The sequence below is a fragment of the Streptomyces sp. NPDC090032 genome (assembly GCF_044748025.1).
Taxonomy (GTDB): domain Bacteria; phylum Actinomycetota; class Actinomycetes; order Streptomycetales; family Streptomycetaceae; genus Streptomyces.
The window spans coordinates 488546-603888 of the sequence record NZ_JBIVFF010000001.1 but is presented as its reverse complement, the minus strand read 5'-3'; the positions used below and the strand labels follow the sequence as shown (position 1 = coordinate 603888).

93 protein-coding genes, 1 tRNA gene and 2 pseudogenes (1 of these 96 cut by a window edge) are annotated in these 115343 nt (G+C 71.2%); 51 read left to right on the top strand and 45 right to left on the bottom strand.

Annotated elements, in window-relative coordinates:
• Positions 1-16, bottom strand: partial view of a GPP34 family phosphoprotein gene (locus tag ACIPWY_RS02620; RefSeq protein ID WP_393704372.1) — the start only. It extends 710 nt beyond the left edge of the window; only the first 16 of its 726 coding nucleotides appear in the window; its start codon is at positions 14-16; its stop codon lies off the left edge, out of view.
• 366 nt (positions 17-382) lie between these two features.
• Here ACIPWY_RS02620 and ACIPWY_RS02615 point away from each other — a divergent pair, with 366 nt between their 5' ends.
• From ACIPWY_RS02615 to ACIPWY_RS02605, 3 genes are all read left to right on the top strand, one after another.
• Positions 383-2017 carry an ABC-F family ATP-binding cassette domain-containing protein gene (locus ACIPWY_RS02615; RefSeq protein WP_393704370.1) on the top strand — a complete coding sequence of 545 codons (1635 nt, stop codon included), beginning with the start codon at positions 383-385 and terminating at the stop codon, positions 2015-2017.
• A 151-nt stretch (positions 2018-2168) separates the two neighbouring features.
• Positions 2169-2945, top strand: coding sequence for a dimethylargininase (gene ddaH / locus ACIPWY_RS02610; protein ID WP_362901819.1), 777 nt, complete (start codon positions 2169-2171; stop codon positions 2943-2945).
• 165 nt (positions 2946-3110) lie between these two features.
• Entirely contained in the window at positions 3111-4088 is a 978-nt protein-coding gene (locus tag ACIPWY_RS02605; RefSeq protein WP_362901818.1) for an acyl-ACP desaturase, read from the top strand.
• Between the two features lie 75 nt (positions 4089-4163).
• On the opposite strand, the gene ACIPWY_RS02600 is transcribed toward ACIPWY_RS02605, so the two are convergent.
• Complete coding sequence (locus tag ACIPWY_RS02600) at positions 4164-4427, bottom strand: WhiB family transcriptional regulator (protein ID WP_362901816.1); 264 nt, start codon at positions 4425-4427, stop codon at positions 4164-4166.
• Positions 4428-4552: 125 nt separating this feature from the next.
• Positions 4553-5344, bottom strand: coding sequence for a VOC family protein (locus ACIPWY_RS02595; protein WP_393704367.1), 792 nt, complete (start codon positions 5342-5344; stop codon positions 4553-4555).
• 289 nt (positions 5345-5633) lie between these two features.
• On the opposite strand from ACIPWY_RS02595, the gene ACIPWY_RS02590 reads away from it, so the two are divergent.
• Positions 5634-6860, top strand: a complete 1227-nt coding sequence (locus tag ACIPWY_RS02590) for a glycoside hydrolase family 64 protein (protein WP_393704365.1) — start codon at positions 5634-5636, stop codon at positions 6858-6860.
• A 117-nt stretch (positions 6861-6977) separates the two neighbouring features.
• Here ACIPWY_RS02590 and ACIPWY_RS02585 read toward each other — a convergent pair whose 3' ends face one another.
• Complete coding sequence (locus ACIPWY_RS02585; protein ID WP_383527737.1) at positions 6978-7952, bottom strand: multicopper oxidase domain-containing protein; 975 nt, start codon at positions 7950-7952, stop codon at positions 6978-6980.
• Between the two features lie 208 nt (positions 7953-8160).
• Between ACIPWY_RS02585 and ACIPWY_RS02580 the strand changes: the two genes are divergently transcribed.
• Both ACIPWY_RS02580 and ACIPWY_RS02575 read left to right on the top strand, forming a co-directional pair.
• Positions 8161-10677, top strand: a complete 2517-nt coding sequence (locus ACIPWY_RS02580; RefSeq protein WP_393704362.1) for a ThuA domain-containing protein — start codon at positions 8161-8163, stop codon at positions 10675-10677.
• A 5-nt stretch (positions 10678-10682) separates the two neighbouring features.
• Positions 10683-12884 (top strand): OmpL47-type beta-barrel domain-containing protein, encoded by a 2202-nt coding sequence (locus tag ACIPWY_RS02575; RefSeq protein WP_393704487.1) that lies wholly within the window; start codon positions 10683-10685, stop codon positions 12882-12884.
• 58 nt (positions 12885-12942) lie between these two features.
• On the opposite strand, the gene ligD is transcribed toward ACIPWY_RS02575, so the two are convergent.
• A complete protein-coding gene (gene ligD, locus ACIPWY_RS02570) occupies positions 12943-13968 on the bottom strand; it encodes a non-homologous end-joining DNA ligase (RefSeq protein WP_362901809.1) in 1026 nt (341 codons plus the stop codon).
• 91 nt (positions 13969-14059) lie between these two features.
• Between ligD and ACIPWY_RS02565 the strand changes: the two genes are divergently transcribed.
• Positions 14060-15121 (top strand): ATP-dependent DNA ligase, encoded by a 1062-nt coding sequence (locus tag ACIPWY_RS02565; RefSeq protein WP_362902070.1) that lies wholly within the window; start codon positions 14060-14062, stop codon positions 15119-15121.
• Positions 15122-15266: 145 nt separating this feature from the next.
• Here the strand turns inward: ACIPWY_RS02565 and ACIPWY_RS02560 are convergent, their stop codons facing one another.
• A complete protein-coding gene (locus ACIPWY_RS02560; protein WP_393704360.1) occupies positions 15267-16241 on the bottom strand; it encodes an alpha/beta hydrolase in 975 nt (324 codons plus the stop codon).
• A 251-nt stretch (positions 16242-16492) separates the two neighbouring features.
• Between ACIPWY_RS02560 and ACIPWY_RS02555 the strand changes: the two genes are divergently transcribed.
• On the top strand, positions 16493-17440 hold the full coding sequence (locus tag ACIPWY_RS02555; protein ID WP_393704485.1) for a DUF3048 domain-containing protein: 948 nt from the start codon (positions 16493-16495) through the stop codon (positions 17438-17440).
• Between the two features lie 81 nt (positions 17441-17521).
• Here the strand turns inward: ACIPWY_RS02555 and ACIPWY_RS02550 are convergent, their stop codons facing one another.
• Positions 17522-17983, bottom strand: a complete 462-nt coding sequence (locus ACIPWY_RS02550) for a MarR family transcriptional regulator (RefSeq protein WP_362901805.1) — start codon at positions 17981-17983, stop codon at positions 17522-17524.
• Positions 17984-18181: 198 nt separating this feature from the next.
• Between ACIPWY_RS02550 and ACIPWY_RS02545 the strand changes: the two genes are divergently transcribed.
• The 7 genes and pseudogenes from ACIPWY_RS02545 (at position 18182) to pcaD (ending at position 23710) form a co-directional block, all read left to right on the top strand.
• Entirely contained in the window at positions 18182-18964 is a 783-nt protein-coding gene (locus ACIPWY_RS02545) for a CoA transferase subunit A (protein ID WP_362901804.1), read from the top strand.
• Entirely contained in the window at positions 18964-19608 is a 645-nt protein-coding gene (locus tag ACIPWY_RS02540) for a CoA transferase subunit B (RefSeq protein WP_362901802.1), read from the top strand. The genes ACIPWY_RS02545 and ACIPWY_RS02540 overlap by 1 nt, the downstream gene beginning before the upstream one ends.
• Positions 19609-19640: 32 nt before the next feature.
• A pseudogene (locus ACIPWY_RS02535) lies at positions 19641-19847 on the top strand (3-oxoadipyl-CoA thiolase); the annotation flags it as partial.
• A gap of 17 nt (positions 19848-19864) precedes the next feature.
• On the top strand, positions 19865-20635 hold the full coding sequence (pcaH, locus tag ACIPWY_RS02530) for a protocatechuate 3,4-dioxygenase subunit beta (protein WP_362901800.1): 771 nt from the start codon (positions 19865-19867) through the stop codon (positions 20633-20635).
• A complete protein-coding gene (gene pcaG / locus ACIPWY_RS02525) occupies positions 20632-21219 on the top strand; it encodes a protocatechuate 3,4-dioxygenase subunit alpha (RefSeq protein WP_393704357.1) in 588 nt (195 codons plus the stop codon). Before pcaH ends, pcaG begins: the two co-directional genes overlap by 4 nt.
• The gene (gene pcaB / locus ACIPWY_RS02520; protein ID WP_393704355.1) at positions 21216-22562 is read left to right on the top strand and encodes a 3-carboxy-cis,cis-muconate cycloisomerase; all 1347 of its coding nucleotides are present in this window, start codon (positions 21216-21218) and stop codon (positions 22560-22562) included. The genes pcaG and pcaB overlap by 4 nt, the downstream gene beginning before the upstream one ends.
• Positions 22559-23710, top strand: coding sequence for a 3-oxoadipate enol-lactonase (gene pcaD / locus ACIPWY_RS02515; protein WP_393704353.1), 1152 nt, complete (start codon positions 22559-22561; stop codon positions 23708-23710). Before pcaB ends, pcaD begins: the two co-directional genes overlap by 4 nt.
• 19 nt (positions 23711-23729) lie before the next feature.
• On the opposite strand, the gene ACIPWY_RS02510 is transcribed toward pcaD, so the two are convergent.
• The gene (locus ACIPWY_RS02510; RefSeq protein ID WP_393704351.1) at positions 23730-26402 is read right to left on the bottom strand and encodes an ATP-binding protein; all 2673 of its coding nucleotides are present in this window, start codon (positions 26400-26402) and stop codon (positions 23730-23732) included.
• A 174-nt stretch (positions 26403-26576) separates the two neighbouring features.
• Here ACIPWY_RS02510 and ACIPWY_RS02505 point away from each other — a divergent pair, with 174 nt between their 5' ends.
• Positions 26577-27596 (top strand): DUF2510 domain-containing protein, encoded by a 1020-nt coding sequence (locus ACIPWY_RS02505; RefSeq protein ID WP_362901791.1) that lies wholly within the window; start codon positions 26577-26579, stop codon positions 27594-27596.
• A 193-nt stretch (positions 27597-27789) separates the two neighbouring features.
• On the opposite strand, the gene ACIPWY_RS02500 is transcribed toward ACIPWY_RS02505, so the two are convergent.
• Positions 27790-28410 carry a TetR/AcrR family transcriptional regulator gene (locus ACIPWY_RS02500; protein ID WP_362901789.1) on the bottom strand — a complete coding sequence of 207 codons (621 nt, stop codon included), beginning with the start codon at positions 28408-28410 and terminating at the stop codon, positions 27790-27792.
• A gap of 150 nt (positions 28411-28560) precedes the next feature.
• Between ACIPWY_RS02500 and ACIPWY_RS02495 the strand changes: the two genes are divergently transcribed.
• Positions 28561-29607: a phosphatase PAP2 family protein gene (locus ACIPWY_RS02495; RefSeq protein WP_393704348.1), complete on the top strand. Its 1047-nt coding sequence runs from the start codon at positions 28561-28563 to the stop codon at positions 29605-29607.
• Entirely contained in the window at positions 29604-30677 is a 1074-nt protein-coding gene (locus ACIPWY_RS02490; RefSeq protein WP_393704346.1) for a DMT family transporter, read from the top strand. Before ACIPWY_RS02495 ends, ACIPWY_RS02490 begins: the two co-directional genes overlap by 4 nt.
• Positions 30678-30741: 64 nt before the next feature.
• Here ACIPWY_RS02490 and ACIPWY_RS02485 read toward each other — a convergent pair whose 3' ends face one another.
• On the bottom strand, positions 30742-31332 hold the full coding sequence (locus tag ACIPWY_RS02485) for a helix-turn-helix domain-containing protein (protein ID WP_362901783.1): 591 nt from the start codon (positions 31330-31332) through the stop codon (positions 30742-30744).
• A 305-nt stretch (positions 31333-31637) separates the two neighbouring features.
• Between ACIPWY_RS02485 and ACIPWY_RS02480 the strand changes: the two genes are divergently transcribed.
• Positions 31638-33134: an MFS transporter gene (locus ACIPWY_RS02480; RefSeq protein WP_362901781.1), complete on the top strand. Its 1497-nt coding sequence runs from the start codon at positions 31638-31640 to the stop codon at positions 33132-33134.
• Between the two features lie 33 nt (positions 33135-33167).
• Here the strand turns inward: ACIPWY_RS02480 and ACIPWY_RS02475 are convergent, their stop codons facing one another.
• The 4 genes from ACIPWY_RS02475 to ACIPWY_RS02460 form a co-directional block, all read right to left on the bottom strand.
• Positions 33168-34109: a phospholipid scramblase-related protein gene (locus ACIPWY_RS02475; protein ID WP_362901780.1), complete on the bottom strand. Its 942-nt coding sequence runs from the start codon at positions 34107-34109 to the stop codon at positions 33168-33170.
• Positions 34110-34242: 133 nt separating this feature from the next.
• Entirely contained in the window at positions 34243-36300 is a 2058-nt protein-coding gene (locus tag ACIPWY_RS02470; RefSeq protein WP_362901778.1) for a phosphocholine-specific phospholipase C, read from the bottom strand.
• 172 nt (positions 36301-36472) lie between these two features.
• Positions 36473-39565: an alpha-mannosidase gene (locus ACIPWY_RS02465; RefSeq protein ID WP_393704338.1), complete on the bottom strand. Its 3093-nt coding sequence runs from the start codon at positions 39563-39565 to the stop codon at positions 36473-36475.
• Between the two features lie 160 nt (positions 39566-39725).
• Positions 39726-41054 (bottom strand): 6-phospho-beta-glucosidase, encoded by a 1329-nt coding sequence (locus ACIPWY_RS02460; protein ID WP_393704336.1) that lies wholly within the window; start codon positions 41052-41054, stop codon positions 39726-39728.
• A 57-nt stretch (positions 41055-41111) separates the two neighbouring features.
• Here ACIPWY_RS02460 and ACIPWY_RS02455 point away from each other — a divergent pair, with 57 nt between their 5' ends.
• The 3 genes from ACIPWY_RS02455 to ACIPWY_RS02445 all read left to right on the top strand — a co-directional run bounded on the left by ACIPWY_RS02455 (position 41112) and on the right by ACIPWY_RS02445 (position 44604).
• Positions 41112-41951 (top strand): hypothetical protein, encoded by an 840-nt coding sequence (locus ACIPWY_RS02455; protein WP_362901772.1) that lies wholly within the window; start codon positions 41112-41114, stop codon positions 41949-41951.
• Positions 41952-42028: 77 nt separating this feature from the next.
• A complete protein-coding gene (locus tag ACIPWY_RS02450) occupies positions 42029-43363 on the top strand; it encodes an MFS transporter (RefSeq protein ID WP_393704334.1) in 1335 nt (444 codons plus the stop codon).
• A gap of 101 nt (positions 43364-43464) precedes the next feature.
• On the top strand, positions 43465-44604 hold the full coding sequence (locus ACIPWY_RS02445) for a lactonase family protein (RefSeq protein ID WP_401532063.1): 1140 nt from the start codon (positions 43465-43467) through the stop codon (positions 44602-44604).
• A 39-nt stretch (positions 44605-44643) separates the two neighbouring features.
• Here the strand turns inward: ACIPWY_RS02445 and ACIPWY_RS02440 are convergent, their stop codons facing one another.
• On the bottom strand, positions 44644-45258 hold the full coding sequence (locus ACIPWY_RS02440; protein WP_401532062.1) for a hypothetical protein: 615 nt from the start codon (positions 45256-45258) through the stop codon (positions 44644-44646).
• A 397-nt stretch (positions 45259-45655) separates the two neighbouring features.
• Between ACIPWY_RS02440 and ACIPWY_RS02435 the strand changes: the two genes are divergently transcribed.
• The 9 genes from ACIPWY_RS02435 (at position 45656) to ACIPWY_RS02395 (ending at position 59205) form a co-directional block, all read left to right on the top strand.
• Positions 45656-45883: a type A2 lantipeptide gene (locus tag ACIPWY_RS02435; RefSeq protein WP_116507716.1), complete on the top strand. Its 228-nt coding sequence runs from the start codon at positions 45656-45658 to the stop codon at positions 45881-45883.
• 101 nt (positions 45884-45984) lie between these two features.
• Complete coding sequence (locus ACIPWY_RS02430; RefSeq protein WP_393704329.1) at positions 45985-46788, top strand: HlyD family efflux transporter periplasmic adaptor subunit; 804 nt, start codon at positions 45985-45987, stop codon at positions 46786-46788.
• On the top strand, positions 46773-49028 hold the full coding sequence (locus ACIPWY_RS02425; protein WP_383881002.1) for an NHLP family bacteriocin export ABC transporter peptidase/permease/ATPase subunit: 2256 nt from the start codon (positions 46773-46775) through the stop codon (positions 49026-49028). The genes ACIPWY_RS02430 and ACIPWY_RS02425 overlap by 16 nt, the downstream gene beginning before the upstream one ends.
• 67 nt (positions 49029-49095) lie before the next feature.
• Positions 49096-51885 (top strand): NHLP bacteriocin export ABC transporter permease/ATPase subunit, encoded by a 2790-nt coding sequence (locus ACIPWY_RS02420; RefSeq protein ID WP_362902065.1) that lies wholly within the window; start codon positions 49096-49098, stop codon positions 51883-51885.
• 330 nt (positions 51886-52215) lie between these two features.
• On the top strand, positions 52216-54897 hold the full coding sequence (locus ACIPWY_RS02415) for a TIM-barrel domain-containing protein (RefSeq protein WP_401532061.1): 2682 nt from the start codon (positions 52216-52218) through the stop codon (positions 54895-54897).
• A gap of 119 nt (positions 54898-55016) precedes the next feature.
• Positions 55017-55661, top strand: coding sequence for a hypothetical protein (locus ACIPWY_RS02410; protein WP_393704323.1), 645 nt, complete (start codon positions 55017-55019; stop codon positions 55659-55661).
• A gap of 152 nt (positions 55662-55813) precedes the next feature.
• The gene (locus ACIPWY_RS02405; RefSeq protein WP_362901758.1) at positions 55814-56527 is read left to right on the top strand and encodes a pentapeptide repeat-containing protein; all 714 of its coding nucleotides are present in this window, start codon (positions 55814-55816) and stop codon (positions 56525-56527) included.
• 13 nt (positions 56528-56540) lie between these two features.
• Positions 56541-56741 carry a hypothetical protein gene (locus ACIPWY_RS02400; protein ID WP_401532060.1) on the top strand — a complete coding sequence of 67 codons (201 nt, stop codon included), beginning with the start codon at positions 56541-56543 and terminating at the stop codon, positions 56739-56741.
• Positions 56742-56751: 10 nt separating this feature from the next.
• On the top strand, positions 56752-59205 hold the full coding sequence (locus tag ACIPWY_RS02395; protein WP_401532059.1) for a hypothetical protein: 2454 nt from the start codon (positions 56752-56754) through the stop codon (positions 59203-59205).
• Positions 59206-59445: 240 nt separating this feature from the next.
• Here ACIPWY_RS02395 and ACIPWY_RS02390 read toward each other — a convergent pair whose 3' ends face one another.
• Positions 59446-60351, bottom strand: a complete 906-nt coding sequence (locus tag ACIPWY_RS02390) for a MaoC family dehydratase N-terminal domain-containing protein (protein ID WP_401532058.1) — start codon at positions 60349-60351, stop codon at positions 59446-59448.
• Positions 60352-60585: 234 nt separating this feature from the next.
• On the opposite strand from ACIPWY_RS02390, the gene ACIPWY_RS02385 reads away from it, so the two are divergent.
• From ACIPWY_RS02385 to ACIPWY_RS02370, 4 genes are all read left to right on the top strand, one after another.
• Positions 60586-61791 (top strand): MmgE/PrpD family protein, encoded by a 1206-nt coding sequence (locus ACIPWY_RS02385; RefSeq protein ID WP_401532057.1) that lies wholly within the window; start codon positions 60586-60588, stop codon positions 61789-61791.
• Positions 61788-63020, top strand: coding sequence for a CaiB/BaiF CoA transferase family protein (locus ACIPWY_RS02380; protein ID WP_393704311.1), 1233 nt, complete (start codon positions 61788-61790; stop codon positions 63018-63020). The genes ACIPWY_RS02385 and ACIPWY_RS02380 overlap by 4 nt, the downstream gene beginning before the upstream one ends.
• Complete coding sequence (locus ACIPWY_RS02375) at positions 63017-64183, top strand: acyl-CoA dehydrogenase family protein (protein ID WP_401532056.1); 1167 nt, start codon at positions 63017-63019, stop codon at positions 64181-64183. Before ACIPWY_RS02380 ends, ACIPWY_RS02375 begins: the two co-directional genes overlap by 4 nt.
• 105 nt (positions 64184-64288) lie before the next feature.
• A complete protein-coding gene (locus tag ACIPWY_RS02370) occupies positions 64289-65032 on the top strand; it encodes a GntR family transcriptional regulator (RefSeq protein ID WP_362901745.1) in 744 nt (247 codons plus the stop codon).
• 32 nt (positions 65033-65064) lie between these two features.
• Here the strand turns inward: ACIPWY_RS02370 and ACIPWY_RS02365 are convergent, their stop codons facing one another.
• Both ACIPWY_RS02365 and ACIPWY_RS02360 read right to left on the bottom strand, forming a co-directional pair.
• Positions 65065-67032: an FAD-dependent oxidoreductase gene (locus ACIPWY_RS02365; RefSeq protein ID WP_401532055.1), complete on the bottom strand. Its 1968-nt coding sequence runs from the start codon at positions 67030-67032 to the stop codon at positions 65065-65067.
• Positions 67033-67117: 85 nt separating this feature from the next.
• Positions 67118-67723 carry a TetR family transcriptional regulator gene (locus tag ACIPWY_RS02360; protein ID WP_362901741.1) on the bottom strand — a complete coding sequence of 202 codons (606 nt, stop codon included), beginning with the start codon at positions 67721-67723 and terminating at the stop codon, positions 67118-67120.
• 153 nt (positions 67724-67876) lie between these two features.
• On the opposite strand from ACIPWY_RS02360, the gene ACIPWY_RS02355 reads away from it, so the two are divergent.
• A complete protein-coding gene (locus ACIPWY_RS02355) occupies positions 67877-69343 on the top strand; it encodes an APC family permease (RefSeq protein WP_401532054.1) in 1467 nt (488 codons plus the stop codon).
• Here the strand turns inward: ACIPWY_RS02355 and ACIPWY_RS02350 are convergent.
• Complete coding sequence (locus ACIPWY_RS02350) at positions 69289-70017, bottom strand: Mut7-C RNAse domain-containing protein (protein WP_401532053.1); 729 nt, start codon at positions 70015-70017, stop codon at positions 69289-69291. The genes ACIPWY_RS02355 and ACIPWY_RS02350 overlap by 55 nt on opposite strands.
• Positions 70018-70381: 364 nt before the next feature.
• Here ACIPWY_RS02350 and ACIPWY_RS02345 point away from each other — a divergent pair, with 364 nt between their 5' ends.
• The 6 genes from ACIPWY_RS02345 to ACIPWY_RS02320 all read left to right on the top strand — a co-directional run bounded on the left by ACIPWY_RS02345 (position 70382) and on the right by ACIPWY_RS02320 (position 76042).
• On the top strand, positions 70382-71467 hold the full coding sequence (locus ACIPWY_RS02345) for a beta-ketoacyl-ACP synthase III (RefSeq protein WP_362901735.1): 1086 nt from the start codon (positions 70382-70384) through the stop codon (positions 71465-71467).
• Between the two features lie 69 nt (positions 71468-71536).
• On the top strand, positions 71537-71839 hold the full coding sequence (locus ACIPWY_RS02340; protein WP_362901733.1) for a phosphopantetheine-binding protein: 303 nt from the start codon (positions 71537-71539) through the stop codon (positions 71837-71839).
• On the top strand, positions 71836-73077 hold the full coding sequence (locus ACIPWY_RS02335) for a beta-ketoacyl-[acyl-carrier-protein] synthase family protein (protein ID WP_401532052.1): 1242 nt from the start codon (positions 71836-71838) through the stop codon (positions 73075-73077). The genes ACIPWY_RS02340 and ACIPWY_RS02335 overlap by 4 nt, the downstream gene beginning before the upstream one ends.
• A gap of 63 nt (positions 73078-73140) precedes the next feature.
• The gene (locus ACIPWY_RS02330; protein ID WP_401532051.1) at positions 73141-74133 is read left to right on the top strand and encodes a 3-oxoacyl-ACP synthase III family protein; all 993 of its coding nucleotides are present in this window, start codon (positions 73141-73143) and stop codon (positions 74131-74133) included.
• On the top strand, positions 74127-74759 hold the full coding sequence (locus tag ACIPWY_RS02325) for a carboxymuconolactone decarboxylase family protein (RefSeq protein WP_362901727.1): 633 nt from the start codon (positions 74127-74129) through the stop codon (positions 74757-74759). Before ACIPWY_RS02330 ends, ACIPWY_RS02325 begins: the two co-directional genes overlap by 7 nt.
• A complete protein-coding gene (locus ACIPWY_RS02320; RefSeq protein WP_362901725.1) occupies positions 74756-76042 on the top strand; it encodes a cytochrome P450 in 1287 nt (428 codons plus the stop codon). The genes ACIPWY_RS02325 and ACIPWY_RS02320 overlap by 4 nt, the downstream gene beginning before the upstream one ends.
• 19 nt (positions 76043-76061) lie before the next feature.
• Here the strand turns inward: ACIPWY_RS02320 and ACIPWY_RS02315 are convergent, their stop codons facing one another.
• Positions 76062-76583 carry a hypothetical protein gene (locus ACIPWY_RS02315; RefSeq protein ID WP_393704294.1) on the bottom strand — a complete coding sequence of 174 codons (522 nt, stop codon included), beginning with the start codon at positions 76581-76583 and terminating at the stop codon, positions 76062-76064.
• 110 nt (positions 76584-76693) lie between these two features.
• The gene (locus tag ACIPWY_RS02310) at positions 76694-77230 is read right to left on the bottom strand and encodes a RidA family protein (protein ID WP_362901721.1); all 537 of its coding nucleotides are present in this window, start codon (positions 77228-77230) and stop codon (positions 76694-76696) included.
• Between the two features lie 25 nt (positions 77231-77255).
• Here ACIPWY_RS02310 and ACIPWY_RS02305 point away from each other — a divergent pair.
• Positions 77256-77387 (top strand): annotated as a pseudogene (locus ACIPWY_RS02305) (IS5/IS1182 family transposase); the annotation flags it as partial.
• Positions 77388-77594: 207 nt separating this feature from the next.
• On the opposite strand, the gene ACIPWY_RS02300 reads toward ACIPWY_RS02305, so the two are convergent.
• Positions 77595-77682 (bottom strand) — tRNA-Leu (locus ACIPWY_RS02300).
• A gap of 142 nt (positions 77683-77824) precedes the next feature.
• Between ACIPWY_RS02300 and ACIPWY_RS02295 the strand changes: the two genes are divergently transcribed.
• Positions 77825-79162, top strand: a complete 1338-nt coding sequence (locus tag ACIPWY_RS02295; RefSeq protein ID WP_362901719.1) for a DUF2254 domain-containing protein — start codon at positions 77825-77827, stop codon at positions 79160-79162.
• Positions 79163-79246: 84 nt separating this feature from the next.
• Here ACIPWY_RS02295 and ACIPWY_RS02290 read toward each other — a convergent pair whose 3' ends face one another.
• The 3 genes from ACIPWY_RS02290 to sucC form a co-directional block, all read right to left on the bottom strand.
• Complete coding sequence (locus tag ACIPWY_RS02290) at positions 79247-80842, bottom strand: aldehyde dehydrogenase family protein (RefSeq protein WP_393704290.1); 1596 nt, start codon at positions 80840-80842, stop codon at positions 79247-79249.
• Positions 80843-80988: 146 nt separating this feature from the next.
• Positions 80989-81900 carry a succinate--CoA ligase subunit alpha gene (gene sucD / locus ACIPWY_RS02285; RefSeq protein ID WP_401532050.1) on the bottom strand — a complete coding sequence of 304 codons (912 nt, stop codon included), beginning with the start codon at positions 81898-81900 and terminating at the stop codon, positions 80989-80991.
• 43 nt (positions 81901-81943) lie between these two features.
• Positions 81944-83110 carry an ADP-forming succinate--CoA ligase subunit beta gene (sucC, locus tag ACIPWY_RS02280; protein WP_393704286.1) on the bottom strand — a complete coding sequence of 389 codons (1167 nt, stop codon included), beginning with the start codon at positions 83108-83110 and terminating at the stop codon, positions 81944-81946.
• Between the two features lie 145 nt (positions 83111-83255).
• On the opposite strand from sucC, the gene ACIPWY_RS02275 reads away from it, so the two are divergent.
• The 5 genes from ACIPWY_RS02275 (at position 83256) to ACIPWY_RS02255 (ending at position 91295) form a co-directional block, all read left to right on the top strand.
• Complete coding sequence (locus ACIPWY_RS02275; RefSeq protein ID WP_362901711.1) at positions 83256-84938, top strand: thiamine pyrophosphate-binding protein; 1683 nt, start codon at positions 83256-83258, stop codon at positions 84936-84938.
• Positions 84939-84949: 11 nt separating this feature from the next.
• Positions 84950-86182: a formyl-CoA transferase gene (frc, locus tag ACIPWY_RS02270; RefSeq protein WP_362901709.1), complete on the top strand. Its 1233-nt coding sequence runs from the start codon at positions 84950-84952 to the stop codon at positions 86180-86182.
• Between the two features lie 3 nt (positions 86183-86185).
• Positions 86186-88396: an acetate--CoA ligase family protein gene (locus ACIPWY_RS02265; RefSeq protein WP_362901707.1), complete on the top strand. Its 2211-nt coding sequence runs from the start codon at positions 86186-86188 to the stop codon at positions 88394-88396.
• A 117-nt stretch (positions 88397-88513) separates the two neighbouring features.
• Positions 88514-89908 carry an OFA family MFS transporter gene (locus ACIPWY_RS02260; protein ID WP_362901706.1) on the top strand — a complete coding sequence of 465 codons (1395 nt, stop codon included), beginning with the start codon at positions 88514-88516 and terminating at the stop codon, positions 89906-89908.
• A 1-nt stretch (position 89909) separates the two neighbouring features.
• Positions 89910-91295, top strand: coding sequence for an OFA family MFS transporter (locus tag ACIPWY_RS02255; protein ID WP_362901704.1), 1386 nt, complete (start codon positions 89910-89912; stop codon positions 91293-91295).
• A 75-nt stretch (positions 91296-91370) separates the two neighbouring features.
• Here the strand turns inward: ACIPWY_RS02255 and ACIPWY_RS02250 are convergent, their stop codons facing one another.
• The 16 genes from ACIPWY_RS02250 to ACIPWY_RS02175 all read right to left on the bottom strand — a co-directional run bounded on the left by ACIPWY_RS02250 (position 91371) and on the right by ACIPWY_RS02175 (position 111069).
• Positions 91371-92534 carry a sugar phosphate isomerase/epimerase family protein gene (locus tag ACIPWY_RS02250; protein ID WP_401532049.1) on the bottom strand — a complete coding sequence of 388 codons (1164 nt, stop codon included), beginning with the start codon at positions 92532-92534 and terminating at the stop codon, positions 91371-91373.
• A gap of 52 nt (positions 92535-92586) precedes the next feature.
• Positions 92587-94011: a nucleotide pyrophosphatase/phosphodiesterase family protein gene (locus ACIPWY_RS02245; protein WP_401532048.1), complete on the bottom strand. Its 1425-nt coding sequence runs from the start codon at positions 94009-94011 to the stop codon at positions 92587-92589.
• Positions 94008-95177: a metabolite traffic protein EboE gene (gene eboE / locus ACIPWY_RS02240; protein ID WP_401532047.1), complete on the bottom strand. Its 1170-nt coding sequence runs from the start codon at positions 95175-95177 to the stop codon at positions 94008-94010. The genes ACIPWY_RS02245 and eboE overlap by 4 nt, the downstream gene beginning before the upstream one ends.
• A 3-nt stretch (positions 95178-95180) precedes the next feature.
• Positions 95181-96029, bottom strand: a complete 849-nt coding sequence (locus tag ACIPWY_RS02235) for a TatD family hydrolase (protein ID WP_362901696.1) — start codon at positions 96027-96029, stop codon at positions 95181-95183.
• The gene (locus ACIPWY_RS02230) at positions 96029-96676 is read right to left on the bottom strand and encodes an EboA domain-containing protein (RefSeq protein ID WP_401532046.1); all 648 of its coding nucleotides are present in this window, start codon (positions 96674-96676) and stop codon (positions 96029-96031) included. The genes ACIPWY_RS02235 and ACIPWY_RS02230 overlap by 1 nt, the downstream gene beginning before the upstream one ends.
• Positions 96673-97524, bottom strand: a complete 852-nt coding sequence (locus tag ACIPWY_RS02225; RefSeq protein ID WP_393699807.1) for a sugar phosphate isomerase/epimerase family protein — start codon at positions 97522-97524, stop codon at positions 96673-96675. Before ACIPWY_RS02225 ends, ACIPWY_RS02230 begins: the two co-directional genes overlap by 4 nt.
• Positions 97521-98426: an SCO3242 family prenyltransferase gene (locus ACIPWY_RS02220; RefSeq protein WP_393699809.1), complete on the bottom strand. Its 906-nt coding sequence runs from the start codon at positions 98424-98426 to the stop codon at positions 97521-97523. Before ACIPWY_RS02220 ends, ACIPWY_RS02225 begins: the two co-directional genes overlap by 4 nt.
• Positions 98423-99550, bottom strand: coding sequence for an inositol-3-phosphate synthase (locus ACIPWY_RS02215; protein WP_362902063.1), 1128 nt, complete (start codon positions 99548-99550; stop codon positions 98423-98425). The genes ACIPWY_RS02220 and ACIPWY_RS02215 overlap by 4 nt, the downstream gene beginning before the upstream one ends.
• Before the next feature lie 183 nt (positions 99551-99733).
• On the bottom strand, positions 99734-101167 hold the full coding sequence (locus ACIPWY_RS02210; RefSeq protein WP_362901688.1) for a ThuA domain-containing protein: 1434 nt from the start codon (positions 101165-101167) through the stop codon (positions 99734-99736).
• A gap of 15 nt (positions 101168-101182) precedes the next feature.
• On the bottom strand, positions 101183-103639 hold the full coding sequence (locus ACIPWY_RS02205) for a PQQ-dependent sugar dehydrogenase (RefSeq protein WP_362901686.1): 2457 nt from the start codon (positions 103637-103639) through the stop codon (positions 101183-101185).
• A 215-nt stretch (positions 103640-103854) separates the two neighbouring features.
• Complete coding sequence (locus ACIPWY_RS02200; protein ID WP_362901684.1) at positions 103855-104859, bottom strand: sugar phosphate isomerase/epimerase family protein; 1005 nt, start codon at positions 104857-104859, stop codon at positions 103855-103857.
• 13 nt (positions 104860-104872) lie between these two features.
• Positions 104873-106075 carry a Gfo/Idh/MocA family protein gene (locus ACIPWY_RS02195; protein WP_393699813.1) on the bottom strand — a complete coding sequence of 401 codons (1203 nt, stop codon included), beginning with the start codon at positions 106073-106075 and terminating at the stop codon, positions 104873-104875.
• 55 nt (positions 106076-106130) lie between these two features.
• The gene (locus ACIPWY_RS02190) at positions 106131-107174 is read right to left on the bottom strand and encodes a substrate-binding domain-containing protein (protein ID WP_393699815.1); all 1044 of its coding nucleotides are present in this window, start codon (positions 107172-107174) and stop codon (positions 106131-106133) included.
• 19 nt (positions 107175-107193) lie between these two features.
• Positions 107194-108204 (bottom strand): ABC transporter permease, encoded by a 1011-nt coding sequence (locus ACIPWY_RS02185; RefSeq protein WP_362901678.1) that lies wholly within the window; start codon positions 108202-108204, stop codon positions 107194-107196.
• Between the two features lie 76 nt (positions 108205-108280).
• A complete protein-coding gene (locus ACIPWY_RS02180) occupies positions 108281-109789 on the bottom strand; it encodes a sugar ABC transporter ATP-binding protein (RefSeq protein WP_393699817.1) in 1509 nt (502 codons plus the stop codon).
• Positions 109790-109887: 98 nt separating this feature from the next.
• Entirely contained in the window at positions 109888-111069 is a 1182-nt protein-coding gene (locus tag ACIPWY_RS02175; RefSeq protein ID WP_362901674.1) for an ROK family transcriptional regulator, read from the bottom strand.
• Positions 111070-111314: 245 nt separating this feature from the next.
• Between ACIPWY_RS02175 and ACIPWY_RS02170 the strand changes: the two genes are divergently transcribed.
• Both ACIPWY_RS02170 and ACIPWY_RS02165 read left to right on the top strand, forming a co-directional pair.
• Positions 111315-111581, top strand: a complete 267-nt coding sequence (locus ACIPWY_RS02170) for a low temperature requirement protein A (protein ID WP_393699819.1) — start codon at positions 111315-111317, stop codon at positions 111579-111581.
• A 147-nt stretch (positions 111582-111728) separates the two neighbouring features.
• Positions 111729-111905 carry a hypothetical protein gene (locus ACIPWY_RS02165; RefSeq protein WP_393699821.1) on the top strand — a complete coding sequence of 59 codons (177 nt, stop codon included), beginning with the start codon at positions 111729-111731 and terminating at the stop codon, positions 111903-111905.
• Between the two features lie 58 nt (positions 111906-111963).
• Here the strand turns inward: ACIPWY_RS02165 and ACIPWY_RS02160 are convergent, their stop codons facing one another.
• From ACIPWY_RS02160 to ACIPWY_RS02145, 4 genes are all read right to left on the bottom strand, one after another.
• Positions 111964-112641, bottom strand: coding sequence for a GntR family transcriptional regulator (locus tag ACIPWY_RS02160; RefSeq protein ID WP_362901668.1), 678 nt, complete (start codon positions 112639-112641; stop codon positions 111964-111966).
• A gap of 131 nt (positions 112642-112772) precedes the next feature.
• Positions 112773-113720: a beta-ketoacyl-ACP synthase III gene (locus ACIPWY_RS02155; RefSeq protein ID WP_362901666.1), complete on the bottom strand. Its 948-nt coding sequence runs from the start codon at positions 113718-113720 to the stop codon at positions 112773-112775.
• A 148-nt stretch (positions 113721-113868) separates the two neighbouring features.
• Positions 113869-114006: a hypothetical protein gene (locus ACIPWY_RS02150; protein ID WP_199841638.1), complete on the bottom strand. Its 138-nt coding sequence runs from the start codon at positions 114004-114006 to the stop codon at positions 113869-113871.
• Positions 113972-115309 carry an OFA family MFS transporter gene (locus ACIPWY_RS02145; RefSeq protein ID WP_389544665.1) on the bottom strand — a complete coding sequence of 446 codons (1338 nt, stop codon included), beginning with the start codon at positions 115307-115309 and terminating at the stop codon, positions 113972-113974. The genes ACIPWY_RS02150 and ACIPWY_RS02145 overlap by 35 nt, the downstream gene beginning before the upstream one ends.
• Positions 115310-115343 lie beyond the last annotated feature (34 nt).

The window sequence follows — 115343 nt, the reverse complement described above, 5'->3', positions numbered from 1 at the left end:
TGGGGCGGGGGCTCAAGGGTTGGGCGTAAGGGCTGGGCACGCGGACTGGGCTTGGGGGCAGGGCCGTGGGGGCTCACGATAATTCGTTGACGGCCCGCAGCCACCTTCGTACGGTGGACAGCGTTCCCGTTGATCCTGTTGTCGTCGATCGGAGTAGGACGTTGCTCTTCTGAGGTTCTGAGACACCGCGTCACACGGCCGCGCCCCAGGGGTGCGCCCTGTGTCTTGCGTGTGCGACCTCGGACGATCGAGCCGTCCTCCTGCCGGAATCCGGTGCGGGACCTCCCTTCGCGCCCTGTGCGCTCTCGTTCCTTCCGGCTGTGGTCGCCCGCGGTGTCCCCATGCGCTGCCCACCGTTCCCACCGAGCGACCGCGAGGCCGTATGTCTACCTCCCCCACTTCCATCACCTGCACCTCCCTCACCTACGCCTGGCCCGACGGTACTCGGGTGTTCGACGACCTTCAGGCCGCGTTCGGCCCCGGCAGGACCGGGCTCATCGGCCTCAACGGCGCAGGAAAGTCAACGCTGTTGAAGCTGATCGCCGGAGAACTCACCCCGGCCGACGGCGCCGTGAAGGTGCAGGGCGAGATCGGCTACCTGCCGCAGAGCGTCACCCTCGACACCTCGCTCCGCGTCGACGAGGCCCTCGGCATCGCCCGTGCACGGGCCGCGCTGCACGCCATCGAGGCGGGCGACGTACGCGAGGAACACTTCGCCGCGGTCGGCGACGACTGGGACGTCGAGGAGCGCGCCGTCGCGACCCTCGACGGGCTCGACCTCGGCCGCATCGGCCTCGACCGCACCGTCGGCGAGCTCTCGGGAGGCGAGTCGGTCCTGATCCGCCTCGCCGCGCTGCTCCTGCGCCGCCCCGACGTCCTGCTGCTCGACGAGCCGACGAACAACCTCGACCTGCCCGCCCGCAGGCGGCTGTACGCGGCCGTGGAGGCGTGGCCGGGCGTCATGGTCGTGGTCAGCCACGACCGTGAACTCCTGGAACGCGTCGACCAGATCGCCGATCTGCGCGCGGGCGGTCTCGTCCGGTACGGCGGGAACCTCTCCGCGTACGAGGAGGCGCTCGCGACCGAACAGGAGGCGGCGGAGCGCATGGTGCGGGTCGCCGACGCCGACCTGAAGAAGCAGAAGCGCGAACTGGTGGACGCCCAGGTCACGTTGGCCCGGCGCAGGCGCTACGGACAGAAGATGTGGGACACCAAGCGCGAACCGAAGGCGATCATGGCGCAGCGCAAACGGCAGGCCCAGGTCTCCGCGGGCAAGTACCGCCAACTGCACGAGGGCCGGCTCGCCGAGGCCAAGGAGCGGCTCGACGAGGCGGTGGAGGCCGTGCGCGACGACGACGAGATCCGCGTCGATCTGCCGCACACGGCGGTGCCGCCGGGCCGCTCGGTTCTCACGCTGCGTCAGCTGCGGATGGCCTACGGGGCATGCGTCGAGGGCGAGTTCGAGCTCCGGGGTCCGGAGCGGATCGCTCTCGTCGGGCGCAACGGTTCGGGCAAGACGACGCTCCTGCGCACGATCGCCGGGGGCCTCGAACCCGTCGCGGGTGAGGCGGTGGCGCATGTTCCCCTGCGGTTCCTGCCGCAGCGGCTCGACGTGCTCGACGAGGGTCTGACCGTCGCGGAGAACGTGGCGCGGTTCGCTCCCGGGGCGACGAACAACCGCGTCAGGGCGCGGCTCGCCCACTTCCTGTTCAAGGGGGCGCGGGCCGATCAGGCGGCGGCGACCCTCTCGGGCGGCGAGCGGTTCAGGGCCGCCCTCGCGGCGCTGATGCTCGCCGAGCCGGCGCCCCAGCTGCTGATGCTCGACGAGCCGACGAACAACCTCGACCTGGCGAGCGTCCGGCAGCTGACCTCGGCCCTGGAGTCCTACGAGGGCACGCTGCTCGTGGCGAGCCACGACCTGCCGTTCCTGAAGTCCATCGGGGTCACCCGGACGCTGCTCATGGAGGGAGGCCGGCTCCGGGACATCACGAAGGAGAGGGGCGAGTACGTCGGGTAGCTCGCGCTCGGGCGGGCGCCGGGCGGATACGGTGCGCGAGCCGGGGATTCCGTCACCGGCGCCGTGCCGTGCATGATGTCCGCGCCGGACCGTCCAAGGGCCCGCCCGAGAAGTACGTCCACGAGTCGTCCCGTCCCGAGGAGAACCGCACGTGCCCAGCCAGAAGGCCTTGATCCGCCGCCCGGGACCCCGCCTCGCGGACGGGCTCGTCACGCACGTCGAGCGCACACCCGTCGACCCGGACCTGGCGCTCACGCAGTGGGACGCCTATGTCGCGGCGCTCGGGGAGCACGGCTGGGAGACGGTGGAGGTCGAGGCCGCCGACGAGTGCCCCGACGCGGTCTTCGTCGAGGACGCGGTGGTCATGTACCGCAACGTCGCGCTGATCACCCGGCCCGGCGCCACGTCCCGGCGCGGGGAGACGGCGGGCGTCGAGGAGGCCGTGGCCCGGCTCGGCTGCTCCGTGAACCGGGTGCGGGAGCCGGGCACGCTCGACGGCGGCGACGTCCTGAAGGTCGGCGACACGATCTACGTGGGCCGGGGCGGGCGCACGAACGCGGACGGCGTACGGCAGCTGCGGGCCGCATTCGAGCCGCTCGGGGCGAAGGTCGTCGCCGTACCGGTCAGCAAGGTGCTGCACCTGAAGTCGGCGGTGACGGCCCTGCCCGACGGTACGGTCGTCGGGCACGAGCCGGTGGTGGACGTGCCGTCGCTCTTCCCGCGCTTCCTGCCCGTCCCGGAGGAGGCCGGCGCGCATGTGGTGCTCCTGGGCGGCGGGAAGCTCCTGATGGCGGCGAGCGCACCGAGAACGGCGGAGCTGTACGCGGAACTCGGTCTGGAGCCAGTTCTGGTGAACATCAGCGAGTTCGAGAAACTCGAGGGCTGTGTGACGTGCCTCTCAGTCCGGCTCCGCGAGCTGCACTCCTGAGGCGCAATGAAGCCATAGAGGCGGCTGAGGCCGGAGGGGTCGGTTCCGGGTGGCCCTTTACAGAGGGTTTAACCTACGGCAACGTAACCTACGACACCGTAGGTACAACCGCTCGTGCCTGCGAGCTCGTCCCCTCGCACTACTCCCGTCCCCCCTGGAGCCCTCGTGACCATCACCTCTCCCCACCTCGGCAGCTCGTCCTCCACCTGGACCGACGCGCAGCTGCTGTACGCGCTGGAGGAAGTGGTCGAGAAGGAACTGAACCGGCACCTCAAGGTGGCCAAGGACTGGATGCCGCACGAGTACGTGCCGTGGGCCGACGCCCGTAACTTCCCCGGCTTCTTCGAGGACGGCGAGGCCTGGGCGAAGGACCAGTCCAAGGTCACCGAGATCGGCCGCATCGCTCTCGTCGTCAACCTGCTGACCGAGGACAACCTCCCCAGCTACCACCACGAGATCGCCTCCCTCTTCGGCCGCGACGGCGCCTGGGGCACCTGGGTGCACCGCTGGACCGCCGAGGAGGGCCGTCACGGCATCGTGATGCGTGACTACCTGCTGGCGTCGCGCGCCGTCGACCCGGACCAGCTCGAGCAGTTCCGCATGGCGCACATGGCCGAGGGCTTCGAGTCCGACAACCGGCACTCGATGCTGCACTCGGTCGCGTACGTCGCCTTCCAGGAGCTCGCGACCCGCGTCTCGCACCGCAACACCGGCCACCAGTCGGGCGACCCGGTCTGCGACCGCATGCTGGCGCGCATCGCCACCGACGAGAACCTGCACATGGTCTTCTACCGGAACCTGCTCGGCGCGGCCTTCGAGCTCGCCCCCGACCTCACGATGCAGGCCGTGCGCGACGTCGTCGTCAACTTCCGGATGCCCGGACACGGCATGCCCGGCTTCGAGCGCGCCGCCGCCCAGATGGCCATCGGCGAGATCTACAACATGCGCATCCACCACGACGACGTGATCCAGCCCGTGCTGCGCTTCCTGAAGGTCCTGGACATCGACGGGCTCGGCCCGGAGGGTCTCAAGGCGCAGGAGGAGCTCGGTCTGTACATGGGCGGCCTGGACAGCGAGGCCTCCAAGTTCGACGAGAAGCTGGCGGCCCGCAAGGCCCGCATGGCGGCCCGCGCCGCGGGCTGAGCCACCCCCCCCGTCACGCAAGCACGCCCCGGGCCACGCGCCCGGGGCGTGCCGCGTCATGGGCATGTGCCCCGCTCAGCCGCGGCGCAGCTGGTAACGCTCCTTCTCGGAGAGGCCGCCCCACACTCCGAAGCGTTCGTCGTTGGCGAGCGCGTACTCCAGGCACGCGGAGCGGATCTCGCACCGACCGCAGATGCTCTTCGCCTCGCGCACGGAGCTGCCGGGCTCGGGGAAGAAGAAGTCGGCGCCCGTCTGGGCGCACAGCGCCTCGTCCTGCCAGGAGGGGACGGGGGCCACGGGAGCGCTGGTGACGGGGCGCAGCGTGTGGTTCGAGTACATGCCGCCGATCGTGCCGCGTGGCGAAAAACAGACGATCAACGACTGATCAACGCGGCGCGCCGGGCGCCTCGCGACTTGTGCCCGCCCGGCTCCCCCGGCTCCCCTGAGGCGTGCCCTGACCCGGCTCAGGTCTGGTCCGGGTTTCCTTTGATCACCGCGAAGCGGGCGCCCTGCGGGTCGGTGAGCTTGGCGATGCGGCCGACGCCGGGCAGGCTCGTGGGCGCGAAGCGCACACTACCGCCGAGATCCTGCGTCCGTGCGGCGATCGCGTCGACGTCCGGCACATGGAAGTACGGCGACCAGTGCGCCCCGATGTCGGACTCCGCCGGGTCGTCGGCCAGCGTGACGATGCCGCCGAACATGTCGTCCTCACCCGTGCCCGCCGGGTTCACCGTCACGTAGGTGCCGCCCGGGAACGGCACGTCGAACGTGTTCCAGCCGAGCACCGAGCCGTAGAAGTCCTTGGCCCGTGCGACGTCCGGGGTGTACAGCTCGATCCAGTTGAGTGAGCCGTCGTCCGTGGCGAGGCCAAGGCCCTTGTTCCGGCCGGGCTGCCAGAGGCCGAACGTCGCCCCCGCGGGATCGGCGATGACCGCCATGCGGCCCAGGTCCAGTACGTCCATGGTCTGGAACGGCGCGGATCCGCCGGCCTGCTCCGCGGCCTTCACCGTCGCGTCCGCGTCCTGCGTCTGGAAATAGACGGTCCAGGACGGCGGGGCCTGGTCGGGCGTGAGCTTCACGCCGCCGGCGACGCTTCTGCCGTCCAGCTGGAACAGGCCGTAGCCGCCGATCTCGGGACCGCCCGACAGGAACTGCCAGTCGAAGAGTCCGCTGTAGAAGGAAACGGCGGCGTCGAGATCAGGGGTTCCGAGATCCAGCCAGTTGGGCGAGCCGTCGACGAAACGGGTGGTGAGCATGGTGCCCTCCTCGTTGAGGGTGCCCCCCTTGCAGGGGTCCCGTTGTCTGCCTCACCGAGTCTGGCACCGCCCACTGACAACGGCCCTTCCACACGCCGCCACCACCCCGCGCGCCGCCGAGCCACCGCCTCGCCACCTCCCGACCATCGCCTGACGATGGCCTGACGCTGGCCTGACCATCGCCAAGAGTTGAACGGTCCGAAGAAATGGGAGCGCTCCCCGTCACAAGTCTTGACCCGTCGCGCAGCACTCGCAACAGTAGGGCTCCCCCACATCTCAGGAGTCCTCCGTGATATCGCGCAGACTGTTCCTGACCGGCGCCGCCACGGCCGCCACCGCACTCACCTACCCGGCCTGGGGCAGCGCCCTCAGCCCGGACGCCAAGGCGGCCCCCGCCACCTGCGAACTCGCCCTCCAGAACAAGTCGTTGCCCGGCACCGTGCGGGCCTATGTCACGGGCCACGAGCAGGGCACCGACCGCTGGGTGCTGCTCAAGCCCGACGGCGGGGTCTACCACCCCGACTCGCCGTCCGCCCCGCAGACCCCGCTGCCCGTCGACTGCGCCATCCCGCTGGGCGCGGCGGGTTCGGCACCGAAGGTCCTGACACTGCCTCAGATGTACGGCGCCCGCGTCTACTTCGTACGCGACAACACGCTCGACTTCTTCCTGAACCCGGGCCCCGCGCTCGTCGAGCCGGCCTTCGCGACCTCCACCGACGCGAACTACGGCAAGACCTGGTCGTTCTGCGAATTCACCTTCAACTCCGACCAGTTGTACGCGAACATCAGCTACGTCGACCTGGTGACGGCCCTGCCCATCGGCCTGACCCTGGAGGGCGACGCCACGCACACCGTCGCACCGCTCCCGGACGGCGCGGTGGACAGGATCGCCGCGGATCTCGCGGCCCAGACCGCCAAGGACGGGCAGCCCTGGGACAAGCTCGTCATCCGCGGTGGCGACGGCAAGGTCCTGCGCGTCATCTCGCCTCAGAACCTGATGGCCCCGTACTTCGACCGCCCCGACGAGATGCCGTTCAGGGACGTCTGGAACAGCTATGTCGACCAGGTCTGGGAGAAGTACCGCACGACCGATCTGAAGATCGATCTCCAGGGCGGCCGGGGCGTGTTCACGGGCCGGGTCAGCGGCGACACCCTCACCTTCAACGGCGGGCACGCCTTCCCCAAGCCCGCGTCGAAGGACATCTTCACCTGCAACCACGGCCCGTTCGCCAACAACCCCGGCGACCCCGACGACAAGAAGGGCCTCCTCGCCCGTCTCGCCGCCGGGTTCAACCGCAGCATCATGCTGACCCACCCCGAGCAGCCGAACGGCACCACGACGGCCGACTACTACCAGGGTGACGTCACCAACCACTGGTCGCGGGTCGTGCACGCCAACTCGCCCATCGGGTACGCCTTCCCGTACGACGACGTGCGCCCCGACGGACAGCCGGACGTGTCCGGCGCGGCGCACGACGGGAACCCGCGGCGCTTCACCGTCAGCGTCGGATCGTAGGTCCCGGACGGCTCATGCCCCGGCGTCCTCGCGGATGAGTTCAGCGGCTCTCTCCGCGAGGGCGCCGGTCTGGGCACGGGTGTGACCGGCGCACAGACAGGCCTGCGCAGGCCGGCCCTAGCCCGTGTGACCCGCCGGGTGGTGCGGCTCGTAGCCCGGGATCGTGCCGTCCTCCTTCTTCACCAGGAAGAGCCCCACCATCCCCATGTCGGAGTGGCTCTGCACGTGGCAGTGGTACATCCAGGCGCCCGCCCCGACACCCTCTCCCGCGATGATCTGGAAGCCGAACGAGTCCGCGGGGCCGACGATCTTGTTGTCGACGACCTGGCTCGGGTCGTCCGGGCCGGTCAGCATGCCCGTGCGGTTGTCCGCCCAGCGATGACCGTGCATGTGGAAGGTGTGGTAGTACTCGCCGTGCGTGATCATGACGATCTCGACGCGGTCGCCCACCGTGGCCTCGAAGTTGGGACCTTCGTGCGCCGGCTTGTTGTTGATGGTCATGTCGTTGAAGACGATCGTGAACGTCGTGTCCGGGAGGACGTCGCCCTTGCGGCGCACGATGACCGGTCCGTACAGGCCCTTGCGGATGCCGCCGGTGCCGTGTTCCGTGCCGACGACGTGGTCGTGGTAGTGCCAGTACCCCGCGCTGCCCGCGCGCCACGTGCCGTCCTTGCGTCGGCCGGGGGCGTGCGTGCGCCAGGTGTAGGTGCGCTTGCCGCCGGGTTCGACATCGCTCTTGTTGAGCTTGGTGCCGTCGCTGGAGACCTCGTAGTCCAGGCCGTGGACGTGCAGGCTGGCCGCCACGTCCATGGTGTTCTCGAACTCGATGTGCAGGGTGTCGCCCTCGTTGAGCTCGATGAGGGGGCCGGGCACTGACGCCTTGCCCTTCTCGAACCCGTAGCCCATCTGCCCGTCCGCGAGCTTCTCGGCGTACATCTTGATGCGCTTGACCTCACCACCGGCCGGGGCCGTGCGCACCGGGCCGTCCGCGGGGGCGGCATCCGTCGCCGCGATGAGCGACAACGATGTCGCGGTCGTCGCCGCGGCGGCCCCGCCCATCAGCACCCGCCGGTTGAAGCTGCGTCTGTCCATGCCGAACTCCCCACCCTCGTACGGGACTTGCGCGGACGTGCCACGAGGGCCTCTCGTGACGGCCAGAGAGACGGTAACCGGGTGATCTTCGTTTATCCACACTCAGGACAAAGTTCGTGCCATTGCGGCCGTACCTATTGGCGAGCCGCGAAAAGAGGTCTAGCTTCGTCCGCGCCGTACCTGTGACCGACGAGGGGTGGGTGAACTCATGCGGTCCACGCCGCATCAAAAACCCTTGGGCGTAAGAGGGTTGGACAGAGACAGACGCAGACGACGCCGCGCAGTCGCCGCGGTCCTGGCGTCCGGGGCGGTCGCCACCGGGCTGCTCACCGGACCCGCCGCCAGCGCGCGTCCGTTCCCGGAACCATCCGTGACAACGATGTCCCTGCCCTCGCCTCCGGGCGGGGCGAACGTGCGCGTCCTGGTGTACTACGGCTCCGCCGCGGGCGGCGACGAGTCACCGGTGGTCAACGCGGGGATCGCGGCGATCGAGAAGATCGGCCAGAGCGGTCCCGCCGCCCAGCGCTTCAAGATCACGGCGACGGACGACGCGTCCGTGTTCACCAACGCCACCAAGCTGGGCCGGTTCAACGCGGTCGTCTTCCTGACCGGCGGCGGCGACGTGCTCGACCCTGACCAGGAGGCGGGCCTCGAGTCGTTCATGGAGGCCGGCGGCGGGTTCGTCGGCATCCACGACGCGGCCCGCGCCGAGCCGTACTCGGACTGGTTCACCGGTCTGATCGGCGCGCGTCCGGCCGATTCCAGCCCGGCGAACGTCCAGCGCGCCACCGTCGAGGTCGGTGACCGCCAGCATCCGGCCACCAAGGACCTTCCCGTCCAGTGGAAGCGCCCCGACCAGTGGCTGAACTGGGAGAAGAACCCGTCCGGTTCGGTGCACACCGTGGCCCGGGTCCGTGAGTCGACGTACCAGCCGGGCGCGAGCGCCAACGGCGCGGACCACCCGGTGTCCTGGTGCCGCGACTACGACGGCGGGCGCTCCTTCTACACGGGCATGGGCGGCACGGCCTCCAGTTACGACGAGGTGGACTTCCAGTCGCACCTGCGCGGCGCCCTGCTGTGGACGAGCCGTATCGTGCGCGCCGACTGCAAGGCCGCGATCGACTCCAACTACAAGGCCGAGCGACTCACTCAGCCCAACCAGGCGGGGCAGAACGACCAGATCGGCGAGCCGCACGGCCTGGTCACCGCTCCCGACGGACGCATCCTCTACATCGGCCGCGGCGGCGCCGACTCCTCGCAGCCGGTGATCACCGACTGGAGCAACCCCGACGTCGGCAAGGGCAAGGGCGCGATCCACGTCTACGACCCGAAGACCAAGAAGGTCACCCAGGCAGGGGCGCTGACCGTCTTCGGCAACAAGGGCGGCGGCGACGAGCTGACCAAGGTCGAGGAGGGTCTGCTCGGCATCGAGCTCGACCCGAAGTTCGAGCAGAACGGGTATGTGTATCTGCACTACACCCCGCACTCCCAGCTCGACCGGGACAAGCAGATGGCCGAGCGCCGCGTCTCGCGCTTCACACTCGACCTGACCACGAACAAGCTGGACATGGGCAGCGAGAAGGTGCTGCTCAAGTGGCCGGTTCAGGTGCACAGTTGCTGCCACGCGGGCGGCGGGATGGCCTGGGACTCCAAGGGGAACCTGTACATCGCGACCGGCGACAACAACTCCAGCGGCTTCAGTGACGGTTACTCGGGCAACAACCCGCAGCCCAACTACAAGGGCGTCTCCTTCGCCGACGCGCGCCGCACCGCCGGCAACACCAACAATCTCAACGGCAAGATCCTGCGCATCCACCCGGAGGCCGACGGCACGTACACGCTGCCGGAGGGCAACCTCTTCACGGGCAAGGAGACCGCGGAGGGCGGCGGCAAGACACGCGGCGAGATCTATGTGATGGGTGTCCGCAACCCGGCGCGCATCTCCGTCGACAAGAAGACCGACACGCTGTACGCGGGCTGGGTCGGACCTGACGCCGGTGAGCCGTCGACGACCTGGGGGCCGGCGAAGTACGACACGTTCGCCGTCATCACCAAGGCGTCCAACCGTGGCTGGCCGTACTGCATGGGCAACAAGCAGCCCTACCGCGACCGCAATCTGCCGGACCCGACGAAGCCGCTCGGCTGGTACGACTGCGACCACCCGAAGAACGAGTCGCCGAACAACGACGGTCTCGTCAACCTGCCGCCGGTGACCGGCAACAACATCTGGTACTCGCCGCAGGGCGGGGCGCCGGACTACCCGCGTGACGCCAACGGCGTCCCCTCGTACAAGAAGGAGGAGGCCAAGTACCTCCTGCCGTGGCTGCAGGGCGGCGGACAGGCCGCGATGGACGGGCCCGTCTACCGCTACGACGCGTCGATCCCGAACGCGGACAAGTGGCCGAGCTACTGGGACGGCAAGTGGTTCGTCGGTGACTTCTACGACGCCACGCAGCCGCGGCACGCGGTGATCATGGACCCGAAGACGGCCGGTGACGGCGGCATCCCGGTGCACGCCGAGAACCTCAAGAAGATCGTGCCGGTCGGCAACGACGGCATCAAGAACCTCATGGACTGGAAGTTCGGCCCCGACGGCGCGCTCTACGTCCTCGACTACGGCCGCGGCTTCTTCACCTCGGACCCCAAGTCCGCCCTGTGGAAGGTGACTTACACGGGCGGCGAGGCGACCCCTGCGGCCGGTGACCTGGCCAGGAAGGCGCAGTGATGAGGATGCGCACCAAGAACCGGCGAAGACTGTGGACGGCGCTGTTCGCCGCCGTGCTGCTGATGCTCGGACTCGGCTCCCCCGTCGCGTTCGGGCAGGACGCCCCGGTCGCCGCGGCCCAGCAGGTCCTGAACTGGACGGGCAGCGACGACATCACCAAGTACGCCTCGGCGCCGACCACAGCGGTGGCGGGCGCGACGACGATCGTCTTCGAGAACAGCGCGGCGACCGGCAACACCATGGGCATGCCGCACACGCTGACGTTCGACACGTCGGACCCCGAGTACAACAACGACGTGTCGGTGAACATCCTGGCCAACCCGAACGACAGTGAGGGCGGAAAGCACTCGGTCGACGTCACCCTGACCCCCGGCCGTTACCGCTACCACTGCACGATCCCCGGCCACGAGGGCATGCAGGGCATCCTCGTCGTGACCGAGGGCGGCGGCGAGGACACGGCCGCTCCGGAGACCTCGGCGAAGGTCGACGGGCAGAAGAACGACAAGGGCGAGTACGTCGGTTCGGCGTCGGTCAGTGTGACGGCGACGGACGCGGGCTCCGGTGTCGACAAGGTCGAGTACGCGGTGGGCGCCGACGGCGCCTGGCAGCCGTACACGACCGCGGTGGTCGTCGACCAGGTCGGCACGCACAAGGTCCGCTACCGGGCGTCCGACAAGGCGGGGAACGTGGCGGCGGAGAAGTCGGTCGACTTCACCGTGGTCGCGCCGTCGACGGACGACAAGACCCCGCCGGAGACCTCGGCGACGGTCAGCGGCGAGAAGAACGACAAGGGTGAGTACCTGTCGATGGCGACGGTCACGGTGACGGCCTCCGACACCGGGTCCGGCGTCAACTCCATTGAATACGCGGTGGGTCCGGACGGTGCGTGGCAGCCGTACACCTCGCCGGTGATGGTGCACGAGGTGGGCTCGCACACGGTCCGCTACCGTGCCGCGGACAAGGCGGGGAACCAGGCCGCCGAGAAGTCGGTCGACTTCACCGTGGTCGCACCGCCCGTGCAGGACAAGACGCCGCCCGAGGTGTCGGCCAAGGTCGACGGCGAGAAGAACTCCGACGGCGCGTACCTCAAGAGCGCCAAGGTGACGGTCTCCGCGACGGACGCCGAATCGGGCGTCGACAAGATCGAGTATTCGCTCGACGCGGGCCCCTACCTCGCGTACACCGCGCCGGTCGTGGTGGACCGGGCGGGCGCGCACACGGTCGCGTACCGGGCGAGCGACAAGGCCGGCAACACGTCCGGGGCGAAGTCGGAGGCCTTCACGGTCACGACGGGCGGCGGCGTCCCGGCGCCCGACTGCGCCGAGTACGACGAGCGGCTGACGGTGATCGTCGGCACGGTCGACACGGGCATCCCGAACCGGGTCACCAACAACCGGTGCCGGATCAACGAGTTGATCGAGGACGAGCGGGAGTGGACCTCGCAGGCCCTCTTCCTCAAGCACGTCAAGACCGTCACCGACAAGCTCCTCAAGGAAGGCGTGATCGACCAGCGCGAGTACAACAAGATCAACCGCGCCGCCAAGCAGTCGGGGATCGGCAAGCCCGGCCAGACCGAGGGCTATCGCAAGATCTTCGACGGCACGCAGGGCTCGCTCGACAAGTGGGAGCAGGTCGGCGGCGGCAAGTTCGGCCTGAACGCGGACGGCTCGATCACGTCGAGCACCACGGTCGAGGGCATGGGCATGCTGTGGTTCCCGCAGCGCAAGTACGGCGACTTCTCGCTGAAGCTCCAGTGGCGGGACGACGCGCCGGGCACGGGCAACGCCAACGGCGGTGTCTTCGTGCGCTTCCCGCAGGTCCACGACCACCCGGAGGAGTCGCGGCCGGAGTGGGTCGCCATCAAGTACGGGCACGAGGTGCAGGTCCTCGACCGTCCTGACGGCGACATGTACAAGACCGGTTCGATCTACGGCTTCGACCGCGTGGGTCTCGCGGGTGCGGGGGTCACCCAGAAGGGCACCTGGAACGACTACGAGATCCGTGTGGTCGGCCAGCACTTCTCGGTCCTGCGCAACGGCGTCCTGATCAACGAGTTCGACAACACCGGCGGGCAGGTCTTCGAGCCGCCGCGCGGGGACGACCCGGGCACGGACGGCCGGCGGTTCTCCTCCGGCTATGTCGGGCTCCAGGTCCACAGCACGACGGATGTCATCTCGTACCGGGACATCCGCGTCAAGGAGCTGTGACAGCTCGTGGAACTCTGACAGGCAGTATCCGCAGGTGAGTTGAGGGAGTCGAGCCGGGTCAGTCCTCGTGTCTGGCCCGGCTCGGCTGTACCCGCTTCGGCTCGCCCGGCATCTTCGGGTACTCGGGCGGGTACGGCATGTCGCCGAGGCCGCGGTCCCGTTCGTCCTGGTCGGCGAGTTCGAGGAGCGCGTCGAGCCGGAAGGCGTGCTCGTCCATGTCCTCGTGGACGTCACCGACTTCGGCGTAGCGGGCCGGCATGGAACCGATGTCGAAGTCGGCCGGGCGCGCGTCGTCGACCTCGTCCCAGCGCAGCGGCGCGGAGACGGGGGCGTTCGGGCGCGGCCGTACCGAGTAGGCGGAGGCGATGGTGCGGTCGCGTGCGGTCTGGTTGAAGTCGACGAAGATGCGCTCGCCGCGCTCCTCCTTCCACCAGGCGGTGGTGACGCGGTCGGGCATACGGCGCTCCAGCTCGCGGCCGCAGGCGATGGCCGCGCGGCGCACCTCCACGAACGTCCAGTGCGGGGCGATCGGCACGAAGACATGCAGGCCGCGGCCGCCGGACGTCTTGGGCCAGCCACGCAGGCCGCCGAAGTCGTGGAGGACGGAGCGCAGCTCGTGGGCGGCGCGGACGGCGTCGGTGTAGTCGGTGCCGGGCTGCGGGTCGAGGTCGATGCGCAGTTCGTCGGGGTGGTCGGGATGCGCGCGCCGGACGGGCCAGGGGTGGAAGGTGAGGGTGCCGTACTGGGCCGCCCAGATGACGGCGGCGATCTCGGTGGGGCACATCTCGTCCGCGTGGCGCCCGCTGGGGAAGGTGATGGTGCCGGTGGGGATCCAGTCGGGCAGGTTCTTCGCGGCGCGCTTCTGGTAGAAGGACTCGCCGTCCAGGCCCTCGGGGTAGCGCTGGAGGGTGGTGGGGCGGTCGCGCAGGGCGCGCACGATGCCGGGTCCGACGGAGAGGAAGTAGCGGGCGAGGTCGAGCTTGGTGTAGCCGGGCTCCGGGAACATGACCCGGTCGGGGCTGGACAGGCGGACCGTCCGCTCCCCCGCCTCCAGCTCCACGGCCGCACCGTTCGACTTGCCCATGCGGGTCACGCTAGGCGTATCGGCCGTCGTGCGCACACCGGGCGCACACCGGGCGGGTGCCCGCGTATCGCGTCAGAATCGGCTCATGGTCATGGATCTGCCGGTGATGCCGCCCGTGAAGCCGATGCTCGCCAAGTCCGTCGCGAAGATCCCGCCGGGGATGAGTTACGAGGCGAAGTGGGACGGCTTCCGCGCGATCGTGTTCCGGGACGGCGCCGGCCTGGAGATCGGCAGCCGCACGGGCAAGCCCCTGACCCGCTACTTCCCCGAGCTGGTCGCCGCCCTCCTCGACCGGCTGCCCGAGCGCTGTGTCCTGGACGGCGAGATCGTGATCGCCCGGGACGGCCGGCTCGACTTCGACGCGCTCACCGAACGCATCCATCCGGCCGCCTCCCGGGTGAAGACACTGGCGGAGCGGACCCCGGCGTCGTTCGTGGCGTTCGACGTACTGGCCCTCGGCGACGAGTCGCTGATGGACACACCCATGGTGGACCGCCGGTCCCGCCTGGCCGAGGCCCTGTCCGGCGTGACGCCGCCCGTCCACCTGGCCCCCTCGACGACCGACGCCGAGCTGGCGCAGACGTGGTTCGAGCAGTACGAGGGCGCGGGCCTCGACGGGGTGATCGCCAAACCCTTCGACCTGCGCTACCGCGAGAACGAACGCCTGATGTTCAAGATCAAGCACGAGCGGACCGCGGACTGCGTCGTGGCCGGCTACCGCTTCCACAAGAGCGGCCCGGTGGTCGGCTCCCTGCTGCTCGGCCTGTACGACGACGAGGGCGTTCTCCAGCACGTGGGGGTGTGCGCGGCGTTCACGATGAAGCGGCGTACGGAGCTGATCGCGGAGCTGGAGCCGCTGCGGCTCGAGTCCGCCGAGGACCATCCGTGGGCCGCCTGGACCGAGGAGTCGGCGCACGAGAAGGCCCGCCTGCCCGGCGCGACGAGCCGCTGGACCGGCAAGAAGGACCTGTCGTGGGTACCCCTGGAGCCGCGGCTCGTCGCCGAGGTGGCGTACGAGCACATGGAGAACGGCGCGCGCTTTCGCCACACGGCGCGCTTCCGCCGCTGGCGCCCGGACCGGACGCCCGAGAGCTGCACGTACGCACAGCTGGACGAGCCGGTGCGGTACGACCTCGCGGATGTCCTGCGCTAGCGGATGTGCTGCGCCAGCAGATGTGCGCGGGGCGCTGTGCCGCCACCGTGCCTGGCTGTCGGCCTCGCGCGGCGCCGAGGCCAACCCGCCATGTAAGCACCGTCAACACTTGGGGAGCGCGGGCCGCCGGTGCGGTGGAGCGGTCTCAGTCGTCGTGCAGGGCCGTTCGCAGGGCGTCGATGGCGAGCTTGCGGGCGACGTTGGCGGCGCGGGTGTCGCGCAGGCTGTCCAGGAGGAGGAAGTCGTGGACCATGCCGGCCACGCGGACGGAGGTCACGTCCACGCCGGCCTCGCGGAGCCTGTTGGCGTAGTGCTCGCCCTCGTCGCGCAGCACGTCGGCCTCGTCGGTGACGACCAGCGTGGTGGGCAGTCCCCGTAGCTGGTCCAGGGAGGCCTTGAGCGGGGAGGCGTGCACCTCGGCGCGCTGGGCGGGGTCACTGGTGTAGGCGTCCCAGAACCACTTCATGCCGTCGCGGGTGAGGTAGTAGCCCTCGGCGAACTGGAGGTACGACGAGGTGTCGAAGTCGGCGTCGGTCACCGGGTACAGCAGGACCTGTGCCTTGAGGTCGATCCCGCCGCGCTCCGTGTTCATCAGCGCGAAGACGGCGGACATGCAGCCGCCGACCGAGTCTCCGGCGACCGCGATCCGCGACGCGTCCAGGCCGTGCTCCGCGCCGTGCTCCACGACCCACTGGCCCACGGCGTAGTTCTGCTCGACCTGGGTGGGGTACTTCGCCTCGGGCGCGCGGTCGTAGACGGGGAAGACGCCCGCCGCCCCGGCGCCGACGGCGAGTTCGCGGAAGATGCGGTCGTGGGTCTTGTCGTCGCCGAAGACCCAGCCGGCACCGTGGATGTAGAACACCACCGGCAGTGAGCCGGTGGCCCCCTTGGGCCGGATGATCCGGGTGCGGACCGTGCCCCACTCGCCCGCGTCCACGTCGACCCACTCCTCGTCGACCTCGGGACGGGGCACGCTCGGGTCGCTCTGCAGGCCGAGCAGGATGTCGCGGCCCTTCTCCGGGGGGACCTCGTAGAGCCGCGGATGCGGGTCCGTGGCCTCACACAGTTCCTTCGCGGCGGGTTCGAGGTAGGGCGTGAGCGGAGGAGGAAGATCGGTCATGTCGACTCCATGTCGCGGGCGCCCGTGCGCCCTGTTCGCGTGGCCTCGCCGGCAGCGGCTGGTGTTCGCCCCCGGGGCTTCCCCCCGTACCATCCTCACCGCCCGCCGGTGAGGCGCAACCGCGCCGGGCGCCCCTCCGGGCGGCGCGGGCGTCGGCTCACGCGAGTCCCACCAAGTATTTCGAACACATTCGACCGGAACTGATCGATCCGCCGCCGGGCGGGTATCAGTCCCGCGTGCGAATACGACGGATGCGGGTGACGCGCGTACGGCGGGCCGTGATCGTCGCCGCGGTCCTGGCCGCGACGGCCGCAGGGTGCACGGTGGGCGACGGACACCCGCCGGACGGCCACTCCGCGAACCCCACCGGGGACGCATCCCGTGGCCCCGTCCTCGCGGTGAAGATCGACAACGTGGGTCCCGCACGCCCGCAGACCGGAATCGGACGGGCCGACATCATCTACGCCGAGCAGGTGGAGAGCGGCCTGAGCCGGCTGATGGCCGTGTACGCGACCGAGCCGCCGCCCGTGGTCGGCCCGGTGCGCAGCGCCCGCGAGACCGATCTCGAACTCCTGCGGCAGTTCGACCACCCCACGCTCGCCTTCTCGGGCGCACAGTCGAAGCTCCTGCCGCTGATCGCCGATGCCCCGCTCAACGCGCTCCCGCCCGGCAAGGCACCGGCGGCGGCGTACTTCCGCGGCAGCGACAAGCCCGCGCCGCACAACCTCTACCTCCGACCCGGCAAGCTGGGCGTGACGCCGCGGGCGGGCGCGCTGGCGGCGGCCGGGGTCACGTTCGGAGCGCGCCCGGCGGGCGGGCAGGCGAAGAACGCCCTCACCGTGCGCTTCCCGGCGGCGCGCTTCAGCTTCAACTGGTCTGCGCAGAGCGGGAGTTGGCAGGTGTCGATGGACGGCACCCGGGCGCGCACGACGGACGGCGGGGCGCTGAACGCTTCGACCGTCGTGGTCCAGTACGTCGATGTCCGCGGTTCGCGGTTCCACGACCGCTCGGGGAACACGTCACCGCTCTCCGACACCGTGGGTTCGGGCAAGGCGACGGTACTGCGGGACGGGCGGGCGTACGACGTCCGGTGGGAGCGGCGGTCGGCGGCCGACGGCACGCAGTTCACGACGGCGGCCGACGGCAAGCGGATGACGTTCGCGCGCGGTCAGGTGTGGGTTCTCTTCGCCGAGCGGTGAGCCCTCCGACTCGTGCCGGGACGCCCGGGTTTGCTTCGCCGAGCGGTGATGAGACCTCCGGCTCGTACCGGGACGCCGCCGTCAGGCCTTCGCGAGCGGCTCCGTCGGATTGCGGAGCCCCTCGGCCGCTTCCGAGACGCGCTGGATCAGGTCGAAGAACACGGTCTGCTCGTCGGCGGACAGCGGGGCGAGGAAGATCTGGTTCATCCGGGCCGTGCGCACCGTCAGTTTGCGGTGGACACGCGTCCCGTCGTCCGTGAGGCGCAGCAGGGAGCGGCGGCCGTCCTGCGGGTCGCGCACCTTGTCGATCAACCCGCGGCGGCCGAGGCGGCTGATGACCTCGGCGATGGTCGAGCGGTCGAGGCCGACGCGCTCGCCCACGGTGCGCTGATCGAGGCCGGGCTCGGCGACGAGCGCGTTCAGGACGGCGAACTGCGGTGAGGTGATCTCCTCGGAGACCATCGTGTTCCACAGCAGGTAGTGGGCCTGCTGGAGGCGCCGGGCCAGGTGCCCCGGGTGGGTGGTCAGATCCACCGCGGCCATCGCGGACCTCCGGTCTTTTTTCGGGCGTGTACTGACCAATACTCGACCATAGAGCAGCCCGTGTCGAGCCGACTCCCCCACTCCGACCGTCGCTACCCTGGGCTATTGACGGTGCGGGCACGCGGTGGCACCGTAAGCGCCAGTCACACAAATGCTCAGTGCGCTGAGCATTTCAGGTTCACGGAGAGGCTGGCCCGTATGGACAAGGTGGTGGCGACGGCAGCGGAAGCGGTCGCCGACGTGGGGGACGGGGCGTCCCTCGCGGTCGGCGGGTTCGGTCTGGTCGGCGTACCGAACGTGCTCATCGGCGCGCTCCACGAGCGCGGCACCACGGGCCTGAGCGTGGTCTCCAACAACTGCGGGGCGATGGACTCGGGCCTGGCCGTGCTGCTCGCCGCGGGGCGGATCGCCCGGGTCACCGGGTCGTACATCGGCGCCAACAAGGAGTTCGCCCGTCAGTACCTGTCCGGCGAGGTCGAGGTAGAGATGATCCCGCAGGGCACGCTCGCGGAGCGGCTGCGGGCCGGCGGCGCGGGCATCCCCGCCTTCTACACCCCCGCCGGCGTCGGCACCCAGGTCGCCGAGGGCGGGCTCCCCTGGCGCTACGACGGCCAGGGCGGTGTCGCTCTGGCGTCCCCGCCCAAGGAGGTCCGCACCTTCGACGGCACGGACCACGTCCTCGAACACGGCATCCGCACCGACTACGCCCTCGTGCGCGCCGCACAGGGCGACCGCCACGGGAACCTCGTGTTCAACAAGTCCGCCCGCAACTTCAACCCCCTCGCCGCGATGGCCGGACGCATCACCATCGCCGAGGTGGAGGAACTCGTCGAACCCGGCGAGATCGACCCCGACGCCGTGCATCTGCCCGGCGTCTTCGTCCAGCGCGTCGTCGTCCTCACGCCCGAACAGGCCACGGACAAGCAGATCGAACGGCGCACCGTCTCCGCGCCTCCGGCACGAGGAACGGTGAGCGGCTGATGGCCTGGACCCGCGAAGAGATGGCCGCACGCGCCGCACGCGAGCTGCGCGACGGCCAGTACGTCAACCTCGGGATCGGCCTGCCGACCCTCATCCCCAACCACCTGCCGCCCGGCGTCGAAGTGATCCTCGAATCCGAGAACGGCATCCTGGGCGTCGGCCCCTACCCCACCGACGACGAGGTCGACCCCGATCTGATCAACGCCGGCAAGGAGACCGTCACCGTCCTGCCCGGCGCCTCCTACTTCGACTCGGCGCTCTCCTTCGGCATGATCCGCGGCGGCCACATCGACGTCGCCGTCCTGGGCGCCATGCAGGTCTCCGCCCGCGGCGACCTCGCCAACTGGGCCGTCCCCGGCAAGATGATCACCGGCATCGGCGGGGCCATGGACCTCGTCCACGGCGCGCGGACGGTCATCGTCGCCATGACCCACACCGCCAAGGACGGCACCCCCAAGATCGTCGAGGACTGCTCCCTGCCGCTGACCGGCAAGGCCTGCGTCGACCGCGTCATCACCGACCTCTGCGTCCTCGACGTCACCGCCGACGGGCTCGAACTCGTCGAACTGGCCCCCGGCGTCGCCGTCGACGACGTCACCGCGAGGACCGCCGCCAAGGTCCGCGTCCCGGGGGAAGCCCGATGAAGGACGTCCACGTCGCCGAGCGGCCCGCGTTCGGCCACGTCGCCGACAGGCCCGAGTTCGGCCCCGCGATCCTCGACCCGCGCGCCGGCGTCATCGCGATCGGCCGCCTGCCCGGCGCGTCCGGCGCGCGGCTCGCCCGATCCGTCGCGCACCAGCTCAAGGCCGCCGGTTCCGGCACCGGCGGCGCCACCCTCCGCATCGGCGTCGGACAGGGCCTCGCGCTCGTCCTCGAACGCTGAGGACTCAGGAACCCACCATGGCACTCACCCAGTCGGACATCGACGTCGAGGTCGCGGACCTCCAGAGCGCGTACGACAAGGCGCGCGCCGCCGGCGCCCCCGCCCAGCACCACCCGGCGCGCGACTACGCGCCGTACCGCAGCTCGCTCCTGCGCCACCCGAAGCAGCCGCTCGTCGCCGTGCACGGCGGCGACCCGGAGACCGTCGAGCTGTCCGGGCCCGTCTTCGGCGCCACCGACATCACGGACATCGACCAGGACCTGACGCGTCAGCACGCGGGCGAGCCGCTCGGCGAGCGCATCACCGTCTCCGGACGGCTGCTCGACAGCGACGGCCGCCCCGTGCGCGGCCAGCTCGTGGAGATCTGGCAGGCGAACGCGTCGGGCCGGTACGCGCATCTGCGCGACCAGCACCCGGCGCCGCTCGACCCCAACTTCACCGGTGTGGGGCGGACCCTGACGGATGATCAGGGGCGCTACTCCTTCACCACCGTCAAGCCGGGCGCGTACCCGTGGCGCAACCACACCAACGCCTGGCGCCCCGCGCACATCCACTTCTCCCTGTTCGGCGACGCGTTCACACAGCGGCTCGTGACGCAGATGTACTTCCCGAACGACCCGCTGTTCCGCTACGACCCGATCCTGCGGTCGGTGACGGACGAGTCTGCCCGAAACCGTCTGGTCGCGGCGTACAACCACGACCTGTCCCAGCCTGAGTTCTCCCTCGGCTACGAGTGGGACATCGTCCTCGACGGTCCCTCCGCCACCTGGATCGAGGAAGGCCGATGACCTCCGTACCCCCCGTGCCCGAGAAGCTCCTCCCCACGCCGTCGCACACCGTCGGCCCGTTCTACGGCTACGCCCTGCCGTTCCCCGAGGGCGAGCAGGTCGCACCGAAGGGGCACCCCGACACGATCGCCCTGCACGGCTACGTGCTCGACGGCGACGGCGAGCCGGTACCGGACGCCATCCTGGAGTTCTGGCAGGCCGCGCCCGACGGCTCACTGACCGGGGCGCCGGGCTCACTGCGCCGCGACACCACGACCGGCGGTCATCTCGGCCGCAACGGCACGGACTTCACCGGGTTCGGCCGGGTCGCCACCGACGCCGACGGGCACTACGCGCTCTTCACGCTGCCGCCGGGCAACGCGGGACTGCCCTACGTCAGCGTGTGCGTGTTCGCGCGCGGGCTGCTGCACCACCTGTTCACCCGCGCCTACCTCGCCGACGGCCCGGACCCGCTGCTCGACTCCCTGCCCGCGGAGCGGCGCGCGACGCTGCTCGCGCTGCCGCAGGAAGACGCGCACCGCACGTACCGTTTCGACATCCGTCTTCAGGGCGAAGGCGAAACGGTCTTCCTGGAGTTCCAGTGACACACGTCGGTCCCGACGCCGATCCCGACGCCGGACTGCTCGCCCCCGGCCGGGCAGGCTCCCCCGCCGAGTCGGCCACCTCGGACGCGGCGGTCCTGCTCGGCCTGCTCGACGCGGAGGTGGGGCTCACCCGGGCGCAGGCCGCCCTGGGCCTGGCGCCCGCGGCAGCAGCGGACGCGGTGACGCGGGCCGCCGCGGACGCGGGCCGCTTCGACGCCCGTGACCTCGCGCTGCGCGCCCGCTCCGGGGGCAACCCGGTGATCCCGCTGGTCGCCGACCTGACGGCCGCAGTGGCCGGGGAGCATTCCGCGTACGTCCACCGGGGCGCCACCAGCCAGGACATCCTGGACACGGCGCTCATGCTGGTCGCGGCCCGGACGCTCGACGGGCTGCTCGGGGATTTGGCGCGTGCAGAGAGCGCGCTCGGGCGGCTCGCCGCTGCGCACCGGGACACCGTCATGCCGGGCCGTACGCTCACGCAGCACGCCGTGCCGACGACGTTCGGCCTGAAGGCGGCGGGCTGGCGTTCCCTCGTCCTCGACGCACGCGACCGGCTGAGCACCGTACGGGCTTCACTTCCTGTCCAACTGGGCGGCGCTGCGGGCACGTTGGCGGCGTTCGGCGTGTTCGGTGCCACGAACGCCGGCGAGCTGACCGAGGCGTACGCTGCCGAACTCGGCCTCCTGGCCCCCGCGTTGCCCTGGCACACGCTGCGCACCCCGGTCGCCGACCTCGCGGGCGCTCTCGCCTTCACGGCCGGAGCGCTCGGCAAGCCGGCGGCGGACGTGCTCACGCTGTCCCGTACGGAGATCGGCGAACTGTCCGAGGGTTCGGGCGGCGGCTCGTCCGCGATGCCGCACAAGGCGAACCCGGTGCGGGCCACGCTCGTCGCGGCGGCCGCCCGCCGCGCACCCGCCCTCGCCGCGACGCTGTACGCGTCGATGGCGGCCGAGGACGAGCGCCCGGCCGGTGCCTGGCACGCGGAGTGGGAGCCGCTGCGCGACCTCCTGCGGCTCGTGGGCGGCGCGGCGCGCGACGCCGCCGAGCTCGCCGAAGGGCTTCAGGTCCACGCGGACGTGATGCATGAACACCTTTTCGCCACCCATGGGTTGATCGTCTCGGAGCGTCTGGCGGCCGAGCTGGCGCCCCTGCTCGGGCGGGCCCGCGCGAAGTCCCTGCTCACCGAGGCGGCGCGGCGCACCCGCACCGAGGGCAGGGCGCTCGCCGAGATCCTGGCCGACGAGCCCGATCTCAAGGGCGTCGACCTGGCCGACCTCACCGACCCCACCCGATACACCGGCTCCGCCGGAACCCTCACCGACCGCGCCCTGGAGCGACGTTGAGCACTGCATCCCCCGACCACGGCCCTCTCCTTCACCACCGCGGCGAAGGCCCCGCCACCGCTCCCCCGCTCCTCCTGGGCCCCTCGCTCGGCACCTCCACCGCCCTGTGGGACGCGGTCGCGCCCGAACTGTCCGTCACCCACCGGGTGGTGCGCTGGGACCTGCCGGGGCACGGAAAGTCCCCGGCCGAACTGATCGGCCCCGGCGCGACCGTCGCCGATCTGGCCCGGCTCGTCCTGGACCTCGCCGACTCCCTCGGTATCGAGCGCTTCGCGTACGCGGGGGTGTCGCTCGGCGGTGCGGTGGGCCTGCATCTCGCGGTCCACCACCCGGAGCGGGTGACGAGCCTCGCGGTGATCTGCTCGTCCGCACACTTCGGCGGTTCGAAGCCCTGGGAGGAACGGGCCGCGCTCGTCCGCCACGAGGGGCTCGGCCCGGTCGCCGCGACCGCCGACCGGCGCTGGTTCACCCCCGGGTTCACCGTGCCCGCCCTCATCGAGGACCACCGCACCGCCGACCCCGGCGCGTACGCCGCCTGTTGTGACGCCCTCGCCGCGTTCGACATCCGTGCGGAGCTCGCCTCGATCACGGCCCCCACCCTGCTGATCGCGGGCCGCGAGGACCCGGCGACGCCGCCCGCGCATCTGCGGGAGATCGCCGACGCGGTGGCAGGATCGTCGCTCGTCGAGATCGCCGGCTCCTCGCACCTCGCCCCCGCCCAGTGCCCCGAACCCGTGATCACGGCGCTGCGCGCCCAGCTCGGCGGGGGCGCCGGGCGCGGCATGGAGGTGCGCAGGCAGGTGCTCGGCGACGCGCACGTCGACCGCGCGCAGGCCGGGCAGAGCCCGTTCACGGCCCGCTTCCAGGACTTCATCTCGCGCTACGCGTGGGGCGAGATCTGGACCGACCCGACGCTGGCGCGCCGCGAGCGCTCCATGATCACCATGACGGCTCTGGTGGCCCACGGCCACTACGACGAGCTGGCGATGCACGTGCGCGCAGCGCTGCGCAACGGCCTGACGCCCGACGAGATCGGCGCCGTACTCCTGCAGACCGCCGTGTACTGCGGTGTCCCCGCGGCCAATTCGGCGTTCGCGGTGGCGCAGCGGGTCCTCGCCGAGGAGAGCGGCGAGGACCCCGCGAGCTGAAGCCCGCGTACCCCGGCGGTCAGCGCAGGCCGCGTCCCGTGTCGAGGACCTCGCGGGCGCGCGCGGCCAGGCCCTCCGCGCCGCACGCCTTGGCCAGCGCGAGGCCGCGGGTGAGTTCCGCGACCGAGCGGGCCGCGATGCCGTACTCGACGCGGGCCGCCGCGTGTTCGTACGCGCAGGGGGACGCTTCGAGGTACGTGACCGACTTGGCGTAGAGGGTCAGGGACCGCTGGCCGCTCTCCAGGGCGGCTTCGCAGCGCAGGGCCTCCCCGATCGCCGTGTCCGTGCCGAACCGCTCGGCCTGGAGGCGGGCGTCGGCGGCGAGTTCCCTGGCCCGCTTCGGGTCCTCGGTGGCGAGTGCGCGGGCCAGGTCGCAGGCCCAGGGCGCCATGATCGTGTTGTGTCCGCCGCGGGCGGTGGCCGCCTTGGCCGCCGCCTCCAGCTCGCTGACGCCCTCCTGCGTGCGGCCCGCGGCGATCAGCAGCCGGCCGCGGACGGAGTGCGCGTCGGGCAGCACGATCGTGGAGGGGTACGGCGGGCCGAAGGAGTAGCGGTCGGCGATCTCCCTGGCTTCGCCGATGCGGCCGCGGGCCACGAGCGTGTCGATGAGCATGCACGTGGCGTCCCAGTGCATGGGCAGACCGCGGCCGACTCGGTCGGCCAGACGCAGGCTCTCGCGCAGGACGGCCTCGGCGTCGGTGAGGCGGCCGCGCCTTCGGTGGACGTAGCCGACGAAGGCGTGCGCGAGCGCCAGATGGCCGCCGCTCCAGCCGGCGGTCTCGTAGGCGCGTACGGCCTCGGTGAACAGGCTCTCCGCGCGGTCGAGCCGGTCCGCGAACAGATAGGCGCTGCCGAGCATCGCGAGGAGTTCGAAGCCCCACTCGGGGTCGGTCCAGCCGAGGCCGGGCGCGAGGCGTTCGTTGACGAGCGAGCGGTCGCAGAGTTCGACCACCACCTCGGCGTTCTCGCCGCGGGTCATCGCGTCGAAGGCACGCAGGACGAGCAGGACCCGCTCGGGGTTGTCGCGGCCGGTGAGGGAGCCCGCGAGCGCGGCGAGGCTGCGGGAGCGGCCCGGGGAGTCCTCCTCGCCGGCGTGGATGCCCTCCCACATGTAGCGCATGGCCTGCAGGCGCAGGCGGGCCGGACCAGGGTCGAGCCGCGCGGACTCGGCGTCGATCTCGCGCAGCGCCTCTTCCAGCTGGTTGTTGTGGACGAGGGCCTGGGACAGCCGGCACACGGCGTCCACGCGCGCCTCCCCGTCGAGCCCCGGCTCGGTGTCGAGGGCCTGGCGCAGATGGCCGATGGTGACGGCGGGCGAGGTGAGGAGGGTGGCGCAGCCCAGCTCGTAGAGGAGTTGGGACCGTACGCCGGGCAGCGGCGGCTCCTGGAGCGCACGCTCCAGACAGCGTCGGGCGGCTTCCGGGGCGCCGACCGCGAGGTGTTCACCGGCCGCCGCGCGCAACTGCTCGACGAGCTCGGGGTCGTCGTCCGGGTGGACCTGGAGCAGATGCCGGGAGGCGGCCGCGGCGCCGTGGCCCGAGGCCGTGACGGCCCAGGCCGCCTGCCCGTGCATGGCGGTGCGGGTGGCCGGGGGGATCGAGCGGTACACCGCGCTGGCGATCAGCGGGTGCACGAACTCCAGCCCCACGGCGCCGTCTTCGTACGTCGCGTCGGTGAGGATGCGGGCGGCGCGCAGTCGCACGGCGCAGCGGCCGGCCTCGCCCGGCGCCATCCCGGCGAGGCGCGCCGCGAGGTCGTGGGCGATCCGGGTGCCGAGGATGGCAGCGGCCCAGGCGAAGCGCGTCGCGTCGGTGCCGAGGCCCTCGAGGCGGTCGATCAGACCGCGGCCGCGCGCCGACTTGTTCAGGGCCCGCAGCTCGCCGGCCGAGCCTTCGGCGGGTTCGAGTTCGCTGTCCTGGACCTTGGCGAGAAGCTCGACGGTCTCGTACGGGTTGCCGCCGGTGACGGCCCACACCTCGCGGCAGAAGGGGGCGTCGGCGTGCGCGCCGAGGGTGGCGCGGGTGAGTCCGGCGGTGGCGTCGGGGGTGAGGGCGTGCAGGGTGGTGCGGGGCCGGGCCGCGGCGCCGACGGCTTCCAGGTGTTCGGTGGAGGCGGCGGTGGCCTCGCCGTCGCGGTGGGCGACCACGACGAGTACGGGCAGGTCGTCGAGGCGTTCGGCGAACGCGGCGAGCCAGTGGAGGGTCTCCTCGTCGGCCCACTGCGCGTCGTCGACGAGCAGGACGAGCGGCCAGTGCAGGCGGGCGAGCCGGGACACCGCCGCGACGAGTCCGTCGCGCACACCTTGCGGGTCGGCCTGACGGGCGCCCGGCTCGGCTATCCCGAGGGCGGGACCGGCGATCTCGTACCAGTCGCCGAAGTACTCGCGGGCCTCCTCCTGCGAGAGTGCGAGGAGCGCCGGCTGTAGCAACTGGCGTACGACGTTGAAGGGGACGGAGGTGACGGTCTCGCCGCCGCGGGCCGACCAGACCGTGGCCCGTCCCGCCGCGATGCGGCGCACCTCTTCGAGGAGGGCGGTCTTGCCGATGCCTGCTTCGCCCCTGAACACGACGAGGCTGCCCGACGACGCCGCGTCCCCGCAGAGTTCGCCGAGCGCCTGCTCGACGACCGCGATCTCCGTGTTCCGTTCCCACAGGGCGGCCGAGGCGGCTCCTTCAGGCCGACTCTGCGTCATCCCGCACCCTCCCGAAGTCGCTCAACCGACGTACAGATGTTGAGAGTAGCCGTAGCCGGGGGGTTGTGGGTGGGGGTCTGCGCAGGTCTCCGCCGTAAGTGGGAGGGTGCCGTTCCGGAACGGGAGCGGGCCCCTCTCATGCCTCTTTCACGCACGCCTCATACTGTGGCGCCCATGACCCAGGTGACTCCCCCCGGCTGGTACCCCGATCCCGGCCAGAAGCCCGAAGGCCCCCGCACCGAACGCTGGTGGGACGGCAGCGTGTGGACGGAACAGACCCGTGCCGCCGGGACCGGCGCGCATCCGCAGGCCTACGGCTATCCGCAGGCCTCGCAGCAGCCGGGACAGTTCGGCCGTCCCGGATACCCGGGCTACCCCGCGTACCCGGAGCCGAAGCCGCGACGCGGCCTCAAGATAGCCATCGCCGCCGGTGTCGCCGTGGTGGTGCTCGGCGGCATCGTCGGCGGTGTGTACGCGCTGTCGTCCGGGGACGGCGACGGCAAGAGCGACCGGGCCGGCTCGTCCTCAAGTCCCTCTGGCGCTCCGGGACTTCCTCAGGGGCCGGGTGACGGTCAGGGCGGGAGCGGGGGCAGCGGCGGGTCCGGTGGCTCCGGTGGGGAGAGCGGTGCTCCGCAGGGGCCGGGTTCCGGCGCCGGATTCGCCGCCGACCTCGTCAACGGGGTGTCGATGCCCGTGCTCGACGGCTGGACCGGCGGCACGACGAAGGGCGGCAACGCGGGGGTGACGACCGGCCCGTACGCCTGCCCCGGCGACACGAAGCAGGAGTGTGTGCGCGGCGGCGCGTTCTCGGCGTCGGCCGAGGCGCTGAAGCTCAAGGCGACGGGCGCGGAGGCCGCGGCCAAGGAGGACATCTCCAAGAACGCGCAGGAGTCGTACGGCGGCGCGATCTACGGAAAGATCACCTCGCACAAGGAACTGGCCTCGGAGGCCGTCACCGTGGCCGGACAGCAGGGCTACCTGGTGCGCTGGCAGGTCGTCACGGCCAAGGGCGACGACGGGTACGTCGAGTCGCTGGTCTTCCCCGCGCCGGCCAACCCCAAGTCGCTCGTCGTCGTCCGGTTCGGCATCGACGTGAACGACAAGGCTCCGGGCCTGACGTCGATGGACAAGATCACCAAGGGCATCAAGAAGTCCGCTATCGCCGAGGGCGGCGGCAACGGGCAGGACGTGTAGGGCCCCGCACGACACGCGCAGGCCCCCGTGACAACCCGTCGGGCGCCCCAGGGGAGAAAGCCCAGGGGCCGGGCAGGTCCCCCTCCGCTCAAGGAGGGACCCGCCCGGCCCGGGGGTGCGCGCCGCGCCCGTCCCCACGGTGCGGCGCGGGCAGACCGCCGTCAGGTCATCCCGACAGACGGCGGCCTCCCGTTCAGGTGGCTTCGCCCAGGCCGAGTGCGGGCAGCACCACGGCGTCGACGAAGCGGGTGAGGTAGTCCGCGTCCGCGTACCGGCCCTCGAGGACCGGGCGGATGCGCTGCACCCCGAGCAGCTGGGCGGCCAGGAACTCGACGGCCGGATGGTCCGCGGCGATCTCGCCGCGCGCCACCGCCCGGTCGACCATCGCCCCGAGCGCGGCCAGCTCCGGCTCGACCAGGGCCTCGCGCAGCGCCGCCTGCAGTTCCTCGTCACTGAGGACCGCGTGTCCCAGGGCCTGGACGAGCTGGGTGTCACGTCCGGCCTGCTCCGCCGCCGCACGTGCGGCCGAGCGCAGGTCCCCGGCGAGCGTACCCGTGTCGACACTGGCGAACTTCACGCAGCGCCCCGCCCGCAGCGAGGCGGCCACGAGCTGCGGCTTCGTCTTCCACTGCCGGTAGAGCGTGGACTTGCTGCAGCACGCCTGGGCCGCGACGCCCTCCATGGTGAGCGCCTCGTAGCCGTTCTCGCGGAGCTGGTCGAGGACCGCGTCGTAGAACTCCTTCTCGCGCTCGGGAGTGATCTTGGAGCGGCGCGAAGTGGTCACTGATGTGCCTGCCTGCTCCTGGGACGCCATGGCTCTTCTCCTCGCGAATCTTCGCTATCGATACGCCAGTGTACCGGTACGCCAGCGTTTCGGTACACTGGCGTATCGATGAGCGCGGTTCACGCCGCGCTCACCTCCGCATCACCGCACCACCCAGTCGTCATGAAAAGGGGCCGGGGGATGAATTCTCTTACCGAGCCTGCCGAACCGGAGCCGGACACAGCCGGCCGCGAGACGGACGCCGTCGGCCACAAGCCGGATGCCGTCGCCCGCCCGCCCCTGGTCCGGGAGCTCCTGCTGGTCGTCGGCCTGTTCCTCGTCTACAAGTTCGGCAGGCAACTGGCCAACGGCCACACCGGCGAGGCGTTCCACAACGCACACCGCGTATGGGACCTCGAACGCGCCGTCCATCTGCCGGGCGAGGGCGCCGTGCAGCATGCCCTGCTGCACAGCGAAGGCCTCGTCCACATCGCGAACACCTACTACGCGACGGTGCACTTCCCGGCGACGGCCGCCTTTCTGATCTGGCTGTACCTGTGCAGGCCCCGGCACTACATATGGACGCGCCGGGTATTGGCCGCTCTCACCGCGGCGGCCCTTGTGCTGCACCTCACCTTCCCGCTGGCCCCGCCGCGGATGCTGGCCGCCGCGCACCTCGTGGACACCGGCCAGGTGTACGGGCCGACCGTCTACGGCGCGACGCCGCAGACCGACTCGATGGCGAACCAGTTCGCCGCGATGCCGTCCCTGCACTTCGGCTGGGCCCTGATGGTCGCCGTCGGCCTGATCGCCGCGACCCGCTCCCGGCTGCGGTGGCTGTGGCTCCTGCACCCGGCGCTCACCCTGTTCGTCGTGATCGGCACGGCGAACCACTACTGGCTGGACGCGATCGTGGCGACGGCCCTCCTCGGTGTCGCGCTCGCGGTGATCCGGCTGCCCGGCACCGTGCAGACCTCGCGGCCGGGGCAGCCCCTCGGCCGGCGTCTGGTGCCGGCCCCGCGTGCCGCGACTTCGCTCACCGCGACGGCGGAGACCATGGGTGCGGCGATGCCCGCCCCCTGGGCCCCGGCGCATCAGCGCGGCGGCTCCCTCTCCGCGTCCGAAGTGCTCGCGCGCATCCCGGTGTCGGTGACGGCGGGCTCGGCGTCCGCCGTCGAGGCGCCGTTCACCACGGAAGTGGCGGGTCCGGGGCGCACGGCCCTCGCAGCGACAGGAGCACGCCGGTGAACGCCACCCTCCTCGCCGTCGCGCTCTCCCTCGTCTCCGCGGTCGCCTACGCCGCTGCCGCCGTCGCCCAGGAACGGCTCGCGTCGCGCACCGCGGGGACCGACTCGGGCATCCTGCGTCTGCTCGGCACGGGTGCCTGGTGGGGGTCCGTCCTCCTCAACGCGTCCGCCGCGCTGCTGCACGTCGCGGCCCTCAAGTACGGCCCCCTCACCCTCGTACAGCCGCTCGGCGCGCTGACGCTCGTGGCGGCCGTACCGCTCGGGGCGCGCCTGGCCGGGCGGCGCGTCCTGTCCGTCGAATGGCGCGGCACCGCGCTCACGCTCGCCGGGCTCGGCGCGCTCCTGCTCACGGCCTCGGGCCCGGCACCCGACGACACGCTCAGCCTCGGCGAGGCGCTCGCCGTCGCCGGTGCGACGGCCGCACTGATCGGTCTCCTGTCGCGGCGCGGCGCGAAGCCGGGGCTGCGGCACGCGACGGCCTCCGGCCTCGCCTCGGGCATCGCCTCGGCGCTCGCCCAGACCGTCACCGTCGCCGTCACCGACCGGACGGGACCGCTGCTCAGCGTCAAGGTCATCGTCGTGGCGCTGCTGATCGCGGCGTTCGCCGCGGGCGGCCTGCTCCTGTCGCAGATCGCCTACCGCGGCGGCCTCGGCGCCCCGCTCGCGATGGTCACCCTGTCCAACCCCGTGGCCGCGGCGATCATCGGCGTCACGCTGCTCGGCGAACGGCTCCACGGCGGCATCACGGGGATCCTGCTCGCGGCTGCTGGGGCGACGCTCGCTGCCCGGGGCGTCCTGCTCCTCACGCGTACGTCGCCGGAGCTCGACGAGGACACCCGGCCGGAACCGTCGCTCATCGCGGCGGAACGGCGAGCCGAGCTGCCGTCCCGGGCTCCGGAGACGGGGCCGGTCGCGGAGCTGCCGGGCCTTGCGGGTCTTCAGGGCCTTCAGGGTCTTCCGTCGAGTCTTCAGAGTCTTCCGCCGATGCCCATACTCCCGGGCACGGTGGTCATCCTGCCGTCGGTGCCGCCCCAGCCGGAGCCGGCCCCGGGCGCGCTCCAGGCTTCCTGAAGGCGCCCCCACCTTCACGCGGTCCGCTCCACGCGTGGTGCGTCACGGCCCTACGCGTCGTGCGTCACGGCCTGTGCGGCGCGGGACGCGTCCTCATGCCGTCGAGCGTGATGCCGAAGACCCGGTCGCGCTGCTCGGTGTCCACGTAGGCCGCGCCGGTGACGCCGGAGATCAGGCGGAGCAGGTCGTCGAAGGACATGTCCGTGCGGACCTCCCCGGCGGCCTGCGCGCGCAGCAGCAGCGGTTCACCGGCGTCGAGCATGGCGCGGCGGCACGCGATGAAGATGTCCGACTCACCGCTGAGCGCCTCCCTGATGGCGCGCTTGGTGACGGTGTAGTCCACGAAGCGGCGCAGCCAGGTGACGAACCCGTCCCACGGCGGGGCGTCCTCGAGTTCGTCGGCGAGCCGGCACAGGGCGTCGACCTCTTCCGCGTAGACGGTCTCGAAGAGGTGCCTGCGCGTGGGGAAGTTGCGGTACAGGGTGCCGATGCCGACGCCGGCCTGGCGGGCGATGTCCTCCAGCGACGCCTCGGCGCCCTTCTCGGCGAACGCGTCGCGGGCCGCGGTGAGGAGGGCGTCGAAGTTGCGGCGCGCGTCCGCGCGGCGCGGGCGCTGGGCCGCGACGATCCCGCCGACGAGTTCCCTGTCCGTCATGCGTGCCACTCCCGGGGTGAGGCAGCGCGGGCTGCCGAGGTTGTACCGGAGGCTCCCCTCCGCTATCGTTGTCCAAGTCGAGGGATGCCTCCACTTTAACAGCCGACGCACCCCGCGCCCCGCCGCACAGTGCTGCGGGCAGACCGGCCCAAGCGGCCGGATCCCACCATCCTCCCAGCTCGCGCGCGCCCTCGGACCGCGGCCCCTGCCGCAGGTCACACCGGCGTGCCCAGCCACCTTCCGTTCAGAGAGACACCGCCTTGAACCGGAATCGCACGACGTCGCCTCGCACGACCCGGAACCCCATGTCCCGGAATCCCAAGGCGCCGAGCCCGGCGTCCAGAAGCTCCAACCGCCTCACCTTCGCGGTCCTCGCGACGGGTGCCGGCGTGTTCTCGATGATGCAGTCGCTGGTCGCCCCGGCCCTGCCGACCGTCCAGCACGCCCTGCACACCAGCCAGGCCACCTCGACCTGGGTGATGACCGCCTACCTGCTGTCCGCCTCGATCTTCACGCCCATACTCGGCCGGGTCGGCGACCTCGTCGGCAAGAAGCGCACCATGGTGGCCGCGCTCGTCGCGCTGACCGTGGGCTGTCTGCTCGCGGCCCTCGCCCCGAGCATCACGGTCCTCATCGTCGCCCGCGTCGTCCAGGGCATCGGCGGCGCGCTCTTCCCGCTGTCGTTCGGCATCATCCGCGACGAGTTCCCCGGTCACCGCGTCAGCCCCAGCATCAGCAACCTCTCCGCCGTCATCGCGGCGGGCGGTGGCGTCGGCATGGTCGCGGCCGGGCCGATCGTGGGCGCGCTCGACTACCGCTGGCTGTTCTGGCTGCCCGCGGCCGTCGTCGCCGTGACGGCGCTGATCGCCTACCGCTACGTGCCCGAGTCGCCGACGCGCGGCACCGGACGCGTGAACTGGCTCGGCTCCGTACTGCTCTCCGGCTGGCTCGTCGCCCTGCTGCTGCCCATCAGCCAGGCCACGTCCTGGGGCTGGGGATCGGTCAAGGTCGCCGGACTGCTGGCCGCCGCCGTGCTCCTGTTCGCCGCCTGGGTACTCTCCGAGGCCCGCTCCGCGAACCCGCTGATCGACCTGCGCGTCATGCGGCTGCCCGCCGTGTGGACGACGAACACGGCCGCGCTGCTCTTCGGCGCGGGGATGTACGCGGTGTGGTCGTTCCTGCCCGGGTTCGCCCAGACGCCGTCGTCCGCCGGGTACGGCTTCGGGGCGAGCGTGACGGGCGCGGGGCTGTTGATGCTGCCGATGCTCGTGGCGATGTTCCTCGCCGGTGTGCTCAGCGGCCGGCTCGAACCTCTCGTGGGAGCGAAGGCGCTGCTCACGACGGGCGCAGCGCTGGGCGCGGTGTCCTGCGCGATGCTCGCCGCCTGGCACACCGAGCAGTGGCAGGTCGCCCTCGCGGCAGGCGTGTTCGGGCTCGGCATCGGGCTCGCGTTCGCGTCCATGGCGAACCTGATCGTGCAGAGCGTCCCGGCGGCGCAGACCGGCGCGGCCACCGGCATGAACGCCAACATCCGCACCATCGGCGGCTCTATCGGCGCCGCCGTGATGAGCAGCCTGGTCACGGGCCACCTCCAGGCGTCGGGACTCCCCTACGCCTCCGGATACACCCACGGCTTCACGCTGCTCGCGGCGCTGTGCCTCGCCGCCGCGCTCGCCGCGTTGCTGGTCCCGGGCGCGCGCCGCGCGGGCGGACCGCGCGTCCCGGCCGCGCAAGGGACGACGGCCGGAGCGACGGCCGGGGCGAGCGAGCAGGTGGGCCTGGAGCAGCCCACGTCGCGGTGATGGCGCACCGGCGCCCGCCGGGCGCCGGGCCCGTCAGCCGAAGCCGCGCGAGTCCTGCTTGAGGGCGGTGTCCACCGTGAGGGCGGTCGCCACGACGAGGCTCAGGAGCGGCTCGGGGAGCTGGTAGTGGATCTGGAGGACGTAGTTGTCCGCGGTCGTGAACATCGTCTTGGCGAGTCCCTCCCACGTCTTCGTGATGCGGGCGACCTCGTTGTCGGCGTGGTCGACGATCGAGAAGTTCCAGGCCCGCCAGTTCTCGGCCTTGATGGCGCCGATCTGCTGGCCGTTCACGTTGATGCCGAAGTTGATCTTGCCGATCATGTTCTGCTGGACGATCTCGCCGACGGGCGAGCCGTCCGGGCGCTCCACGACGACACGCGACTTCATGAACTTCGCGGGCCGCGTCATGACGAGCTGCGGCTGCCCGTACGCGTCGCGGATCTCCAGCTTGTGGGTCATGAACTGGTCGAGGCTGGAGACGAAGCGCGCGACCTTCTTGAGCGTGCTCTGGCCGACCTGGACGACGGAGCCGATCTGGGCGCCGTTCTGATCCATGACGGTGTACTCGTTCGTCAGCTCGATCAGCTTGGCCTTCTGGTTCACCACCAGGACCGGCTCGGTGAAGAGGCTGCCTCCACCCTGGCCGGTGGGCGCGACACCGGCCTGGTGCTGCACCTGGCGCTGCACCTTGGCGGGGTCGACGTACTGCTGCTGTTGCTGCTGGTGCGGGGCCTGCTGCCCGTACGGACCGGCGGCGTGCTGCTGGGGCTGGTGAGACGCGAACTGCCCCTGGGCCGGCTGCTGCACGTGCTGCTGCTGAGGCTGCTGCGCCTGCTGCGGGACCTGCTGGCCCGCGGGCTGCTGCACGGGGCTGGTGTGTTCGGTCCACTGCGCGCCGTCCCACCACCGCAGGGTCTGGGGCGCGCCCTGGGGGTCGGGGTACCAGCCTGCAGGGGTGTTCGATTGCGTGGTCACCCGGGCACACTATCGCGCCAACCTGTGATGGCATCCAAGCCGGACAGATGTGACGTACGCCGCCGCCCGAACCGGCAGGAAACGGGCGGCGGCGCGACGTTCGAGCGCCTGCGGGACAAGGCGCCCGGCGGTCTCAGACCGTGACGATCCCGGGGTCGCTCACGCCGGCCTGTCCGTTCTCGACGTGACCCGCGAGGCGGCGCAGATACGTGCTGTCGCTGTCGGCCGTCACCTTCAGGTCGTACCAGCGCTTGGTCGCGCCCAGGTCGACGGTCTGCGTGACGGTGGCACCGGCCCGCACGGTGTACGTCTGCGGCTGCCCGCCGTAGGCGTTGGTGACGGTGAGGTGGACGTCGCCGCCGGTGGGGTTCGTCAGCGTGAGCGTGAGGTTGCCCGTGCTCGCGTCGTGGCGGGCGGTGAGGCCGGGCTCGGCGACCGTGTTGGTGCCCTTGAAGGCGCGCAGGAATCCGTTCGGGCCGTGCACCGTGAGGTCGTACTTCCCGGCGGAGTAGGTCGAGTTCCAGGCGTCCGAGATCGACTTCCCGGCCTCGGTGGAGTACGTCCAGGGGCCGTCCGTGCGGTTCTGCGACCTGACCTGGAAGGCCGCGCCCGCGGAGGGGCCGCCGCTGAACGTGAGCTGGAACTTGCCGGTCGACGGCGTGGAGACCCCGTCGACGTACGGCGCGTACGGCAGCGGGCGCGCGGGCCGGGAGCCCGACTCCTGCTTGGGCAGCACGGGGGTGGCCGGCGGCTTCGGCACGTAGCTGTTGTGCCGGTCGTGGTCCGGCGGCAGGTACCCGGCGGTGCTGGGCAGTTGCGCCGGGGTCGTGTTCGTGAGGGAGAAGTCGAACGCGGAGGACAGGTCGCCGCAGATGGCGCGGCGCCACGGCGAGATGTTGGTCTCCTTGACGCCGAAGCGCTTCTCCATGAACCGCAGGATCGAGGTGTGGTCGAGCGTCTCGGAGCAGACGTACCCACCCGTGGACCACGGCGAGACGACGAGCATGGGCACGCGCTGGCCGAGCCCGTACGGGCCCGCCGCGTAGCTCGCATTGCCCTTGAAGTAGTCGAGGGTGGTGTCGGCGGTGGACAGGCCCTGGTTCGCGGAGGCGGGGGCGTACGGCGGCACGACGTGGTCGAAGTAGCCGTCGTTCTCGTCGTACGTGATGAACAGGGCCGTCCTGCTCCACACGTCCGGGTTGGACGTGAGCGCGTCGAGGGCCTGCGAGATGTACCAAGCTCCGTAGTTCGCGGGCCAGTTGGGGTGTTCGGAGAACGCCTCGGGCGCGGCGATCCAGGAGATCTTGGGGAGCTTGCCGGCCTTGACGTCGGCCTTCAGGACGTCGAAGTAGCCGTCGCCCGCCTTGGCGTTCGTGCCGGTGCGGGCCTTGTCGTAGAGGGGGTCGCCCGGCTTGGCGTTGCGGTAGTTGTTGAAGTAGAGGAGCGAGTTGTCGCCGTAGTTGCCGCGGTAGGCGTCGTCGATCCAGCCCCAGCTTCCGGCGGCGTCGAGGCCGTCGCCGATGTCCTGGTAGACCTTCCAGGAGACCCCGGCCTTCTCCAGGCGCTCGGCGTACGTGGTCCAGCCGTAGCCGGCCTCCTGGTTGCCGAGGACGGGCCCGCCGCCGGTGCCGTCGTTGCCGACGTGACCCGACAGCATGTAGTAGCGGTTGGGGTCGGTGGCCCCCATGAACGAGCAGTGGTAGTCGTCACACACCGTGAACTTGTCGGCGAGCGCGTAGTGGAACGGGATGTCCTGGCGCGTCAGGTACGCCATCGTGCCCGTGCCCTTGGCGGCGATCCAGTTGTCGTACTTGCCGTTGTTGAACGCGCTGTGCCCGCCGGCCCAGTCGTGGTCGAGGCCCGCGATGAACTGCATGCCCAGGTCCGCCGCGTCGGGGTGGTAGGGCAGGATCTCCTTGGCGCCGCTCGCCTGGTTCCACACGGGCTTCCCGCTGGGGAGCGTCACCGGTCGCGGGTCGCCGAAGCCGCGGACGCCCTTCATCGTGCCGAAGTAGTGGTCGAAGGACCGGTTCTCCTGCATCAGGACGACGATGTGCTCGATGTCCTGGACGGTGCCCTTGACGCGGGCCGCCGGAATGGCCGCGGCGCGGTCGATGCTGTTCGACAGGGCGGTGAAGCCCGCGGTCGCGCCTGCTATCTGGAGAAAACGCCGCCGGTTGAGTTCAGGCATGGGTGTGGGGCCTCTTGAGTGTGTGGGGACAGAAGCGAACAGAGTGTTCCAAGAGGACCGGCCAGAGGGGAAGGGGTGATGACACTTGCATGAAAATTCGCCGTATGCGTCAGAAACAATCACGCAGCCGGAATCCGTGGGGAGGACCAACCGGCCCTCCCCACCGACGACTTCAGCCCCGGCCGCCCACCGCGAGCCGCAGCGTCACGATCTGGAACGGCCGCAGCGCCACCCGCACCGCGTCACCGCCGTCCGCCGACTGCCGCCGCACCTGGTCCGGCTGCTGCGCGAGCGGCCGCTCCAGGAGGTCGGTGACCTGGACGCCGGCGAGCGGGAAGCCCGTGCGCAGGGTGCCGTCGGCCCGGCCGCCGAGGGACTCGTAGAGCCTGACGACGACATCGCCCGAGCCGTCGTCGGCGAGCTTCACCGCCTCCACCGTCAGGCCGTCGCCGTCCACCGACACCACCGGCTCCGGCGCGGCGCGCGAACCGGCCACCCGTAGCGGCAGGTTGAGCGCGTACCCCTCGGCGACGGCGTCGGCGACGCTCGCGCCGGGCAGCAGGGAGTAGGTGAAGCGGTGCGCGCCCTGGTCTGCCTCCGGGTCGGGGACGCGCGGGGCGCGCACCAGGGAGAGGCGGACGGTGGTGGTCGTGCCGCCGTCGTCGCGGGTCGTGCGCGAGACGTCGTGGCCGTACGTGGAGTCGTTGAGGACCGCGACGCCGTAGCCGGGTTCGCCGATGTGGACCCAGCGGTGGCCGTACACCTCGAAGCGGGCCGCCTCCCAGCTGGTGTTGGTGTGCGTGGGGCGCTTGACGTGGCCGAACTGGATCTCGGCGCTGGAGTGGTCGGCGCGGACGTCGACGGGGAACGCGGCCTTGAGGATCTTCTCGGTCTCGTGCCAGTCGATCTCGGCCTCGACGTCGACGCGCTTGCTGCCCGCGCGCAGGGTGACGGTCTGCGTGATGCGGGAGCCCTTGCCGAAGGCGCGCTCCACGCGGACGGCGGCGCGCAGCGGTCCTTGTTCGGTCACGGTCACGGACTCGGCGTCGAGGAGGTCGCGGTAGTTGTTCTTGTAGTGCTTGTCGATGTCCCAGGCGTCCCAGTAGTTGGGCAGGTCGCTGTGGAGGCGGAGGAGGTTGCCCGGGCCGGCGAGGACCTCGCGTTCCGCGGTCAGGTCGTACACGGAGGCCAGCGTCCCGTCGGGGCCGACGACGACGCGCACGAGGCCGTTGTCGAGGGTGCGGCCGTCCGTGACGGTGACCGGGTGGTCGGGGAGAGCCGGGGCGAGGGGCGCCGACCCGTTGGCGGGCACATGGGTGAGGGCCGGCTCCCCGGCCGGGGTGCGGATCACTTCGGTACGGGCGTACGGGCTGGTGTTGAACACGTGCGGCGCACCCTCACCGGATGCGCCCCCGCCCAGCGCGGCGACCGCCTCCGCCGTGACCGCTTCGAGTTCGCCCGCCACGCGCGCGTACTCCGCCTCGGCCTCCCGGTGCACCCAGGCGATGGACGACCCGGGCAGGATGTCGTGGAACTGGTGCAGGAGCACCGACTTCCACAGCCGGTCGAGCTTCTCGTACGGGTACGCGTACCCCGGCACGCGCAAAGCCGCCGTCGTGGCCCACAACTCGGCCTCGCGCAGGAGGTGTTCGCTGCGGCGGTTGCCCTGCTTGGTGCGGGCCTGCGAGGTGTAGGTGGCGCGGTGCAGCTCCAGATAGAGCTCGCCCGACCACACCTGGTCCTTGGGGATCTCCTTGCTCGCCGCGGCGAAGAAGGCGTCCGGGTGCTCGACCACGACCTTCGCGGAGCCCTCCAGGTCCGCGAGCCGGCGGGCGCGCTCCAGCATCTCGCGGGTGGGTCCGCCCCCGCCGTCACCGTGCCCGAAGGGCGCGAGGGAGCGGGTGCCGCGCCCCTTGTCCTGGTAGTTGCGGACGGCGTGCGCCATCTCCCTGCCGGAGAACTCGACGTTGTAGGTGTCGACCGGCGGGAAGTGGGTGAAGATCCGCGTGCCGTCGATGCCCTCCCACCAGAACGAGTGGTGGGGCAGCTTGTTGGTCTGGTTCCAGGACAGCTTCTGCGTGAGGAACCACTCGTTGCCCGCGAGCCTGGCGAGCTGCGGGTAGGCGGCGTTGTAGCCGAACGAGTCGGGCAGCCACACGCCCTTGGTCTCGACGCCGAAGTGCTCGATGAAGAAGCGCTTGCCGTGGACGAGCTGGCGGGCGATGGCCTCGCCGCCGGGCAGGTTGCCGTCGGACTCGACCCACATCCCGCCGACGGGCGCCCACTGGCCCTTGGCGACGGCCTCCTTGATGCGGTCCCACACGTGCGGGTAGTTGTCCTTGACCCACTCGTACTGCTGGGCCTGCGAGCAGGCGAAGACGAACTCGTCGTACTCGTCGGCGAGCGCCGTCACGTTCGAGAAGGTGCGGGAGGTCTTGCGCTTCGTCTCGCGGATCGGCCACAGCCAGGCCGAGTCGATGTGCGCGTGACCGACGGAGGAGAGGGTGTGGGCGCCGGCGTGCGCGGGCTTCGCGAGGGCCGGGGCGAGGACGGCGCGGGCCGCGGCGGCCGTGCCGGAGACGTCGTCGAGGTCGAGGGCGTCGAGCGCCGCTTCGAGGGTGTGCGCGATCTCGTGGCGGCGCGGCTCGTGTTCGCTCAGTTCCAGCATCAGCTCGCGCAGGACCTGGAGGTCGAGCGAGAGGTGGAAGACGTCCTCGTCGAGGATCGCGAGGTCGGCGCTCCGGAAGGTGTAGAGCGGCTGGTCGCCGGCCGTGCGCGGGTCGCCGAGCGGGGTGGGGTGGGCGAAGCGGTCGGCGAGGATGTCCGGGTTGGAGGCGGCCTCGATGAGGTAGTCGACCTCTTCGCCGCCCTGGGCGGGACGGGCCACGGGCACGTACTGGTTCTGCGGGTTGACGGCCTTGAGGGGGCGGCCGTCGGGAAGGTGGACGAGGGCCTCCGCCTGGTTGCCGGGCCAGTCGTTGACGAAGCCGAGGTCGAAGACGGCCTCGACGCGCTTGCCTGCCCACTCGGCGGGGACGGTGCCCCGCGCCGTGAACCAGGTGGTGCCCCAGGGCGGTCCCCATGGGGTGCCGACGCCGAACGGTTTGTACGCGGCCGCTTTCGCCTCGTCGAAGGGGACGGGTTCGCCGGGCACGTGCCAGGCCTGGAGGGCGAGCGGGACCCTGGCGCTGTGGACGGCGGGCTTGACGCGCTGGTCGTGGACGCGGGCGACGCGCTGCTCGATGCGGCGGAGTTCGTCGTGCATGCGGGGCTCCTCTGCTGGGGGTGTCCGGCGGCGGATCATGGCGGGGGCCGCGACTTCCCCAAGCTCTCGGCTTCGCTCGAGCAGGGGAGACCCCATCGGCACGGCACCTCGCCGCGACCTACCCGGCCCTGATCCGCCGGACACCCCCTAGGACATGTCCCTAGCGGGTCAGGTAGGCGAGACCGGGGTGGGCCTCCGTGTATCCCTCCAGGAGGCGGCGGGCCACGGTCACGGAGTCGACGAGGGGGTGCAGGGCGAACGCCTTGACGGCGGTGGCGCGCGAGCCGCTCTCGGCCGCGGCGAGCACCTCGCGCTCGACGGCCTTGACGGAGGAGACGAGGCCCGTGGCGTGGCCGGGCAGCGGCGCCACGCTGACGGGGTGCGCGCCGTTGGCGTCGACGAGGCAGGGGATCTCGACCACGGCGTCGTCGTCGAGGGACGGCAGGGCGCCGCGCCCGCGCACGTTCAGGATCAGCGTCGCGCGCTCGTCGCGGGCGATGGCGCGCATCAGGGCGAGCGCCACCTTCTCGTAGCCGCCGGACTCCTCCAGGTCGGCGGCGTCCCGCTCGCCCGCGCCGGATGCCTCCCGGTTGTGCGCCATGTACGTGGCCTCGCGCTCGGCGCGGGTGCGGTCCCAACTGGCGTACGACGGGTCGGCGTAGAACGCGGCCTGCTGGTCGAGGAGGAACGCGCCGCGGGTGCGTTCGGCCTCCTGGTAGGCGCGGACCGTCTCGCGGTTGAAGTAGTAGTAGTGCAGGTACTCGTTCGGGATCGCGCCGAGGGAGCGGAGCCAGTCCGTGCCGAACAGGCGGCCCTCCTCGAAGGAGCCGAGGAGCTTCTCGTCGGCGAGCAGGCGCGGCAGCTCGTCGCGGCCGTTCACCTTGAGTCCGCGCAGCCAGCCCAGGTGGTTGAGACCGACGTAGTCGATCCAGGCCTCACCCGGGTCGGCGCCGAGGACGCGGGCCACGCGCCGGCCGAGTCCTACGGGCGAGTCGCAGATGCCGATGACGCGGTCGCCGAGGTGCCGTGACATGGCCTCGGTGACCAGGCCGGCCGGGTTGGTGAAGTTGATGACCCAGGCGTCGGGCGCGAGTTCCTTGACGCGGCGGGCGATGTCGACGGCGACGGGCACGGTCCGCAGGCCGTACGCGATGCCGCCGGCGCCGACCGTCTCCTGGCCGAGCACCCCCTCGGCGAGGGCGACCCGCTCGTCCGCGGCACGGCCCGCCAGGCCGCCGACGCGGATCGCTGAGAAGACGAAGTCGGCGCCGCGCAGCGCCTCGTCGAGGTCGGTGGTGGCGTGCACGGCGGGCGCGTCCAGGGCGCCGGTGGCTTGTTCCGCCAGTACGCCGGTGACGGCCCGCAGCCGGGCCGGGTCGGTGTCGTGCAGCGTGACCTCGGTGACGCGGCCCTGCGCGTGGTCGCCCAGCAGCGCTCCGTACACCAAGGGCACTCGAAATCCGCCACCGCCGAGAATCGTCAGCCTCATGCGCCGATCGTAGGGCAGCCTGGTCCGCGACCCGATCTTCGACCGGCGGAGGCCGCGATGAAACCCCCCACGCAACGACGGACAAGACGCCAACTCCTCACCCTGGCAGCGACCCTGGGCGCCCTGACGCTCGGTGCGGGCACGGCGACGGCCGCGCCCGCCTGGACCGAGACCGGCACCGCGCAGGTGGGTTCACTCACCGGCGGCCAGGGCCTGGCGAGCCGCGCCGACGGCTCGCTGGTGTACCGGGGCCTCGCCTCCGTACCGCTCGATCTGCGCGCGGCGGGCTGGTCGCACATAGGCGACCCGGACGTGGCGCGGGGCTACACGTTCGACGCGTACCAGGGAGGTGACACCACGACGAAGAAGATGTTCGCGGTGACGACTCCGGACGGGAAGCGCACCACCTACGAACACACCCTGGATCAGGGCGAGTTGCTCAACAACTCGTTCGCGTCCGTGTCGCCCGACGGGCAGTGGCTGGTGGCCGGCGAGTGGGGCACCATGAACCGGCTGCAGGTCTTCCCGGCGCCCGTGCTCAACCCGTCCGCGCCCGCGCCCGGCGCGAACCTCCCGCAGGCCGGGCAGATCACGCTCGACAAGCCCGTCGACAACATCCAGGGCTGCGACTTCACCGACGCCACGCATCTGGCGTGCTCGTCCGACGGCGCGACGAAGGAGGTCCTGGAGGTCGCCCTGGACCGCCCGCTGGACGGCTCGCCGGTCACCGGACACGTCACGGCCGCGTTCGCGATCCCGCAACGCAGCATCTGCTCGGGCACGTTCGAGGCCGAGGGCATCGACTACGACACCGCGCGCGGCACGCTGCGCGTGGAGATGGTGCCGCCCTCGCCGTGCCTGGTGACGACGACGGTGATCTCGTACCGCATGGGATGACCGTGCCCACGGGCCGCAAGAGCTGACCGTGACCTCGGGCCGTAAGACCTGAGGTGTGGGACGGCGGGGTTCGGGGGATGGTCGCGATCATGACAGATCGCACGTCCCCCTCCCCGTCGGCCCCGTCCGGCCCCCCGGACCCGTCGGATTCGGCTCCCCCGCGCCGCCCGCTGCGCCAGCTCCTCGCCGCCTCGGTCGGCAACGCCGTCGAGTGGTACGACTGGTACGCCTACACGTTCCTGGCCACGTACATCGCGGGCCAGGTGTTCCCCAAGGGCTCGGGCAACTCCCTCGTACCGCTGCTCTCCACGTTCGCGGTGTTCGCCGTGGGGTTCTTCATGCGGCCGGTCGGCGGGCTCCTCATGGGAGCGGTCGCCGACCGGCGCGGCCGCCGGGCCGCGCTGACCGTGACCATCCTGCTGATGGGCGGCAGCAGCCTGCTGGTCGGGCTCACCCCGACGTACGCATCCGTCGGCGTCCTGGCGCCCGTGGTCCTCGTCCTCGCGCGGCTGCTCCAAGGGCTGTCCGTCGGGGGCGAGTTCGCGGCCTCGACCACCTTCCTCGTGGAGTCGGCTGGCCCGGGGCGGCGCGGCCTGTTCTCGTCCTTCCAGTACGTGTCGACGTCCGCCGGGCAGCTCGCGGCGTCCGGTGTCGCGGCGGTGCTGGTGAGCACGCTCGGCGACGGGCAGATGGACAGCTGGGGCTGGCGCGTTCCGTTCGTGCTCGGCGCGCTCCTCAGCCTCGTCGGCTTCTGGATCCGGCGCGGCGCGTACGAGACGCGCAGCGCCGAGCAGCGCGCGGCCGGGCGGCCGGGGCTCTTCGACGCGCTGCGCCATCACCCGCGCGAGTCGCTCCTGATCTGCGGCATCACCGCGGGCGGCACGCTCGCCTACTACACGTGGACGTCCTATCTGCCCACGTACGCGGAGCTGAACGCGGGCATCGACAAGGCGGACGCCCTCGTCGCGGGCACCATCGCGCTGGCCTTCTTCGCCCTGCTCCAGCCGATCGGCGGAATGCTCTCGGACCGGTTCGGGCGCAAGCCGCTGCTCCTCTTCTTCGGCCTGGGTTTCGCGCTGCTCAGCGTCCCGCTGCTGCGCTCGCTCGGCGACTCGTTCGGCTCGCTGCTCCTGGTGCAGTGCGCGGGGATGGTGCTGCTCACCGGTTTCACGTCGATCTCGGCCGCGGTCAACGCCGAGGTGTTCCCCGCGCGGGTGCGCGCGGCGGGCATCGGCTTCCCTTACTCGCTCACCGTCGCCGTCTTCGGCGGAACGGCTCCTTATGTCGGCACGCTGTTCAAGGAGACCGGGCACGCCGGGCTCTTCCCCTGGTACGTCGCCGTGCTCTGCCTCGTGTCGTCCGCGGTGTACCTGCGGCTGCCGGAGAGCGCGCACAAGGAGCTCGACCGCTGAGGCGCGTTGCATGGAGCGCAACCGTGGTTGCGCCTCTTGCCAGGTGAATGGGCGCGCACCAGGGTAGAACCCACGTCACTCTGACACCGGAGGTACCAGGAATGAGCAGCAGCACCGGCCGCCGGCGCTTCCTCGGCGGGATCGCGGCCGTCGCGGCAGGCGGTGTCGTCACGGCCGCCGCAGGTCCCGCGCAGGCACGCCCGCCGCGCGCGGGACGGCCCCTGTACCTCGGCACGTACACCTCGCAGGACGGCGGTGGCAGCGGCATCGGGCTCGCCACGTACGACGCGGACACGGGCCGCATCACCGGTACCGGCACGATCGACGGGGTGGCCGACCCCTCGTATCTGGCGCTGCACCCCGGCGGCCACACCCTGTACGCGGTCGACGAGGGGCAGGACGGCGGTGTGACGGCGGTCCGGCTCGCGGACCGGCGCGTGCTCGGCCGGCAGAGCACGGGCGGCGCGGGCCCCTGTCATCTGTCGGTGCACCCGAGCGGCCGGTGGCTGCTGAGCGCCAACTACCTCTCGGGCAGCGTCGCCGTGCACCCGATCGCCGCATCCGGCGCGCTCGGTGAACGCACCGCTCTCGTCACCCACTCGGATCCCGCGCCCGGCCCCGGCCAGGAGGGCCCGCACGCCCACCAGATCATCACGTCCCCGGACGGGCGGCATGTGCTCGCCGTCGACCTGGGCAACGACACCGTCTACACCTACCGCCTCGACACGACGGCCGGAACGCTCGCGCAGATGTCGTACGCATCGCTGCGCCCGGGGGCGGGACCCCGCCACCTCACGTTCCACCCGGGCGGCCACTTCGCCTACCTCGCCAACGAGGTCGACAACACAGTGGTCGTCTGCGCGTACGACCCGGGGACGGGACGCCTCACGCCCGGCGAACCCCAGCCCACCGGCACCGGGTCCGGCACCAGCTACCCGGCGCAGATCCTGGTCACGGCCGAGGGCGGCTTCGCCTACCTCGCCAACCGCGGGCACAACAGCCTGACCCGGTACGCGATCGAGGCGGACGGCGCCCGGCTGCGCCTGCTCGACACGGTGCCCGTCGGCGGCGACTTCCCGCGCCACATCGCGTTCTCGCCCGACGAGCAACTGCTGTTCGCCGCGAACCAGAAGTCGGGGTCGGTGACCGTCTTCCACGTCGACCACTGCGGCGGCGGACTCACGCCGGCGGAAGGTCCCGCGTTCGCCGCGCCGATCGCCGTCTGCGCGCTGCCGCTGTAGCGCGGCGCTGTCAGGGGGTCGCGCGGACCGGCCGTCAGCTCACCGCATGATCCCGGTGAGCGCGTCCCCTTCCTTCGCGCACTCCCACGCGCCGTCGCAACACGCCTGCCAGGACCGGGCGTCGGGGCCCAGCAGCACGGCGCGCTGGCCGGCGGACGCGGGGGTCAGCAGCGACAGGCGCAGTCCTGCGGCCTCGACAACCAGGTCGGTGGCGGTCCGGCCCGCGCCCGCCGCCGGGCCGTCCATCAGCCTCGTGGCCTCGGGCAGCGCTTCGGCGACCTCGGCCGCGGGGTAGCCGAAGAGGTCAATGTCGTCCCAGGCGACCGGCGTCGCCGGGGCGGGGACCGTGGTGGTGATGTCGAGCCGGGACAACCGGTCCGCCGCGCCGGGGCCGCCGCCCCGAAAGCCGAGCGTGACGCCGTCGAACTCGGCCTCGAAGGCCCAGTCCGGTTCGTGGAGGAGCCCGCTGAGCCAGGCGTCGTGCGCGTGCCGCAGCTCCGGGTACTGCTCGCGCGTCAGTGTCATGCACTGCCGCCTGCGCGTGATCGCGCCCCCGTCCAGCCGGGAGAGCACCTCGTCGGGTGTCATCCCGAACCGCACCGCCCCCGCAGCGCCGGGCAGCATCACGCCTGTGTCCTGCGACAACTCCAGCATCGCCCCATTGTTCACGGCGAGGCCCACGAGACAACCCCCCGGCCGCCCCGCGCGCTCCTCCAGTAAACCTGCACACCGAATGCGCAGTCCGGGCACGGCGTGCTGTGGATGCGCACAACCCTCAAATGCGACCCAGGCCAAAAAAGCGGGAGTGTCCATTTTGCAGAAATTCATGGAGCGGGCTCGGAAATTCCAACCTGTGGATCCTGTGAAGGGTCTGCTCCCACATCGTGAACACTCCTGCACGCGGCGGTAATTCCGTGTCCGCACAGCCTCTGACCGGGGACCTTCCGATTGGATGTGCGAGGTGTCGGCGTGCTTTGATCCTCCGCACTGCGGGAGTTGCGCAAGTGATTCACGCATTCTGGAATTACCAATGAGAAGGGCAGCTCACATCATGAACTCCACCCCCCAGGTTGAGACCCTCGAGATCTCCGACGCCGACCTCGACAACGTGTCGGGCGGCCTCGTCGGCGGTCTCGCCGCCAACCTGACCGGCACGGCCGACTCGATCGTCCCCGTCTCCGGCGTCGTCGGCGGCCTGACCGGCACCGTCGAGGGCCTGACCGGCGTCAACACCGCCGCCGTCACCGGCCTGGCCACCGGCCTGACCGCTGGTCTCTGAGCCACGGCTCTGCAAGGGCCCCGGAACCTCCCCCCGGTTCCGGGGCCCTTGGGCACTCCCGGCACCCCGCCGGACCGGAAGACAGGTAAGGGAAGTACGTCGTGCAGTTCCGCCAACAGGCCCTGTCCAAGCTGCAGTCGCCCGAGGAACTCGACCTTCCCGTGCGGCTCGCCAGGCCCCAGGGCGTGCTCGCGCTGGCCGTGACCCTCGTCGTGATGGCGGCCGCGTCCGTCTGGGCGGCGACGGGGTCGCTCTCCTCGACGCTGCGGGTCCCCGGCGTCCTCACCCACGCGCAGGGCAGTTACGTCCTCCAGAGCCCCGTCACCGGTCAGGTCACGGGCGTGCTCGCCAAGGAGGGGCAGCGCCTCGCCGCGAACTCCCCACTCCTCAAGGTCAGTACACCGCAGGGTGACCGCTATGTGCGGACCGTCGACGCGGGCCGCGTCACCACGCTCGTCGCCCGGATCGGCGCGGTCGTCACCACCGGTTCCGATGTCGCGACCGTCGAGAAGACGGGCGCGAAGGACCCCCTCCTCGCGATGCTGTACGTCCCCGCGGACCGCGCGGGGACCGTGCCGGTCGGAGCGGACGTGGACCTCACCGTCCAGTCGGCGCCGACCCAGCAGTACGGCACGCTGCGTGGCCGCGTGCAGGCGGTCGGGCGCGGCGGGCAGACCCGCCAGCGGGTCGAGGCGTTCCTCGGCGACAAGGAGCTGGCCGCACAGTTCACGAAGGGCGGCCCGACAGTCGCGGTCCTCGTGAAGCTAGTCGCCTCTCCCTCCACCAAGTCGGGCTACGCGTGGTCGTCCAAGGGCGGCCCCCCGTACGCGCTCGACTCGATGACCCCCGCCTCCGGCGCCGTGCACCTCGCCGAGCAGCGCCCGATCGATTGGCTGCTCCCGTGAGCCCCTCCCCCGCAGTCCAGCAGCAGCTGCCCCCGGCCGGACACGGCCGCCGCCGCGCGCGCCCCGAGCCGAAGCCGCCGCGCCGCCGCCACCGCACCGTCCGCACGCCCACCGTCCTGCAGATGGAGGCGGTCGAGTGCGGCGCCGCGTCCCTCGCGATGGTCCTGGCGCACCACGGCCGGCACGTCCCGCTGGAGGAGCTGCGCATCGCGTGCGGCGTCTCGCGTGACGGTTCGCGGGCCAGCAACCTCCTGAAGGCGGCCCGCAGTTACGGGATGACCGCGCGCGGCATGCAGATGGAGCCGGCGGCGCTCGCTGAGGTCGAGGCGCCCGCGATCCTCTTCTGGGAGTTCAACCACTACGTCGTCTACGACGGCATGGGCCGGCGCCTCGGGCGGCGCGGCGTGCACATCAACGACCCGGACAAGGGCCGCAGGTTCGTGCCCTCCGAGGACTTCGACACCAGCTTCACGGGCGTCGTCCTCGTCCTCGAACCCGGCGACGACTTCCGCCCCGGCGGGCGCAGGCCCGGCGTGCTGCGGGCGTTGCCCGCGCGGCTTCGCGGCACGACGGGCACGATGCTCGCGGCGCTGCTCGCCAGCCTCCTGCTCGTCGCGGTCGGCGCGGCGCTGCCGGCGCTCAGCCGCACCTACATCGACATGTTCCTGATCGGTGAGCAGACCTCGCTGCTCGGCGCGCTGTTCGCGTCGATGGCGGCGATGGTGGGCCTCACGGCCGTGCTCACCTGGCTCCAGCAGGCGAATCTGCTGCGCGGACGCGTCATCGCGTCGACGCTGAGCAGCGCGCGGTTCTTCGGCCATCTGCTGCGGCTGCCGGTGACGTTCTTCGCGCAGCGCAGTCCGGCCGACCTGGTGCAGCGCCTCCAGTCGAACGACGCGGTCTCCGAGACGCTCGCGCGTGACCTGACCGCGGCGGGCGTCGACGGTGTCGTGGTCCTCCTGTACGCGGCGCTGCTGTGGACGTACGACCCTCAGCTCACGCTCGTCGGTGTGGGCATCGCGCTCGGGAACGTCGTCGCGATGCGGATCGTGATCCGGCTGCGCGCCACCCGTACGCAGAAGCTGCGCGCGGACACGGCGCGGCTCACCAACACCTCGTACACCGGCCTTCAGCTCATCGAGACGATGAAGGCGACGGGCGGTGAGAACGGGTACTTCCGGCGCTGGGCGGGGCAGCACGCGACCACGCTGGAGGAGCAGCAGCGGCTCGGGGTGCCGAGCGCGTGGCTCGGTATCGTGGCGCCGACCCTGGCGACGCTCAACAGCGCCCTGATCCTGTGGATCGGCGGCCTGCGCGCCGTCGAGGGGCACCTGTCGGTAGGCCTGCTCGTGGCGTTCCAGGCGCTCGTCACCCGCTTCACCGCGCCGATCACGCGCCTCAACGGTGTCGCGGGACGCATCCAGGACTTCGCCGCCGACGTGGCGCGCCTCAAGGACGTGGAGAGCTTCCCGGCGGACGCCCTGTACTCACGGCCCGACGCCGCCGCGAGCACGCGCCGCCTGAAGGGGCACGTCACCCTCGACGACATCACGTTCGGCTACAGCCCGCTGGACAAGCCGCTCCTCACCGGCTTCTCGCTGGCTGTCGGACCCGGTCAGCAGGTGGCGCTGGTGGGCGGCTCGGGCAGCGGCAAGTCGACGGTGTCACGGCTGATCTCGGGGCTCTACAGCCCGTGGGAGGGCACGATCCGCATCGACGGGCAGCGTCTGGAGGACATTCCGCGGGGTGCCCTGTCGGCGTCGGTGTCCTTCGTCGACCAGGACGTGTTCCTCTTCGAGGGCACGGTCCGCGACAACGTCGCGCTGTGGGATCCCTCGATCCCGGACGAGGCCGTCGTCGACGCCCTCAAGGACGCGGCGCTGTACGACGTCGTCGCGCGCAGGCCCGGCGGCATCCAGGGCCGGGTCGAGCAGGACGGGCGGAACTTCTCCGGCGGTCAGCGCCAGCGCCTGGAGATCGCGCGGGCCCTGGTGCGCCGGCCGAGCATCCTCGTGCTCGACGAGGTGACCAGCGCGCTCGACGCCGAGACGGAGCAGCTCATCATCGACAATCTGCGGCGCCGCGGCTGCGCCTGCGTCGTGATCGCGCACCGCCTCAGCACGGTGCGCGACAGCGACGAGATCGTCGTCCTCGACCACGGCCAGATCGTCGAGCGGGGCCGGCACGAGGCGCTCGTCGCCGCCGGCGGGCCGTACGCCGAGCTGGTCAAGGAGCACTGACGTGACGTACGCAGATCAGGAGTACGCGACCGGCGACCAGGTGACCGCCGCGTTCGGCTCCCTTGGCATGCCGGTGGACTGCGCCGGGATGCGCAGCCTGAACCTCGAAGGACCGCAGGTCCTGTGGCTGGTCGTCCAGGGCGCGCTCGACCTGTTCGCGGTCGACGCCGCCGCCCAGGGCCACTGGCACTTCCTGGGCCGGCTCGAAGCGGGGACCCTGCTGCTCGGCCCGGTCGAGGGACCCCAGCACACGTTGGTGGGCCGCCCGTTGCAGGGTTGTCTCCTGCGCCGCATCGGCCTGCGTGAACTCCAGCGCCCGGACTACGGCGACGCCTCGTGGTCGTACGACCAGCAGTACCTCAGCCAGTACGACACGCAGGACGCGGCCCTCAGCCTTCTCGAGCACGCCTTCGCCCTGGGTGTGGGGCGCAGCCAGCGCGTCCTGTTCGAGGCGCCCCTCGACGGCCGGACGACCGGCGACGACTCCGTGGGCGACGACGACATCCTGTGGCTGCCGATCCTGCCGGGCAGCGTGCAGTACGGGGCGTCGTACAGCGCGGACACCGTGGGCGAGCTGCTCGTCGACGGGTCGATGTGGCAGCGCATGGTCAACCAGCAGTACCGTCTCCTGTCGGCGCTCGACCGGTGGATCGAACGCCTGGAGAACGCGCACGAGACCCGGACGGCGGCGGGCATCAAGGCGGGCGAGACCGTCCGCGAGGAGGCCGACCGGACGCTGCTGGCGTCCATCGGCCGTCAGGGCAAGGGGAGTGCGCGGCGCGGCTCCTCCTCCGGGAACGGGGACGACGCGACGTACGCGGCGTGCAAGCTGGTCGCGGGCGCGGCCGGGATCACGCTCGCGGCGCCCGAGCGCAGCGGCGCCGTCAGCGACCGCGTCGACCCGGTCGAACAGGTCGCCGTCGCCTCACGGATCCGCACCCGCGCCGTCCGCCTCGACGGGCGCTGGTGGCGCGAGAACGCGGGTCCCCTGGTGGGGCACCGGGCGTCCGGCACCCCGGTCGCGCTGCTCTGGCGGCGCGGCGGGTACGAGGCGGTGCATCCGTCGAGCGGGCGGCGGACCCGGATCGACGAGGACAACGCGGAGGAGTTCGAGCAGCGGGCGGTCATGCTGTACCGGCCGCTGCCCGACCGGGCGCTGAGCCCGCTGCGGCTGCTGCGGTTCAGCGCGCGCGGCACGCGGACCGACGTGCGCAATCTGCTGCTCGCCGGGCTCGTGACGGTCGCGATCGGGGCCCTGGTGCCGGTCGCCACAGGGCGGGTGCTCGGCGTGTACGTGCCGAACGCCGAGACGGACCTCATCGTGCAGGTCTCCCTCGCGGTGATGGTGACGAGCATCGTGTCGGCCGCGTTCATGCTGCTGCAGAATCTGACGATCCTGCGCATGGAGGGCCGGATCGAGAGCGCGCTCCAACCGGCCGTGTGGGACCGCCTGTTGAGGCTCCCGACGCGGTTCTTCGCGTCGCGTTCCACGGGTGAGCTGGCGAGCGCCGCCATGGGCATCAGCTCGATCCGCCGCCTCATGTCCGGCGTGGGCCCGGTAGTGGTGCAGTCCGGCACGGTCGGCGCGATGAACCTCGTCCTGCTCCTCCTCTACAGCGTCCCCCTGGCGCTGACCGCGCTCGCGATGCTCGCGGTGATCGCGGGCGTGTTCCTCACCCTCGGGCTGTGGGAACTGCGCTGGCAGCGCCGTCTCGTCGTGCTCGGCAACAAGCTCAACAACCAGGCGTTCCAGACCCTGCGAGGCCTGCCGAAGCTGCGGGTCGCGGGCGCGGAGAGCTTCGCGTACGCCTCGTGGGCCGGGGAGTTCGCGCGCAGCCGCGAGCTCCAGCGACGCGCGGGCCGCATCAAGAACCTGACGACGGTCCTCAACGCGGTCTATCTGCCGCTGTGTTCGCTCGTGATGTTCATGCTGCTCGCGGGCCCCGCGCGGGGCACCCTCTCCGCGGGCGACTTCCTCACGTTCAGCACCGCGGTGACGATGCTGCTGTCGTCGGTCACGCAGCTCACGGGCGCCCTGATCTCGGCGGCGGCCGTCCTGCCGATGTTCGAGCAGATCAAGCCCGTCCTCGACGAGGCGCCCGAGGTGCGGGCCGCCAGCACCCAGCCGGGCGAGCTGACCGGCGAGATCGAGGCGCGCGGCGTGTCCTTCCGCTACACGGACGACGGGCCGCTCGTCCTCGACGACGTGAACCTGTCCATCAGGCCGGGCGAGTTCGTCGCGGTCGTCGGTCCGAGCGGCTGCGGCAAGTCCACGCTCCTGCGCCTCCTGATCGGCTTCGACAAGCCGGTCTCCGGCGGTGTCCTGTACGACGGCCAGGACCTCGGCGCACTGGACCAGGCCGCCGTGCGCCGGCAGTGCGGCGTCGTCCTGCAGAACGCGCAGCCGCTGACCGGTTCGATCCTGGACTGCATCTGCGGCGCCGAGGTGTTCACGCAGGAGGAGGCGTGGGAGGCGGCGGCGATGGCGGGGCTCGCCGAGGACATCAAGCGGATGCCGATGGGCCTGCACACGATGATCGCCGGCGGCGGCGCCATCTCCGGCGGCCAGCGCCAGCGCCTGATGATCGCGCAGGCGCTGATCCGCAAGCCGCGCATCCTGTTCTTCGACGAGGCCACGAGCGCGCTGGACAACGAGACCCAGCGCACCGTCATCGACAGCACCCGCGCCCTGAACGCCACGCGTGTCGTCATCGCGCACCGCCTGTCCACGGTGATGGACGCGGACCGGGTGATCGTCATGGCGGACGGCCGCATCGTCCAGCAGGGACCGCCGGCCCAGCTCCTCGCGGACACGAACGGCCGGCTGCACGAGCTGGTGCGGCGCCAGATGGCGTAGGGCCTTTTGTTTGGATCATGCCGGACTCGCGGGGTCCGGCACGCACATCTGCGGCGTTGTCGTCAGCCGCCGACTCCCCCCAAACTCTCGGCTGGGCTCGAGCAGGGGGCCCCATGCCCCCGCTCCCTGATCCGGCCTGATCCAAACAAGAGACCCTAGCCCGGTCACGGGCCCACTCCGGACTTCTCCGTCCCCCATCCGTTGACATGCTCGCGCCCGAAGGGGGATGTTGATGCGTGCGACTGCGCGAAGGTGCTCGCTGCGTCAATGTTTCAAGCATGAGTAAACAAACGGCTGTTGGTTCGAGCGGAGATGGGATCTGTGCGAAGAATGCGCCGAAGACTGGACCTGACACGGGCCCGCCGCGCACGGTGGGCCGCGGGCGCCTCGGCCGGGCTCGTGACAGCCCTGGCCGCCGCCCTCCTGGCCTCCCCCGCGCAGCAGGCGAGCGCGGCGACGCCCGGCAGCGGCGTCCTCGACGACGGCCACAGGAGCGTGACCTGGCAGAGCCCCGTGTACGCCGCCGGGACGGTCGGCGATCCCGGCAAGTGTCCGGCCCAGGCGGACGACCCCGACAACAAGGTGTGCGACCGCTTCGACCTCAAGGTGTCGGTCCCTGACGGGTATTGGGACGACAACCCCGAGGGCGGCGTCCCCGTCTCGATCGAGTGGGCGAAGCAGCCCACCGACGACTTCGACATGTACGTCTTCGACGACGCCGGCAAGCAGGTCGCCGCCAGCGCGGGCACGGCCGACCCCGAGGCCACGGTGATCCCGAAGGCCAACGGCACGTACCACGTCGTGGTCGTCCCCTACGACGTGCACGACAACTCCTTCGTCGGCAAGGCGTATCTGCCCGAGACGACCGACGCCGGCGACCTGACCTCCTTCACGGGCAAGGACGGCAGCTACACCATCGGTGCCGGCACCCTGAAGGCGAAGGCCGATTTCCTGACGGGCGGTCAACTGCGCCTCCAGGCCGACCCGTCCGGCTCGTTCAGCGACCCGGCCGGCTCGCAGATCGTGCGCAAACAGCCCGCCCTCGACCATCACACGTCGTCGTTCGACGCGGGCGCGTACTACGGCATCCGCTCCGCCGGCGCCGTCCTGCGCGTCTACAAGAAGCCGTTGCGCTTCGGCCTCTACAAGGCCGACAACAGGACGCGGATCTGGCAGGAGGACAGGCCCCTGCGCTGGTCCACCGGCGGCATGCGGCAGAGCCTGGAGCGCGGCAAGGACGAGCAGTTCTTCGGCGGCGGCGAGCAGAACGGCTCGTTCTCGCACCGCGACAAGACGGTCTACGTAGCGAACAACACCAACTGGAACGAGGGCGGCTACAACAACTCGCAGCCGTTCTATCTCTCTTCGGCGGGCTACGGCGTCTACCGCAACACCTTCGCCCCCGGCGTCTACGACTTCGGCCCCTCGGTCCACACGGGCCAGCAGGAGCGCCGTCTCGACGCCTACTACTTCCTCGGCGACGCGAAGAAGGTGATCGGCGGCTACACGTCGCTGGTCGGCAAGCCGTTCATGCCGCCGGTGTACGGCCTCGAACCCGGCGACGCCGACTGCTATCTCCACAACGCCAACCAGGGCGAGCGCCATACCCTCGACTCCCTGAAGGTCGCCGACGGGTACGTCGACCACCAGATGCCGCTCGGCTGGATGCTGGTCAACGACGGCTACGGCTGCGGCTACGAGAACCTCGCCGAGACAGCGAAGGGCCTCCAGGACCGCGGCGCCGAGATGGGCCTGTGGACCCAGGACGGCATCGACAAGCTCGCCGATCAGGTGAAGGCCGGGCAGCGCGTCGCGAAACTCGACGTCGCCTGGATCGGCAACGGCTACGGCATGTCCCTGGACGCCTGCGACAAGGCGAAGGCCGGCATCGAGGACAACAGCGACGCGCGCGGCTTCGTCTGGATGCCCGTCTCCTGGGCGGGCGCGCAGCGCTGCGGCGTCCTGTGGAGCGGCGACCAGAAGCTGTCGTGGGACTTCGTGCGCTGGCAGATCCCGACGTACGCGGGCGCCACGATGTCGGGCATCGCGTACAACTCCGGTGACGTGGGCAGCATTTACAGCCACGACGCCAAGATGTACGCGCGTGACCTCCAGGCCAAGACGTTCCTGCCGGCCATCATGACGATGGACGGCTGGGCGACGGACATGACCACCGGCAAGAAGATCAACCAGCAGCCATGGGTGGACGGCGAGCCGTACACGTCCATCAACCGCAAGTACCTCCAGCTGCGCGAGCGCCTCCTGCCGTACCTGTACACGCTGTCCGCCGACGCGGCGAAGACCGGTGTCGGCGGCGTGCGTCCGCTCTACCTGGAGTACCCGGACGACCCCGCCACGCTGGGCGCGAACGCCAAGTACGAGTACCTGGCGGGCGACGACTTCCTGGTCGCCCCGGTCTACAAGGACTCGGACACCCGCGACGGGATCTATCTGCCCAAGGGCACATGGACGGACTACTGGACGGGCAAGACGTACCACGGTCCGACGACGCTCGACGGCTACCACGCCCCCATCGACACGCTCCCCCTCTTCGTCAAGTCCGGTGCGGTCGTGCCGATGTGGCCGAAGGAGACGACGTCGTACAAGTCCCGTGACGTGCACGAACTGGACTGGGACGTGTACCCGCAGGGCCGCTCCTCCTACACGCTGTACGAGGACGACGGCGTGACCCGCGACTTCGCCAAGGGCGCGTCGGCGACACAGCGCGTCACCGTCGACCAGGGCAGGCACTCGACCGAGGTCGACGTCGGTGCGAGCAAGGGCAGTTACAAGAACAAGCCCGACGCCCGCGCGTACCGGTTCACCGTCCACGGTGAGGGCGCCCCGCACGAGGTGTCGGTACAGGGCCGCACGCTGCCCCGCGTCGGCTCGGCGGACGCGCTCGCGGCGGCCGGGTCCGGCTGGTACTACGACGCGGACACGGGGGTGACGACGGTGAAGACCGCGCGCCAGTCCCTGGACCGCGGCTTCACGGTGACGCTGCGGCGCTGATCCCTCTGAGCCCCGGACAATGGGGAGAGTGGGCGAGGGCGGGTCCGGTCATGGGCCCGCCCTCGGCTCGTCGGGCCGGTACGGGCGGGCTGTCAGTGGGGCCGCCTACGCTCGCGGGCATGGGGATCACCACGGCCTGGGCCATCAGCTCGCACGACGACCCGTTCATCGAGGGGCTCGGCCCCCGCATGCTCCCGCTCGTCGAGGCGGAGCGCGACCGCCCCGGCGCCCGGCGCAGCTGGCACCGCTGGCATCGCCGCCCCCTGCCGGACTACCGGACCTGGTGGAACCCGTACGGCCGGGGCAGCGCCGAGGAGGCCGAAAGCCTCGACGGTTTCTGGGAGTTGACCGCGTGCGGCGACCACGTCCAGGAGTTGTACGACGGCTCGTCGCCCGACGACGGCTTCTGGCTCGTCCGGGACGTCTGGGAGGAGACGGCGGACACGGACGTGATGTTCATGTCGGTCCAGAACAAGGACTACGCGGTCGCCTCCCTCTTCCACGCCATCGGCCCGCGGCGCGCCGCCCTCCTGCCCGGCTGGTGCGGCAACTTCCTGCTCACGTCCACGCAGGTACAGGAGACCCTGCCGCGCGTCGAGCGGGCTCTGACGTTCACCCGCGAGGAGTGGGCCGCCGCGCAGGACCAGGACTGGCTCGAGTACGCGCCGGACGAGGAGAGCGTGCTGGAGGGGCCGCTGCGCGTGTGGCGGCGAGCCGCCGAGGCAGGGCTCGGGCTGTGCGGGGTGGCGGTCAAGATCTACTGACGTCCCCTTCCCTCGCCGCCGGATCCGTCACGTCTTGAGTGAAACCGAAAGCGTCCTGGTGCGCGTGGTGGAACAGGAGAGGCCGGCGAGAGGCCCGGCCGGCAGCGCTGGGCCTGCCGCGAAAACGTGAGCGTGTAAGGAGGCGGGTGAGGATGTCCGCAACAGCCGATGTGCACCGCGTTGTCCGCGTTCCGCCCGCCGACCCGGAGGCCTCCGCCGTACTCGCCTCGTGGGCGCGGAGAGAGGGGCGGAAAGGGGAGCGGCAAGAGGAATCGCCGCTCGACGTGTCCGGGCTCGATCTGTCCGGCGCCGACCTCTGCGGACTGGACCGCGCCATGGGGCTGTTCTGCGGGACCGTGCTGCGGGATACCCGTCTCGGAGGGACGGATCTGTACCGCGCGCACATGGAAGGGGCCGTGCTTGCGGGCGCCGACCTATCCCGCGCCTGCCTGACGAAGACGGTCCTCGACGAGGCCGACCTGAGGGGCGCCACTGCGGCGGAGGCGAATCTCGGCAGCGCGGAGCTCTACGGTGTCGACGCACGCGGCGCCTCCTTCCGCGGGGCCCGGCTCAACGGCGCCTCTTTCCTCGATGCCCGCCTCGAAGGCGCCGACCTCACCGGCGCCTCGGTGCGCGAGACGTCCCTGAAGGCGGCCCTCGACGGCCGGAACCGGGTCGAGGGCCTCACCGGCACGGTCTCCGGCCCCGCTCGGCTCGAAGGGAGCGGCTCGTCGCGTGAGTTGGCCGGCGACGCACTGGAACGCCGGCCGAACGAGCGGGGCGCGTCGGTGGAGGTACTCCACTCCGCACCGCGGTGCAGCCCTCCCCCGTCCACCACGCCGACCAGCACGTCTCCGGCCCGATGATAGGTTCGAACGCGTGATATCGACGGGGCCACTGAACCGTACGGCACTGAGCCGAGTCACCGTGGTGGGCGAGCGCGGGCGGGTCGATCTCGTCCTGCCGGGCGTACGGCGACCGCTCGACGGCCTGTACGCGTCGGTCGGTGTGGTGACGCCGCGTCTGTCGGTGATCGGCGTGTTCCGTGTGTACGGGCGGTTGCCCGGCATCTTCGCGTAAGGGCTCGGGAATGGCGCAGAGCGACTGGCAGAACGACGTACTGCGGGACCTGCTGAGGCGGACCCAGGCACAACTGGGCGGGGAGGTCACCGACATGGCACCGGCGGACGGGCTGGGTTCCGGGGTGCCTGGTCAAGGCGCGGAGGCGGCGAGTTCCGGGGTGCCGGGACGGGGTGCTGCCCCATCGGCGGACTCCGACGCCGCGGAGCGGGATCCGGCGACGGCCGGGGAAGCCGAGGCATCTGTGGCCCCTGTACCCGGACGCGCCCCGCTGCCGCGCCGGCGCCCCAACACGGCCCCGTCACCGGATGCGGGCCCCGGCCCGTCGCCCTCACCGCCGCTCGATCCGGACGACGACGCCGCGGATGCGCCGAAACCCCGCTCCGCCACCCCGGCCGCGCGCCGGACGGCGTCACTGGCGGCCCGCCTCGCGGCAGGCCGAGCGGAACGGCCGACACCGCCGACGGACGCGGTGACGTCCACCGCCCCGGAGCCGACCAAGCCCACGGACGAGGCGACCGACGCGACCGCGCCCACGCACACCCCGGCGCCTGACGCGCCGCCCATGTCTCTGCTCAAGGCCGACATCACGGACGCGAAGCCCACCCCCGAGGCATCGCCCGACGCACCCGCCGACGCCCTGCCGACCCCGAAGTCCCCAGCACCAAAGCCCCGGACCGACAACACGGGCACCTCGGCCATACCGAATGTGTCCATCAAGATCCGGACGAAGGCCTCGCCGAAACCCGTTGCTCCGGCCACCGTCACGGACACGGTGCTCGCCCCGGGGACAGCGCCCCAGGCACCGGCGCCGCACACACCAACACCCACCCGGGCCGCCATCACAGACACGACGCCCACCCCCGAGACAGCCACCCAGACACCGGCGCCGCCCGCACCAACACCCACAGCCCCGGCCGCCATCACGGACACGACGCCCACCCCGGGCGCACCCATCCACACCCCGGCGCCGCACACCCCGGAGCCATCCACCCACCTCCCGGCCCCGCACACCCCAACACCCGCATCCCCAGCCCCAGCCCACACCACGGACGCCACGCCCACCCCGGACGCACCCATCCACACCCCGGCGCCGCACACCCCGGAGCCATCCACCCACCTCCCGGCCCCGCACACCCCAACACCCGCATCCCCAGCCCACACCACGGACGCCACGCCCACCCCGGACGCACCCATCCACACCCCGGCGCCCACCCCGCCCCCGAACACCCCTGCCTCCCACCTCCCGGACGTCGGCCCGTCCACCTCCGGGCTTCCAGCCCCCTACACGCCCACTGCCGCGCCGCCCCACAATCCCGCCGCCACGCCGCCCCACACACCGGTCGCCGCGTCGCCCTCCGGCCCCGCGACGCCCCTCACTTCCGCACCCCAGAACCCCACCGCCCAGCCCCCCGGCCCCACCGGACTCCCCGCTCCCTACCACCCCGCTCCCGCGCCGGGCGCCCAGCCGTACCCGCCCGCACCCCACCCCGCACCCCACTCCCCTGCCACGCGCAATTCCGGGTCGCGGAACTCTCGGCTGCCCGCCTTCACCCCCGAGTCCGTGCCCACCGTCGACCCGCGGCTCGCGGGGGCGGCCGGGCGGGCCCAGCACGGGGACACCGTGGCGCGGCGTACCGGGCATTCGCTGCGCAGGCTCGCCTCGTCCGCCGCGCCGGGAGGGTCCGAAGAGGCGCGTCTCGCACGGGAGTTGCAGCAGCCGGTGGCCAACGGCCGGGTGATCGCCGTGACGTCCATCCGCGGCGGCGTGGGCAAGACCACCGTGTCCGCCCTCCTCGCCCGCACGCTCAACCACTACCGGCACGACCCGGTGCTCGCGCTGGAGGCGGACGCCGCACTCGGCACGCTGCCCGTGCGGCTCGGTGCCGAGTCGGTGCGCTGGTCGTGCCCGGACCTCGCGCAGATCCTCAAACCGTCGATGCAACTCATCGACGTCACCGGCTATCTCGTGCCGGTCACCGACGGCGGCTGGCTGCTCCCGGCGAGCCAGGGCCGCGTCGGCGCCCCGCTCGACGTACGCACGTACCGGACCGTGTCGCTCGCGCTGCGTCGCCACTTCGCCATGACGGTCGTGGACTGCGAGACGCTGCCGGGCGAGGTGGCGCGTACGGCGATGGACACGGCGCACGCGCGCGTGGTCGTCGCCCCGATGACGGTGGAGGGCGTGGGCGGCACGCGTGTGGTGCTCGACTGGCTGGCGCAGCTGCCGAAGGCGGCCCTGGCCAGTACCGTCGTCGCGCTCACGTCGAGCGCGCCCGACATGACGCTCGACCTGAAGGCGGCGACCGCGCATCTGCGTGAGACGGGGGTCGCGGTGGTGCACCTGCCGTACGACCGTCATCTGGCGGCGGGAGGTCCGATCCGGACGGCACTCCTGTCGGAGGCGACCCGCCGCGCGGCCACGGGTCTGGCGGCCGAGGCGGTGCAGCGGGCGGCAAGGTAGCGGCGCTGACGTTGCCCGTGTCACGCATCAACCACGGCTCGATTGCCCCACCCTCACCGGGCACGACCGGGCCGAACCACCGGCACCACCGGCACCGAAGCCGAGCCCGAAGTCGAAGCCCACGGCCGCACCAGCCCCAGCCCCAGCCCCAAGCACAGCCCAAAGCCCCGAACCCGTGGCCCGCTCCATATCACCGGAGAGCGCGACGGACTGACCGCGCGCCGACGAGGTGCTCAGCGCTCACTTGAACGTCACCTCCGCCGTCGCATGCCGCTCATCCCGGCGCGTGGCGATCCGCAGCCCTGCCGACCCTCCGTCGTCCGCCATGTCACCGAGGGCGCACACCTGCTCACCTGCGAACACGGGCTTGCGGAGCCGGTAGGACAGCGTGCGGATCTCCCGCTCCGGGGCCTCGCGGCGGGCGAGTTCCAGCAACAGCTGGACGAGGAGCGGCCCGTGGACGACGAGGCCCGGGTAGCCCTCGACGTCGCGCGCATACGGCTCGTCGTAGTGAATGCGATGGGCGTTCGCGGTCAGCGCGCTGTAGCGGAACAGCAGAGTCGGCGAGGGACGCAGGATCAACTGCCAGTCGGCGTCTGATAGTTCGGCCTCGGCGAGGTCGATGCCGAAGCCCCCACTCGGCCGCTCACCCGCGCCCACACCCCCGCCCACGCGGTAGACGAGATCCTGCTCCTCGACGACCCGGATCTCCCCCTCCTGCGCAATCCCATGACGGACCGTCACGAACACCATCTCCCCGGTGCGGCCGCGCTTGACCTCGACCTTGGCGACGGAGCTCGTACGCCGCGCGGGCACGCCCACCCGCAGCGGCGCGGTGAACTCCGCACGGCCGCCCGCGAACATGCGCCTGCGGTCCGGGAGGGGCGGCAGGAAGTGGCCGTGCGCGGGGTGCCCGTCGGCTCCCAGGTCCCGCTGCGCGGGCCATTCGAGGAAGTGCAGCCAGTGCCACAGCGGCGGCAGCGGATCCCCCTCACCGGCCACGGTCGCCTCCTGGTCGAGCACCTGGCTCAGCGCGGCGACAGGCGCGGCGGCGACGGGATCGTCCAGAGTCATGGGCGCCGGGGCCCAGCCGTCCAGGTAACGCGCGAGCCCGAACTCGCCCTGGGATGGGTCGGATTGGGGCATGGTCCTCAGTCTCCGATGTGCCGGTGGATCGATCGAGCCGATGTGGCCGCCTCCATGGGCATTGTGCCGTACAAATCGCGGCCCAGCCTCCGCCTCGCCGGGCGTCACGTCAACCCCGTCTGATTGAAGTTGCATGTGAAAGCCTTGAGTTGTCGCGATGTGGCTCCATTGACGCCCTCACTATTTGGCCGTACAAAATAACCACGCAGTGCAGGACATGTACGAAGGGAAGCCATGCCGGCCATCGCGCAATCCCTCGCCGAGTGGGCCTACGGATACGAACCCGACGCCGAGGACCTGGCGCTCGCCCGGCGCTCCCTGCTGGACACCGTCGCGGTCACGCTCGCCGCGCGTGACCACCCGGTGAGCGCGCTGGCCGCCGAGCTGCCGGACGCGGCGCGCTGGGCCACCGTCGGGCACGTCCTCGACTTCGACGACCTGCACATCGAGTCCACGACCCACATCAGCGCCGTGATCGTCCCCGCGGTCCTCGCGGCGGGCGGCGACGCGCGCGCCTATCTCGCCGGGGCCGGCGTGATGGCCCGGCTCGGCACGCTGCTCGGCTGGTCGCACTACGCGGCCGGCTGGCACGCCACCTGCACGGCGGGCGCCCCCGCCGCTGCCGTCGCGGCGGGCGTCGCCTGGGGCCTCACTCCCCGGCAGCTGGCGACGGCCATGGCGCTCGCGGTGCCCGGCGCGAGCGGGGTCCAGGCCGCGTTCGGGACCCACAGCAAGTCGCTCCAGGTCGGCTTCGCGGCAGAGGCGGGGGTGCGGGCGGCGCGCCTCGCGCGGGCGGGCGCGACGGCCGACCCGCGGGCGGTCGACGCGTGGCTGAAGCTGGTCGGGGCGGAGGGAGGGGCGCCGCAGGCCGGCGGCCCCGCCGTCCCCGGCGGCCTCGCCATCAAGATGTTCCCCTGCTGCTACGCGATGCAGCGCCCGATCGCGGCGCTGCGCGCCCTGCGCGCCGAGTGCGGCCCCGACGACGTCACGGCCGTCCGCGTCACCACCCCTGGGGCCACGATCCACCCCCTCATCCACGACGACCCGGACACCGGACTCGAAGGCAAGTTCAGCCTCCCGTACGCGGTGGCGACGGCCCTGCTCGACGACTTCCCCGGCTTCGAGGCCTTCACGGACGACGCGGTGGGCCGGCCCGAGGTGCGGCGTCTGATGGCGGCCGTCGAGACGGAGCGCACCGAGGGAGGCGGCGGGCTCCTCGACGGTGAGGCCGTCCTCGCGGTGACGCTCGCCGACGGGCGCGTCCTGCGGTCCGCCTTGTCCCATCCTCCGGGCTCGCCTCAACGCCCGCCCACAGAGGCGGAGTTGGTGGAGAAGTTCGCCGCGTGCGGCAGTGACGTACCGGCTCTGCTCAAGGACACGACCTGGGAGTCGGCCCGCGCGCTGCTCCTCGCCGAACTTCCCGGGAAGGCACCCGCATGACCGATCCGCTCCCCCTCGAAGGCATCACGGTCGTCAGCCTGGAACAGGCCGTCGCCGCACCCTTCGCCACCCGTCAGCTCGCCGACCTGGGCGCCCGGGTCATCAAGGTCGAGCGTCCCGGCGGCGGAGACTTCGCCCGTCGCTACGACACCACGGTGCACGGCCAGGCCAGCTATTTCGTGTGGCTCAACCGCTCCAAGGAGTCCCTCACCCTGGACCTCAAGTCGCAGGAGGGCCGGGACATCCTGGAGGAACTCCTCGCGGACGCCGACGTGTTCGTCCAGAACCTCGCCCCGGGCGCCGCCGACCGCCTGGACCTCGGCCCCGCCGCGCTCCAGGCCCGCCACCCCCGCCTCATCCCGTGCACGATCAGCGGGTACGGCACCAGCGGCTCCTGGTCGCAGCGCAAGGCGTACGACCTGCTCGTGCAGTGCCAGACGGGACTGCTCTCCATCACGGGCTCGCCCGACGAGCCCGCCCGCGTCGGCATCTCCGTCGCCGACATCTCGGCGGGCATGTACGCGTACAGCGGCGTCCTCACCGCCCTCTACACGCGGGCCACCACCGGACGCGCGCCCGCCGTCGAGGTATCCCTCTTCGAGGCGCTCGCCGAGTGGATGAGTCAGCCCGCCTACTACACGCGCTACGGCGGTACGCAGCCGCCGCGCATCGGCGCCCAGCACGCCACGATCGCGCCCTACGGCCCGTTCACCGCCTCCGACGGGAAGCAGGTGCTGCTCTCCATCCAGAACGAGCGCGAGTGGCAGGCCCTGTGCTCCACGGTCCTCGGGCGTCCCGAACTCACCGACGACCCCCGCATGGCCACCGGCGCCGACCGCGTCGCCCACCGCGACGAGGTCAACGCGGCCGTCTCCGCGCGCTTCGCCGAGCTCGGCAGCGAGGACGCCATGGCCCTCCTCGACAAGGCCGGCATCGCCAACGCGGGTGTGAACTCCATCGCCGAATTCCTCGCCCACCCTGCCCTCGTCGAACGCGACCGGTGGCGCGACATCGCGGTGCCGGGCACACAGGAACCCGTACAAGCTCTGCTCCCGCCCGCGGACCTCTCCGGCGTCACTCCCCGGATGGACCCCGTGCCCGCCGCGGGAGAGCACACCGAACAGATCCTCACCGCCCTGGGCCGCAGCGCCGCCGACATCGAGCGGCTGCGGGCGCAGGGCGTCATCGACACCACGCACGACCGCGAGCAAGGAGCGTCCGCGAAGTGAGCACCCTCGACACCCTCTCTTCCGACGAGCAGCTGATCATCGAGACCGTGCGCGATTTCGTGGATCGCGACGTCAGGCCAGTCGTAAGGGAGTTGGAGCACTCCGACACCTACCCCGGGGCGCTCATCGAGCAGATGAAGGACCTCGGGATCTTCGGCCTCGCGATCCCCGAGGAGTACGGCGGCACGCCCGTCTCCACGCCCTGCTACGTGCTGATCACCGAAGAGCTGGCGCGCGGCTGGATGAGCCTCGCGGGCGCCATGGGCGGCCACACCGTCGTGTCCAAGCTGCTGCTGCACTTCGGCACGGACGAGCAGAAAGACCGCTACCTGCCGAAGATGGCGACCGGCGAGATCCGCGCGACGATGGCGCTCACCGAGCCGGGCGGCGGCTCCGACCTCCAGGCGATGCGCACGGTCGCGCGGCGCGAGGGGGACGCGTACGTCGTCAACGGCGGCAAGACCTGGATCACCAACTCCCGCCGCTCGCAGCTGATCGCGCTGCTGTGCAAGACGGACCCGGCGGCCGAGCCGAAGCACCGCGGCATCTCCATCCTGCTCGCCGAACACGGCCCGGGGCTCACCGTCTCGCGCGACCTGCCGAAGCTCGGCTACAAGGGAGTCGAGAGCTGTGAGCTGACCTTCGACGACTACCGCGTCCCGGCCGGCGCGCTGCTCGGCGGCGTCGAGGGCAAGGGCTTCGGACAGATGATGAAGGGCCTGGAGACGGGCCGCCTCCAGGTCGCCTCGCGCGCGCTGGGCGTCGGCAGGGCCGCGTTCGAGGACGCGCTGCGCTACGCGCAGGAGCGCGAGACGTTCGGCGAGCCCATCTACAAGCACCAGTCGATCGGCAACTACCTCGCCGACATGGCGACTTCGCTCACCGCGGCGCGCCAGCTCACCCTGTACGCCGCCCGCGAGGCGGACGCGGGCCGCCGCGTCGACATGGAGGCGGGCATGGCCAAGCTCTTCGCGTCGGAGACCGCCATGCAGATCGCCCTGAACGCGGTCCGTGTCCACGGCGGCTACGGCTACTCGACCGAGTTCGACGTCGAGCGCTACTTCCGCGACGCGCCCCTGATGATCGTCGGCGAGGGCACCAACGAGATCCAGCGCAACGTCATCGTGCGCCAGCTGGTCTCCCGGGGCGGTCTGGACGTCTGACCTGCGCACCTTCTTGTACGGCCATTAGACTCACGGCACAGGCAGGGTGGGTGAACGGCAGACATGACGCGTACGACACGCACAGAGCGGACGAGGGGGACACAGATGGCGACCCCCGGGCGTGACAGCGCCTATGTACGCCTCGCGCGCGAGCTGCGCGAGGCGATCCTGCGGCACGACTATCCCGAGGGTGTGCGGCTGCCCACCGAAGCAGAGCTCGCCGCCTCGCACAGGCTCAGCCGGCAGACCGTGCGGCGCGCCTTCCAGGACCTGGTCACGGAGGGCCTCGTGCACCGGGTCCCGGGGCGCGGCACGTTCGCGGCACCGCGCGAGGAGCAGTATCTGCGGCAGTTCGGCTCGGTCGAGGACCTCATGGCGCTGTCCCTCGACACGACGATGCGCCTGGTGTCGCCACTGCGCCGCCGCGTCGACGTCGACGCGGCGGGCAGGCTGCGCGTCGGTTCCGACCGCGTGGACCACCTCTCGTTCCTGCGGCTGCACGAGGACACGCCGTTCTGCCTGACGACGGTGCACCTGCCGCCGGAGGTGGGCGCGCTCGTCGCGGACCGGCCCGAGCTGACGGAGGAGGGCGCGGACAGCCGCGTCACCGTCATCGGCCTCCTCGACAGCCGCCTGCCCGAGCCGATCGCGGAGGCGGAGCAGTCCGTCACGGTCGCCCTCGCCTCCGCCGAGGTGGCGGCTCATCTGGACTGCCCGCCGCAGCATCCGCTGCTCCGCATCGACCGCCTCTACCTGTCGGCGTCGGGCCGCCCGGTCGAACTGGCCGTGAGCCACTTCCTGCCGGAGCACTACTCGTACCGGGTGCGGCTGCGCCGCCATCCGCGCTGAGGCGGGCCGGTCGGGAGCCGGTCGGGCGCGCGTCAGAGGGACGACGCCACCGTCAGCCCTTCCAACACGGCCTCCTCCACGGTCCGCGGTGACACACAGTCCCCCGCCATCAGGACCTCACCCACCCGTCCGTCCGCCAGAGAGGCCAGCTCACCCACGGGGTCGTGCCCCTGGGCGAGGACGACGGCCGCGACGCCTTCGATGATCACCGGCTCCTCGGTGAGGGTGTGCTGGAAGTACGCCGTGTCGGCGTCGGCTCCGTAGGGGCGCACCGTCGGCACGGTCTCGACCCCGGCCCGCGCGGCCTGGGCGAGCATCGACGCACGCACGTACTGCTGCAGGTGTTCGCCCGCACCGAAGCCCGTCGTACAGAGCGTCACTTTCCTTCCCTGGCGGGCGAGTTGGACGGCCACACCGATCCCGATCCAGTCGCCGCGCCAGTCCGCGACGACGATCCGGCCCTTGGGGACGTCGGCGGTGCCGCGGACGACGTCCCAGGCGTCCAGGACAACGGGGTCGTCGAGGAGTTCGAGTGCGGGCCTGCGCGGCACCGCTCCCGTCGCGACGATGAGCGCGTCCGCCTCCTCACGGTCGAGCAGTTCGGCGTCGACCCGGGATCCGGTGACGATCCGCGCCCCGGCCCGCCGCGCCTCACCCTCCAGATTGGTGATCGCACCGCCGAACTCGGCTCGGCCCGGGAGAAGTTGGGCCAGCAGCACCTGTCCGCCGACGCGCCGTCCCGCCTCGTGCAGGGTGACGTCGTGCCCACGGGACGCGGCCACGGCGGCGGCCTTGAGTCCCGCCGGCCCGCCACCCGCGATGAGGACCTTCCGGCGCCTGGTGGGCAGCGGCAGCCGCGTGAACCGACGCTCCCTGCCGGTCTCGGGGTGCTGGATGCAGGAGACCGGGTAGCCGCGCTGGAAGTGGCCGATGCAGGCCTGGTTGCAGCCGATGCAGGCACGGATCTCCTCCGTGCGGCCCTCGCTCGCCTTGCCCGGCATGTCGGGGTCGCAGATCAGGGCGCGGGTCATGGCGCACGCGTCGGCCTGGCCCTCCTTGATGATCTGCTCGGCCTCCTGGGGCTGGTTGACGCGTCCGGCGACCATGACCGGCACGTCCACCGCCGCCCGCACGCGCGCCGCGAGCGGGGCGGTGTATCCGGCGGGCTGCGTCATCGGCGGCGCGATGTGCACGGCGCCGGAGACCGTCGCCGACGACCCGGCACAGACGCTCACATAGTCGACGAGCCCCTCGCGGTCGAGCCGTGCGGCCGCCTCCACGGCGAGTTCGGCGGTGAGGCCGTCGTGGCTCAACTCGTCGCCGGAGATGCGCAGTCCGGCGACGAAGTCCGGTCCGGTGTACGCCCGTACGGAGGCGAGGGCCTCACGCAGGAACCGCAGCCTGCCGTCCGCGTCGCCCCCGTACCCGTCGGTGCGCACATTGACCTGCGGGTTGAGGAACTGGGCGGGGAGGTACCCGTGGCTGGCGACCACCTCCACGCCGTCGAGCCCGGCGGCGCAGAGCCGGCGCGCGGCCTCTCCGTACCCGTCGACGACTTCGCGTATCTCGGTCTCGGTCATGGCGCGCGGCATCACGTGGAAGCGTTCGCTCGGCGTCGCGGACGCCGACCAGGCGACGGGCGCGGAGCCGTCGCGGGATTCGAGGATCTCGCGTCCGGGGTGGAAGAGCTGTCCGAAGACCTTGGCGCCGTGCCGGTGCGCGGCCTCGGCGAGCCGCCGGTACCCCTCGACACACGAGTCGTCCGTGGCCATCAGCACGTGCGTCGTGTACCGCGCGGTCTCGTGAACTCCCGCCACCTGTACGACGATGAGCCCGACGCCACCCTCTGCGCGCGCCTCGTGATAGGCGACGAGATCGTCGGTGACCTGCCCGCCTTCGACGAGAACGGTGTCGTGACCGGAGGACAGTACGCGGTTCTTCAGAGTCACGCCGCCGATGGCGAGCGGGCTGAACAGGTGCGGGAATGCGGTCGACGTCATGGCGCGGTGCCTCCTGTGAACTGCGGCTCGGATCAGTTGAGTTGAGGGAGAGAGGAGGGGATGGGGAGAGGCGGAGAGGAACAGCTCAGTCGCTTACGCCGAGGACGGACCGGGCGGTGGCGAGGATGACGGCGGCGTAGCCCTCCGCCCCCATCCCGCTGCCCGACGCGACAGCCATGTCGCAGCCGTCGACGGCGGCGAGCACGGACCGCACGGCGACGTCGGTGGGCACGACGGGTGCGAACTTCCCTGCCTGAACGCCCGATTCGACGATTCCGTGGACGAGCTCGCGCCAGTCCTCGTGGGCGCGGCGCACCCCGTCCCGCAGCTCGGGCCTGCGGGCGGCGCTCGCGCAGAACTCCGTCCAGGTCGCGCTCCGCCGCTGGAGGTCGGGGTCGTCGGCCAGCTCGCGTACGAGGAGTTCGAAGCGGCGCCACGGGTCGGGCTCGGCGGACGCGCCCGTGCGCCAGCGGGCGATGAGTTCACCGATCGACCACTCGAAGGCCTCGCGGAAGAGCAGGTCGCGTGTGTCGAAGTAGTGCTGGAGCAGCCCGATGGACACGCCGGCGCCGCGCGCCACGTCCCTCATGCGCGCCGCGTCGAAGCCGCGTTCGGCCATGACCAGGGCGGCCGCCCTCAGAATCCGCTCGCGCTGCACCTCGCCCGCGTCGCCGCTCTCGCGTTCCCCCATGCCCCGCTCCTCTTCCCGGAATTGGGCCCTGCCGGACCCCTATGCCAGCCAACAATAACGAATTATTGTGACCGCCGACACAGCACGGCGGCACCACTTTCCGCCGCCCATGACCTTCTCCCGTCAGTCCCCGGACCGAGACAGGTGACCCCCTTGAGCCAACAGCTGCACAAGTCCCTGACCTGGCGCGACGGCCTCGCCATCGCCATGGTGATCCCCAACGGCCTGCTCCTGACGGTGGGTTACACCGTGGGCGCGATCGGTGGCTGGACGGCGATCACCATCTGGTGCGTCGGCGCGCTCGTCGCGTTCGCGCAGAACATGCTGTTCGCCGAGACCGCCGCGATGTTCCCCGGCATGTCCGGCGGCATCAGCAGATACGCCACCGAGGGCTGGAAGCGCTACTTCGCCCCACTGGGCGCCGTCGCGTCGTACGGCTACTGGATCGGCTGGTCGTTCAGCATCGCGGTCAACGGCGCGGCGATCGGCCACCTCATCACCTCCCAGTGGTTCCCGCACGCCCCGTCGATCCCGTTCCCCGGCCACCGCGTCGGTCTCCCGGAAGCACTCGCGGTCCTCGCGATAGCCGGCGGCTGGGCCTGCAACTACTTCGGCGCGCGGCTGGCCGCCGGCGTCTCCAAGGCCGTCGCGGCCCTGGTGATGTGCGGCCTCGCGGTGGTCGTCGTAGCACCGTTCCTGCGCCCGGGCAGCTGGGACGCGTCACGTCTGACCTGGTACCACGGCGGCAGCTGGATGACGCTGATCGTGTGGTTCTACGTCACGGCCTGGACGACGTACGGCACGGAGATCTGCGCGTCGTTCGCCCCCGAGTACCGCGACACGGCGCGTGACACGGCGAAGGCGTTGCGGCTGACATCCCTCATCTCGCTCGGCGTCTTCTTCGTCGTGCCGCTCGCGACGGTCGGCAGCGTCGGCGAGGAGACGCTGCGCTCGGATCCGGTCGGCGCGTTCGCCACCGCGTTCACCCAGGCCCTCGGCGGTTTCTCCGACGTCGGCGTCCTCATCCTGATCGTCTCGATGTTCTTCGGGATGGTGTCGTGCACGGCGGACGGGGGCCGGGCCCTGTACGGCCTGGCGCGCGAGGGCATGACCGTACGGCAGCTCGACAAGGTGAACCGCTGGGGCGTGCCGGGCCGCGCCCTCACGCTGGACGCGCTCGTCAACGCCGCGATCGTGGTCCTGCTCGGCGAGCCCCTGAGCATCCTCATCGCCAGCAACTTCGGCTATCTGGTGGCCATGACACTCGCCGTAGCCGGCTTCCTGCTCCTGCGCAAGGACCGCCCCGACTGGCCCCGCCCGATCCGCCGCGCCCGCGCCTGGATCCCGGTGGCCTGGGTGCTGCTGGCCTTCAACGTCGTGATCGTCTCGGTGGGCGTCACACACCCGTCCCTCGCCGGCTACGGCGGCGCCACGGAGTCCTTCCTCGCGGTCGGCATCCTGCTGATCTCGGTGGTGCTGTACGCGTACCGAAGGGTGGTCCAGGACGGGCAGCGCATCGCCTGGCGCATCGAACCGCCCCTGGTACCGCAGGACGAGGCGGCGTCTCAGCCCCCGAACTCGTCGACCGCCCGCCCCACGATCCGCTCCAACCGTTCGTGATGGGCGCCCCGCCAGTACACGCGCTCGCACTCCTGGCACTGGGCGAACACGTCGTAGCTGCCACGCGTCCCGCCTTCCAGCAGGCCGGCGACGTCTTCCTTGCGGGCTTCCTTCAGCAGCCCGTTGCAGGCGGTGCACCGGGTCCAGGGGTTCAGCTCGGGCGTGAACCGGCCCAGTACGTCGCGTAGTTGCTCGTCGGGCCGGTCGCTGTAGACGTACGCGCCGGCCCACAGCTCACGCCGCCGCAGCAGCCCCCGGTCCCGGGTGAGCATGACGCGCCGCTCGGCGGCGGAGCGGGCCGCGAGCGCGGGGTCGCCGATGTCCGTGGACTCGTACGCGGAGTCGACGCCGAGCAGCCTCAACCGCCGTGCCAGCGTGCCGAGATGGACGTCCAGGAGAAACCGCAGCGGAGCCCCCTCGACGCGCTGCGGCCGGACGACGGCCCGCACCTCGACCCGCTCCCCGGCCACGGGAATGTGCCCGACCGCCACCTCGCGCCCGTCCACGACCAGCGCCCCGACCTCCGTCAGCGGCACGCCGAGCGACTCGATCACGTGCCCCAGCGTGGAGACGCCGTCGGTGACGAGCGGGACGGCCGCGCCCCCACGCCGCGCATGCGGAACGAACAGCTCCAACTCGGGCACAACGCTGATGACGATCTCCGGTCCGTTCATCGGCTCAGGATGCCATGGGCGCGGAGCCGGGGACCTGGGGTTTTCCCCTCGCACGCGGCGGAGGCCGCCGCGCGCCGAACCGCCTTACGGGTGACACTCGTTCGGCCCACCGACCGCCATCCGGAACCTATCCTTCCGCTCCTGAGCTGCGCGGATACAGCCGTGCGGCCACCACTGGGATTTCGATCGATCGAGATGCTCCGTTTATGAAGATCCTTTCTGTGCTTACAGTTCTCCCGGTTCGTACAGGAATCAACATGGTCGTACGGGGCGCGGCACGCTGCGCCCTGCGGCGGCATGCCTCACGAGCAGTGGCTTCGTGCGGGGATCGGCTTGCAGGATCGAGACGTAGAGCGAGGATCGGGTGACTTCGGCTGACGCGCACAGGCCCGCCGGCCGGTCCGGCGCAGTCCTGGAGGGGCTGGCGGGCTGGGTGCCACCGCGCCGGATCACCAACGACGAACTCCCCGCCGCGTGGGACGTCGACGACACGTGGGTGCGGCGGCGGAGCGGGATCACCGCCCGGCACTGGGCCGGCCCCGGCGTCCGTACCGGCGAACTCGCCCTGGAGGCGGCCGTCCGCGCACTGGCCGTCGCCGGGGACCCCGTTCCCGACACCGTGCTCGTCGCGACCTCCACCCCCGACGTGCCCATGCCCGCCATGGCCCCCCTCCTCGCCACCCGCCTCGGGCTCGACCGGGCCGCCGCCTGGGACATCTCGGCGGCGTGCAGCGGTTTCGGCTACGGACTCGCCACGGCCGTGGGCGTGATCGCCTCCGGCGCCGCCGAACGCGTCCTCCTCGTCGCCGCGGAGGTCTACTCGACCCTCGTCGACCCCGCCGACCGCAGCGCGGGCATCGTCTTCGCGGACGGCGCGGGCGCGGTGGTCCTGCGCCGTGGCACCCATGGCGAGCCGGGCAGCGTGCTCGCCTTCGACCTCGGCAGCGACGGCTCCGGCCACGAACTGATCCAGATCCCCGGCGGCGGCGCCGCCGAACGCGCGGACCCGGCCGCCCACACCCCGGCCGACCGCCACTTCCGCATGCGGGGGCGCGAGGTGTTCCGGCACGCGGTGACCCGCATGACCGAGTCGTCCCGCGCCGTGCTCGACCGCACCGCGTGGACCACCGGCGACGTGGACCGGTTCGTGGCCCACCAGGCCAACGCCCGGATCCTCAAGGAAGTCGCCGAGCGCCTCCAACTCCCGGCGCAGAGACAGGTGTCCAACATCGAGCACGTCGGCAATACGGGCGCCGCCTCCATCCCCCTGGCACTCGCCGACGCCGCCTCCCGCGGCCTGCTCACCCCCGGTCAGCGCGTCCTGCTGACCTCGTTCGGCGCCGGGCTCACCTGGGCCTCGGCCACGCTTCTGTGGCCTGAGCTGCCGGCGGTACCGCCGGTGCGTACGCCACCTCAGGCCTCGCTGCGTACGCCACCTCAAGCCTCGTAACGCTCCCCGTATGCCGGCACCGAGCACCACCGCACACGCACACACACGCACGACCTGAAAGGACCGCTCATGTCCTCGTCGTCCCCGACCGCCCCCGCCTCCCCCTCAGCCCGGATGGCCTCCGCATCCCGGGCCCGTGCCGCCGTCGCCTCCGTCCTCATGCAGAAGTTCGAGGTCAGCCCCGACAGCATCCGCCCCGATGCCACCCTCGCGAGCCTCGACCTCGATTCCCTCGCCCTCGCCGAACTCGCCCTCGCTCTCCAGGACCAACTCGGCGTGCGGGTCGACGAGTCGGAGGCCACCAAGCGCACGACCGTAGCCGAGCTGACCGCCACCCTCGCCACCCGGCTGATCACGGCAGGGGTCCGGTGACGACGACCTCCGACCGCACGATCTCCGTCACCGGCCTGGGCCTCGTCACCCCGGCCGGTGTCGGCCGCGAGGCGACGTGGGCGGGGGTGCTGCGCGGCCGGTCCACGGCCGCGCAGGACCCCGAACTCAAGGAACTCCCGGTCGACTTCTCCTGCCGTATCCCCCTCATGACCCCCGAGCAGGCGCGGATCGGCGGGGGCAAGTCCTGGCGGATGGGCCAGTTCACCCGCCTCGCGGTGCTCGCCGCCAGGGAGGCCGTCGCCGATGCGGGGTTCACCCCCGGCGGGGACTGGGGTGGCGCCCGGGTCGCCGTCGTCATCGGCTCGGGTCTCGCCGGCGCCGCGCATCTCGAGGAGCAGTCGGAGCGGTTCCTCAAGGGTGGCCCCGAGCTGGTCGCGCCCACCCTCATTCCCATGCTCATCTCCAACATGGCGGCGGGCGAGGTCGCGCTCGACCTGGGCGCGTACGGCCCGTCGCTCGCCACGGAGAGCGCCTGTGCCTCGGGCGCGAGCGCCCTCGCCGTCGCCCGCGATCTACTGCTGTCCGGGGCCTGCGACATCGCGGTCGCGGGCGGTACGGAAGCTGCTGTCTCGCCGGTCGTCACGACCGGCTTCCAGCGGATGGGCGCGCTGTCGGCCCGCACGGACGAACCCGCGGCCGCCTCAAGGCCGTTCGCCGTCGACCGCGACGGTTTCGTGATCGCCGAGGGGGCGGCCGTCTGCGTACTGGAGCGGTCGGCGGACGCACGGGCCCGCGGCCACCGCACGTACGCGTATCTCGCCGGGGCGGGCCAGTCCACCGACGCGCACCACCCGACCGCGCCCGCACCCGGGGGCGCGGTCGCCGAGAGCGCGCTGCACGCCGCCATCGCCGACGCGGGGCTCGCCCCGGGTGACATCGACCATGTCAACGCCCACGGCACCTCCACCCCCCTCAACGACCGGGCGGAGGCCGAGCTGATCGCCCGTGTCCTGCCGCACGCCCCGAGTGTCACCGCCCCCAAGGGCGTACTGGGCCACAGCCTGGGCGCGGCGGGGGCGATCGAGGCCGCGCTCACCGCGCTGACGATCCATCACGGCACGGTCCCACCGGTCGCGAACCTCACGCCCGGGAAGCTGGGCTTTCCGCTCGACTGCGTGACCGGCGCGCCGCGCCCTCAGCGCGTACGGGCCGCGGTCACGCATTCGTTCGGCTTCGGCGGGCACAACGTGGTGCTGACGCTGACGTCGACCACATGAACCTGCCTCCCACTCTCCGATTCCCGCGTAGCGCCCCCTGAGAGAGAAATACCCCTGTTGACTGTGTACAGCAGCATCATTCACGCGGCGGTCCATGTGCCGCCCGGCCGACAGTCCGTCGCCGAGGCAGAGGAACATTTCCGCTCGCACAATCCCCACCTCTCCCTGTCGCCGGGCGTCCTGGCGCACATGTACGGGCTGTCGGAGCGGACCGTCGCCCCCGCCGACGAACAGCCCTCCGACCTCGCGGCCCACGCGGCACGCCGCCTGTTCGGTGCGCGCGACATCACCGACCCGAGCGACATCGACCTGCTGATCTTCACCGGGATCCTCGCCGACATGGAGGAGCCCGCCACCGCACACGTGGTCGCCGACAAACTCGGCCTGGGCTGCCCGGTGTTCGACCTGAAGAACGCGTGCAACGGCGTGCTCAACGCCATCGAGGTGGCCGACGCCCTCATCAGGTCGGGCCAGTACCGCCGGATCCTCGTCACCACCGGCGAGGTGTCCACGCGCGAGAGCCGCTGGTCGGTCGACGACCCCGCCGACCTGCTGACCGCGCTGCCCAGCCTCAGTACGGGCGACATGGGATCGGCACTGCTCCTCGAAGCGTCCGAGAGACCCGGCGTCATCGGCTCCCGCTTCTTCGCCAACTCCTGGGGCTGGCGGGCTGCCACGTTGACCAACCCCTATGCCGATCATCGGGCCCTCGGTGAACTCCGCATCGATTCGGGGCAGTTGATGGAGTCCTTCGCCGGTATGCCGCAGAAGGTGAAGGGCGCGGTGGCCGACCTCGGGGTCAAGGTCGACGAACTGGATCTCGTGTGCGTGCACCAGCCGTCGGTCGCGTTCACGAGGGTGGCGTGCACATGGGTGGGCGTGGACCCGGACCGCGTTCTCGCCACGTTCCCCGCGCACGGCAACGTGGCCACCAACACGATCCCCCTGCAACTGGCCACCGCGCTGGACAGCGGACGCCTCCAACGAGGGGACCTGGTAGGCCTGTTCGGCTTTGCGAGCGGGGCGAGTGCGGGGGTGGTGGTGTGCGAGTGGTGACCCCTGACCTGGTGACCCCGCGCATGGTGACCCCCCGCATCCCTCCGCTGCCGGCCGAGGAGTGGCCGCCCGTGCTGCGCGACCTGCTCGGCGCGTCGAGCCAGGACGGGCCGGGACGCGTCAACCTCTTCGGCACCCTCGCCCACCACCCACCGCTGGCCGAGGCGTGGCTGCGTCTCGCCCACGTCCTCACCCATCAGGGCACGCTGGTGCCTCGGGATCGCGAGCTGGCCATTCTGCGCACGTCCTACCGGCTGGGCTGCGACTTCGTACGCGGGCGTCACGAGGAGCACGCCCGGCTGGCCGGACTCACCACGGCAGAAGTAGCCGCGACAGCCTCCCCCACTCTCGCCCCCGACCTCGCTCCTCACCACTGGCACCCGGCCGACCTGGCCGTCCTGCGTACGGCCGACCTTCTCGCCGACCACGCGCAGCTTCCCGAACCCTTGTGGCAGGAGCTCGCGGAACGGCTCCGCGCGGAGCAACTGGTCGAGCTGCTCCTGGTGATCGGCCAGTGCGCGATGGTCTGCACGACGCTGAACACGCTGGGCACTCCCCCTGACACAGCGGGCCCCGCCCCCTCCGCCCCCTCCCCCACCTCCCCGAAAGGGCGCCTCCCCGCATGACCGTCGCGCTCACGCAGCAACTCACGTACCAACTCGGGCACCCGCTCGGGCACCAGCCCACGCCGCTTCGCCTGCCCGCCCCCTACGGCACATGCCCGTTCACCCCGCCGCCCGCCTACGCGGAGGCGGCGCGCGGAGGCCCGGTCACGCGCGCCGTCCTGCCCGACGGCTCACCGTGCTGGCTGATCACGGGCTACCGGGAGGTGCGCTCGGTCCTGGCGGACGCCCGCTTCAGCGCTGACGCCCGTACGCCCGGCTTCCCTTTCCTCTCCCCTGCCCAGCGCCGACTGGCCACGGAGCGCCCGAGTTTCATCCGCCTGGACGACCCGGAACACGCGAGGCTGCGCCGCATGGTCACCAAGGACTTCCTGGTGAGACGGGTGGAGGAGCTGCGCCCAGGTATTCAGCGGATCGTGGACGAGGCAATCGACGCTCTCGACACCCCGAACAAGAACGGTCAACAAGTTCAACCGGGTCAACCAGCGGGCCTCGTAAGGGACTTCGTAACGGACTTCGCCCTCCCCGTCCCCTCCCTCGTGATCTGCCTGATGCTGGGCGTCCCGTACGAGGATCACGACGTGTTCCAGCGTCTCAGCCGCACGCTGCTGGACAACACCGCGACCGAGGCCGAGGTCGCGGGGGCGCACCGCGGCCTGACGGGCTACCTCGCCGGGCTGGCCGAGCGGAAGGCGCGCGAGCCGGGCGACGACATCCTGAGCCGGCTGGCCGCCCGCGACGACCTCACCCCCGAACAGGTCGCCTCGCTCGGCTTCATGCTCCTGGTCACGGGCCACGAGTCCACGGCGAACATGTCGGCCCTGTGTGTCCTGGCCCTGCTCAAGAACCCCACGCTGGCGAAACGACTCCGCGACGACCCCGGTCTGGTACCCGCAGCCGTGGAGGAGTTGCTGCGCCACCTGACGATCATCCACCTCGGCCTGGCGCGCGCCGCCAAGGAGGAGGCGGAGGTTGGCGGGGTCACGATCGCGGCGGGTGACGGCGTGATCTGCATGCTCTCCACCGCCAACCGCGACGAGGAGGCCTTCGGCAACACCGCGGCCCGGTTGGACCCGGCCCGCCCCGACGCGCGCCGCCACCTGGCGTTCGGCTTCGGCGTCCACCAGTGTCTGGGCCAGACACTGGCCAGGGTGGAACTCCAGATCATCCTGACGACACTGCTACGCCGCCTGCCGAACCTACGCCTGGCAGTGCCGGAGCCGGCCCTCACCTACACCACGCAGAACATCGTCTACGGGGTGAGGTCGCTCCCCGTCACCTGGTGATCCACTGAGCCGGCCCGCGTCAGCAACCGCGCCCCCGCGGCTCGAACTTCACGCGCGCGTGAACGTCCTTGCCGTGGACCTCGCTGTACGTGGCGGGGCTGACCCGGAACCAGAGGTCGTCCTTGGCGGGCTTCCCGTTCACGTCGTCGAGCCGCACACACCACCGCTCGGTCCGCACGACGCGGGTGTACGTCTCGCTGCCCTTGCGGACCTTGTGGCACTGGCTGTAGCGCTCGGTGGTGTACCAGGTGCGGGTCTTCTTGCGCTTGCCGCTGCCGCTGCGCGAGGTGTGCTTGACCTTCCGGGTCGCCGGATCGCACTCCTTGACCATGTGGGCGCGGGTGCCCTTGGCGGTCTTGCGCGGGAGGTGCCGGACAGCGTCGTAGAGACCCCGCACCTGGTCGGAGTCAGGCCGCGAGTACGCACCGCCCTTGCCGCCACCGTGACCGCCCCCCTTGTCCGCACCGCCACCGCACGCACTCAGAACGGCCACGAGCATCAAGGTGAGGCCGGCGAGTACCGGGCGCTGCTTCACGGACATTTCTCCTCTTCAGGGGCTCGCACACCGGAGGTGTACACGTCATACATCGCGCCGCAGCGTATCCGATCACGAGTAAGGGGCGGGCGGGCGGCCACTCCGTGAATCCGAACCTATGCGGGGACTCGGGAGGCGACCACCTCGATCTCAATCATGAGCCCGGGAACGATCAGCTGGTTGACCTGGACTGTCGTGGAGGTCGGGAAGGGCCCGTCGGCGTACATCCTCTTCCGGTACGGCAATGCGCCGACCAGCGCATCCATGTCCGTCACGTACATGCTTTCGCGCACGACATGGCGGAGATCAAGGGAGTACCTGGCCAGGCTCTCCTTGATGCGCGCGTAGATGAAGGCCATCTGGGCGGGCAGGTCGCCGGGAGAAACGCAGTTGAAGTCCTTGTCGAGGGCCGCGGTGCCCGACAGCCAGACGGTGTTGTCCACGCGGACCCCCTGGGAGTACCCGAGGGATTTCTGCTGGGATTCCCAGTAGTAGACGAGATCGGTTCTGCTGGGGGCTGCGGATGCCTCGGGCACCGCGAGTTGGGCGCCGACGGCGGCCACTCCGGTGATGCCGACGCCGGCGAGGAGGCGCCGACGGACGACGTTGTTGTCGGGAGCCTCGTCCGGAATTGATTCACCTCGGGCACTCATCACTGTTTGCCTCCTGTAGTGAGCGGTGATGCCGTCGGCGCCGGAACGTCCGCAGGGCGGTGTCCGACGTCGGCGCGGGGACCGGGAGGTTCTGGCCGCGATCATCTTCATGGCCACGCCGGGATCTACGCGGACCGCGCTCCTCCGGTTCACCGAGCCCCCCCACTCGCCCCAAGAGGCGCGCTCAGCGGCCCGCGTGCCTGCTCCTGGTCGAGGCGCTGGCCACCCACTGGGGCACGAAGCCTCGCGCGCAGACGGGGAAGACGGTGCGGGCGGAACTCAGCCGCTCCGCGCCCGCCCGCTCGGGCGGCGAGAAGCGCAAACGCGAAGTGCCGGTCGAGAAGATCTCGACCGGCACTCTCACTGGTGTCCGAGGGGGGACTTGAACCCCCACGCCCGATAAAGGGCACTAGCACCTCAAGCTAGCGCGTCTGCCATTCCGCCACCCGGACTGGGTGTTTGTCGCCCGGCCGGGGCGTTCCCCGCGGCGACATGGATAACAATACCAAGGTTTCGGAGTGCCTTTCACCTGCATATCCGTCCCCTCGGCGGCACCTGCGAGGGGTCGGGAGCGGGGCCGCCTACAGTCTCACCATGAGTAGCCAATCGGTCACCGGGACGCATGGGCGCGTGCGGCGACCTCGGGCCCTGTCGCCGCTGCGGGAGCATCTTCGGGACACGTTCTGGTTCGCGCCGACCGGGGCCATGGTCGGGATCTTCGTCGTGTGGTTCCTGGCCAACGAGCTGGACGCCGCCATCGTCGGCGCGCTGCGCGATGCCGGTTCGTACGACAGCATCAGCGAGCTCCAGAGCGTCACCAACGACGCACAGACCGTCGTGAGCACCGTCAGTGCCGCGATGATGACCTTCATCGGTGTCGTCTTCAGCATCTCGCTCGTGGCGCTCCAGATGGCGAGCGGGCAGCTCAGCCCCCGGGTGGTGCGGATCTTCATCCGCAGCCGGATCACGAAGGCCACGTTCGCCGTCTTCCTCGCGACCTTCCTGCTGTCGCTGCTCGTGCTCACCTCGTACGACAGCGAGCCCGACCCGAAGCTCGTCAAGTCCGTGCCCGTCGTGCAGTCCGTGCTCACCGTCTTCATGGTCGGGCTGAGCCTGCTGCTGTTCGTGATGTACGTGAACTCGACGCTGCGGATGATGCGCGTGAGCTACGTGATCGAGCGGGTGTCCGCGGAGGCGTTCCAGCTGGTGGCCCGGATGCCGGTGGACGCCGGGGGTGCCGGTGAGGTGGGCGAACTGGGGCCGGAGACCGCCCGTGTCGTTCATGAGGGGCGGGCCGGTGTGATGCGTGACGTCAATTTCGCCCGGCTCCTCCGCGCCGTCCGGCACCGGCCCGGCGTCATCCTGCGGATCCTCCCCCGCACCGGCGACTTCGTGGTGCCCGGCACGCCCGTCCTCGCCGTGCACGGCGGGCCCCCGCCCTCCGCGCGGGCCCTGCGCTACACCGTCCACGTCGGCGTCGAGCGCACCTTCCACCAGGATCTCGGGTTCGGGCTGCGGCAGCTCGCCGACATCGCGCTGCGCGCCCTCTCCCCCGCCGTGAACGATCCGACGACCGCCGTGCAGGCCCTCGACCGCATCGTGCAGTTCCTGGCCGCGGTCGCGAACCGGCCGCTCGACTCGTTGCGGTATCCGGACCGCGGCGGCGTGGTGCGGCTGGTGCAGCCGCTGCCCGGGTGGGAGGAGCTCGTCGATCTGGGGTTCGCGGAGATCCGGGGGTGCGCCGTCGGCAGTCCCCAGGTGTCGCGGCGCATGCTGGCCGGGCTCGACGATCTGCTGCTGCTCGCTCCCGAGGATCGGCGCGGCCCACTGCTGCGGCACCGGGAGCTGCTGACCGCGGCCGTGGAGCGGGCCGTGCCCGAGCCCGCCGACCGCGACTTCGCACTCCGGCCGGACCGGCAGGGCATCGGGTAGGCATCAGGCAGGCAGGGGGTGGGGATCAGGGCAGCGGCACCGCCGTGACGGCGCCGCGCACCCGTCTCCCGGCCCCCCGAAGGGCTACGGCATCAGGTGATACTCCGGGAAGTTGCCCGGCAGGCGTTCTCCCTCCGGGCCCCTCGTCACCGCCCGCACCAGCAGGTCCCCGCCCACGAACGCGCCGCGCCAGGATGCGCCGAAGCCGCCGAACAGCTCGTCCCGGTCGCCGCGCGAACGCGGTTTGCCGCGGCCCGTCTTGAAGGCGCGGATCTGTGGGGCGAGGCGGTCGTACGTCGCGTCGTCGTCCGTGGAGAGGGTGGCGACCAGCGCACCGTTGGAGGCGTTCATCGCGGCGAGCAGCTCCGCCTCCGTGTCGACCAGGACGATCGTGTCGACGGGGCCGAACGGTTCGGCGTGGTGGAGAGGGGAGGAGGGGGGTGGGCTCAGGAGCGTGACCGGGTGGACGTACGCGCTCGTGTCCTGGCCGGGGAGGAAGCGGGCCGGGTCCGGGGCGCCTCGGTGCAGCGGCACGGCGCCCCGGTCGATGGCTTCGGCCACCTGGTCCGCGAGCTCCTTCGCCTTGGCCGCGTTGATCAATGGGCCGAAGTCGAGCTGCGGGTGAGGGTCTTGAGGGTTCGCTACGGCCAGCGGGTGGCCGACGTTCAGGGTGTTTACGGCCGGCAGGTACGCGGCGAGGAAGTCGTCGAAGAGGCTGCGCTGGACGACGAAGCGCGGGTACGCGGTGCAGCGCTGCTTTCCGTAGTCGAAGAGCTTGGGGATCACAGCGGAGAGCTTGTCCCAGTCGGTGTAGTTCCAGATGCCCCAGGTGTTCAGGCCCTCCTGTTCGAGGATGTGCCGCTTGCCGAGGTCGGCGACGGCCGTGGCGACGGCGGCGCCGGTGTCCCGGCCGCCGACGAACGAGACGCAGCCGATCTCGGGTGCCCGCACCAGCGCTTCGGAGAGTTCGCCCCCGCTGCCGCTGACCAGGGTGACCGGGACGCCCTCGCGGGCGGCGAGTGCACAGGCCAGGGTGAGGCAGGCGACGCCGCCGTCCGTGGGGGTCTTGGCGATGACCGCGTTGCCGGCGAGTGCCTGGATCAGGACCGCGTGCACGAGGACGCTCATCGGGTAGTTCCAGCTGGCGATGTTCGAGACGGGGCCGTCGAGCGGTGCGCGGCCCTCGACCATGGGCTCGATGCCGTCGACGTACCAGCGCACCCCGTCGATGGCGCGGTCGACGTCGGCCTGGGCGAGGCGCCAGGGCTTGCCGATCTCCCAGACGAGGAGGAGTGCGAGGAGTTCGCGGTGCTGGGTGAGGGCGTCGAGGGTGGCGCCGACGCGGGCGCGGCGCTCGTCGAGCGGGATGTGCCGCCAGGCGCGGTGCTGGTCGAGCGAGGCGCGCACGGCCTGGTGGGCGGTGGCGGCGTCGAGGCGGGGCGGCCCGGCGATGGGGCTGCCGTCGACGGGGGTGGTGGCGGGCAGGGCGCGGCCGTCGGCCTGCCAGGTGCCGTTCCACAGGTTGAGTACGCGGTCGTCGCGGAACGCCTCGGGGGCGGCGGTGAGACAGCGCTGCCAGGCGTCGTGCCAGGAGGTGCCGGCCTTGAGGGTGGTCGCCGCGGGGGCGTCGGGGCCTGGGGCGTCAGGGCGGGGGGTGCCGTTCGTGGGGTTGCTTGCCATTTCGGGTTCTCCGCTCACGGTGCACAGTCGGGGCGGGGGGTGCATGGCTCGTGCGGGGGGGGGTGCGGGGGTGATGCAGGGCTGGTGCCGGGGGGTGGAGTGGGGAGGTTGCCCGGTGGGCTCGCTCCCCACTCCCGCTGTGCGCGTCAGTCCGCCAAGCGGTCGAGTACCAGGCGGGCCGTCTCCGTCGGGGTGGAGCCGACGCGGACCCCGGCCGCTTCCAGGGCCTCCTTCTTGGCCTGGGCCGTGCCCGAGGAGCCGGAGACGATCGCTCCCGCGTGGCCCATGGTCTTGCCCTCGGGGGCGGTGAACCCGGCGATGTAGGCGACGACCGGCTTGGTGACGTGGTCGCGTACGTAGGCCGCGGCACGCTCCTCCGCGTCGCCGCCGATCTCCCCGATGAGGACGATCAGGTCGGTGTCCGGGTCGTCCTGGAACGCGGCGAGGCAGTCGATGTGCGTCGTGCCGATGACGGGGTCGCCGCCGATGCCGACGCAGGTGGAGAAGCCGATGTCGCGTAGCTCGTACATGAGTTGGTAGGTGAGTGTGCCCGACTTGGAGACGAGGCCGATGCGGCCGGGCTTGGTGATGTCGGCGGGGATGATGCCGGCGTTGGACTGGCCGGGGGTGATCAGGCCGGGGCAGTTGGGGCCGATGATGCGGGTGCCCTTCGCGGCGGCGTACGCGTGGAAGGTCACGGCGTCGTGGACGGGGATGCCCTCCGTGATGACGACGGCGAGCGGGATGCCCGCGTCGGCGGCTTCCGTGACGGCGGCCTTGGCGAAGACGGGCGGTACGAAGACGACGGTGACGTCGGCGCCGGTGGCCGCGATGCCCTCGGCGACGGAGCCGAACACCGGTACGGCAATGGGGGTGCCTCCCTGGCCCTTGAGGCCTTGGGGGACGTCGAAGTCGACGCTGCGGCCCGCCTTGCGCGGGTTGACGCCGCCCACGACGTTCGTGCCGGCGGCGAGCATGCGCCGGGTGTGCTTCATGCCCTCGGCGCCGGTCATGCCCTGGACGAGGACCTTGCTCTCCTTGGTCAGGTAGATCGCCATGTCCCGCTCTCCTTGGTGAGGTGGATCGCCATGTCCCGGCTCCTCAGCCCGCGTTGGCGAGATCGGCGGCCCGGCGCGCGGCGCCGTCCATGGTGGTGGCCTGTTCGACGAGGGGGTGGGCGCGGCCGTCGAGGATGGCGCGGCCCGCTGCGGCGCTGTTCCCGTCGAGGCGGACGACGAGCGGCTTGGTCAGCGTCACGGACTCCAGGGCCTGGACGATGCCGTCGGCGACGGCGTCGCAGGCGGTGATGCCGCCGAAGACGTTCACGAAGACGGACTTCACGGCCGGGTCGGAGAGGATGACGGAGAGACCGTCGGCCATGATCTGCGCGGAGGCGCCGCCGCCGATGTCGAGGAAGTTCGCGGGGCGGGCGCCGCAGCCCGCGACCACGTCGAGCGTCGACATGACGAGCCCGGCGCCGTTGCCGATGACGCCGACCTCGCCGTCGAGCTTCACGTAGTTGAGGCCCTTGCGGGCGGCGGCCGCTTCGAGGGCTTCGCCGTGGGAGTCCTCGGAGGACCCCGAGGACCCGGAGGACTCCGAGGGCTCCTGGGCGCCCCAACGCGCTTGGCGGAAGCGGGCGTTGTCGTCGAGGGTGACCTTGCCGTCGAGGGCCAGGATCTGGCCGTCACTCGTACGCACGAGGGGGTTCACCTCGACGAGTACGGCGTCCTCGCGGGTGAGGACGTCCCAGAGGCGGACCAGGACGTCGACGGTCCGGTCGGGGAGGCCGGCGGCCTCGGCGATCTGTGCGGCCTTCGCCGTGGTGACACCCTCGGTCGGGTCGATCGGGATGCGGGCCACGACCTCGGGCCGGGTCGCCGCGACCTCCTCGATGTCCATGCCGCCCTCGGCGGAAGCGATGGCGAGGAAGCGCCCGGCCGCTCGGTCGAGGACGTAGGAGACGTAGAACTCGCTCTCTATGGCGACGGGTTGGGCCAGCATCACCTTGCCGACGGTGTGGCCCTTGATGTCCATGCCGAGGATCTGGCGTGCCGTCAGTTCGGCGGCGGGCGGGTCGGCGGCGAGTTTGACGCCGCCCGCCTTGCCGCGGCCCCCGGTCTTCACCTGTGCCTTGACGACGACACGGCCGCCCAGCCTGCGCGCGATCTCGCGGGCCTCCTTGGGCGAGTCCGTGACCTCGGCTTTCGGCACCAAGATGCCGTGTTCTTCGAAGAGTTCCCTTGCCTGGTGCTCGTACAGGTCCATTTCTGGCTCCCGTCTTAAAAGTGCCGCACGCCCCCTGGACACCACCCACCGGATGCGGGATAACAAGCTTCATACAGTATTCGTCGACTGTATGCAATGTACTGCGACAGCGCACGACTCCCCTACGAAGGGACAGGACTTCGCCATGCCCGACGACAGCCAGGAACTCATCTCCGGTGGTCATCTGGTCGCCAAGGCGCTCAAGGCAGAAGGTGTGGAGGTCATCTACACCCTGTGCGGCGGCCACATCATCGACATCTACGACGGCTGCGTCGACGAAGGCATTGAAGTCGTCGACGTCCGTCATGAGCAGGTCGCCGCCCACGCGGCGGACGGGTACGCGCGCATCACCGGCAAGCCCGGCTGCGCCGTCGTCACCGCGGGCCCGGGCACCACCGACGCCGTCACCGGTGTCGCGAACGCGTTCCGCGCGGAGTCACCCATGCTCCTCATCGGCGGCCAGGGCGCGCACACCCAGCACAAGATGGGCTCGCTCCAGGACCTGCCGCACGTCGACATGATGACGCCCATCACCAAGTTCGCCGCGACCGTGCCGGACACCGCGCGCGCCGCCGACATGGTGTCGATGGCGTTCCGCGAGTGCTACCACGGCGCCCCCGGCCCGTCGTTCCTGGAGATCCCCCGCGATGTCCTCGACGCCAAGGTGCCGGTGGACAAGGCCCGCGTACCCCGGGCCGGCCAGTACCGGGCCTCGACCCGCTCGGCCGGTGACCCCGAGGCGATCGAGAAGCTCGCCGACCTCCTCGTGCACGCCGAGAAGCCGGCGATCCTGCTCGGCAGCCAGGTGTGGACGACCCGCGCGACCGAGGACGCCGTCGAACTCGTCCGCGCCCTCAACGTGCCCGCGTACATGAACGGCGCGGGCCGCGGCACCCTGCCGCCCGGCGACCCGCACCACTTCCAGCTCTCGCGCCGCTACGCCTTCTCCAACGCCGACCTCATCATCATCGTCGGCACGCCCTTCGACTTCCGCATGGGCTACGGCAAGCGGCTCTCCCCCGACGCGACCGTCGTGCAGATCGACCTCGACTACCGCACGGTCGGCAAGAACCGCGACATCGACCTCGGCATCGTCGGCGACGCGGGCCTCGTCCTGAAGTCGGTCACCGAGGCCGCCTCCGGACGGCTGAACGGCGGGGGCACCAAGCGCAAGGAGTGGCTCGACGAGCTGCGGGCCGCCGAGCAGACCGCCATCGAGAAGCGGCTGCCGAGCCTGCGCTCCGACGCCTCTCCCATCCACCCGTACCGGTTGGTCAGCGAGATCAACAACTTCCTCACCGAGGACTCGATCTACATCGGGGACGGCGGCGACATCGTCACCTTCTCCGGGCAGGTCGTGCAGCCGAAGTCGCCGGGCCACTGGATGGACCCGGGGCCGCTGGGCACCCTCGGCGTCGGCATCCCCTTCGTCCTCGCCGCCAAGCAGGCGCGGCCCGACAAGGAGGTCGTCGCGCTGTTCGGCGACGGGGCGTTCTCGCTGACGGGCTGGGACTTCGAGACCCTCGTCCGTTACAACCTGCCCTTCGTCGGGATCGTCGGCAACAACTCGTCGATGAACCAGATCCGTTACGGCCAGAAGGCCAAGTACGGCGACGAGCGCGAGCGCGTCGGCAACACCCTCGGCGACGTCCACTACGACAAGTTCGCCCAGATGCTGGGGGGTTACGGCGAAGAGGTCCGCGACCCCGCCGACATCGCGCCCGCGCTCCAGCGGGCGCGCGAGTCCGGGAAGCCCTCACTGATCAACGTGTGGGTCGATCCGGACGCGTATGCCCCCGGAACCATGAACCAGACGATGTACAAGTGAGGAGCCCTGCCATGACCACCAAGGCTCTTGAGGGCGTCCGTGTCCTCGACATGACCCATGTGCAGTCCGGGCCCTCCGCGACCCAGCTCCTCGCCTGGCTCGGCGCGGACGTGGTGAAGCTGGAGGCGCCGACCGGTGACATCACGCGCAAGCAGCTGCGTGACCTGCCGGACGTCGACTCGCTCTACTTCACGATGCTCAACTGCAACAAGCGGAGCATCACCCTCAACACGAAGACCGAGCGCGGAAAGGAGCTGCTCACCGAGCTGATCCGGCGCTCCGACGTCATGGTCGAGAACTTCGGCCCGGGCGCCGTCGACCGGATGGGCTTCACGTGGGAGCGCATCCAGGAGATCAACCCGCGCATCGTCTACGCCTCCATCAAGGGCTTCGGCGACGGCCCGTACACCAACTTCAAGGCGTACGAGGTCGTGGCGCAGGCCATGGGCGGCTCGATGGCGACGACCGGGTTCGAGGACGGTCCGCCGCTGGCCACCGGCGCGCAGATCGGCGACTCCGGCACCGGCATCCACGCCGTCGCCGGCATCCTCGCGGCGCTGTTCCAGCGCGAGAACACCGGGCGCGGCCAGCGCGTGAACGTCGCGATGCAGCACGCGGTCCTCAACCTGTGCCGGGTGAAGCTGCGCGACCAGCAGCGCCTGACGCACGGCCCGTTGGCGGAGTACCCCAACGAGGACTTCGGTGACGAGGTGCCGCGTTCGGGCAACGCGTCCGGCGGCGGACAGCCGGGCTGGGCGGTCAAGTGCGCGCCCGGCGGCCCGAACGACTACGTGTACGTCATCGTCCAGCCCGTCGGCTGGCAGCCGCTGAGCGAGCTGATCGGGCGGCCCGAGCTGGCCGGCGACCCCGAGTGGGCGACGCCCGAGGCGCGCCTGCCCAAACTCAACAAGATGTTCCAGCTCATCGAGGAGTGGTCCTCGACCCTGCCCAAGTGGGAGGTGCTGGAGCGGCTCAACGCGCACAACATCCCGTGCGGGCCGATCCTGTCCACCAAGGAGATCATCGAGGACGAGTCGCTCGTCACGAACGAGATGGTCGTCGAGGTGGCCCACCCGGAGCGCGGCACGTTCACCACGGTCGGTTCCCCCCTCAAACTCTCCGACTCCCCTGTGGAAGTGGTCAGTTCACCCCTGCTCGGCGAGCACAACGCCGAGGTGTTCGTCGGGGAGCTGGGGCTCGGGGACGAGGAACTGCGCCTGCTCAAGTCGAACGGAGTGATCTGATTGATGGCCGAGGACCGTGAGCTCACGGTACGGGCGCTGCTCGCATCCGTGCGCGCTGAGGGCCGCAGCGCTCTCACCGCCCCCGAGGGCAAGGTGATCGCCGACGCGTACGGGATCTCCGTGCCCGGCGAGGAGCTGGCGACGGACGTGGACGAGGCGGTCGCGTACGCGGCACGCTTCGGCGGACCCGTCGTGATGAAGATCGTCTCCCCTGACATCCTGCACAAGACCGACGCGGGCGGCGTGATCGTGGGGGTGGAGGGCGCGGCCGACGTGCGGGCCGCCTTCTGCAAGATCGTGGAGAACGCGCGGGCGTACGCGCCGGACGCCCGGATCGAGGGTGTCCAGGTACAGGAGCTGCTGCCGACGGGGCCCTCCTCGCAGGAGGTCATCGTCGGGGCCGTCACCGATCCGACGTTCGGGAAGGTCGTCGCGTTCGGGCTCGGCGGTGTGCTGGTCGAGGTGCTCAAGGACGTGACGTTCCGGCTCGCGCCGGTCGGCGCGGACGAGGCCGTGTCGATGCTGGACTCGATCCGGGCGGCCGAGGTGCTGCGCGGGGTGCGCGGCGCGCAGCCGGTCGACCGGTGGGCGCTCGCCGAGCAGATCCGCCGGGTGTCCCAACTGGTCACCGACTTCCCGGAGATCGCCGAGGTCGACCTCAACCCCGTGATCGCGACGCCGGAGGGCGCGGTCGCCGCCGACATTCGCGTGATCCTCGCCGACGGGGTGCCGAAGCAGCGGCGTACGTACTCACGCGAGGAGATCCTCCGGTCGATGCGCCGGCTGATGCAGCCGCGCTCGGTCGCGGTGATCGGCGCGTCCAACGAGCAGGGCAAGATCGGCAATTCGGTCATGCGCAACCTGATCGACGGGGGTTTCTCCGGGGAGATCCATCCGGTGAACCCCAAGGCCGATGACATCCTGGGCCGCAAGGCGTACAAGAGTGTCACGGACGTCCCGGGCGAGGTGGATGTGGCGGTCTTCGCGATCCCCGCCAAGTTCGTGGCCTCGGCCCTCGAAGAGGTGGGACGCAAGGGGATCCCCAATGCGGTCCTGATCCCGTCGGGGTTCGCGGAGACCGGTGAACAGGCCCTCCAGGACGAGATCGTGGCGATCGGCGAGCGGTACGGGGTACGCCTGCTCGGGCCGAACATCTACGGCTACTACTCGACGTGGCAGGACCTGTGCGCCACGTTCTGCACGCCGTACGACGTGAAGGGCGGGGTGGCGCTGACCTCGCAGTCCGGGGGCATCGGCATGGCGATCCTCGGCTTCGCGCGCACGACGAAGACCGGTGTCTCCGCGATCGTCGGGCTCGGCAACAAGTCGGACCTGGACGAGGACGACCTGCTCACGTGGTTCGGCGAGGACCCCAACACCCAGTGCATCGCCATGCACTTGGAGGACCTGAAGGACGGGCGGGCCTTCGTGGAGGCCGCGCGGGCGACGGTGCCGAAGAAGCCCGTCGTCGTCCTCAAGGCGGGGCGCACCAGCGCGGGCGCGAAGGCGGCCGGTTCGCACACGGGAGCCCTAGCGGGCGACGACGCCGTGTACGACGACATCCTCAGGCAGGCGGGAGTCATCAGGGCGCCGGGCCTCAACGAGATGCTGGAGTACGCGCGGGCGCTGCCCGTGCTTCCGACGCCGAAGGGTGACAACGTCGTCATCATCACCGGCGCGGGCGGCTCGGGGGTGCTGCTCTCGGACGCGATCGTCGACAACGGCCTGTCCCTGATGGAGATCCCGGAGGATCTGGACGCCGCGTTCAAGGCGTTCATCCCGCCCTTCGGCGCGGCGGGCAACCCGATCGACATCACGGGCGGTGAGCCGCCGTCGACGTACGAGGCGACCATCAGGCTCGGCCTGGAGGACCCGCGCATCCACTCCCTCGTGCTCGGCTACTGGCACACGATCGTCACCCCGCCGATGGTCTTCGCGGAGCTGACGGCACGGGTGGTCGAGGAGTTCCGGGCACGGGGCATCGAGAAGCCGGTGGTGGCGTCGCTCGCGGGCGACGTCGAGGTCGAGGAGGCCTGCCAGTACCTGTACGAGCGCGGGGTCGTGGCGTACCCGTACACGACCGAGAAGCCGGTGGCCGCACTGGGTGCGAAGTATCGGTGGGCCCGTGCAGCAGAAAGGCTGGGGGCCGAAGGCGCCTCCGGTAGGGCGGTGGTGGCAGACGGGCGGGATGTTGGGGGGCCGTTCATGAGGTGACCGGACTGGGGGCCGGCCGGCGGTGCGCGCAGGCCGGCCCCGGGACCCATGCGCACGCGAAAGGAATTTGGACAGGGGGCGCTGGCCAGATCTTTCGACGCAAGGGGTGCGACCGTCATGAAAACCACCGACGATCTACCAATACCCGTCCCCTACAGGGAGGTGACGGACCACAACGGGCGCCTGTACCGCATCGGTGAGACCGATCGGGACATCATGGGGCGACCACGCTGGACCATGGTGCTCTTCCCCTGGATGGGCATGCTCGGCATCAGCTCGTCCGAGTACGCGTTCACGTCCGCCGAGGACACCCTGCACGAGGCCCATCTGTGGAACAGCGGGCACATCTTCTGGCTGATGGGTGTCTGGGTGTTCTTCCAGGCCGCCGTCGCCTTCCCCGCGGGGCAGCTGCGCGAGAGCGGCAGGCTGCCCGCGCGCCACGCGATGTTCCTCGGCGCCTCGGGCACGGTCCTCGGCTATCTCTCGCTCGCGTACGCGCCGCACGTGATCGTCGCGTACATCGGTTTCGGCATGTTCAGCGGCATCGGCGCCGGCCTCGTCTACGCGACCTGCGTGAACATGGTCGGCAAGTGGTACCCGGAGCGCAAGGGCGGCAAGACCGGCCTGGTCAACGGCGGTTTCGCCTACGGCTCGGTGCCCTTCGTCTTCCTGTTCACGTCGTACATGGACCTGAGCAACTACGAGGGTGTCCTGGTGATGGTCGGCGTGATCTGCTGCGCCGTCGTCGCGTTCGCCGGCTGGTTCCTCAAGGACCCGCCGAAGGGCTGGTGGCCCGCGCACGCGGATCCGCTGAAGGTGTCGGACGACCCGAAGGTGCGGCGGGCGCTGGAGAAGAACCCGCCGGCCGTGAAGCAGTACACCCCCAAGGAGGCCGCCCGTACACCCGTCCTGTGGATGATGTGGTTCTGTCTGCTCTGCACCGCGGGGATCAACATCTTCGGCATCGCCTTCCAGGTGCCGTTCGGAAAGGACATGGGATTCGCCGGCGGCATCGTGGCCACGGCGATGTCGCTCAAGGCGATCGTCAACGGAACCGGCCGCGGCGTGATCGGCTGGATCTCCGACCGCTTCGGCCGCCGCAACACACTCATCATCGTCTGCCTCGTCCTCGGGTCCGCCCAGTTCGGCGTCCTGGTCTCCGGGTCGATGGGCAGCATGCCGTTCTTCCTGTTCTGCTCGATGGTCTCCGGGTTCGGCGGCGGCGCGATCTTCCCGCTGTTCGCGGCCATGACGGCGGACTACTTCGGTGAGAACAACAACGCCTCCAACTACGGGATGGTCTACAGCTCGAAGCTGGTCTCGGGCCTCGTGGGCTCCGGAATGGGCGCTGTCGTGGTCGGGGCGTGGGACTACGAGGGCGCCTTCGTCATCGCGGGCTCGATCGGGATCGCCTCCGCGGTCCTCGCACTGTTCCTCAAGGCGCCGGGCCGGCCGAGGCCGCAGCGCCGCATCGTTCCCAACCCGCAACCGCTCGGTGAGGAGATGGCTTGATATGACGGCGGAGCCCATCGCCGCAGGCAACTCAGCGACGACCACTGGCAGCACGTACCGAGAGATCACCGACGAGAACGGCCGCGTCTATCGCGTAGGCGAGACGGACCGCGACATCCTCGGCCATTCCCGTAAGTTCATGGTGTATCTGCCATGGGTCGCGATGATGGCCATCAGCGTTTCGGAGTACGCGTACGGTTCGGCGGAGGACACGCTGTCCAGCGCACACGGCTGGACGCAGTCGAACACCTTCTGGATCCTGAGCGTCTGGGTGTTCTTCCAGGCGGGCATCGCCTTCCCGGCGGGATGGATGCGGGAGAAGGGCATCCTGACCGCGAAGCGGGCCACCATGGTCGGCTCCTTCCTGTGCCTGTTCGGATTCCTCGCACTGTCCCATTTCAGCAACGTGTGGCTGGCCATTCTGGGATTCGGTGTCATCGGCGGACTGGGCTCCGGCCTCGTCTACTCGACCTGTATCAACATGGTCGGCAAATGGTTCCCGGAGCGGAAAGGCGGCAGGACCGGTTTCGTCAACGGCGGGTTCGCGTACGGGTCTCTTCCGTTCATCTTCATCTTCAACTACGCGTTCGACACGTCGAATTACCACCGTGTGCTCGACATGATCGGTGTCTATGTGCTGGTGGTCGTGCTCACCTGTGCGTTCTTCTTCCGGGACCCGCCGAAGAACTGGTGGCCGCACGAGGTCGACCCGCTCAAGAAGTCGGGATCGGACAAGGGCGCCAAGTCCCTCGCCAAGAACCCACCCGCCGTACGCCAGTTCACGCCCATGGAGGCCGTCAGGACCGGCATGCTGCCGCTCATGTGGTTCAGCCTCGTGCTGACGGCCGGTGTGTCGATCTTCGGCATCTCGTTCCAGGTGGACTTCGCCAAGGAGGTCGGCTTCGGACCGCTGGTCGCCGCGTCGTCGATGGGGGTGATGGCGGTCATCAACGGCGTCGGCCGTGCCGTCGTCGGCTGGCTCTCCGACATCTGGGGCCGCAAGGTGAGCCTGGTGTTCGTCATCGTCGTCCTCGGCCTCGCCCAGTTCGGGGTCATCTGGGCGGGTGACATCCACAGCGAGTGGCTGTTCCTGTTCTTCGCGTTCCTGTCGGGCTTCGGCGGCGGCGCGTTCTACCCGATGTTCGCGGCACTCACGCCGGACTACTTCGGTGAGAACTACAACGCCACCAACTACGGCCTCGTGTACAGCGGGAAGCTGGTCAGCGGCCTGTTCGGCGGCGGCCTCGGCTCGATGGTGGTCGCCGCGTGGGGCTACAACGGGGCGTACGCGCTCGCCGGCGGCATATCGCTGGTGGCGGCAGCCGTGGCCCTGCTGCTGCGGCAGCCCGGGAGCGAGAAGCCGGCAAAGGCGGTGGCCACCACATAGGGGCCACCTACGGGAAATGCACACGGGAGTGGGGCCCGGCCTGGTGGCCGGGCCCCACTCCCGTGTGTGTCGACGTCAGTGCTTCTTGCGCAGCCCGGCCAGGTTGTCGTAGCCGATCTTCGCGTACTTCAGGGACTGGCCGAGGTCGGTGTCGCTGGGCGCGTTGTCCTGCTCGACCATCGGGTTGTGGTAGTTCATCGCCCCGACGCGGGAGAAGAACTTCTCGTAGTCGATGACTCCGGTGCCGAACGGCACCATGTCGTAGCCCATGCCGTTCGTCTCGTTGACCGTGCCGTCCTTGGCGTGGAACAGCGGATAGCGCTTGTTGTTGCGGCTCACGAGCGCCGCCGGGTCGAAGACCTTCTCCCGCTGGGAGCCGTCGTGGGCGGTGTAGGTGTGGAACTTGTACTGGGCCACGTGCGCCCAGAAGATGTCCATCTCCAGCCAGACCGTCTTCGGGTCGGTCACCTTGAGGAAGTACTCCAGCTTGCGGATGCCGGAGCTGCGGGTCGGCCTGCCCTGCGCGTCGAGGGGGCCGCCGTCGAGCAGGAAGCCGTACGCCGCGTCGTGGTTGTGCGTGTACAGCTTGAGGCCCGCGCTGTGGGCGATCTTGCCGAGCGCGTTCCACTTGTCGGCGGCGGTGTCCCAGTCGGACCGGTATTCGCTGCCGGTGGGGTCGCCACCGGTGCCCATGTGGTCCATGCCGAGGATGTTGGCTATCTCCAGGTGCTTCTTGAACGTGTCGAGGTCGGGCTGGCTGAGCGGCCACGACCCCGGGATGAAGCCGTGGTTGCCCTGCGCGCGCAGGCCGTACTCGTCGAGCCAGGAGCGCAGCAGCTTGGCCCCCTCGACGGATTCGAGGTTGGCGCCGCCGGGCGCGTTGGCGTGCTGGCCGTAGCCGGCGAACTCGACCTGCTTGTAGCCGTAGCGGGCCAGCTCCTTGAAGACCTCGCGGAAGCCGGACGGGAGGCTGGAGGCGAGCGGGTCCCTGCCCGTGGCGTCGCGCACGGTGTAGAGGATGATGCCGCGCTTGGATTCCGGGACGAGGGCGTGGCCGTGGCCGCCGCCCCTGCCGCCGTTGTGCGCGGTCTGTGCGAGGGCAGGCGAGGCGCCGAAGACGGGTGCGGCGACGGCGACGGCCCCCGCGGCGGTGCAGGTGCTCAGAAAGCGGCGGCGGCTGACGCCGAGAGCGCGGCGCAGGGCGTCGCCGGGTCCGGATTCATCGTTGAACGCGGTCACGGTCTCTCTCTTTCTCGGATGGGTGCGGGGCGTGTGCGGGTGTGCACCGGGCTCATACGAGACCGGCCAGGCCGAGCAACAGCGATTTCACGTCGGTGGCCGCGACACGGCCGGTGACGGCGCGGGGGGTGGAACACAGGATGAGCGGACCGTCGGGGCTGTCGTCGCTCAAGGGGAGGCGGCCGTGGCTGCCGCGGATGGGTGAGGGATCGAGGGGCACGACCGCCATGCGGTAGCGCATGCCGAGCTTCTTGCGGGCCAGGGCGCCGGCGGCCTTCACCTTGACGTAGGGGTCCTGGGGGTCCATGAACAGCTCGACGGGGTCGTAGCCGGGCTTGCGGTGGATCTCGACGAGCTGCGCGAAGTCGGGCGCGCGGTCGTCGTCGAGCCAGTAGTAGTACGTGAACCAGGCGTCGGGTTCGGCAATGGCGACGAGTTCCCCGGAGCGGGGGTGGTCGAGGTGGTGGGCCTTCTTGCCTTCGTCGTCGAGGAGTTGCTCGATGCCGGGCACGTCTTCGAGCGCCTCGCGGACCGTGTCGAGGTCTTCGGGGCGGCGCACGTAGATGTGGGCGATCTGGTGGTCGGCGACCGCGAACGCCCGGGACGTCATCGGGTCGAGGTACTCCATGCCGTCCTGCGTGTGCACTTCGAGGAGTCCGGCGCGGCGCAGGGCGCGGTTGATGTCGACGGGCCGCTCGACGCGGGTGATGCCGTACTCGGAGAGGGCGACGACGGTGCGGCCCTCGGCCTTCGCGTCGTCGAGGAGCGGGGCGAGGGTGGCGTCGAGTTCGGCGGCGGCCTTGTGCGAGCGGGGGTCGTCGGGGCCGAAGCGCTGGAGGTCGTAGTCGAGGTGGGGGACGTAGGCCAGTGCCAGGTCGGGATGGCGGGTGGCGATGATGTGGCGGGTCGCGTCGACGATCCACCGGCTGGAGACGAGGTCGGCGCCCGGTCCCCAGAAGTGGAAGAGGGGGAACGTGCCGAGTTTCTCGGTGAGTTCGTCGTGCAGGGCCGGTGGCCTGGTGTAGCAGTCGGGTTCCTTGCGGCCGTCGGCGTAGTAGACGGGCCGGGGTGTGACGGTGATGTCGGTGTCGGCGCCCATGGCGTACCACCAGCAGATGTTGGCGACGGTGTACCCGGGGTGGCTGCGGCGGGCCGCGTCCCAGAGCTTGTCGCCGGCGACGAGTCCGTTGTGCTGGCGCCACAGCAGTACGTCGCCCAGCTCGCGGAAGTACCAGCCGTTGGCGACGATGCCGTGTTCGGACGGCATGGTCCCGGTGAGGAACGTCGACTGGGCGGCGCAGGTGACGGCGGGCAGGACCGTGCCGAGGTGGGCCTGGGAACCCGTCTGACCGAGGGCCTTGAGGTGGGGCATGTGGTCGAGGAGGCGCGGGGTGAGACCCACGACGTCCAGGACGAGCAGGGGGTTCGGGCTCGCATCCGGCCGCTCAACTGTGGTGTCTGCACTGGAAGTTGTCATGGGAGTTCCTTCAGGCCGAGGTCCGTCAGGAGGTCGCGGGCCAGGGTGAGTTCGGCGGCGATGCCGTCGGCGAGCTGGGTGCGGGCGCGGGGGCGCAGCTCGGGCGGGAGCGCCTGCCAGGTGTACGTCTCGACCTCCAGGTGCCGGGTGAGCGGATGCGCGCCGCCGACCAGCCGCGTGAGCGTGTTCTTCAGGACAGGGAGTGTGGAGGTGAGGGGGGCCGCGGGCGGGGCGTGCAGCGGTACGTGGAAGTGGGCGCGCCAGGGCGCGGTGTCGGGGAGCGCGCCGCCTGCGAGTGCCTCGCCCAGGTCGTCGGTGCCGCGCAGCCCTTCGGGGGTGAGGGTGCGGGTCTGGTGCAGGAAGCGGGGTTCGTCGAACGCGGCGAGCGCCTCGCGGACCTCGGCCCTTTCGGGGTGCTCGGCGTGCAGGGCCGCGGAGAGCTGGGACTTGACGACGGGGATACCGGCGGCGGCGAGCGCGTCGAGTGCGGTGGCCGGGTCCTCGAAGGAGGTGGCGAGGTGGCAGGTGTCGACGCAGATGCCGATGCGGTCGCGGGCCACGGCCGTGAGCGGGGCGATGGCGTCGCCGGTCGTCTCGACGGTGCAGCCCGGTTCGGGTTCGAGGCCGATGCGGATGGAGCGGCCGGTCAGCTCCTCCAGGGCGTCGAGCCGTTCGGCGAGCGTGGTGAGCGCGGCGAAGGCGATGTCCCGGCGCGCCGGGTCGTAGCCGGCGCGCCAGGCGAGAGGCAGCGTCGAGATGGTGCCCTCGGTGATGTCGGAGGGCAGCAGCGCGGCGAGGAGGCGGGCCAGGTCGCCGGTGTGGGCGAGACGCTCCGGGTCGGCCCAGTCGGGCTTGTACACGCGGTACTTGACCTCTTCGGCGCCGAACCCCTCGTAGGGGAAGCCGTTGAGGGTGACGACTTCGAGGCCGCGCCGGTCGAGTTCGGTGCGCAGGCCGCGCAGGGCCACGGGGTCGGTGCCGAGGGCGCGCGCGGCGTCCTTGGCGAGCCACAGGCCGATGCCGAGCCGGTCGCGGCCGAGGCGCTTGCGCACGGGTTCGCAGTGGTCGCGCAGCTGGGCGAGCACGCCGTCGAGGGTCTCTGCGGGGTGGACGTTGGTGCAGTACGCGAGGTGGACGGTGGACCCGTCCGGGTGGCGGAAGCGCATCGCTCACGCCCCGCCGCGCAGGATGGAGTTGCCCTCGTGGGTGGCGTCGGTCCCGGCGACGTCGAGGTCGAGCCGGCCGCTGAGGCCGTAGAACGCGACGGGGTTGCGCCACAGGACGCGGTCGGCGTCGTCCTCGGTGAAGCCGGCCTTGAGCATCGCGTCGGCGACCTTGCGGGTCTTGAGGGGGTCGCTCTTGCCCCAGTCGGCGGCCGAGTTGACGAGAACCTGCTCGGGTCCGTACTCGGTGAGGATCGCGACCATCCGCTCCTCGTCCATCTTGGTGTCGGGGTAGACGGAGAACCCGAGCCAGCAGCCCGCGTCCTTGGCCTCCTTCACCGTGGTCTCGTTGAGGTGGTCGATGAGCACCCGGTCGAGCGGCAGGTCCGACTCGCGTACGACGTCCAGGGTGCGGCGCAGTCCGGCGAGCTTGTCGCGGTGCGGGGTGTGCACGAGCGCGGGGAGTTCGTGGTCGGCGGCGAGCTGGAGCTGCGCGGCGAGCGCGCTGTCCTCTGCGGGGGTCATCGAGTCGTAGCCGATCTCGCCCACAGCGACGACGTTGTCCTTGACGAGGTAGCGGGGCAGCGCGTCGAGGACGGGTGTGCAGCGCGGGTCGTTCGCCTCTTTGGGGTTGAGGGCGAGCGTGCAGTGGTGGGCGATCCCGTACTGCGCGGCACGGAACGGCTCCCAGCCGAGGAGCGCGTCGAAGTAGTCGAAGAACGAGGCGGGCGAGGTGCGGGGCTGGCCGAGCCAGAAGGACGGCTCGACGATCGCCCGTACGCCCGCGGCGTACATGGCCTCGTAGTCGTCGGTGGTGCGCGACGTCATGTGGATGTGCGGGTCGAAGATGCGCATCAGGACTCCTCGGCCTTGGGGGGAGGGGGCACGACCAGGGGGGTCAGGGCCAGTACGCGGTGCAGGTCGTCGGGGACGGGGCGGCCTGCGGCGGTGCGTTCGTTCGCGTAGTCGCCGAGCATGCGGGCGAGTTCGGCGTCGCCGCGGGCGCGTTCGGCGAGATCGGCGACGGCGGACACCGGGACTCCGGTGAACAGGCACTTCAGGACGGCGTGCCGCCAGTGATGCGCGGTGAGGTGCTCGGCGGCGTAGGAGCCGACGGCGGCGGCGACGAGCCGGGTGTCGTTCGTGCGCAGCGCGTCCTCGACGAGGTGCAGCGCTTCGGGTCCTGTGACGAGGTGGGGCAGGGCCGCGAGGACGGCGCGGCGTTCGGCGGCGGCGCCCTGTTCGTAGAGACGGGTGAGGGTGGCGGTGTCGGCGCGCGCCGCGTGCAGGATGACGATGCGGGCGCTGTCGGCGTGCTCGGCGCCACAGCGGCGCCCCGCTTCGGCGAACCTCAACTCCCATGCCGCGTAAGCCTGTTGGTGGCCCTCGTCATCGGCGGCCGCCTCCGTCGTGGCCTGGTCGAGCCAGGTGCGGGCGGTTTCGCCCAGGGCGGCGTCGGTGCGGGCGCGGAGGGCCGCGATGCCGGGAAGTGCGCCGGTCATGGGGTGCCTCCTTCGGCGGCGGCGCGCAGGAACCGCAGGGATTCCTCGGCGAGTTGGGGTCCCGCGTGGGAGTGGCGGGGCAGTTCCACGACCGTCAGCCCCTGGTAGCGGGTGGCTTCGAGGGCTTCGAGCACCGGCGGGAAGTCGATCTCGCCGTCGCCGAACGGAAGGTGTTCGTGGACGCCGCGCCGCATGTCCTCGATCTGTACGTGCTTCAGCCAGGGAGCGGCCTCGCGCACGCAGTCGGCGGGCGGCAGCGGCTCCAGGCACTGGCAGTGGCCGATGTCCAGGGTCAGGCCGAGCGATGCGGGGCCGCCGAACTCCTCGCGGAGGTAGTGGAAGTCGGCGAGTGAGCCCAGGAGGTGGCCGGGCTCGGGCTCGATGGCGAGCGGGACGCCGGCGTCGTCGGCCGCGTCGAGGACGGGGGCGAGCGCGTCGGCGAGCCGCTTCCACGCGGTGCCGTCGTCCGTGCCGTCCGGGGTGATGCCGCTGAAGCAGTGCACGGCGTGGGCGCCGAGGTCGGCGGCCACCTGCACGGCCCTGATGAGGAGCCTGGTGCGGGCGGCCCTGGCGTCCGGGTCGGGGTCGAGCAGCGAGGGGCCGTGCTTGCGGCGCGGGTCGAGGACGTAGCGGGCGCCGGTCTCGACGGTGACGGTCAGGCCGTACCGGTCGAGGGCGCGGGCCACCTGCCGGGTGCGGGTGCGCAGGTCGGGGACCAGGGGGTCCAGGTGCATGTGGTCGAGGGTGAGGCCGACGCCGTCGTAGCCCAGGTCGGCGAGGACGGCGAGGGCGTCCTCCAGGCGCAGGTCGGTCAGGCCGTTGGTGCCGTATCCCCAGCGGATGGTCATGTGACGCTCACCTTCGGCACGAGGCGGGCCAGTTGGGTCAGGGACGCGGTGGCCAGGGCGGTCAGGGGGGCGCCCGCTCCGGCCGCGAGGGCGGCCTGGAGGGGGATCATGGCGCGGATGCCGCCGCCCACCGCCCGCTGGGTCAGGGGCGGCGAGGGGTTGAGGGCGGCGTGGAAGTAGGGGCGGGCAGCGGTGGCCGCGTAGGCGGCGGCCAGGGCGGCGGTGATGGTCCCCGACAGGCCGGGGGCGGCTGCTACCCGCCGGCCTGCCGGGAGTCGTGGGGCGCGCCCGGTGATCCGGGTCAGCGCGAGGGTCGCGGCGAGCGCGCCCAAGGGGGCTCTGACGTCGCCGCCCTGGGTTTCGTTGCGGGACACCGCGGTGACGGCGAGAGTGTGGGCGGCCAGCGTCGTGGCCGCGGGCACAGCCGCGCGATGCAGGCGGCCCGAGGTCGCCGCCGCTCCCAGCAGCACGTCGAGCCCTCTCGCCGCCGCCATCGCCACCGGTCCCGCCGGTGTCCTCTTCAGGCCCAGGTCGTACGCCCATACCGTCGCCGCGAGCGCTCCCGCGGCCAGGCCGGCGGGACGTCCCGCCCGGGTCGCCAGTGCCAGGCCACCCGCCGAGAAGGCGCCCGCTGCCGCGAGGGCCGCTGCGGGGCGGATTCGCCCTGACGGCAGCGGGCGGTGCGGGCGGTCCACGGCGTCCTCGGCGCGGTCCGCCCAGTCGTTGAGGGCCATGCCCGCCTCGTAGAGGCACAGGGACGACCCGATGGCCAGGAACGTGCCCCGGCCGGGGCGCAGGCCCACCGCCGACGCGCCCGCGAGGGCGTCGCCGGGGACGGTGAACAGGGCGGGCAGGCGCAGGAGTTCGGCCCAGGCCCGCAGGTGCTGTGCGCGGCCGGTCACCGCAGGCGTCCGGCGAAGCCGACCAGTGTCGCGTACTGCTCGGCGAGCGCGGGGGACGCGTCGCCGTCGGGGTCCTTGAAGTAGAAGCCGAGTTCCGGCAGGGGTCCCTCGACGCCCTTCTCGTGGGCGCGCAGGAGGAGGCGGGCCAGGTCGAGGACGAGGGGGGCGGCGAGCGCGGAGTCGCAGCCCTGCCAGATCGTCTGGAGGATCATGCGGGAGCCGAGGAACCCGTCGAAGGCGATGTGGTCCCAGGCGGTCTTCCAGTCCCCGAGGGCGGGCACGTCGTCGATGTGGACCTCGCCCTCGGGCGCGGCTCCGAGCGCGTCGGCGAGGACGCGTTCCTTGCCCGCGTTCTTCGCCGCGGCGGCGCCGGGGTCGGCGAGTGCGGCGCCGTCGCCGCCGCCGAGGAGGTTGGTGCCGGACCAGGCCCGCACGGTCAGGGAGCGCTGGAGGAACATCGGCGCGAGCACGGACCGCAGGAGGGTCTGGCCGGTCTTGCCGTCGCGGCCCGCGTGGGGCAGGCCGCTGGTGGCGGCGAGTTCGGCCAGCGCGGGGTGGTGCAGGCCGGTGGAGGGGGTGAAGTTGACGTACGGGCAGCCGGCGCGCAGGGCGGCCGCCGCGTAGAGGGAGCTGGCGGGCAGCCGGCTGCTGTCGGGGGCGGGTTCCGTGGACGCGACGTTCACGACGACGGCGCCCGCGAGGCCGCCGCGCTCGACGAAGCCGCTGATGTCGGCGGCGAAGGCGGCGATGAGTTCGTCGTCGGGGCGGGAGTCCCCCGGCTGGGGTCCTCCCGGGCGTATCTCCCGGTCGGCGGCGGCGAGTTCGGCGCCGACCGCGGCCGGCAGGCCGTGCGGCAGGACGCCTCCGGCGGCGAGGTGTTCGGCACGTTTGGGCAGCGGGCAGTCGACGGTGTCGTGCCCGCCGAAGACGAGCGAGGACAACGTTGGCAGAGCGGCGCCGGCGAAGGGTTCGGTCTCGGTGACCATGCCGGTCGGGGGGTGCAGGCCCGCGCCGACGGCGGCGCAGCCCGCGACCGCGGTGGTGGCGACGGAGCCACGGGCCCCGATGAGCCACACACCGTATCGGGGAGAGCGGGCGGTGGGGGACGTGGGTTCGGCGGACATGGGCAGCCTCCTTGTCGTACGCGAACCGGGAGCCGGAGTTGCGGGGGTGGTGCGAGGCGGCGGGCGGGGGTCCGGCGTCCCCCGCCCGCCGCCGTCCAGGGGGTGTCCGGCCGATCAGGGCCGGACAGGTCGCGGCGTCCGGTGCGGTGCATCGCAAGGCGCCGGAGCGTCCTGATAGCGGAGCTATTCGGGCGTTTCGGCAACCCCGCGAGGTGCCGTGCCAGGCGTCGCGGCCCCGGCCCTGATCGGCCGGACACCCCCAAGGCCGGACCCGGCGCCCGGCTTCGCGGGCAGGTCCTTGACCCGGATGTCCCGGAAGGACACCTGGTCGTCGTCGCCGTGGTTCTGGATCCCGACGTACCCGTCGCGCAGGCTCCGGGCGGGGTCGGTGTTGGTGAAGTCGTTGACCTTCACGCCGTTGAGCCAGATCCGCAGGTGTTCGCCCTCGACCCGGATCTCGTACGTGTTCCACTCCCCCGGCGGGTTCAGCGCACGGTCGCGCTTCTTCACGTCGGCGGACTGGAAGCTGTAGACGGACCCGGTGGTGCGGTCGGGTGCGTCGGTCGCGTCGATCTGGACCTCGTAGCCGTTGTTCACGGCCGACCAGGGGTCGTCGGACTCCGGGAAGCCCACGAAGACACCGGAGTTGTCGTCCCCGGCCATCTTCCAGTCGAGCTTGAGGGAGTACGAGCCGAGCGGGCGGCCCGCGTACCAGAGCATTCCCATGCCGCCGGACGAGGTGAGCGTGCCGTCGTCCGAGAGGTCGAAGGAGCCGGGTCCGGCCTGCTTCCAGTCCTTGAGCGACTCGGCGGTCCCGTCGAACAGGGACGTGTAGCCGCTCTCGGGCCGGCAGTCGGCCTGCGCGGCACCACTGGCCCAGCGGATCCCGCCGAGCAGGTGCTGCCGGAAGGCCGGGTCGGCGTAGGACTCCTTGGTGTGGCCGGCGCCGGTGTAGAAGGAGCGGCCGCCCCGGTAGTTCTGGCACCAGGAGATGGGGTGGTCGCCCGCCATGGTGCCGCCGGTGTACGACGACTCGTCGAGCGAGGCGAGAACGTGGGCGTGCTCGCGCGGGTTGGTGCGGTAGTTGTACCACTCGTCCGTGCGGTTCCACGTCGGGGCGAGGTGGGCGGTTGCCGGGTTGCCCCGGTCCTCGACCTTGACGGTGGCGGGCTGGATCGCCGGGTGGTTCTGGAAGTAGGCGCCGGCGAGGCCGCCGTAGAAGGGCCAGTCGTACTCGGTGTCGGCGGCCGCGTGGACGCCGACGTAGCCGCCGCCCTTCGCGATGTAGCGCTCGAAGGCCTTCTGCTCGCCGTCTGCGAGCACGTCACCGGTGGTGGAGAGGAAGACGACGGCGTCGTAGCGGCGCAGGTTGGCATCGGTGAAGGCGCCGGCGTCCTCGGTGGCGTCGACGGCGAAGCCGCCTGACGCGCCCAGTTCCTGCACGGCCGCGATCCCCTCGGGGATCGAGTCGTGGCGGAAGCCCGCGGTCTTGGAGAAGACCAGGACCCGGCCCCCCGCCCCCGCGTCCCCCGGTGAGGAGGACGCGGGAGCGGAGACGCAGCCGATGAGCAGGGCGGCCGCGGAGGCCGCGAGCGCGATACGGGTTGGGGTGCGCACAGTCCTGCTCCCTTCTCAGCTGGTGGTGAAGGTGAAGTCGTCCACGTCGAAGAGGGCGTCGGTGCCCGCACCCTTGAAGACCAGGAAGAGCGTCGTGGTCTTGGCGGGCGCCTTGCTGATGGTGCCGGTGACGTCCTTGTACGTCTCCCAGGACCCGGTGGGTTCGACCTTGGCGCTGCCCAGGAGCTTCCCGGTGGCGGAGCCGCTGCGGATCTCCAGCGTGCCGCCGCTGCCGGCGGAGGCGACGCTCGCGGTGAACGACTTGACGTTGCTCAGGACGTACGGCTTGAAGGAGATCCAGTCGCCGTTGTTGATGTCGCCGACCGTCTTGCCGCCCTCCGCCGGGGTGTGGGCGGTGATGCTGACGCCCTTGGAGTCGCCGTAGTGCTCGGCCTGGCGGTGCTTCTGCTGGGTGACGCTCTGGTCGTGGGTGGTCAGCGCGGGCTGGCCGTTGGCGCCCTGGTCGGTGTACTCGGCGTCGAAGACCCCGAAGATGTTGGCGTTCGGGTCGTGCTCGCTGTCCGCGGAGGTCTTGAGGGTGCCGGAGCAGCCGTTGGCCGAGGTGATCGGGTGGCCGTGGCTGTCGTGGCCGAGGACGTGCGTGACCTTGACCTTGGAGCAGTCGATCGTCCCGTCCTCGGGGTCGGTGACCGTCACCTTGAAGGGCACCTCGTCACCGAAGGTGAACAGCTGGCCGTCCGCGGGGAGTTCGAGAGTCACCTTGGGCGCGGTGTTGCCGACGACGATGTGGACGTCGGCGCTGCCGGTGCGGCCCGTCGTGTCCTTGGCGGTGACGGTCGCGGTGTAGGTGCCGTTCTTCTTGTACGTGTGGCTGGGGGCGGCGCCCGTGCCGGTGGTGCCGTCGCCGAAGTTCCAGGAGTACGTCAGCGCGTCGCTGTCGGCGTCGGTCGCGGTCGAGGTGAAGCGGGCCTTGAGCGGGGCCTGGCCCGAGGTCTTGTCGACCTTGGCGTCGACGACGGGCGAGTGTCCGTCGGTCGCGTTCTCGATGCGGTAGAGGCCGGAGTTCTCGTCGCCGCCGAACCAGGACAGGCCGTAGTCCAGGACGTACAGCGCGCCGTCCGGTCCGAAGGCCATGTCCATCACCTGCGTGCCGGTCCAGGGGAACGGGTTGATCTTCGAGACCTTGCCGTCGCCGTCCTGCTCGATCCGCTTGATCCACTGCCGGCCGAACTCACCGGCGAAGAAGTTGCCGTCGTAGGCCTCGGGGAACTTCACGGGCGAGGTGTTCGCCGCGTCGTAGCGGTAGACCGGGCCGCCCATCGGGGACTCGGAGCCGGTGCCGAACTCGGGTACGGAGGCACCGTCGTAGGGGATCCAGGCCGGCTGCGCGGGCGGCAGGTCGACGAGGCCCGTGTTGTGCGGCGAGGTGTTCTTCGGCGCGGCGCAGTCGAAGGCGGCGCCGGACGTCTTGGTGGCGAAGTCGTAGTCGATGTACGCGTCGTTGTTGCCGGTGCAGTACGGCCAGCCGAAGTTTCCGGCCTTCGTGACGCGGTTGAACTCGACCTGGCCCGCGGGGCCGCGCTTGGGGTCGGCGGTGCCGGCGTCGGGGCCGTAGTCACCGACGTAGACGATGCCGGTCGGCTTGTCGACGCTGATCCGGAACGGGTTGCGGAAGCCCATCGCGTAGATCTCGGGGCGGGTCTTGTCCGTGCCCGGGGCGAAGAGGTTGCCGTCGGGTATGGAGTACGTGGCGTCGTCGTTGACCTTGATGCGCAGGACCTTGCCGCGCAGGTCGTTGCTGTTACCGGCCGAACGCCGAGCGTCGTAGGCCGGGTTGCGGGTGGGCTGCTCGTCGATCGGTGTGTAGCCGTCGGAGGAGAAGGGGTTGGAGTCGTCGCCCGTCGACAGGTAGAGGTTGCCGTCCTTGTCGAAGTCGATGTCACCGCCCACGTGGCAGCAGATGCCGCGCGAGGTGGGGATCTCCAGGATCTTCTTCTCGCTGGCGTTGTCGAGCGTGCCGTCCGCGTTGAGCACGAAGCGCGAGAGCTGGTTGTGGCCGTCGAAGGGCTTGAAGTCCGCGGCGGTGCCGTCGTTCGGGGCGTCGCCCGCGGGGGTGTCGAGCGGCGGCGCGTAATAGAGGTAGATGAAGTGGTTGTCGCTGAACTTCGGGTCCACGCCGACGCCTTGGAGGCCCTCTTCGTCGTGGGAGTAGACGTCGAGCTTGCCGGCGACCTTGGTGGTGCCGTTCTCGTCGGTCAGGCGCAGGATGCCGTCGCGCGAGGTGTGCAGGACCTTGCGGTCCGGCAGGACGGCGAGCGACATGGGCTCGCCGACCTCTTCGGCGCCCTTGGCGAGGGTGACCTGCTGGAAGTCCTCGGCGGCGGCGACCGCGGCGTCGGGGGCGGGCGCCGCGCCGGCGTGCGGGGCGCCGATCGCGAGTGAGGCTCCGGCGAGAAGTGAGCCGGTGAGAAGTGCGAGTGCCTTACGGAATCTCGGGCGTTTCCTGTGCACGGAGTTCCTCCGGAAAAGTGCGTGCGTACGGACGGGGGCGTGTCGCGCATGCGCTCTGCGGGTGCGATCGGTACGCCGGGGTGCGCCGTCACCCCGGAACTGTGCGTGTCCTGTACAACATTGGACCGTAGCCACGTTTGTCCGGGACGGAAAGCCCTTGCACAGCAATGGAGTCGACTTTCTCTCCACGCAGGACAAACGTGGCCGACGGGCCGCTAGTCGGAGCCGCCGAAGGCCGCGTCGAAGGACGCCGTGGGCGGCTCGAAGTCGAAGGCCTTGAGGTGCTTGAGCGCCTCGGGGGCGCCCTGGAGCCGATCCATGCCGGCGTCCTCCCACTCGACCGAGACGGGGCCCTCGTAGTCGATGGAGCGCAGCATCCGGAAGACGTCCTCCCAGGGCACGTCGCCGTGGCCCGCGGAGACGAAGTCCCAGCCGCGGCGCGGGTCGCCCCAGGGCAGGTGGGAGCCGAGGCGGCCGTTGCGGCCGTCGAGGCGGCGCCGGGCCTCCTTGCAGTCGACGTGGTAGATCCGGTCGCGGAAGTCCCACAGGAAGCCGACCGGGTCGAGGTCCTGCCACACGAAGTGGCTGGGGTCGAAGTTCAGGCCGAAGGCGGCCCGGTGGTCGACGGCGTCGAGGGCGCGCTGCGTGGTCCAGTAGTCGTACGCGATCTCCGACGGGTGGACCTCGTGGGCGAACAGGACGCCGTTCTCGTCGAAGACGTCGAGGATGGGGTTCCAGCGGTCGGCGAAGTCCTGGTAGCCGCGCTCGATCATCGATTCGGGCGCGGGCGGGAACATGGCGACCAGGTGCCAGATGGACGAGCCGGTGAAGCCGATGACGGTGTCGACACCGAAGGCCGCCGCGGCCCGTGCGGTGTTCTCCATCTCGGTGGCGGCCCGCCGTCGTACGCCCTCGGCCTCGCCGTCGCCCCAGATGCGGGCCGGCAGGATCGCGCGGTGACGCTCGTCGATGATCGCGTCACACACCGCCTGCCCCACGAGGTGGTTGGAGATCGCCCAGCACTTGAGGCCGTACTTGTCGAGCAGGGCGCGGCGCGAGTCGAGGTAGCCGGGATCCGCGAGGGCCTTGTCGACCTCGAAGTGGTCGCCCCAGCAGGCGAGTTCGAGGCCGTCGTAGCCGAAGTCGCGGGCCAGCCTGCACACCTCTTCGAGCGGCAGGTCGGCCCACTGTCCGGTGAACAGGGTGAACTGGCGTGGCATGAGCCGTGCCTCCTCAGACCGGGATGGGGGTGTAGACGGAGTTCTTGAGCGCGCTCTCCTCCACGGCGGCGAGCACGCGCTGCACGCGCAGGCCCTCGGCGAAGGACGGCTCGGGCTGGCGGCCGGCCGCGATGGCGTGGACGAGATCGCGGGCCTGGTGCACGAAGGTGTGCTCGTAGCCGAGGCCGTGGCCGGGCGGCCACCAGGCCTCCAGATAGGGGTGGTCGGGCTCGGTGACGAGGATGCGGCGGAAGCCGGCGCTGACCCCGGGTTCGGTGTGGTCGTGGAACGACAGCTCGTTGAGGCGCTCCAGGTCGAAGGCCAACGAGCCTTTCTCGCCGTTGAGTTCGATGCGCAGCGCGTTCTTGCGACCGGACGCGAAGCGGGTCGCCTCGAAGGAGCCGAGCGCCCCGGAGGCGAAGCGGGCCGTGAAGAGCGCCGCGTCGTCGACCGTCACCGGGCCGCGCTCACTCCCGCCGCCGCCCGCCGCGAGCCCCGCCGACGCGCCGTCCAGGATCGGCCGTTCCCTCACGAACGTCTCGGTGAGCGCCGAGACGCCGACGAGGGACTCCCCGGCCAGGAACTGCGCGAGGTCGACGGCGTGTGCCCCCAGGTCGCCCAGGGCGCCCGAGCCCGCGTACTCCTTCTTCAGCCGCCAGGTGAGCGGGAAGTCGGGGTCGACGAGCCAGTCCTGGAGGTAGGAGACGCGCACGTGGCGCAGGGTGCCGACGCGGCCCTCCTCGACCATGCGGCGGGCGAGCGCGGTGGCGGGGACGCGCCGGTAGTTGAAGCCGGTCATCGCCAACTGGCCGCGTTCACGGGCCCGTTCGGCCGCCTCCACCATCGCCTCGGCCTCGTCCACCGTGTTGGCGAGCGGTTTCTCGCACAGGACGTGTTTGCCCGCCTCCAGGGCGGCGACGGCGATCTCCGCATGGCTGTCGCCGGGGGTGCAGATGTCGACGACGTCGACATCCTCGCGGGCGATCAGCGCCCGCCAGTCCGTCTCGGCCGCGGCCCAGCCGAGCCGGTCGGCCGCGGCGCGCACGGCCTGCCCGTCCCGGCCGCAGACGGCCGCGAGGACCGGGCGCAGTGGCAGATCGAAGACCCGGCCCACGGTGCGCCAGCCCTGGGAGTGGGCGGCGCCCATGAAGGCGTATCCGACCATGCCGACACCCAGGGGGCGCGGCCTTGCCCCGGGCTCCTGAGTCGTGCCCATGCAGTAGTCCTCCTCGTCGACGCCGGTCCCGCTGGATGCGCTGTGGGGGCACCCATCACTTGAAGCCGGTGGGCATGTACTGGGCGACGTTGTCCTTGTCGACGACCGCGGAGAAGAGCGTCACGTGGGCCGGGATCTCGAACTCGGCCATGCCGCTGATGCCCTTGCCCTGGCCGAGGGCGCGCGCGAGGTCGATCGCGGAGGCGGCCATGGTCGGCGGGTAGAGGACGGTCGCCTTGAGGACGCTGTTGCCTGCCTCGATGGCCTGCATGGCGGAGAGCGCTCCGGCGCCGCCGACCATCAGGAAGTCGTCGCGTCCGGCCTGCTTGATGGCGCGCAGGGCGCCGACGCCCTGGTCGTCGTCGTGGTTCCACAGGGCGTCGAAGTTCTTCTGCGCCTGGAGGAGCTGCGACATCTTCGCCTGGCCCGACTCGACGGTGAACTCGGCGGCCTGGCGGGCGACCTTCTTGATGTTCGGGTAGTTCTTCAGGGCGTCGTCGAAGCCCTGGCTGCGCTGCTTGGTGAGCTCCAGGTTGTCGAGGCCCGCGAGCTCGACGACCTTGGCGTTCTTCTTGTCCTTGAGCTGCTCGCCGATGTAGTTGCCGGCGCTCAGGCCCATGCCGTAGTTGTCGCCGCCGACCCAGCAGCGGTACGCCTGCGGGGTGTTGAAGATCCGGTCGAGGTTGACGACGGGGATCCCGGCGCGCATCGCCTTCAGGCCGACCTGGGTGAGGGCCTTGCCGTCGGCCGGCAGGATCACCAGGACGTCGACCTTCTTGTTGATGAGGGTCTCGACCTGCCCGATCTGCGCGGCGGTGTCGTTCGAGCCCTCCGTCGCCTCCAGGGTGACGTCGGAGTACTTCTTGGCGCGCTCCGTGGCGTTGTCGTTGATCGCGTTCAGCCAGCCGTGGTCGGCCTGCGGTCCCGCGAACCCGATGGTCACGTGCTTGCCCGGCTTGTCGTCCGCGACGGGCTTGTCGTTCGCCGCGGGCTTGGTCTCCTTGGGCTCGTTGCTCGTGCACGCGGTGAGCAGTCCGCCCGTGGTGACGGCGGCTGCCGCCCCGAAGAGCAGTCCTCTGCGGCTCGTGGTCTCTGGCATGTCGGTGGCCCTTCCCGGGTCAAGAAGTGGTGGTGGAGGTGCGTCGCTGGACCAGGACCGCGGCGACGATGATCGCCCCCTTGGCGATCTCCTGGACGTCGCTCTGCAGATTGTTGAGCGCGAAGATATTGGTGATCGTGGTGAAGATCAGTACGCCGAGCACGGAGCCGGTGATGGTGCCCCGGCCGCCGGTGAGCAGGGTGCCGCCGATGATCGCGGCGGCGATGGCGTCGAGTTCGTAGAGGTTGCCGTTCGTGTTCTGGCCCGAACCGGCCAGGACGATCAGGAGGAAGGCCGCGATGCCGCAGCACAGGCCCGACAGGAGGTAGAGGTAGAGGCGCTGGCGGCGTACGTCGATGCCGGCGAGCCGCGCGGCCTCGGCGTTGCCGCCGACGGCGACGGAGCGGCGGCCGAACGTCGTACGGTTCAGGACCAGCCAGCCGACGACCGTGACGGCGGCGAAGACGAGGACGAGCGGCGGGATGCCGAGGATGTAGGCGTCGCGTTCGCCGAGCTTGAGGACGCTGTCCACGGACACGGTCTGGGTCTTGCCGTCGGTGATCTGGAGGGCGAGACCGCGGCCCGAGGCGAGCATCGCGAGGGTGGCGATGAACGGGACCATCCCGCCGTACGCGATGAGCAGTCCGTTGACCAGGCCGCAGCCCACGCCCACGACGACGGCGGTGAACAGGATTCCGGCGAAGCCGAAGTCCTGGGTCGCGACGGTGGTGGCCCAGACGCTCGCGAGGGCGACGATCGCGCCGACCGACAGGTCGATGCCGCCGGAGATGATCACGAAGGTCATGCCGACGGTGACGACACCGATGACGGACGCCTGCGTGAGGATCAGCTGCACGTTGTTCGTGTCGAGGAACGAGTCGGGCTGGGTGATGCCGCCGACCAGGACGAGGACGGCGAGGACACCCACCAGGGACAGGGTCCGCACGTCCAGGCGGAAGCCTTTGGGGCGGGGCCCGGCGGGCGCGGTCTTCGGGGTGGCGGGCCGGGCGGGGGATGTGGGCTGGGTCATGGTGCCGGGCTCCCTTCGTGTACGGGTTGGTCGTGGCGAGCGTTTGCGCAGTTCCCCGCGCCCCTTGAGGGGCGCCTCATGCCCCCGCCAGTACGAGGTCCAGGACCCTGTGTTCGTCCAGGGACGTCGCCGGGGCCTCGTGGACGACCCGTCCCTCTCTCAGCACCAGGACCCGGTCCGCGAGGCCGAGGACCTCTGGGACCTCGCTGGAGACCATGAGGACCGCGAGGCCGTCGTCGGCGAGGCGGCGGATGACGGCGTAGAGCTCGGCGCGGGCGCCGACGTCCACGCCGCGGGTCGGCTCGTCGAGGAGGAGGACGCGGCAGCCGCGCAGGAGCCAGCGGGCCAGGACGGCCTTTTGCTGATTGCCTCCGGAGAGGGTGCGCACCGGCGCGGACGGGTTGTCGGGGCGTAGGGACAGCTCCCGGGTCGCGGCCCGCGCGGCCTCGAGTTCCTTGCCCCGGTCCAGCCAGCCCCCGTACGAGAAGCGGGACATGGTGGAGACGGAGACGTTGTTGGTGACGGACTCCAGCATGAGGAGTGCCTGCGCCTTGCGTTCCTCGGGGGCGAGGCCGAGGCCGGCGCGGACGGCGGCGCGGACGCTGCCGGGGCGCAACACCTTCCCGTCGACGACGACTTGTCCGGTACTGGCCTTGCGGGCGCCGTAGATCGTCTCCAGGATCTCGGAGCGCCCCGAGCCGACGAGCCCCGCGAGGCCCACGATCTCGCCGGGCCGCAGTTCGAGGTCGAGCGGGGCGAACTCCCCCTGCCGGGAAAGGCCCTTGACCGTCAGTACGGGTTCGGCGAGTGGGGGGCCCGAGGGGCGATCGGGGAACACGTACTCGACGTTCCGGCCCGTCATGAGGGCGACCACGTCGCGGGTCGGCGTCTCCTTGGCGGGCAGTCCGCCGGCGACGGCCCGGCCGTCCTTGAGGACGGTGACGCGGTCGCCGATCCGGCGGATCTCCTCCAGGCGGTGCGAGATGTAGATGACGGCGACGCCGTCGGCGGTGAGGGAGTCGACGATGCGGAAGAGGTTGTCGACCTCGTCCGGGTCGAGGGCGGCCGAGGGTTCGTCCATGACGATGAGGCGCACGTCGTGGGAGAGCGCGCGGGCCATGGAGACGATTTGCTGCTGGGCCGCCGAGAGGTCACCGACGAGTCTGCCCGGGTCGATCTCGCTGTGCCCAAGTCGCTTGAGCAGGGCGGCAGTTGTGGCGCGGGCGTCGCGTCCGCGGACCACGAAGCCGGCGGTGGTCGGCTCATGTCCGAGGTAGACGTTCTCGGCGACGGAAAGCCCCTGCACCAGGTCGAGTTCCTGGTAGATGGTGGCGATGCCGAGACGCATCGCGGCGATGGGCGACTTGAGCACCGTGCGCTCGCCGCGCCAGGTGATCGTGCCGTCGTCGGGCTGGTGGGCGCCGGCGAGGACCTTGATGAGAGTGGACTTCCCCGCGCCGTTCTGGCCGAGGAGGCAGTGCACCTCACCGGCCAGGACCTCCAGGTCCACGCCGTCGAGGGCGCGGACGCCGGGGAACGACTTGGTGATGCCGGACATGGTGAGCAGGGGTGGTTCCGGTGCCATGAGAGATCCCCTCGGCGGATGCGGGCCGGTGTCAGGGCAGGGCGGAGCTGAGCGCCGTACTGGTGTGGTGATCGCGTGCGGTGTTACGCCCGGCGGTGTTACGCGGGTGAGAACAGGTGGTCGCTGATCAGGCGGGCCGCGCCGATGACTCCGGCGGTGGGGCCGAGCTCGCCCAGGACGATGGGGAGGTTGCCGGTCGCCAGGGGCAGCGACTGGCGGTAGACCTGGGTGCGCAGGGCGGCGAGCAGCGTGTGGCCGAGGCCGGTCACGCCACCCCCGATCACCACGAGGCCCGGATTGAAGAAGCTGACGAGTGAGGCGATGACCTGCCCGGTGCGGTTGCCGCCTTCGCGGATGAGATCGAGGGCGGTGGCGTCACCGGCGGCCGCCGCGACGGCCACATCGGCGGCGCTGAGCTTCCCGGCCGCCTCCAGCAGGGCGGCGAGTTCGTCGGAACGGCCCTCGCGGGCCGCCTCCTCGGCGTCGCGGGCGAGTGCCGCGCCGCTGAAGTAGGCCTCCAGGCAGCCCTTGTTGCCGCAGGCGCACTGGCGTCCGTCGGGCTCGACCTGGATGTGGCCGATGTCGCCGGCGCTGCCCGTCGTACCGCGGTAGACCTCTCCGCCGACGACGATGCCGCAGCCGATGCCCGTGCCGATCTTGACGCAGAGGAAGTCGCGCGCGGAGCGGGCGACGCCCGCGTGCTGCTCCCCCATCGCCATCAGGTTCACGTCGTTGTCGACCATGACCGGGCAGCCGAGTTCCTGGCTGAGGGCCTCGCGGACGGGGAAACCGTCCCAGCCCGGCATGATCGGCGGCGCGACCGGCACGCCCTCGGGGAACCTGACGGGTCCGGGGACGCCGATCCCGGCTCCGTCGAATCCCTCGGCGAGCCCGGACGCCCTCAACTTGGCGGCCATCGCGAGCACTTGCTCGAAGACGGCGACCGGACCCTCGCGGACGTCCAGGGGCTGGTTGATGTGCCCGAGGACTTCCAGTTCGGCGTTGGTGACGGCGACGTCGACCGAGGTCGCGCCGATGTCGACGCCGAGGAAGCGCAGTTCGGGGGCGAGCCGGATGTTGTGGGAGCGGCGCCCGCCGCGCGAGGCGGCGAGTCCGTCGGCCACGACGAGACCCGTCTCCAGGAGCCGGTCCACCTCGACGGCCAGCTTCGACCGCGAGAGGTCGATCTGATCGCCGAGCTGCGCCCGGGAGTTGGGTCCGCCGTCGCGCAGCAGACGCAGCAGGCGCGCCTGGTGCGCGTTCGCGGGTCGAGCCGTCATGCGTCTCACGTGCCCCTCCCCGCCTCACCGGGCCGCCTGTCGTCCCGTCTTCGGGCTTTCGAGGGGAACGTAGCAGTGCTTGCCGGGAGTGGGAAGAAGTTGCGCAGCAATTACCCATGACTTTCTCCAGTGACAGGACAAAGAGCCGGGAGGGAAGATCCGCGCACCCCGTCGCCCGCACAACTGATGGACGTCACAAGGGGGTTGGAAGGACGGAGAGCGCGCGCGGCCCGGAGGGGACGACCGTGGAGCGGCGGGCCGCCCCCGAACTGCGCGTCAGCACGCTGGAGCTCTTCTTCGACCTCGCCTTCGCCTTCACTCCGACGCAGATCACCGTGCTGCTCGCGCACGACCTGTCGTTCGCCACGACGGGGCGCGTCGTCCTCATCTTCGTCGTGCTGTTCTGGATGTACGGCGCCTACGCCTATCTCACCAGCCAGGTGCCGCCGGACCGGCCCTCACGCAGACTGCTGCTGACCGTCGGGATGGGCGCGTCCTCGCGGCGGGCGTGAAGAAGTCGCTCGGGCATCTCGGTGAGCATCTGCACACCGGGCCCGCGCTCACGCTCGCGGGCGGTGTCGCGCTCTTCCTCGCCGGCGATGTCGCGTTCAGGACCGCCAGGCGGCTCTCCCCGACGCCTTCCGGGCGGGGACGTGCCGGTGGTGCTCGCCACGGCGCTGCTCGGGATGCATGTGGCCGCCGTGGCGGAACTCGTCGCGCTCGTCGTGATCCTGGTGGCGATGCCGGCCGCGGAGGCGCGGGCCCGTCGGGGCGTTCCTTCGGGTGACGGGTTGCCCGTGGCTCGTCGCGCCCACGCGGCGGGGCCGCACATGTAGCGGTCCCGCGCCCCTTTCCGGCGCGCACCCCGACCGTGATCCATGGGCGGCGCGGCCGCTATGCCTGGTCGCGCCGGTGGTACGTCTCGCGGGTGTGCTCGGTGTGGGCCCGCATGACCGCCGTCGCCCGCGCCTCGTCCCGCTGCGCGATCGCCGCGATCAGCTCGCGGTGCTCGATCCAGGACTGCTTGCCGCGCTGGCGGGCCACCGGCTGGTAGTACCAGCGCACCCGGCGGTCCACCTGTCCGGCGAGCTCGCCGAGGACGACGTTCCCCGCGAGTTCCATGACCTTGGCGTGGAAGGCGGCGTTCGTCGCCACGACGAGTTCCACGTCGCCGTCGGCGACGGCCTGTTCGCCTCGGGCGCACAGCTCTTCGAGTGCGGTGATCCCGGCCTTGCCGGCGTTCGCTGCGGCAAGGCGGGCCGCCTCGGCCTCCAGAAGCGTACGGACCGTGAGGAGTTGGTCCGCCTCGTCCTCGGTCGGTTCGTGCACGAAGGCGCCCTGCGCCGGACGGAGATCGACCCAGCCCTCCGTGTTCAGCCGCTGGAGCGCCTCGCGCACGGGCTGCCTCGACACCCCGAGGTGCCCGGCGAGTTCGCTCTCGACCAGGTGCTGGCCCGGCTGAAGTGCGCGTGTCGTGATCAGTTCGAGCAGCGCCTCGTAGACCCGCTCGCGCAGCGGTCCGGGGCGCTCGAGCTTGGGCACCGCCCCCTGCGGCAGTCCTGTGGACAACATCGCGGTCCCCCTCCTGGGCAACGGAGAAGCCAGTATGAATTGGCTTTCGTCTACAGTCTACCGAGCACAATGGCCAGTAGGGGCGGGAGTCGGTCTCGTCACACCCGTGAACGCCGCGAAATCACGCCTGCTCAGGGGCAGCGGACGACCTGGCCCGCGTAGGACAGATTCCCGCCGAATCCGAAGAGCAGCACCGGCTGGCCGCTGCGGATCTCGCCGCGCTCGACGAGCTTGGAGAAGGCGAGCGGGATGCTCGCGGCGGACGTGTTGCCCGAGTCGACGACATCGCGCGCGACGACGGCGTTCACCGCGCCGATCTTCTCGGCGAGCGGCTCGATGATCCGCAGGTTCGCCTGGTGCAGGACGACGCCGGCCAGATCGGCGGGCGCGTACCCGGCCCGCTCGCAGGCCGCGCGGGCCAGCGGCGGCAGCTGCTGCGTCGCCCAGCGGTAGACGCTCTGGCCCTCCTGCGCGAAGCGCGCCGGCTCGCCCTCGATGCGGACGGCGTTACCCATCTCGGGCACGGAACCCCACAGGACTGGCCCGATGCCCGGCTCGTCGCCGGGCGGGCAGGCCTCGACCACGACGGCGCCCGCGCCGTCACCGACGAGGACGCAGGTCGTGCGGTCCGTCCAGTCGGTGACGGCGGACATCTTGTCGGCGCCGATCACCAGGGCGCGCGTCGCGGCGCCCGCCCGTACGGCGTGGTCGGCGGTGGCGAGGGCGTGCGTGAAGCCCGCGCACACCACGTTGACGTCCAGCGCGGCGGGCGAGGGCACACCGAGGCGGTGCGCGACGCGCGCGGCCATGTTGGGCGAGCGGTCGACGGCGGTGGAGGTGGCGACCACGACGAGGTCGATGTCGGCGGCCGTCAGTCCCGCCGCCGCGAGGGCCTTCGCCGCGGCGTGGGCGGCCAGCTCGTCGACCGGCTCGTCGGGCCCCGCGATGTGACGGGTGCGGATGCCCACACGGCTGCGGATCCACGCGTCGTCGGTGTCCACCATGGCCACCAGGTCGTCGTTGGTGAGGACCCTGGAGGGCTGGTAGTGGCCAACGGCAGCGATACGCGAACCGGTCATGGGTGGGTCCTCTCGGTGTTCGAGATACGGATCCACCAGTCTGGTGAGCGACTCACCAGTACGAGGACGGGTAAAGCAACAGGATTGGGGCGCCCTCGTTGGAGGGTGCCCCACATCGCCCTGCGGCGTCCGGGGTCCGTCACGCCTGCTACCCCGTGAAGAGCTGCCTCGCCTTTTGTACGAGTTCGTACAGGCCGTACGCCAGCGGCACCCCGACCCACAGCCAGGCGAACAGGGTGAGCGCGCGGCGGCTAGGCGGACTGCCGGCGCTCTGCGGCTGCGTCATCGGTGGCCTCCCTCGGGGCGGGGATGTGGTGGCGGGCGTGGACGGGACGGATCAGCTCGTTCGCGACGAAGCCGACGACGAGCAGGCCGATCATGATCGTGAAGGACAGGCCGTAGAGGTCCGGGCCGTGCTTGCCGGCCTCTTCCTGGCTGTCGGCGACCCGGTTGACGATCAGCGGGCCGAGCACTCCGGCGGTGGACCACGCGGTGAGCAGCCGGCCGTGGATCGCGCCGACCTGATAGGTGCCGAAGAGGTCCTTGAGGTACGCGGGGACGGTGGCGAAGCCGCCGCCGTAGAAGGAGAGGATCACCAGCGCGCAACCGATGAACAGGGGCTTGGAGGAATCGCCGAAACGGGCGATCAGGAGGTACATGACCGCACCCACGCCCAGGTAGAGGCGGTAGACGTTCTTGCGGCCGACCAGGTCGGAGGCGGAGGACCACCCGATGCGGCCCGCCATGTTCGCCGCCGACAGGAGCGCGACGAAGCCGGCGGCCGCGGAGACGCCGACGGGGGTGGTGCTGTCCTTGAAGAAGTCCGTGATCATCGGGGCGGCCTTCTCCAGGATGCCGATGCCCGCCGTCACGTTCATGCAGAGCACGAGCCACAGGCACCAGAACTGGGGGGTCCGCACGGCGCTGCGGGCCGAGACCTGCACCCCGTCGAGCGGCGCCGGCGCCCCTGCCTTGCGCGCCCCTTCCGTACGGGGCACGCGCACGAGCAGCACCCCGAGCGACATGAACACGGCGTACGCGAGTCCGTGCACGAGGAACGCGAGGGCGATGCCCGAGGAGTCGGTGCCGAAGGACTCCAGCATCTGCGCGGACCACGGGGAGGCGATCAGCGCACCGCCGCCGAAGCCCATGATCGCGATGCCGGTGGCCATGCCGGGCCGGTCGGGGAACCACTTGATCAGGGTCGACACAGGCGAGATGTAGCCGATGCCGAGCCCGATCCCGCCGACGAAGCCGTAGCCGAACACGATCAGCCAGAACTGTCCGGTGGCGGCGCCGAGCGCGGAGATCAGGAAGCCGGACGAGAAACAGACGAGGGCGACGGTCATCGCCCAGCGGGGGCCGTTGCGCTCGACGAGCGTGCCGCCGAAGGCCGCGGAGAGGCCGAGCATCACGATGCCGAGCTGGAAGGGGAGGGCGCTCTGGGTGCCGCTGAGGTGCAGCGAGGACTCGAGCGGGGGCTTGAAGACGCTCCAGGCGTAGGCCTGGCCGATGGAGAGGTGGACGGACAGAGCGGCGGGCGGAACGAGCCAGCGGCTCCAGCCGGTTGGCGCGACGGGGGGCCTCATGATCCCGAACGGTAGGGAGCTGTCCGGGAGTTGG

Bases quoted from the DNA above. Each gene is read 5' to 3' on its own strand.
- ACIPWY_RS02615 (WP_393704370.1), top strand. From the start codon at position 383: ATGTCTACCTCCCCCACTTCCATCACCTGCACCTCCCTCACCTACGCC.
- ACIPWY_RS02600 (WP_362901816.1), bottom strand. From the start codon at position 4,427: ATGTACTCGAACCACACGCTGCGCCCCGTCACCAGCGCTCCCGTGGCC.
- ACIPWY_RS02595 (WP_393704367.1), bottom strand. From the start codon at position 5,344: ATGCTCACCACCCGTTTCGTCGACGGCTCGCCCAACTGGCTGGATCTC.
- ACIPWY_RS02585 (WP_383527737.1), bottom strand. From the start codon at position 7,952: ATGGACAGACGCAGCTTCAACCGGCGGGTGCTGATGGGCGGGGCCGCC.
- ACIPWY_RS02580 (WP_393704362.1), top strand. From the start codon at position 8,161: ATGCGGTCCACGCCGCATCAAAAACCCTTGGGCGTAAGAGGGTTGGAC.
- ACIPWY_RS02575 (WP_393704487.1), top strand. From the start codon at position 10,683: ATGCGCACCAAGAACCGGCGAAGACTGTGGACGGCGCTGTTCGCCGCC.
- ligD (WP_362901809.1), bottom strand. From the start codon at position 13,968: ATGGGCAAGTCGAACGGTGCGGCCGTGGAGCTGGAGGCGGGGGAGCGG.
- ACIPWY_RS02565 (WP_362902070.1), top strand. From the start codon at position 14,060: ATGGATCTGCCGGTGATGCCGCCCGTGAAGCCGATGCTCGCCAAGTCC.
- ACIPWY_RS02560 (WP_393704360.1), bottom strand. From the start codon at position 16,241: ATGACCGATCTTCCTCCTCCGCTCACGCCCTACCTCGAACCCGCCGCG.
- ACIPWY_RS02555 (WP_393704485.1), top strand. From the start codon at position 16,493: ATGCGGGTGACGCGCGTACGGCGGGCCGTGATCGTCGCCGCGGTCCTG.
- ACIPWY_RS02550 (WP_362901805.1), bottom strand. From the start codon at position 17,983: ATGGCCGCGGTGGATCTGACCACCCACCCGGGGCACCTGGCCCGGCGC.
- ACIPWY_RS02545 (WP_362901804.1), top strand. From the start codon at position 18,182: ATGGACAAGGTGGTGGCGACGGCAGCGGAAGCGGTCGCCGACGTGGGG.
- ACIPWY_RS02540 (WP_362901802.1), top strand. From the start codon at position 18,964: ATGGCCTGGACCCGCGAAGAGATGGCCGCACGCGCCGCACGCGAGCTG.
- pcaH (WP_362901800.1), top strand. From the start codon at position 19,865: ATGGCACTCACCCAGTCGGACATCGACGTCGAGGTCGCGGACCTCCAG.
- pcaG (WP_393704357.1), top strand. From the start codon at position 20,632: ATGACCTCCGTACCCCCCGTGCCCGAGAAGCTCCTCCCCACGCCGTCG.
- ACIPWY_RS02510 (WP_393704351.1), bottom strand. From the start codon at position 26,402: ATGACGCAGAGTCGGCCTGAAGGAGCCGCCTCGGCCGCCCTGTGGGAA.
- ACIPWY_RS02505 (WP_362901791.1), top strand. From the start codon at position 26,577: ATGACCCAGGTGACTCCCCCCGGCTGGTACCCCGATCCCGGCCAGAAG.
- ACIPWY_RS02500 (WP_362901789.1), bottom strand. From the start codon at position 28,410: ATGGCGTCCCAGGAGCAGGCAGGCACATCAGTGACCACTTCGCGCCGC.
- ACIPWY_RS02495 (WP_393704348.1), top strand. From the start codon at position 28,561: ATGAATTCTCTTACCGAGCCTGCCGAACCGGAGCCGGACACAGCCGGC.
- ACIPWY_RS02485 (WP_362901783.1), bottom strand. From the start codon at position 31,332: ATGACGGACAGGGAACTCGTCGGCGGGATCGTCGCGGCCCAGCGCCCG.
- ACIPWY_RS02480 (WP_362901781.1), top strand. From the start codon at position 31,638: ATGTCCCGGAATCCCAAGGCGCCGAGCCCGGCGTCCAGAAGCTCCAAC.
- ACIPWY_RS02470 (WP_362901778.1), bottom strand. From the start codon at position 36,300: ATGCCTGAACTCAACCGGCGGCGTTTTCTCCAGATAGCAGGCGCGACC.
- ACIPWY_RS02465 (WP_393704338.1), bottom strand. From the start codon at position 39,565: ATGCACGACGAACTCCGCCGCATCGAGCAGCGCGTCGCCCGCGTCCAC.
- ACIPWY_RS02460 (WP_393704336.1), bottom strand. From the start codon at position 41,054: ATGAGGCTGACGATTCTCGGCGGTGGCGGATTTCGAGTGCCCTTGGTG.
- ACIPWY_RS02455 (WP_362901772.1), top strand. From the start codon at position 41,112: ATGAAACCCCCCACGCAACGACGGACAAGACGCCAACTCCTCACCCTG.
- ACIPWY_RS02450 (WP_393704334.1), top strand. From the start codon at position 42,029: ATGGTCGCGATCATGACAGATCGCACGTCCCCCTCCCCGTCGGCCCCG.
- ACIPWY_RS02445 (WP_401532063.1), top strand. From the start codon at position 43,465: ATGAGCAGCAGCACCGGCCGCCGGCGCTTCCTCGGCGGGATCGCGGCC.
- ACIPWY_RS02440 (WP_401532062.1), bottom strand. From the start codon at position 45,258: ATGCTGGAGTTGTCGCAGGACACAGGCGTGATGCTGCCCGGCGCTGCG.
- ACIPWY_RS02435 (WP_116507716.1), top strand. From the start codon at position 45,656: ATGAACTCCACCCCCCAGGTTGAGACCCTCGAGATCTCCGACGCCGAC.
- ACIPWY_RS02420 (WP_362902065.1), top strand. From the start codon at position 49,096: ATGCCGGTGGACTGCGCCGGGATGCGCAGCCTGAACCTCGAAGGACCG.
- ACIPWY_RS02415 (WP_401532061.1), top strand. From the start codon at position 52,216: ATGCGCCGAAGACTGGACCTGACACGGGCCCGCCGCGCACGGTGGGCC.
- ACIPWY_RS02410 (WP_393704323.1), top strand. From the start codon at position 55,017: ATGGGGATCACCACGGCCTGGGCCATCAGCTCGCACGACGACCCGTTC.
- ACIPWY_RS02405 (WP_362901758.1), top strand. From the start codon at position 55,814: ATGTCCGCAACAGCCGATGTGCACCGCGTTGTCCGCGTTCCGCCCGCC.
- ACIPWY_RS02395 (WP_401532059.1), top strand. From the start codon at position 56,752: ATGGCGCAGAGCGACTGGCAGAACGACGTACTGCGGGACCTGCTGAGG.
- ACIPWY_RS02390 (WP_401532058.1), bottom strand. From the start codon at position 60,351: ATGCCCCAATCCGACCCATCCCAGGGCGAGTTCGGGCTCGCGCGTTAC.
- ACIPWY_RS02385 (WP_401532057.1), top strand. From the start codon at position 60,586: ATGCCGGCCATCGCGCAATCCCTCGCCGAGTGGGCCTACGGATACGAA.
- ACIPWY_RS02380 (WP_393704311.1), top strand. From the start codon at position 61,788: ATGACCGATCCGCTCCCCCTCGAAGGCATCACGGTCGTCAGCCTGGAA.
- ACIPWY_RS02370 (WP_362901745.1), top strand. From the start codon at position 64,289: ATGGCGACCCCCGGGCGTGACAGCGCCTATGTACGCCTCGCGCGCGAG.
- ACIPWY_RS02365 (WP_401532055.1), bottom strand. From the start codon at position 67,032: ATGACGTCGACCGCATTCCCGCACCTGTTCAGCCCGCTCGCCATCGGC.
- ACIPWY_RS02360 (WP_362901741.1), bottom strand. From the start codon at position 67,723: ATGGGGGAACGCGAGAGCGGCGACGCGGGCGAGGTGCAGCGCGAGCGG.
- ACIPWY_RS02350 (WP_401532053.1), bottom strand. From the start codon at position 70,017: ATGAACGGACCGGAGATCGTCATCAGCGTTGTGCCCGAGTTGGAGCTG.
- ACIPWY_RS02340 (WP_362901733.1), top strand. From the start codon at position 71,537: ATGTCCTCGTCGTCCCCGACCGCCCCCGCCTCCCCCTCAGCCCGGATG.
- ACIPWY_RS02320 (WP_362901725.1), top strand. From the start codon at position 74,756: ATGACCGTCGCGCTCACGCAGCAACTCACGTACCAACTCGGGCACCCG.
- ACIPWY_RS02315 (WP_393704294.1), bottom strand. From the start codon at position 76,583: ATGTCCGTGAAGCAGCGCCCGGTACTCGCCGGCCTCACCTTGATGCTC.
- ACIPWY_RS02310 (WP_362901721.1), bottom strand. From the start codon at position 77,230: ATGAGTGCCCGAGGTGAATCAATTCCGGACGAGGCTCCCGACAACAAC.
- ACIPWY_RS02295 (WP_362901719.1), top strand. From the start codon at position 77,825: ATGAGTAGCCAATCGGTCACCGGGACGCATGGGCGCGTGCGGCGACCT.
- ACIPWY_RS02290 (WP_393704290.1), bottom strand. From the start codon at position 80,842: ATGGCAAGCAACCCCACGAACGGCACCCCCCGCCCTGACGCCCCAGGC.
- sucD (WP_401532050.1), bottom strand. From the start codon at position 81,900: ATGGCGATCTACCTGACCAAGGAGAGCAAGGTCCTCGTCCAGGGCATG.
- sucC (WP_393704286.1), bottom strand. From the start codon at position 83,110: ATGGACCTGTACGAGCACCAGGCAAGGGAACTCTTCGAAGAACACGGC.
- ACIPWY_RS02275 (WP_362901711.1), top strand. From the start codon at position 83,256: ATGCCCGACGACAGCCAGGAACTCATCTCCGGTGGTCATCTGGTCGCC.
- frc (WP_362901709.1), top strand. From the start codon at position 84,950: ATGACCACCAAGGCTCTTGAGGGCGTCCGTGTCCTCGACATGACCCAT.
- ACIPWY_RS02265 (WP_362901707.1), top strand. From the start codon at position 86,186: ATGGCCGAGGACCGTGAGCTCACGGTACGGGCGCTGCTCGCATCCGTG.
- ACIPWY_RS02260 (WP_362901706.1), top strand. From the start codon at position 88,514: ATGAAAACCACCGACGATCTACCAATACCCGTCCCCTACAGGGAGGTG.
- ACIPWY_RS02255 (WP_362901704.1), top strand. From the start codon at position 89,910: ATGACGGCGGAGCCCATCGCCGCAGGCAACTCAGCGACGACCACTGGC.
- ACIPWY_RS02245 (WP_401532048.1), bottom strand. From the start codon at position 94,011: ATGACAACTTCCAGTGCAGACACCACAGTTGAGCGGCCGGATGCGAGC.
- eboE (WP_401532047.1), bottom strand. From the start codon at position 95,177: ATGCGCTTCCGCCACCCGGACGGGTCCACCGTCCACCTCGCGTACTGC.
- ACIPWY_RS02235 (WP_362901696.1), bottom strand. From the start codon at position 96,029: ATGCGCATCTTCGACCCGCACATCCACATGACGTCGCGCACCACCGAC.
- ACIPWY_RS02230 (WP_401532046.1), bottom strand. From the start codon at position 96,676: ATGACCGGCGCACTTCCCGGCATCGCGGCCCTCCGCGCCCGCACCGAC.
- ACIPWY_RS02225 (WP_393699807.1), bottom strand. From the start codon at position 97,524: ATGACCATCCGCTGGGGATACGGCACCAACGGCCTGACCGACCTGCGC.
- ACIPWY_RS02215 (WP_362902063.1), bottom strand. From the start codon at position 99,550: ATGTCCGCCGAACCCACGTCCCCCACCGCCCGCTCTCCCCGATACGGT.
- ACIPWY_RS02200 (WP_362901684.1), bottom strand. From the start codon at position 104,859: ATGCCACGCCAGTTCACCCTGTTCACCGGACAGTGGGCCGACCTGCCG.
- ACIPWY_RS02195 (WP_393699813.1), bottom strand. From the start codon at position 106,075: ATGGGCACGACTCAGGAGCCCGGGGCAAGGCCGCGCCCCCTGGGTGTC.
- ACIPWY_RS02190 (WP_393699815.1), bottom strand. From the start codon at position 107,174: ATGCCAGAGACCACGAGCCGCAGAGGACTGCTCTTCGGGGCGGCAGCC.
- ACIPWY_RS02185 (WP_362901678.1), bottom strand. From the start codon at position 108,204: ATGACCCAGCCCACATCCCCCGCCCGGCCCGCCACCCCGAAGACCGCG.
- ACIPWY_RS02180 (WP_393699817.1), bottom strand. From the start codon at position 109,789: ATGGCACCGGAACCACCCCTGCTCACCATGTCCGGCATCACCAAGTCG.
- ACIPWY_RS02175 (WP_362901674.1), bottom strand. From the start codon at position 111,069: ATGACGGCTCGACCCGCGAACGCGCACCAGGCGCGCCTGCTGCGTCTG.
- ACIPWY_RS02160 (WP_362901668.1), bottom strand. From the start codon at position 112,641: ATGTTGTCCACAGGACTGCCGCAGGGGGCGGTGCCCAAGCTCGAGCGC.
- ACIPWY_RS02155 (WP_362901666.1), bottom strand. From the start codon at position 113,720: ATGACCGGTTCGCGTATCGCTGCCGTTGGCCACTACCAGCCCTCCAGG.
- ACIPWY_RS02150 (WP_199841638.1), bottom strand. From the start codon at position 114,006: ATGACGCAGCCGCAGAGCGCCGGCAGTCCGCCTAGCCGCCGCGCGCTC.
- ACIPWY_RS02145 (WP_389544665.1), bottom strand. From the start codon at position 115,309: ATGAGGCCCCCCGTCGCGCCAACCGGCTGGAGCCGCTGGCTCGTTCCG.